This is a genomic window from uncultured Fibrobacter sp. (assembly GCF_947166265.1).
Taxonomy (GTDB): Bacteria; Fibrobacterota; Fibrobacteria; order Fibrobacterales; family Fibrobacteraceae; genus Fibrobacter.
Genome location: NZ_CAMVDO010000001.1, coordinates 230,687 through 328,833, shown reverse-complemented (window position 1 = coordinate 328,833; position 98,147 = coordinate 230,687). Strand labels below are relative to the sequence as shown.

Here is a 98,147-nt window from a genome sequence, read left to right as displayed (position 1 = left end):
GATTGAAAGCCATAAATTCCTCGAAAGCTGTGTCCAACTTTCGGGGTTCACTTCAGCAGTGGGGGTAACGGAAAACCCTCGAGAGACTGGCCGCAAAGCGAGCAGTAAAGGCCGAAGGCCGTAATTTTGTGAGCCTAAAGCCCCATGCGTTAAGCTGGGGCTGTGGCGAGAGTGAGGCGAAATTAACAGATCTTTTCTGCTATAGAGCCGAACGGTCTTGATGGCGTGCGGAGCAGGCTCGAGTAGGGGCTGAAGTTAGGGGGACTCATCCCCCTTTGTAATAATGCCGTAATCTTGCCATAAGGGCGGCTTTTTTCTAAATTTGGCCGCACTATGACAAAGGCTAAATTCATCAAGTTCATCATCGCGTCGGTGCTCGCCATCGCCGCTCTCTTCTTGCCCTACGAATCCCTCGGATTCGATGCCGCAAGCCCCATGGGAATCCTGAACCCGCTCGAAATCCGCGTCATTGGCGTTTTCGTGATGGCGGCCCTCTTCTGGATCCTCCAACCGTTCCCGATCTGGTCGACCTCGATGCTCGTCATTGTGCTCATGATCGTGACGATGTCCGACTCCGCCCTGTCGCCTTTCCGCGTGGACGGTGTGACCATGATCAGCCATAAGTCCATTATGGCGACCTTTGCAAACCCGATCATCATGCTCTTCTTGGGCGGCTTCTTCCTCGCTGCTGCAGCCACCAAGTACAAGATGGACTTGAACCTTGCCCGCGTGCTCCTGAAGCCTTTCGGAAAGAACCCGAAGTTCGTGCTCCTCGGCCTCATGCTCATCACCGCCGTGTTCTCCATGTTCATGAGCAACACCGCTACCGCTGCCATGATGCTTGCTATTCTCGCTCCGGTGCTCAAGCTCTTCGACGAAGATGACCGCGGTAAAGCTGCCTTTGCCCTCGCTATTCCGCTGGGCGCAAACATCGGTGGTATGGGTACCCCGATCGGAACGCCTCCTAACGCTATCGCCCTCGGCGCCCTGAACGACGCTATCGCCCGTGGCGACCTGGTTGCAAACCCGGTGAGCTTCGGTCAGTGGATGGCCTTCGGTATTCCGTACGTGATTATTTTGATGGTGATTGCATGGGTCCTGCTCCTCAAGATCTACCCGATCAAGATGAAGGAAATGGTCCTGAAGATTGAAGGTGCCGGCAAGTTCGATACCAGCCCGAAAGCAATTATCGTGTACATTACCTTTGTCGTGTGCGTTGTCTTGTGGGTGACCGGTAAGGGTGTCCACGGCATTAACGATAACGCAATTGCTATGATCCCGATGGCTGTGTTTGCCCTCACCGGCGTGATTACCAAGAAAGACCTGAACGCAATGAGCTGGGACGTGCTCTGGCTCGTGGCCGGTGGTTTCGCTCTCGGTGTTGGCCTGAATGCTACTGGCCTTGCCGCTCACTTGATCAAGACGATTCCGTTTGCAAGCTGGTCTCCGCTCGCCCTCATGATCGGTTGCGGTATCATCTGCCTCTTCATGGCAAACTTCATGAGCCACACCTCTACGGCAACGCTCCTCGTTCCGATTCTTTGCGCCGTGGGTATTGCCTGCCAGGACAACCTCGTTGGCCTCGGTGGTGTGACAGCACTCCTCGTTTCTGTTGCCTTTGCAAGCTCTCTCGGCATGAGCCTCCCGATTTCGACGCCGCCTAACGCACTCGCCCACGCTACGGGTTACACCGACACTAACGGTATGGCGAAGACCGGTATCGTGATGGGTCTCGGTGGCCTCGTGATCTCTTGGGTGATGATGATCCTCCTTGCCAAGATGAACTTCTTCGGTACCCCGGTTCCCAAGGCCGCTGAAGCCGCTCCCGCTGCTCCTGCCGCCGTTGAAAAGGTCGTTGCCCCGGCTGCTGAAACCGCTGCTCCGGCTGTTGCCGATAGCGCTGCCGCCGTCGCCGCAGACTCTACCGTTGCCGTCGCTGTCGATAGCGCCGCCGCTGCAAAGGTTGAAGTTGCCGCTCCTGCTGAAGAGAAGGCTGCTGCTCCGGTTGACTCCGCCGCTGCAAAGTAGTGGAAAAGGTCGCAGAGCTTGCCGAAGCGCCTATCGCAAAATAAGACTGCTCGGCTCTATAGTAGCTCTGAAAGATCGCTATAGTAGCAAATAACTTTGAAGAAATCCCCTCGGCTTTAAGCCGAGGGGATTCTTTGTTGTAGAATTTGTTCTCTTGATTCTCTGGTAACTAGTACCTAAAACTTTGAAGCTTCAGGCGGTAAACCGTTGCGGAAATCCTTAGACTTTCAAAGCCCGAAGGCTGCGGAACAGCCTAGTTGCTCTTGACAGCTTTCACCGTGGCGTTCTTCGTTTTTACGAGGTACATGCCTTGGCGCAGATTCAGGCGGAGCGTGCCGTCATCATTCATCGCCTGGTTCTTAAGTCCGTTCCAGACGAGGTTTCCGTTCAGGTCGAATACCTTGGCGGTGGCGTTCTGGTCGTCGATGAGGTTCGATGCGACGGGGGTACGGATGCTGCTTGGGGTATCTGAAAAGAACACGACGGTCGTGATGGATTTTGCCGGGAGAGAAATCGTTTCCTGGGGCGCAATTTCCTTGCTCTTGTCACCGTTTTCGACAGACTGTACAGCGTGAATGGCGGTGTAGCTGTCGACAGGAATGCTCAGTTCCGTTGCGGCGGACTTGTTGATGGCAACCACGGTAATGGAGTCACCGTTTGCGCTTTGGAATGCGACCGTGTGCAGATCACTGTTGTCGCTCGTGGCGCCGATCACTTTCCAGCCTGGGTTCACGAACTTGGAATAGTGACGCATGGCGTGGTATTCGGGGAAAATCTTGATTTCCTTTCCTTCGCACACGTATCTGCCATCTCCGGTAAGGTCCCAGCCTGCACCGGGGCACACGCCGATCATTTGTGCATGATAACCGTAGAAAAGTTGCCAGGCGACGTAACCACCTAATTTTCCGTCGGTGAAGCCAATCTGCATGATATGGGCGAGTCCAAGCATATCCTCTTCGCGAGGCTCGTCAAGCATCGGGCAGAATTCCGTCATGATAATGGGCTTTGTGCCGTATGTATCGGCAATCGATTTCATGGGGGCGCGGAAATTTTCCGGATTCAGGTAGTTGGTGCCGGAGTTGTCGCCGCTCATTGCGTGGTACAGGTGGTAGGCGTAACCGTCCAGCTTGTTGGCGTCGAGTTCCTTGGCGTATTTGTCAAAGTTGCCGTATCCGATTCCGAGAGGTTCGGGGCCCAGGATTTTTGCTTTTCCCTTGACGGCGTCATAGACGGCGTTCAGGGCTTCCTTGTAGCCAGCAATCTCGTTTGTCTCGGTGGGTTCGAATAATGTTTCTTCGTAATTCGCTTCCATGTCCGGTTCGTTCTGGAGGCTGATGTAGTCCGGAACGATGCCCTGTGCGGCGTAGGCTTCAAGGCTTCTTTTCCACCAGTTGGCAAAGTCGGTGTAGGCGTAGGCGCCGTAGGCGTCCCCGCTTGCCTTATTCAGGGTCTTGTCCGATTTGGAATGTCCGTCGTAGCCGTTGAGACTACCGCTCGGCTTTAGGTTGCCGGGAGCGCTCCAGCTGGACATCTCGATTTTCAGGTGGCTGCCGAGGCGTTTTTGGGCTGCCTTTACGATGTTGATGTCGTCGGTCAGGTCCTTGCTTTCGTCCTGGAGCCAGTTTGCGATACGGAGGATCGAAAGGTTCAGTCCCGTGAAGGCGGTGTCGAATAGCACTTCCTGGTCTGCGGCGGGAAGGTTGGCAATCCAGTTCTGGTAATAGACGGATGCGCCGCCGAAGCCGATGATTTCTTGCTTGGTGTCGGCGGGGTTGATTGTAATGGTGGCTGCCTGCGTTGTTGAAACGCCTGCAAGCATAGAGAGTGCGGCGAGAGTCGCCGTCTTGAAAAGTCGATTCATAGACATATCCTTTTGGGGGTGAAAATAAATTTTTTTGGCCGGATTGTGTCGAAAAGTATGCAAAATGTAGGGATTCCGGGGCGAATGTGGCGCGACGAATATATATTTAAACCATGAAGGAAGAAGAGAAAAAATCGGGTGTCGTGGAAGAGCGGCCTGCTTTACAAATGGTGCGGGCGACCAAGGGGACCGACAGTGTTCCTCTGCATCTTGTGACGGTGAATCACAAGGAGCCTTCGACGTTTAGCCTGGCGGAACCCGGTTCATGGCCGGTGTGGGTCCAGTTTCTGCTTTATCCGAAAACGCTGAACGGAACGGCCTTTTTCATTGTCCGGGCCTTTCTTTTGGTGATGATGATTTTTTACACCGTTCAGTTGATGCTGCACGGTTACGATGCCTGGGTGGCGCAGTTCCTGCATTGCCTGAACTTGCCGGTGCATGAGTCGGGGCATATTATTTTCGGATTCTTGGGGAACCGCGTGCTGACGTCTTTGGGCGGGTCGCTTTTCCAGATTATCATGCCGCTTGTCTTCTGCTTTGCGCTATGGATTAAGCCGCGCGACATTCTGGGTGCCTCCATTGCGCTCTGGTGGGCTTTTGAGAACTTTATCGACGTGGCGGTTTATATTGACGATGCCCTGCACATGAAACTGACGCTGATTAGCGGGGGAACGGGGGCGGAAGCGCCTTACGGGTTCCACGACTGGAACTTTATCCTGTCGGAAACGGGACTTTTGCTCAAGTACGATACGATTGCCGACGCGGTTTACATGGCGGGTTACATAGGAATGTGGCTTTGTGTACTTTGGGGTGCCTGGAGCTTGTTCTACTACTGGTTTTTCCAGCGTGAACGTTAGATGTAATATTTAAGAAATCTTTACAAAATCCCTTGCTTTTACTATATTCGCGCGCGAAAAAAAACTTATGGCAGAAAAATCAAATTGCCATTGCGAGGCTTAACATTTTTTCGCATGTCTAGGTCGTCATTGCGAGGCGAAGCCGAAGCAATCTCTAGGAGATTTCTGCAAGGAGAAAAAATGAGCAAGGACCTGAAGGAAAAAGCCCTCGAATATCACTCCATGGGTAAGCCCGGCAAGATCGAAATCGTGCCGACCAAGCCGCATAGCACGCAGACCGACTTGGGTCTCGCCTACACTCCGGGTGTAGCCGTTCCCTGCCTCGAAATCGAAAAGGACAACAACCTCGCTTACGAATACACCGGCAAGGGAAACCTGGTCGCGGTGATTTCTAACGGTACGGCCGTGCTCGGCCTCGGTGACATTGGCGCCATCGCCGGTAAGCCGGTGATGGAAGGCAAGGCCTTGCTCTTCAAGATTTACGCCGGTATCGATGTGTTCGACATCGAAATCAACGAAAAAGATCCGAAGAAGTTCATCGAAATCGTGAAGGGTATCGCCCCGACATTCGGCGGTATCAACCTCGAAGACATCAAGGCTCCTGAATGCTTCGAAATCGAAGACACCCTGAAGGCTGAACTCGACATCCCCGTGATGCACGACGACCAGCACGGTACGGCCATCATTTCTTCCGCGGGTCTTTTGAACGCTATCGAAGTTGCGGGCAAGAGCATTCGCAACGTGAAGATGGTGGTGAACGGTGCGGGTGCAGCCGCTTGCGCTTGCACGCGCCTCTACTTGTCTCTCGGTCTCAAGAAAGAGAACCTGGTGATGTGCGACAGTAAGGGCGTCATCCGCAAGGACCGCAAGGGCCTTACCGAAGCGAAGGCTTTCTTTGCGACCGACCGCACCGATATCGAAACGCTTGAAGATGCCATGAAGGGCGCAGATGTGTTCGTCGGCCTCTCCAAGGCTAATGTCCTGACTCGCGAAATGGTCCGCAGCATGGCCGACCAGCCGATTGTTTTCGCTCTCGCCAACCCGAACCCTGAAATCAGCTACGAAGAAGCCATGGCAAGCCGTGGCGACCTGATTTTTGCGACGGGCCGCAGCGACTATCCGAACCAGGTGAACAACGTGATCGGTTTCCCCTACATTTTCCGTGGAGCTCTCGACGTTCGCGCCACCTGCATCAACGAACACATGAAGCACGCCGCCGTGCGCGCCATTGCAGCCCTTGCCCACAAGCCGGTTCCGGATGTGGTGAACATTGCTTACAACTCTCAGCGCTTTACCTTCGGTAAGGAATACTTGATTCCGAAGCCGCTGGATCCGCGCCTGTTGACCGATGTGTCGATCGCTGTGGCTAAGGCCGCTATCGAAAGTGGCGTGGCCCGCAAGCCGATTACCGATTGGGATGCTTACTATGACCGCCTGCGCGACATGATGGGCTACGATAACAAGCTTATCCGTCAGTTTAGCGATACGGCTCGCAGCAACCCGAAGCGCGTGGTGTTTGCCGAAAGCAACCTCAACATGCTCAAGGCTGCAGTGCAGGCCAAGACGGAAGGCGTTGCTCATCCGATTCTGCTCGGTAACCCCGAACGTATTCAGATTATTGCCCAGCGCGAACAGCTCGACCTTACGGGCATCAAGATTGTGAACCCGCGTTCTCCGGAAGAATTCGAACGCCGCCGCAAGTATGCTGAAATCTACGCCGAAGAAAACGGCCGTAACGGTGTGACACTCGACGAAGCCCGCGACGACATGTTCGAACCGAACCACTTCGGTATGATGATGGTGAAGGTCGGCGATGCAGACGCTCTCATTTCTGGTGGTTACTCCAAGTACAGCGAAACGATTGAACTTGCCAAGGAAATCATCGGTATCCGCGAAGAATACAAGCACTTCGGCGCTATGCACATTTTGAGCACTCGCAAGGGTACGTTCTTCCTGGCCGATACGCTGGTGAACCGCGACCCCGATGCCGAAACGCTTGTGGATATCGTGAAGCTCACTCACGACGCCGTGCGCTTCTTTGCCCACGAACCGGTGATGGCTATGCTCAGCTACGCAAACTTCGGTTCTGACAAGGGTGCTCCGCGTGGAACGTCCAACACTGCCCGCGAAGCGGTGAAGATGATTCACGAACAGTATCCGGACTACGTGATCGACGGTGAAATGCAGGTGAACGTGGCGCTCGACAAGGACCTGCGCGACACCAAGTACCCCTTCAACAAGATCAAGGGCCAGACGGTCAACACGCTCATCTTCCCGTGCCTCTCTTCTGCAAATACCACTTGCAAGATGCTCCTCGAAATGGGCGTGGGCGAATCTATTGGTCCTGTGCAGATGGGCTTGAACAAGCCGGTACACTTCACCGACTCCGACGCCTCTGTGCATGATATCTTCAACCTGACGGTTGCCGCCGTGATCGACGCCATCGTTCAGGAAAAGAAGGACGAAGAAAAGAACCGCAAGAAGTTCGACAAGATGTGGTAATGGACTTGTGTCGGGCCTTGTGCGGGACAACCCCAGGGCTTAGTACAAGTTTGTTTTATGACAGAAAAACAGAAGATGGGGCTTTACCCCATCTTTTTAGTTTGCCGTAAATTTGAAGCATTTGGTGAAAATGTTGTATTAGGAAATTTCTCACAGCCTGTGGTGAATCCACTACCGAAAAAGTTGTGGAAGTGGCTGCCAACGGCACCGAAATGATGACGGTGCGTATTCCATGTACTTGCAGAATAGGGATCTTGAAGGTAAGGAAGATTACACAGCGAGTATCGACTGTTATACAAAGAGAAACGGCTATTCCGTCCGTTGCATCCAGGACTAGTGAAATACAAACAAGTTTTTACTTTTGGGGTGTTGTAAAGCCTAACAACGAATAGTCTGCAAGAATAGTCCATTTTTACGCCCAAGAATTTAAATTTCCCATTGGAATTATAGAAAGGGTGTGTATTATGGACTACAAAAAATATTTTATGGCCGCATCTGTCTTTGGACTGTTTGTGGCGACTTCTACTTTTGCCCAGACGGCTGAAATTGCCGATTGGTCTGGGTTCCGCAAGGGCGCAGCCTCCTTCACGTTTGACGATGGTGCTCCGAGTCACGTGAGCGATGGCGGCCCGTTGTTCGATAAGTATGGTTATAAGGCGACCTTTAACCTGGTTACCAAATGGAATCCTGACTGGAGCGGTTTCGGAAACTTGGCCAAGAACGGTCACGAAATCGCAAGCCATAGCGTCAACCATGGCAACCCGATGGGCGACGATGAAATTGCGTCGTCAAAGGGTATCATCAATGGACAAATCCAGCAGAAATATGGCTTGGTTACGCTAGCCTATCCGAACTGTACCGTGCCAAATGAAGGCATGGTCCTTCAGAACTACATCGTGGGCCGTATCTGCAACGGTAGCTGGAAAGGTTTCGACGATGACATGAGCAAGGACGGTCCCCGCAACTGGGCTCAGGTTCCGGCAATCATGACCGGTGCCGAAGGCTCCCTCAAGAGTACGAACGACTTTACCGGTAAGATGCAGTCGGCCGTGCAGAATAACCGTTGGGTCGCTTTCCTGACGCACGGATTCCAGAACAAGAACAACGGTTCTGCAACTTATTCTCCGACCGACATTGGCGCTATCGAGGGTGCGCTCAAGTGGGCCAAGGATAACGACAAGGATATCTGGGTGGCTCCGATGGGCCATGTCGCCATGTACATCAAGGAACGCAAGTCCTCCAAGATCGAAGAACAGGATGGCGGTTCCGCAAACAGCAAGAGCTTCACGCTTAAGCATGAGATTGCTGACGATATTTCTAAGTATGATTATCCGCTTTCGATTCGCGTAAAGACGGATTGGACGAATGTCGAAGTGACGCAGGATAATGCAAAGCTCGAATCCAAGGTAGACGGCGGTTACGTCTATTTCGATGCCGTGCCCAATGCGGGAAACATTGTCGTCAAGAACGCTGCCGCTATTGAATCTTCTTCTAGCTCCGAAATCGAAAGCTCTTCCAGCGAAAATCCCGAAGGCATTATCGATATGCCGAATACTTTCCAGCACGCGGTCTATGCTTCCAACGGCTACATCGCCGTGTCCGGCTCCCAGGGTGAAACGGTTACCGTGTTCAACAGCCTCGGCCACAAGCTGCGCACTACCCGTATTCTCGGATGCGAACAGAAGGTATATACCGGCGCCAAGGGCGTGTACATCGTCAGGGTGGGCCGTCAGACCTTCAAGGTGAAACTGTAGCCTTAAGTCTTCAAATCTCTTTCTGAATGGGTAATCGCCGCGGAGTTCTCCGCGGCGATATTTTTATATACGTAAAGGTGCTTTCGGTCTGTCGATTTCGAATTTTTTCGACAAAAATATGTGTTAATCCTGTTGATATCTTGCTCATTTGAGCAAATGAATCTGGATTTTTTACTATATTTGGGTGTCTATGGAATATGGTGTTTATGGTAGTACCTGGTGGAGCAAAAAGTGGCTGGATCAGCTGCTTTCGGGTGCGTCCGAACGCGATATTGATTACGCTTTCAAGTACGTGGGGCGCGGACAGGTTCAGCCGTTTACGGTAACGGACAACCGCGTGATGGCATCCGTCAAGGGGCCAAACGGCGGCCTGCACAATCTCTACCTTGTTTTTCCGAAGTTCGACAAGGAACGCGGAGACGCCTTTGTGGGGCTATTGAAACAGCAACCGGCTGAACTGATGGCGCTTGCGAACGGCGCGATAAACCCCTCCATCGAGTTGATTCTATCGAAGTGCGGACTTTCGCTTTTCGATTCCTGCGACCGAGTGAATATGAACTGCGACTGCAAGGACAGTCTTCCTTGCCGCTACGTGATTTGCGTATTTCTGAAGCTTGCCGAAATGGCATCCGCCGATCCGTTCCTGCTGTTTAGGCTCCATGGACTCGATATCGCCTACCTCAAGGATTACAAGCCGGAACAGGTAGAATCCGATGTGCCCCGCGAATCGACCCTAGTGCGCATCTTGCCGGTGAACAACCGTGTGGCGGCCCCGCGGGTGCCGATGTTCAAGTTTTCGGAATGGCGCGACTATTCGCACGTGCTCCCTGCGATGCTTACGAACTTTCCCGATTTCTGCCCGTCGGGAAACTTCAAGAAGAGTTTTGTCGACGAACTGGCACGCTGCCGCGAATTCTACAATCACTTTGAAAACTTCGGCCAGTTTGCGCAGGATTTTGGAATTTACCATGCGCGTACGTTCTTGATGGAACGCGAACGCCTGCAACTGATCCATACGAAACCTTGGCAGTGGACGTTCGACCAGCTGGTCGAAGAGTCTGTGGTGGCCTCGGGGCTTTCGGTCGAGAATATCATGGGCGCGCTTTGCCGCCTGAACCAGGACTGCGTTTGGCACAATCATGTGACCATCCGTTTCTTGCACCAGATGCTTACGGTGGCGTATTACCTGGTGCGCTCCGGGGCGATTTACCCGCAGGTGTTCTGGCTGAACAACGTGACGGCGCAGGTGCGCTGGCTGCCTGCCGAAATGCTCCCTGACGTGCTTCAGATCGTGGCCGAACTCGAAAAGTCCGTTCCCGACGATTTCGCGTTTACGGTGCGCGACGAATCCCGCGAAGATTTGGATGCCGCCGCCGAGCATATTCTTTCGATTTTTATTGGCAAACTTCTGCGCTTTGCCCGTACCGCCCAGAATTACAAGAAGGGCCCGCACGAAAACTTGCTCGGATTCTTTTTCGATTGCAAGTCGGGTAAGCTTGCCGCCAATGGCCTCAAGATTCCATCCAAGATACAGGCATGGTTCTCGGTCTACAATTCGCTCGAATTCAACCACAAGATTGTTTTTGTCTGCTCGGAACTTGGCAAGGAAATTGCGCTGAATGTCTTTATCGAAGATGCCTCCGGTCGTGTGCCGCTTGCGCAGCTGTTCCGCGAGAGCAATCCGAGACTCCTGTCGCTTCTGAATGTGCTGAACTGCATGGCCGAAATCTTCAAGCCCCTGAAGGCCTACCTTGAAAACCATGCGGCAGAGCCTGTCGTGATGCACGGTGCTGAACTCAAGGAGTTCGTGAACTATACCGTCAAGAAATCCGAGGTGTTTGGAATCGTCACCGAAATTCCTCGCTCGCTTCTGGAACGAGCCCGTCCGAAAACCCAGATGAAGTTGAAGGGGAGCCTTGGCATAGGGGCCTTTACGGCGGGTGACCTGCTGGACTTTGACTGGGAAGTAGCTCTTGGCGACGACAAGATTTCTGCAGAAGAATTCCTGAAACTTGCCCGCGATGCCGAAGGTTTGCTCAAGTACAAGGACCGCTATATTGAATTCAACAAGGACGACCTCGATTTGTTGCAGCAGCGCCTGGACGAACGCGAAAAGGAAAAGTCGAAAAGGCCACGGGGCGAAAAATCGGATGACGTAGAAGTCCTAGAGGGTGCGGACGACTCCGATACGGCGGAATCGGAAACCGCCCAGTCGTTTATTCCGTCTACTGCGAAGCTGGTGCAGGCATGCCTTACCGGCAAATGCGACGATATCCCGGTCGATATGACCGATGGTCTCAAGGAACAGTTTGACGCCTGGCGTGGCGAAACGAATGCCACGCTACCGAGGGAGCTGAACGCGACGCTTCGCCCGTATCAGGAACGTGGATATTCCTGGATGTGCAAGAACCTGGAAATGGGTTTCGGCTGTATCCTGGCCGATGACATGGGCCTTGGAAAGACGCTCCAGGTGATCGCTTTCCTGCTCAAGATGAAAGAGGATCATCACTTTGCGGAAGGCCGCGCCCTGGTGGTGGTGCCGGCGGGTCTCTTGTGGAACTGGCAGATGGAAATCAAGAAGTTTGCCCCGGCGCTTTCTGCTTTCGTGTACCACGGGGCAAGCCGCAAACTTGAAAAATTCGATCATGACCTGTTGCTCACGACTTATTCGACGTGTCGACTTGATTTCAAGAAGCTGGAAAAGTTGAACTGGCAAGTCATCGTGATTGACGAAGCGCAGAACATCAAAAATGCCGACAGCGAACAGAGCCGGCGTATCCGCGCTCTCAAGGCTCCCATGAAAATTGCCATGAGCGGAACTCCGGTCGAAAACCGCCTCATGGAATTCTGGACGATCATGGACTTCTGCAACCGCGGATTTCTCCCTTCGGCAAACGAGTTCCGCGACAAGTTCGAAACCCCGATTCAGAAAAATGCGAACCAAGCGATTGCCGAGCATTTCAAGAAGATTACCGCTCCCTTTATGCTTCGCCGCATGAAAACGGACAAGTCGATTATTAGCGACCTGCCCGATAAAATCCAGCAGAACGAATATGCCGAACTCACGCGTACGCAGGCCGCATTGTACAAGCGGACGCTCGACGAATTCATGAAACAGCTGCAGCTGCTCGAAGAGGGCGCAACGCTTGATATCAACGATGATTTGCTTGCGGCGGCTTCCGGTGAAATGGATGCCGCAGCATCCGATTCGGGAGCTTCTTCGCATAGTCTTTTCAAGCGCAAGGGGCTGATTCTTCAGATGATTCTTGCGCTCAAGCAAATCTGCAACCACCCGCGCACGTATTTGAAGGCGGGTGAGGCCCGCATCGAAGATTCGGGCAAGCTTGGAATGCTCTTGGATTTGCTCCGCTCCATTCAGGAATCCGGCGAAAAGACGATTATCTTTACGCAGTTCCGCGAAATGGGCGAACTCCTGCAAGAAACGCTCGAACGCGAACTAATGATGAAGGCGGATTTCTATCATGGCGGCTGTACGCAGAACCAGCGCAACGAAATGGTGCGAAAGTTCCAGGAAGACCCAGAAGTCAAGGTGCTGATTCTGTCCTTGAAGGCGGCAGGAACCGGTCTGAACCTGACGGCGGCCTCGCAGGTAATTCACTACGACTTGTGGTGGAATCCGGCGATAGAGGCGCAGGCGACCGACCGTGCATTCCGTATCGGACAGACAAGGAATGTGCAGGTGCACCGCTTTATTACCAAGGGAACTTTCGAAGAAAAGATCGATGCGCTGTTGCAGGCGAAAAAGGCCGTTGCCGACATGACGGTGAACGCCGGCGAAACCTGGCTTGCCGACATGGACGACAAACAACTCGGCGAAATATTCTCCCTGGAATCTGCTTCCGCCCTGTAATTCGGCCTAAGTGACGGAAAACATCACTGGATCCTCCCCATTCGGGGATCATGCGCACTAAGGCAACAAGTTGCCAAGTGCTGTCCGACCTCCCTTTGGTCGAGGATGACTCCTGTAGAAACGTCATCCTGGAGGTCCGTAGGACTGACGGAATCCATAAAAAAAGAATCCGGTCGATAAGACCGAATCCTTTTGCTTTTTCAAGCATTCCCGGCAAAGACACTCCAACCTGCCGGGAATTCCACACAATACTTACTTCAGGATCACCTTCTGCATGTAGCGCTGGCTGCCCTGCTTCACCATGAGCACTGCCGGGCCGCGGAAGTTGCTGCGGAGCTCGACGGAGCTTGTGCCTGCGGCAATGTTCTGCTGAGCAATCACCTGGCCCATGCTGTTCAGGAGCGTAGCCTTTGCCGGAGCGGAGGTCGTCGGAATGATGGCGCTCACCAGGCCCGGCTGTACGCTTACGTGCATCTTGGAGGTGGTTGCGGCACGAACAGGGGCGATAGCGACGGTCGGTGCCTGGCCACCGGTTCCCTTGGCGTTGGCCTGGATGTAGGTGGGGGTGCTAGCAATGCCCGATGTTTGGATATTCGCCGGCGCAGAGTCAAAGCTTGCGAGCGTATCGACGGTGCCATCGGCCTTGTGCAACAGAATGTTGTTCAGGTAAATGGTTCCGAAAAGCTGAGTTGCGTAAATGTTGATGCCCCATTCGAGCACTTTGGATTTGTCCGCAATGTTCAACGTATCGGTTAACTTGGTGGTTCCAGCCGCGAGCGGTATAGAAACGGTGCTCAAAATGCCGCTGAAATCATCCATACTTCCGAGATGAGTATCTGTCCACTTGTAATTAGCGGTGCTCTTGGCATACATATCGACACTGGTCCATGCGTAACCGTTGCAGCCTTTAGTGGTGTCGCCTTTGCAGCCGGTCACGGAAATGGGTTCGGTGCGAATTTCAAAGGAAATAGATTCGTATGCGGACCAGTCTGCGCCGCCTTCGAAGGTAAAGCCAATGGTGCCGGTTTCGCTCATGGTAGAAACCTTGGTGCTGTAGGTGACCCAGAGAGCCTTGTCGCTTTCGGCGTAGGTCGGCAAGTCCTTGGGGCCTTCGTAGGCCTTGGCTGCTGCGAACTGAGTCTTGATGGAATTCATGGTGAGTTCGTCAACCACTGCACCGAGATTCGTGCCGTTGGATGCCTGGCGGCGGATAATGGTCATGTCGTCCTTGCCTTCGTTCTTTCCTTCGTAGGCGGTGTCCCAGATGACGGGCACGATGCCATGAGACTTGGCGGAGGCGACCGTGTAGCCGTACCAGGCGGCGATGGCCTTGAGGTGCGTGTTGAGATCAAAACCGGCGGTTCCGACTAAGCTGTAGCGCTTGTTTGCGCCCATTTCGCCGATCACGACCGGAATGCCTTCGTCGGCAAAGGTAAGTTGCAGCTTTTGGAACTGCTTATCGATGCTCTGCTTGGAACCGAGAGAGGTGCCGGAGCAGGTGCGGTCAGCTGCGCCGGTGGTTTCGTCTTCCCAGTACCAGAAGGTTTTGCCCCAGCTTTCGTCTGCTGTCATCAGCGAGAACTGATACGGATAGAAGTGGGCTTCGGCCATGGTGTAACCCTTGCCTGCCGGATCTTCGGGGTAGTTGTTGGCGAGCATTTGGTACTTGTCGATTTCAGTGCGCGGCATTTGCACAATCACGGTGCGGGTGGCGTTGTTGCCGCCAGAAGAACGGACTGCGCGCAGGCATGCTTCGTGAAGGCGCTTCAGGATAATCATACGTTCGTTGGTAAAGGTGAGCTGTCCGTTATCCTTGTAATCGCTTGCGGGTTGTCCGTTACGATGGTCGTTCACGCCGGGTTCGTTGGCAGATGCAAAAATCAGGTGTTCGTCGTAATCCTTGAAGTAGTCTGCAATCTGTTTCCAGTAGCTTTCCTGTTTCTTGCGGACGGCAGAGCTGTCAGTGGTTGCGTCGTTGCCGTTTCTGTCCTTGTGCGCTCCGCTAAAAACCTCGTCTTCGAGCCAGCCGTTATCCCAGTGGCTGTTGAGCATTACGTACATGTTGTTTGCGATTGCCATGTCGACGACGGACTTGACGGTGGCAAGCCAGGAAGCATCAATCGTGCCGTTGCTTGCGTGGCTGTCCCAGGCGCAGGGAATGCGGAGCGTGTTGAATCCCGCTGCCTTCACGCCGTCAATGATGGCCTGCGTGGGGACGATGTTGCCCCATGCCGTCGGGTCGCTCGGCACTTCCATGGTGTTGCCGAGGTTCCAGCCGAGACCCATGTTGGGGTAGATTTCGGTAGCCTTGGGAAGTGCGAATGCGGCGGAAGTGGCGAAGAGCGCCGTGCCGCATACGATGCCAAACAGACCGGAAAGTTTCATGATTACTCCTTTTGGGGTTGCCCCCGTTGAAACCCAGTATTTATCCCAAACTGGGGTTGTTTTTCCTGAAATTAAATTCTTAAAGGGGCGGTGTAAATAAAATAGTGTAACCGTTGAAAATTAGCGGTGCAAAATTCTCAACAAAGGTAAACGGTTCTTTACTTTTAACTTTGGAAAAGCAAAAAAATGCCGATTTTCGTTCAAAATCGGCATTTAGACGTTGTGGAATGTTTTTGCAGACGATGTTGTGAAATATCTACAATGGGGAACTAGTTGGGAAGTTCCTGCTCGCCTTCGGCAATGGGCTGGTTCTCGTCTCCGCCCTGCTTCTTGGGGGCTTCGAGAGCGTACAGCGGAATGCTTGCCAGTTCCTCGCCGTCGATAATCAGGCGGATCATGTACTTGTCGGGGCGCTTGATTGTAAGCCTCTGCAGGTTCAGCACCATGTTGACCGCGGCGGTATCGAAACCCTGGGCAACGGGTTCCAGCGGAATCTTGGACTGCATCGGGGGAACAATCGGCTTTCCGCACACGTCCTCGAATACGAGCGAAAGGTCGTGGAGGCCGGCTTCGCTGCGTGAATAGCGGATTCTAAAGGCTGTCGAACATTGCGGAACGACCAGCGGAAATGCTGCAAAAATACGGTCAAATGCCCCCAGGATGTTCAGGCGTCCACCTGCTCCGTTGGCGGTGGCTGCGTCACAGATTGCGGCAATTTCAATATTCATTATTTAATCTCCCAGTTGTCGGCCACGTATTTCATGACGAGCGGGCCGTTGTTGCGGTTGTTGCCGCCAGCGTTTTCGCGGGCGATCATGGATAGGTAAATCTTTCCGGATCCGTCGATGGCAAGCATCGGGTTCGATCCACGGAGGTAGTAGCTGTTTCGCTTGTAGAATACCGTGTTGAAATAGGGCAGCTGGTTTTCGCCGTGCAGGTGCCACTTGTTGTTTTCGTAACGGTAGACGTGTACCTGCGACAGCGTAGAACGTCCGTTGTCGTCGAGTGCTGCGTAGATGATTCCGTTGTGGATGGCGAAATGGATATGGTAGGCGATCATGCCGTCCTTGATGGGGAAGGTCTCGAACACCCTGCTGTTTCCTTCACCGGCCTTTATCCAGAAAATTTCGGTACTGGTGAAGCGGCCTTGACCCATTCGCGGACCGTAGTTGTTGTAGTCGCGGCTAAGGTAACCCAGGTAGATGTTTTCACCTTCGGTAAAGATGTGAGCCTGGCTTACGTTCAGGGCGCTGAATCCGTTCTGGCGAATGGTTTCGTAGGTTGGCTTGTTGTAGCTGTAGTAGGCGATATGGCCTGTAGTCACACCGAGGACGACCAGTTCGTCGTTGTCGTTGTAGAGCGCGTCGATTTCGCCGAAGCCCGGATTCTGTTCGAACTTGTTGAATTTCGTGTTCCTGCTCCACGTGGATCCGTCAAAGTCGTACAGGTAGATTACCTTGTTCTCGCCGCTAATCAGGGCAATGTGCGGGTAGCTGTCCGATTCCTTGCTGATGATTTTTGCGGCAATCACGTTCTTCAGGGTGTCGGTGCCGACTTTCGCGAGTGGCGATGTGGTTCCTGCGGACTTGAATACAAGCAACTTGCCGTCGCGACTGAGGGCTGCAATGTACAGGTTGCCTCCGTGGACGGTGGTGCTGATTTGCGTCACGGAGTCCGTCGTGCTAGCCGATCCGATGCTTTTCCATGCGTTTCCATCGAGCCGCATCGCTTTCACCTGCTTCTCGCTTTCGAGGAAGGCGATGACGGGTTTTCCGTTTGCAAGCGAAATCGACGGCGCCGTATTCATGGTCGAGGCCGCGATAACCGTATCCTTGCCCAGGTTTTCCCAGGCCTTGCGGAAATAGACCGTGCGGTGGACTTCTTCGGCGCGGTGCCTGCTGTAGAAACTGCGTGTGGGTGCGGTCGATGTGGAATCGCGGTAGTCCAGCGAAATAGTGATGGAACCTTCCTGGGTCTTACGGATAAACGCGGTGTTGAATTCGGCAATGCTTGTGTCGAGGCTACCGTCGCTGTTTCCCTGGTAGAAGTTCTTGTCCACGTTGCTGAAGTTCCACCAGTAATCCTGCATGTTCTTTACGCCCAGGTCGCCCATTTCGGATTTCTTGCCGTTCCATTCCGGCGAGTAGAAATAGAGCGCCTCGTCGTCGACCGATTCGTCGCCGCTCCACAGGTAGACGGTGTCTGCGGCGGAGATGACACCCTTGGGGTGGTGCTGCATCAGGCGGACTTCGGTGGTGTCGCTGAAGGTCACCTTGGTGCTGGTCTCCTGAGCCGATACGATACAGTACATATCCTTTTCTTTTTCGGAGTATGTCGAATCTTTCCTAATTCCAAAGGACTTGCCGTTTCGTGCGTAGTCGAACTTGGTGACTTTCGATTCCAGGCTCTTGCCGGTCTTCTTGTCTATACATTCCCAGGTGAACCAGTCGATTCCCTGCCACACGGTATTGACCGAGGCGTCTAGGTCGAAATAGTCTCCGACGTTGATGTAGATCAAATCTTCCTTGACCCAGATGAGCGGAACTTCTGTCGAAAAACTGATATAAACGGTGTCGGTTGCGATGTTTCCGTCGTTGTCGGTTGCCCGTGCAACGCAGTAGAATTTTCCCTGGGCGGCGGGAGCTTTCCACACGGTATCAAACGAGCTAACCGATTTCCAGTTGTCTGCAATTTGTTCGGAGGTTCCGCAGCTCCATTCCTTCTTGGCGATTTCGCCCGGGTCAGAGGGTAGGTTGTTGTTGTCGCGCGCCGTTGCGTTTAGGGCGATGTTGTAGCCTTCGCGTACGGTGATGCTGTCGTTAGCGACTTCGATGGTAGGGGGCGCGAGGATAATGTCTATCGATACGGTGTCCTTCGCGGTATTTCCGTCGTCGTCCGTGACGCGCACAATGCAGAGGTAACCGTTCTGCGGAGTGGCGGGCATGGTCATGAAGGTGCGCGGCGTTGTCGGTGAACTGTAGGTGAAACCGATGTTTTCTGCCGATGCTGCGCCGCAGCCCCATTCGTATTTTACGAGCGAACCCAGCGAATCCTGTGCGGCCGCGTTCAGTTCCACGACATCCCTGATGGTGACCCTGCTGTGGTTGACCGTGGCGGTTACGGTCGGAAGTCCGACGATTACCTTGTATTCAGCGGTATCCTTGGCGGTGTTGCCGTCGTCATCGGTCACCCGGACCACGCAGTAGTAGGCCTTTGCCGCCGTAGAGGGCATGCGGGCGTACGTTTCCGCGTTGTCCATCAGATTCCAGTCGGGGTTCTTGAGTTCGGCAAGCCTGTCGCTACAGGCGTATTCGTACTGGGTAATGTAGCCGAGCTTGTCGCTTGCGATTGCTTTGAGAAGCTGGTTGGAATTGATCTTGACCGTGTCCTTTTTGGTGGCGAGGCGGACTGTCGGCAAGTCGAGCAACGTGCTAAAGGTAAGCGTGTCCGCCCCTTCTTCGCCGTCATCGTCTATCGCCTTGAATACGCAACGGTAGTTCGTCGTCTCGGAACCGGGGAGCTGGTTCTTGAGGACCAGGTTGCTCACTTCCTTTGTGGGCGTGTCGAACGGATATTCCTGGTCGAATGAGATTTTTCCGTTGCTACAGCCCCACACGATCTTGTTGATGGTGCCGAACTTGTCGCTTGCATCCACCTTGACGTCCACGATGCTATTGATCTTGTATTCGTTGGTCTTGCTGTCAGTGGAAACCGTTATGGAGGGGGCATCGCTAATGACGTTTACAAAAATGCTGTCCTCGGCGGTTTCGTTCTTGTCGTCTTTCACCTTGACGACGACCTTGTGAATGCCGACGCTCTTAAAGGCTAGGCTTCCTTCCATGGCGTTGTTGCCTGGGCAACTGTAGCCTTCTGCGATATCCGGGCATTCCCAGCTGACGGTTATATCGGAACTGTTGACGCCTCGGTTTGCAGAAACCTTGAAGTAGACGGGGTCGTTCATGCTGACCGTTTCCTCGAAACCGGGTTCCGTAAAGTAAACGGCGGGCTTGTCGCCGAATAGGCCGAACTTCACTTGGGTACTCACGTTAGCCCCGTTTCTTACGTAAGAGGCTTTCATGAAGTAATCCTTGTCGGTAAGGAGGTCGCCTGCAATGTCCGCGTAATTCAGGGTGAAACTTGCGAAACCTTCCTGGTCGATTGCCGCGACCTTCGATTTGTTTCCTTTTTCGGTGTTCCAGCTCCATTCGATCGAGTCGGCCGCGGGGTAGGCTCCGGAAATTTGGGCCGAGAACGTCAGCTTGCCATCGTTTCCGATTCTTTCGTTTTGTGCCCCGTTTACATTTAAGGAAATCTTTGTCGCGCTCACGGTTATCTTTTGCCGGAGCGTTTCCACGTTGCCGGCGACGTCTTTTGCCGTGTAGGTGAAATTATGGTCTCCATCGGTCAGGTTCGACAGGCCGAGTTCGCAGTTGAAAATGGCGTCGTTGTCGCTCTTGCTGCAAGAAATCTTTTTCGATTTCCCGTCGATCGAGGCGCTCACCGAGGCCAGGTATGCGCCCAGGTCGCGGGCGTAAATGGTCTGCGTGTATTCGCGGCTCCTGAGGGTGTCGATGTTTTTCACGATAATCGTCGGCGGTACGGTGTCCTTCAGGAACATCTCGTCGACTTTGATGGTGTTGCCCGATTCAATGAACAGCTTGTTCTTGATCTTTGCACTTTTGAACTCGTATTGCAAAACCGGCGATGCCGAGGCCATGTATTCTCCGACATCGACTTTCACGGAGTAGTTACCCTTTTCGTCGGTGTAGGTGTCGAAGGTCTTGTTGCCGTTGTTGAACTCGACGTGGATTCCCGCATGGGTGTCGCGTCCCTGGTATTTGGCGACACCCGTGAATGTTCCCTGCGAAGAACTCAGGTCGCCGATGTAGAAATTCCAGGGGCGGCTCTTGTTATTGTCGCTCGAAATTCTTGCGAGGCGGGTGATGTCGTAACCGTCGGTCACATACATATCCCAGTAGATGCGTCCCGTCAGCTGCTTGTTCGGGTCGTTTATCAGGGTGATGACGTTATTGCCGCTCTTGTCCCTGGGTTCAAAAATGTTCGACGTGAATTCACTTGCAATCAGGTCGCCTTCGGTAAAAGCCTTCTGCGGAGGTTGTCCGTTTCTGGAAACCTGTGCGTAGATGAAATACTGAAGGTTCTGCGGATTGTCGTCGTCTTCGCCTTCGTAGTAGAAATAAAAACGGTCATTGATGTTGTGACGTGCTCCGTCGTACGGGTAGATAACCTTTAGCCTCGGTACCCTGTTGAAATGCAGGTGGACGCTGTCCAGGGTCTCGTTGTCGTCGTCATCGGTGACAATCACGTAAACGGTCTGGTTTCCGAGCGAATCCATCTTGGAGGGGTCGTTCTTTACGGTCAGGTAGAGCGAATCGTTGTCTTCGAAGGTCTCGTACTTTGTGACTTTCGGGGCGTCCTTGCCGCTTCCGTCCAAATCGATCATGACGCTTTTGATTGTGCCGAAGGAATCACTTGCAAGAATCGGGAAGGTGATGTCGCCGTCATGGCGTGTCCACAGGGTGTCCTTGGGAACCCAGAGTTTGGGCTTTGTATCGATAACCAGGACCCATGCCTTACGTGTCGCCGTTCCGGCGGTGTCTGTAGCGTTGTTGCCGTCAAAGGCGACGAACTTGGGCTCGTATAGGCCGGGGTTTGCGTAAGCCCAGGACTCGGGCTTGGCGTGGTCGCCTGTAATAATGGTGTCCTTGCCGTCAGCCTTGGTGAATGTCCACTGGAAACCGTAAATCTTGTCCACGTGGTAGGGCAAAAGACCTATCAGGTAGACCGTATCGTTCACGGTGACAATAAGCGTGTCCGGGATGGTGTCGCTTTCGATCGGTACGGTATTTGCGATCGAGTCGGCAAATGCCTGCGGGTCCTCGATAGGCGTATTAAACACGAATACGCGGGAGTGGTTGTTCTTCAGGTTCACGTTTTCCTTGACCGAAGATTCCCTTGAACATCCGAAAAGGGCCATTAGGGTACAAAGACCGAGGGACAACAATAAAAAATGGGGTACACGCATAGCACATCCTTAAATAACTGTAGTACAATAATTCCTCTTAAAATCTATCTTTTTTAATCGAAAAGCGTGTGTGATAAAGAACACCGATGGAGTCTGTTTTATGGAAGAAATACCCCTTTGGTACAGTCTTGCCGTATTTTTTGTGCTGGGCGCCTGCGTAGGCAGCTTTTACAACGTGATTGTCTACCGTATGCCGCGAGGAATTTCTCTGGTGAATCCGCCTTCGCACTGTCCACTTTGCAAAAAGCACATTCCGCTCTACTACAACTTGCCGATTGTGGGCTGGCTCATCTTGCGGGGCAGGAGCGCCTGCTGCAAACAGCCCATCAGTATCATATATCCTATCGGTGAATCCCTGTGCGGGCTTCTGGGGGCGCTTGCCCTCTATGCGGCGACGGGCTTTACGACGGATTTCTGGTCTCCTGTCACGGACTGGAGCGTGTGGGCCGATGCGCTTGCCCTGTTCTGGCTCCTGCTGGGCATTTATCCGGTGAGCGCCGTTGACTTTAAGTATAAACTAATTCCCGATTCCATTTCGGTGGGCGGCATTGTCGCAGGTCTTGTAATCTCGTTTATTCCGGGCGGCATCACGCCTGTCCAGAGTATCGTGGGTGCCCTGGTTGCGGGGGGCGGGCTTTATCTGCTCGGTTTTGTTGCGACAAAGCTTCTCAATAAGCCCGCGATGGGTTTTGGAGATGTCAAGCTCCTGGCGGGCTTTGGCGCCCTGATGGGGCTTACCCGCGCCGTGGAAGTCCTGGTGGTGGCCTCTATCCTTGGAATTGTCGTCATGGTGCCGTATGCAAAGATTGCCGAACGCCGCGCCGCTAAAAAGGCAGCTCAAGGCAAGGCTTCGCAGAATAAAGACGATTCCGCGGAAAACGAGGAAGATGAAGGTGCCGGACAGATTCCTTTTGGTCCATTTTTGGCTTTTGCTGCACCATTTATGTATTTGTGGGGCGATTTGCTAAAAGAACTTTACTTAAAACTTATTTTGGGCGAATAGTTTTTTTATATTGTCGCAGCGAATCCTATTGGAGAAAAGTATGAAGAATATCGTGATTACCGGCGGTGCGGGTTTTATCGGAAGCCACGTGGTGCGCCTTTTTGTGAACAAGTACCCGGAATACAAGATTATCAACCTCGATAAGCTTACCTACGCGGGTAACCTCGCTAATCTCAAGGATATTGAAAATAAGCCGAACTACAAGTTCGTGAAGATGGATATTTGCGACTTTGACGCCTTCTACAAACTCATGCAAGACGAAAAAGTCGACGGCATCATCCATCTCGCTGCCGAAAGCCACGTAGACCGCTCCATCAAGGACCCGTTCACCTTTGCGAAGACGAACGTGATGGGCACGCTCACGCTTTTGCAGGCCGCGAAGCTCTACTGGGAAAGCCTCCCTGAAAAGTACGAAGGCAAGCGCTTCTACCACATTTCGACCGATGAAGTCTACGGTGCCCTCAAGATGAACCACCCGGAAGGCATCACGCCTCCGTTCACGACGACGGCCTCCAGCTCGGAACATCACTTGGCCTACGGTGACGATTTCTTCTACGAAACCACCAAGTACACGCCGCACAGCCCGTATTCCGCATCGAAGGCCGGCTCCGACCACTTCGTTCGCGCCTTCCACGACACCTACGGCATGCCGACGATTGTCACGAACTGCTCCAACAATTACGGTCCGTACCAGTTCCCCGAAAAGCTGATTCCGCTTTTCATCAACAACATCCGCCACAAGAAGCCGCTCCCGGTTTACGGCAAGGGTGAAAACGTCCGCGACTGGCTCTTTGTCGAAGACCACGCCCGCGCCATCGACGTGATTTTCCACAACGGAAAGATTGCCGAAACCTACAACATCGGCGGCTTCAACGAATGGAAGAACATCGACATTATCAAGGTCGTCATCAAGACCGTCGATAAGCTCCTTGGCCGTGCCGAGGGCGAAGACTTGAACCTCATCACCTACGTGACGGACCGCCTGGGCCACGACGCCCGCTACGCCATCGACTCCACCAAGCTCCAGAAGGAACTCGGCTGGGAACCGTCGCTGCAGTTCGAGGAAGGCATCGAAAAGACGGTGCGCTGGTACCTCGACAACCAGGAATGGCTCGACAACATCACCAGCGGCGACTACGAAAAGTATTACGAAACGATGTATAAGAATAGGTAAGAGGTGTGAGGTCGGGCTTTGCCCTTTGAGGTCGCGACGTTTGTCGCTTTGAGCTAAAGTATGGCGCCTGTGGCGCGATTATAAAAACTCATACCTCAGAGGGAGCTATGCGACCGACCTCATTGCTCATAGCTGAAAAATCGGAGATTTTTTATGTCTAAATTCAATTTCATCAAAACCTCTATCGAAGGTGTAACAATCGTCGAGCCGACGGTCTATGGCGACCATCGCGGCTACTTTATGGAAACCTACAACAAGGCGGAATTCGATGCCGCAGGCCTCGACATGGTCTTTGTGCAGGACAATGAATCCCGCAGTAAGAAGGGCGTTCTTCGCGGACTTCATTTCCAGAAGAAGAACCCGCAGGGAAAGCTTGTCCGCGTCATCGAGGGTGAAGTCTTTGACGTAGCCGTTGACCTTCGCAAGGGGAGTCCGACGTTTGGCAAGTGGGAAGGTGTCGTGCTTTCTGCTGAAAACAAGAAGCAGTTCTACATTCCCGAAGGATTCGCTCACGGGTTCGTGGTGCTTAGCGAAACGGCGACGTTTGTGTACAAGTGCACTCGCCTCTACGACCCGAAGGACGAAGGTGGCCTGATGTGGAATGACCCCGAAATCGGTATCGAGTGGCCGGTGGGCAATGGTTTTGAGCCGCTGCTTTCTGAAAAGGATACCAAGAATCCGGCGCTCAAGGACTTGGGCTTTGCCTTTGAACTCTAAGTTCTAGATAATTTTTTTCTATTTTAAGTACTAATGAAACACATTTTAGTTGTATGTACTGGCAACATTTGCCGCAGTCCTACGGGCGAATACTGCCTCAAGAAAGAACTGGGTCCCGAATTTGAAGTGATGAGTGCTGGCCTCGGAGCGCTGGTCGACCATCCGGCCCATGAACTCAGCCAAAAGATTGCGCTGGAGCACGGTATCGATATGAGTGCGCATCGCGCACGCCAAATCAATTTGGATATTCTCAAGTGGGCAGACCTTATTTTGGTGATGGAAAACGGTCACAAGATGGATCTGCTGCACCGCTATCCTTGGCTCGAAGGCAAGGTGTTCCGTTACGGTGAACCGCAACGTGTCGATGTTCCCGACCCGTACCGCCGTCCAGAAAACGCCTTTGTCTTGGCATGGAATTTTATCTCTAAACTGACCCCGTACTGGGTACAAAAAATCAAAGAAAGCGAAGGCCAGGCGTAACTGGTCCAAAGGGTTAATTTATGAAGAAAGTTGTTTTGGGTCTTTGCGCCGGTGCTGCTGCCGTTTTGAGTGGTTGCGCTCTTGGACCGCAAATGCGAATGAGCCTGCCTGACGATGCTGCCGAATACAATGGCATGAAGGTGTTCGTTCACAATATTGATGCTGGTGAAATGGAAAATGCCGTTGCCAGCGCGGATGGTTCCGATAGTCAGGGCGACTTGAAGGACCTGTTGGTGGATTCTCTCCCTGCTCTTGAATACCGCATCGGACCTCTGGACATGGTTCAGGTGGTGGTGTGGGAACACCCGGAACTGACATCTCCTATGGGTCAGTACCAGCCGGCAGGCCAGAAGGTGACGACCGACGGTAAGCTGTTCTACCCGTATGCAGGTGAACTTCAGGCGGCCGGTCTTACGGCGCAGGAACTCCGTGCCGAAATCACGAAGCGTCTCTCTGACAAGATCTTGAACGATCCTCAGGTGGATGTCCGCGTGACCGGATATAATAGCCGGAAGGCTTTCGTAGCGGGCGCTGTTGCAAAGCCGGGCTTTATCTCCTTTAATGAAAACCCGATGACCCTCCCCGATGCTATCGCCAATGTAGGCGGTTTCTCTAACGTGGCTGATGCATCTGCCATGCAGCTTCGTCGTGGCGAAAAGATCTACAATATCAATTACCTGGACGCCTTCAAGTCGAATCTTCCCCTTGAACGCCTCGTGGTGCAGCCCAACGACCAGATCTTCGTGCCTTCGCTTACTGAAACGCAGAAAGACCAGAAGGTCTACGTGATGGGTGAAGTCGCCAAGTCCGGCATTGTCAATATCTATAACGGGAACCTGACCTTGGCTGAAGCGCTCGCCGCTGCCGGCGGTCTGCAGGCGGTGAACGCCACCTCCCGCGGAGTTTATGTTATCCGTAATACCTCAGAAAAGCAGATCGACGTGTTCCAGCTGAATTCCAAGAATGCGATGGCTCTTGCCATGGCAGACCGCTTCAAGCTGAGTTCTCGCGACGTGGTCTATGTGGATGCCTCTGATCTTGCTACATGGAACCGTATGATCAGCTTGATCCTCCCGTCTGTCCAGACGGTCTACTATGGTGCTCTGACAGCCCACCATATTCACGTAGCCAAGGACGACTACTTCTCGGATGATAAGAAATAGTAAGGCGTGGTAGCGTATGGTTAATCTGATTCTCTGTGGTGGAAGCGGCACTAGACTTTGGCCCGTGAGCCGCTCCTTGATGCCCAAGCAGTTCGCTCCGCTTTTTGACGGACAGTCCCTGTTTAGAAAGACGGTGGTTACCAACTCCGCAGTCTGCGAATCTCAGTTTATTGTTTCTAACGCCGACCAGTTCTTCCTCGCGAAGGATCAGCTCGAAATGGAAGGCATGACGAACAGCAAGTTCCTGCTGGAACCCGTGGGCCGTAACACCGCTCCCGCGATTGCTCTTGCTTGCCTTACCCTGAATCCCGAAACGATTGTTCTCGTGTCCCCCTCGGACCACGTGATTCGTAAGAAGGATGAATACAAGAAGGTGCTGCTCCGTGCGCAGGAACTCGCCGAAGCGGGGAACCTGGTGACGTTTGGCATTACGCCGACGAGCCCCGAGACCGGTTATGGCTACATTGAGGCCTCCGGTGAAGACGTCAAGCGCTTTGTCGAAAAGCCGGACCGTGCCACCGCCGAAAAGTACCTGCTCTCCGGTAACTTCTACTGGAATAGTGGTATCTTCTGCTTCAAGGCGAAAACGTTCCTCGCTGAACTCGGCAAGTATTCCCCGGAAATGCTTGCGGCTGCCCAGAAGGCGCTTGCAAATGCCCCGGTGGAAGACGGCGATCCTATCCGCATTACCCGCGACGATATGATGGCTATCCCGTCGAACTCAATCGACTACGCCGTGATGGAAAAATCTTCCAAGGTGAAGGTGGTCCCAAGCGACATCGGCTGGAGCGATCTGGGTAGTTTCGACAGCCTCTACGGTGAATATCCGCACGACGAAAACGGCAACAACGTGAACCCGCGACATATTGCGGTGGATTCCAAGAATTCCCTGGTGATGGGTTCGCAGCGTGCTATCGCGACAATCGACCTCGACAAGATGCTGATTGTGGATACTCCGGATGCGCTTCTCGTCGCCCCGCTTTCGAGTAGCCAGAAGGTCAAGAAAGTCGTCGAAGAACTCAAGCAACGTGGTTCTGACCTGATCAATGTCCCGCAGACGGTAAGCCGCCCGTGGGGAACCTATTCCGTGCTCGAATCCACCGAACGCTACAAGATGAAGCGTATCGTGGTGAAACCGGGCAAGCGCCTCTCTTTGCAGAAGCACCTGCACCGCTCGGAACACTGGGTGGTCGTAAGCGGTACAGCAACGGTGACTGTCGGCAAGAACGTGTTCTATGTGCGTCCGAACGAATCGACCTACATCCCGGTAGGCGAAGTTCACCGCCTGCAGAACGAAGGCAAGCTCCCGCTCGTCATCGTCGAAGTCCAGGTGGGTGAGTACACGGGTGAAGACGACATCATCCGCGTCGAGGATGACTTCCATAGAAACTAACGGACGTCCCTTCGGGACTGTTCCAAGTTACTAGTTCTATTGAAAGCTGGCTGAAAATTTTTTGGCCAGTTTTTATTGTTTTTAGCGTGTCGCTTTTTTTGTCTAGTAACTATCAGCTAGTAACTAGTAACTATATTTCAGCTATGAGCGATTCTCTTGTACATACTGTCCGTACGGACTCTTTCGAAATGGATTACGCCAAGATTGGTTCTGGCGAAAAGCCGCTGGTGATTATCCCCGGAATTTCCATCAAGGATCCCTTGAATTATGCGAATTCCTTCAGCGTTCCCTATAAGGTTTTTCTGAATGACTATACGCTCTATTTTTTCGATCGTAAAAAAGGGGCTGAGAAAGGTTATTCGCTCGAACAGATGGCAGACGACCAGGTGGCAGCTCTCAAGGTAATCGGAATCGAAAAAGCCGATATCTTCGGCGTGTCGCAAGGGGGGATGATTGCTCAGTACATCGCGATTCGTTATCCGCAGGTTGTAAGAAAGCTTGTTCTCGGCTCGTCGACTTCGTGTGCGGAACCCCTGCAGCTGGAAACGATCGGTAACTGGGCGCGCCTCGCCGAGGCCCACAAGGCGAGCGAACTGGTCGAATCGTTTATAGACAACTGCTTTTCCGAAAAATTCGCGGCACGTTACCGTCGTGCGCTGATGGCTATGTACGAGGTCGTCACGGATGCCGAAATGGACAATTTCGCCATATTCGCGCATGCCTGCGATTTCGTGAACACCTACGACGACCTTGGAAAAATCAAGTGTCCGACGCTTGTTCTCGGGGCGGGTAAAGACCGTGTCACAACGTGCGAGGCATCCGTAAAGCTTGCGGACAAGTTAAAGGCCGAAGGGGTTCCTTGCGAATCTTACATATACGAAGATTGTGGACACGCCGTATTCGATGAATTGAGCGACTACAAGAAACGCATCTTTGATTTTCTGGAAAGATAAAAGCCGCTCGATTACGTCAGGAAGGTTTTTAAGACGGTATGGATTCTCCCGTGCTGACATCTGCTGCAAAGCCGCGATTCGCCTTTGTCGATTTGGCCAAGGGCTTTTGCATTATGTTTGTGGTCTGGCACCATGTGGCAAGTACCTGGGGGCTCGAAACGTATCCGCTTAAAGAGGCCGTGTCGTCTTTTCGGATGCCGCTGTATTTTTTCCTGTCGGGTCTTTTTTTTAAGGAATACGCCGGTTTCTTTGACTTTTGCTTGCGCAAGGTCAATAAGCTCTTGATACCGTTTGCGTTTTTCTTTGTGACGCTTTCGTGCATATTCCCGTTCGTATTGCATTATTTTCATTTGCGGGCAAGTCCCGGTGCAGGGGTGTGGTTTTCGTTTGTGTGGAAACAGTCGTTCCCGAACATTCCGATATGGTTCCTGTTGAGCCTGTTCTGGGCGAACCTCCTGTTTTATGCTTTGTACCTGGTCTCGAAAAAGGTCGTGGCGAAAAAATTCCCGCGTTACGCGACCGCGTCTTTAGTGGTGCTTTCGATATTCCTAGGAATGGTTGGATTTTTGCTGGGGCGTTACGGAATAAAGTTGCCCTTGTTCCTGGCGTCGTCGCTTGCTACGGTTCCATATTTCTGTGCGGGGCATGCGGCTTTCCGCTACACCCAAATCCTGGCACCTTCCCGGTATGACCGCTGGAATATCCCGGTAGCGTTAGTTTGTTTTGGAATCGTCGCCGCACTGTCGCTCAAGGCTCCGCCCGAATCGGTGAGCTACGTGAGCAACCGTTACTGGATTCCCGTATGGCAGGTTTACTTGAGTGGAATTCTCGGCACGCTTGGAGTGCTTTTCTTGTCGAAGGCCATCGGTAAGGTGCCGCTCGTTTCCTATTTTGGCCGCTATTCCATTATGATCCTTGTGACGCATGGCTGGATCCAGTGGATTATCATCAGGATCTTGCGAGAAAGTCATGTGCATTGGCCCCGTTCCGTTTCGCTTGCCGTCGTGTTCGGGGGGACAATGCTTCTTTATCTTGGCCTTATCCCGCTCATGAAAAGGTTCTTGCCCCATGTGACCGCCCAGAAAGACGTATTCCCGCCGAAAAAATCTTAAAGTTTTCCGAATTTACTATTCTTTCCTCTATGAAACCGTCCCTGTCTTTTGTTTTGCAGTTGCCGCCGTCGACGGCATACGCCAAGCTTTCTGCCGTTGCCGAAAATCTGTTGTCGGGTGTCGTCAAGATGCTGGATTCGGGCAAGGTGCGCTTTTCCTTGTTTATGGATGGCCCGACGCTCGAAGCGGTGGGCAAGGTGGCGCGGTCGCAGGCAATCGAAAAAATGCGCAAGGCAATCGAAAAGGGAAAACTTGAACTTCTGGGGGGCGGCTATTACGATCCGATGCTTCCGCTTTTCCCCGAAGAGCTGCAGTCGATGCAACTCAAGCAGCATGAAAGGCTTCTGTGGAAAATGTTCGATGTCGAACCGACGGGATATTTCAATTCCTCGATGGTCTGGGAAATGGAAATGACCGACCTTTTGGAGGAATACCGTTTTGAATACGCCCTGGTGCAGGAAGCTTCGCTTCAGGATGCCTTGGGCCGTACCACGTCGGTTTCGGGATGGTATTCCGTCGAAGACAAGGGTGCCTTCTTGAGGGTCGTTCCCGTGTCGGAAAAATTGTCCAAGGCCATTTCTAACGATGATTTTAGGTGGCAAGAAATTGCGGAACCGTATTGCCGCAGCGGAAAGACAGCCGTTGTCGGATTGGATATTCCGCCGCAGCCCGGAGACATCATTCCCTTTTTTGAACGATTGATCGATTTTGTCGAAACGAACGAACTTGAAACGCGGACGGTCGCAAGCGTTGTGAGTGAGCAGAGTTCGGAAGGCCGCCTCAGTTTCCTGCTTTCGGCAGGGAGAAAAATTGGACTCCCCGCTACGGCGAAAACCTGCCGCGAACTGCTCATTCGAAGGCCCGAAGTCAATCTGCTGCACAAGACGCTTCTGTCGCTTTTCCACCGTGCGAAAGATTCCTTGAAGGGGCATGAACAGCTTGAAATTTACCAGATGCTCATGCCGGCGATGTCGCCAATCTATTACCGCGATATGCAGGACAGCGAAGGCATGCGTACTCCCATGGTGCGCTGGTGGGGTTCTCGTTTCTTGCTTCAGGCGGCCAATCGCCTGACCGAGCTTGCGTCGTTTGACGGCATCCGCCTGGATATCGCGGACTTCATGCTCGAAGGTCGCAAGTTTATCTGGGCGGAAAATCATTCGTATTCATTCCTGCTGGATTACTTTATGGGAGGAATCCTCCACATCTTGAATGCGAAGGACTCCGAAAATAATCTGTTGAGCTCGTGGCGCGACGATGGCGACCCTGCGGTCGGATTCCTGGACTTTGTGCTTCCGAACGTGGAACTTGCCGCTCCCAAGCTGGACCAGTTGCTTTCGGACCGCGAAGGCGTATTGCTCAATCCGTTTGATTACCAGATTCGTCGTCACGATGCCGGTACGGATATCCAGCTGCTTCAGGTGGATCCCCAGGAAAAATCTGGAGAAGGCCGCCTTCTTGTTGAAAAGACTTTCGAACTTTCGGCGGCGGGTTCTGAATTTGGCCTCACGTACAGGATTTTTAGCGAGTCCTCTGAAACTCGCAAGGGATTTTTCGGAACGCTCCTTGAAACGGGACTGCTCGCTTGCGGTACCACGGGAAAGGACATTGTTGTTGACGGCGCTCCGCTCAAGTTTAACTTCTCTGATCCGCTGATATTCCCCGATGCCGCGCGGATTGAAATCAAGGATTGTGTCACGGAATGTCGCGTCTGCCTTGATTTCAAGACCAGGGCTTCGCTCCTGGTCTCCCCGATATTCGGGGCATCCGCGCTCGCCGCACCCGAAGCCTTGCAGGGAATCCGCATTTTCCCGTTCTGGAAAATGTCGCTTTCCGAGGGCGTTTCAACGGACATCCAGCTGACGGTCCATATTTCCAAGAGGTGACGCATGAAATCCGATCTGATTGACATCCAGGTGGAATCGCGCGGAAACGACGTGGAACTGACCTTGTCGGGTTCGCTCGGCGTGGCCCAGCTTTCGGCGGTGCGTGAAAAACTCGATATGCTTGTCGATGGCCCAGGCTGCTTTTTCTTTTTGAATCTTCAGAACGCACACTTTTCAAGCGACCGCTACCTGGATGTTTTCCTGGAACTCCTGAGCCGCGTCAAGTCGCAAAAGTCTACGCTGATTCTAATATTTGATTCGGAAGAACTCGAGGACTATTTCTCCAAATACCTTAACATTTTCGAGGTGTACGAAAATCGTAACGCCTACAAGAAATCGGGAACCAAGAAACAGCTGCAACAGATTGGCCTGCATTATGGACTCCGCTCCGGTATTACGGTCAGTTCCGGCGTGGCGGTGGCTTTCTTATCGTTGATTCTGGGCTGGGTAGTTACGTTGTTGATAATCATATCGACGCAGGGGCGAGAACTTTCCGATAAGCAGGCGCAGATTATTGCACTTCAGAACCAGAAAGACCGCTATATCAAGGAAATCGATAAACTGGAATCCTCGATCGGTCCGCTCCGCAAGTTAGGTGTCGTTCAAGACACGACGATGCTCAGTTCTTTTGGGCTGATTCAGGATTGGGTCGGGTATCTGGAATACCTAGAGAATACCAGGCGTGAAAAGTAATTTCCACATCTCGACGATTTCGTTTGCGGTTGCCCTCGTTTTTTGTTTCGGGGCGCTTGGGCTCTTTGTGTCGTATTGGTTTGCCCGCCAGGCGGAACTTCGTGACCTCGCTTTTCAGGAAACGGCCTTGCGCGGTGATTTGGAACAACTGAACAAGTGGGGCAAGTGGACGGTGGACTACGTCAAAATCGACAAGGCGCTTGCCTACCTTTCCAAGAATCGCTTGACCGAAGAACAGCGCGAAATGCTCACGGAGCAAATATGGCAAATATCGAGATCCTATGCGACCGATCCTCTCCTGATTTTGTCGGTGGTGGCACAGGAAAGCCACGGAAACCCCAAGGCGCGTGGACGTAAACAGTCGGGGGCGTATTCGGGGGCGCTTGGGCTTATGCAAATTAAGCTTGAAACGGCAAAGAAAATGGGGGCGCATTTTGGGCTGAGTATCGAAACTGAAGAAGACCTGCTCAAGCCGGAAATTAACGTGACGGTGGGTACGGCGTACCTGATCCGCCTCATTTCGAAATACGGCAACTGGAAAGACGCCCTGATTGCATACAACTTAGGACATTCGGCGGTAGACCGTATGCTAGAATCTGGGAAACCGCTTCCGACGCGCTATTACGAACATGTTGTCGCCAAGTACAGAAACTTGACTCGTATCGACTTTTTAGAGACAAGCGGTCAATAACGGGCGATGGGTGTTTACCGCATCTAAAACTATTTTACTAAATTATAGCGCATGTTCCGAGTGCTTTTCATTCTAATCTGCGCATCGCTTTCGCTTGCCGGTGAAATCCGGTACGACCTGATGCGATTTGTAGAAGAAGGCCTTGCCAAAGATCCGCAGGTAAAGGAACTGCAGCACGGAACCGAGGCCAAGAAAAACCAGATTGCGAGACTCAAGGCCGAAGCCATTCTCCCGACCTTTAACGTGACGATGATGGTTGGTCCTGCGCCTGGCTTAAAGGAAGAACTTCAGGATGGTGACACGGTCGATGTCTATGACTTTTCCAAGATGGGGCCGTACTGGGGGGTGCAGGCGAAATTTATCCAGCCTTTAAACCTAGGGCAGTACCGCGCCGGTAAAATGGCTCTCGAAGCCGATGTTCAGCAGAAGTCGTTCGATATCGAAAATCAGGTCCACAAGAAAGACGTGGAACTGCAGACCTATTACTACAACTACCTGCTGGCCAAAGAAATGATCCGCATTGCAGACGATGCTAAATCCAAGGTGGACGAAGCCTACGAAAAGCTCGAAGAGGCTTTGGACGACGATGATCCGAATGTCTCGCAAATGGACCTGCTGAATCTCAAGGCCAAGATGCATACCGTCAAGGAAGGCGTTGCCGAGGCGAATCTGGGAATGCGTCGCGTGGTGCTTGCGATTCGTTTTTCGCTCAATTTGGACGAAGATGACTCCTTTGTAGCATCGGATTCCGTCCTGCTTCCGCGAAAGGAACCTTTGCCGATGCTGGATGAAGTGCGTGAACTGACCCTGAAATACCACCCGGAATTGCGTCAGCTTTCTGCAGGACTTCGCGCCCGTCGCCTACAAATGGATCTTGCCGAGGCAAAGCTTGCGCCCGAATTCTTTATCATGGGTGAAGTCGAATACGTGAAAAGCTGGGCGGGAAACCGTAGCGTGTTGCAGAAAAACGCCTTTGCCGAAGATGCCGTGAACAAACTTGATGGTGTCATTGGAATCGGGGTGCGTTACAACCTGAATTTCTGGAAAAACTGGGAGGGTTTCCGCGCAAGCCGAATCGACTATAGGGCCCTGCAGTTGAAAGAGTCGTATGCTTCGGATGGTCTGATGGCGCGTGCCGAAGAACAGTACTATCAGGTGGTTGCCGCCAAGGAAAAGCTAGATGCCCTGACGGAAAGCCTGCGTGCCTCGGAATCGATTCTGAAGGGGGCTGCCATGCAGTACGATCTGGACAAGTCCAAGACGGGCGAGCTGGTATCCGCCTATACGCAGAATGTGACGATGCTGAAAGATTACTATTTTGCAGTCTGTGCCTACAACGTGGAATTTGCTCAACTGATCGCCAAAATGGGGATGTCGCTCAAGGACTTCCATACGATTTATATGAATCAGTGAGTTAAAAGGAGACAAAATGTTCAAGAAAGTTTTAATCGCTATTGCCTGCGCGTCCTTGGTCGCCTTTGCTGCCGAAGATCCCGTGGCCGCTATCAAGAAAAAGGATGCGGAACTGCAGACGCTTTTGAAAAAGTCTAGCCGAAACGCCAAGGAAACGGAGCGCGTGAAAAACCTGCTCAACGATTCCTTCGATTTTGCATTGCTTGCCAAGAAGTCGCTTTCGGCAAGTGACTGGAAGGCGCAGGACGAAGCTTCCCTGGAAAAGTTCGTTGCCGAATTCCAGCGCATGGTCCGAAACTCTAGCGCTAAGCGTTTGGAACTTTACCGTGCCGATTCTACGATTTACGAAAACGCCAAGATGAAAGGGGATTCCGAAGCCCGCGTTGTCGCCCACCTGTGGAACAAGGGGAAGGAATCGGTTCTGGAATACAAGATGAGCCTTGTTGACGGTAAGTGGAAGGCTTGGGACCTGGTGATCGACGACCTTTCTACGGCTCGCAATTACAAGGACCAGTTCAGCCAGATTCTCAAGAACAAGAGCTTTGCCGAACTGATCGACATTATCAGCAAGAAGGCTGACGAAACGGAGAATTAGTCGTTTTGATCTGGGTTCTGGGCGTTCTTTGTGCTTTGGCGCTTGTCGCCCTGTTTTTCCCGTTTGTTTTTTGGATTGATTTTTCTGCGGGGCTGGACGGAGTGTGCGTCCATCTCCTTTTTTTCAAGAAAACTCTCTACACTTACAAGAAAAAGTTTGGCAAGGAAGTTCCCTCTGAAAAGGCGGAAACCCCTTCTGAAAAAGAGGATGTTCCCTCCGAAAAAGAGAACGCTCCTTCTGAAAAAGTGGATGCTCTAGAAGAGGTGGCGAAGGTCCCCGTTTCTGTAGAAAAGGCGGATGCTCCTAAACAAGCCGAGCCCGAAGAAACGTCGGAAACCGAACTACCCGCTCCGAAAGTGGAGCAGGAAAAAGAACGGTCGGAGGAAACTGTAGACAAAACGGAAACCGCCCCGAAGGTGGATTCGGAAGTCGAATCGGAAGTTCCCGAAAAGAAGGAACCTGAAACGATGCCTGAATCCAGGGAGCCGGTTGCTGCAGAAGAACCTGAAAAAAAGACGGATGTTCCGGATGACGAGGAAACAAAAAAGCGCTCGCTCTCGGACAAGGAATTCTGGACGCTTCTCCTGACTCCCGAATTCGATACCCGTGCCTGGTGGGCTGTGCGTCATGAGATGTCAGCACTCTTCCGCTTGTTCCGGGTGCGCTTTGTCGGTTGCTTTGTAGAAGGCATCCGCATGGAATACCAGCACATGGGCTACGCCGCAGCCTTGAACGGTTTTCTCAAGAGTTACCCCTACATTGGCGATTGGGATTTTCGGATGGATTGGACCTACGACCATGAACCGCGCACGGAAGGGCGTGTTCGGTTCTCGGTGAACCTGTGCCGAGTTTTGGGGCTTTTCTTGACGACGCTCTTTTACGGCGGTGTGATGGCGTATACGTTCTGGCGCCGTCGTGCCCATATCCTGAAGACGGGTGAGCTTCCGGAACTTGGATTTATCCGCAACAAGATTATGAAAATGATGTCGGAGGATGACTGATGCCTGCTTTGACTTTGGATAGGTTGCTGGCCTCTATCGGCTTTGGTTCGCGCAAGGAGGCTCGTGCCCTGGTGCGTATGGGCATGGTGGAACTGGATGGCAAGGTTCTTGACGATCCGTTTCTTGAATTCAAGGAACGCCCGGAATCGATTACGGTGAATGGCGAAGAAGTCCCGACGATAGAAAAGCTCTACGTCATGATGGACAAGCCGCTCGACGTGGAATGTAGCCACAATGCCCGCGACCACCAGTCGGTGTTTGAACTGTTGCCCGATCGCTTTACCGCGATGGGAATCCAGACGGTAGGGCGCCTCGATGCGGATTCTTCGGGGCTGTTGCTTTTCTCGAACCAGGGCGATTTTATTCACAAGGTGGAAAGCCCCAAGAAAGGCTACCTCAAGCAGTACCGTGTGACGCTTGCGCGCCCGTTTACCGAGGAACAGAAGGCGGAACTCCTTCGCGGCGTGATGCTCAAGGACGAACGCAGGCCAGTGCTTGCACGGGCCCTCGAGGTCGACGGTGACTCCGTCTTAATCTCGATCGGGGAAGGACTGTACCACCAGGTTCGCCGCATGTTTGCCGCGGTGGGGAATCACGTGGAAACCCTGAAGCGCGAAGCCATCGGCCCGGTGGTGCTGGATTCGTCGCTTGGCAAGGGCGGGTGGCGCTACCTGACCGAAGAAGAAATTGCCTCGCTGACGTAAGGCGGGGATCTTTTCCCTTCAAAAAAAAGTGCCCCGACAAGGTCGGGGCATTATAAACTTTACAACTCTAAGACTTAGACGGATTCTTCGGGTTCGTCTTCTTCCGTCTTGACGGTAAGCATTACGTCGCGGCCTTCGGATTCCAGTTTCGCATTGGCACCTTCGACAAGCGCTTCGAGGCTGTTGATCTTGTCCTTGATGTCGTTGCTGAACTTGAACGAGGGGACCATGCGTTCTTCGATAAGGACGGTTTCACCGGTGCGCGGGTTGCGGGCCGGACGTGCCTTACGCGGCTTGCAGCTGAATGTGCCGAAGCCTCGGATTTCGATGGTGTTGCCTTCGATCAGCTTTTCGCCCAAAAGGTCGAGAAACTGTTCGATGACAGTCTTGATGTCGTTACGCACAAATCCGGTGGACTTGGCGATTTCTTGAATCAGTGCTTGTTTAGTTATATTTGCCACGGCTTAAATATAGGTTTATCAACGAGTTAGCGTATCGTTCACTTCGAAATTAAATATTTTTTTCGGGTGCTGATTGCGGACTATTTGTGAATAATTGTGGTTAAAATGTTGAAAAGTTTTAGGCTCAGAAATTTGGACGTTTTTCCGAATACAATCCTCAGTCCCATGGACGGGGTGACGGATGCCCCTTTCCGCAGACTCTGCCGTGTTTTGTCGGGAAACCGTATGGGGCTTTTGGTGTCGGAATTCGTTCCGACCGACGGGGATGCCGTTTTTTGCCTGGAAGGACATAAGCAGTTAAAGTTCTTCCCCGAAGAACGCCCCTTCGGCGTCCAAATCTTTGGCCGCTTTCCGGACAGGATGGCCGCTGCCGCTAAAAAAATTGCCGAGGCCCTTCACCCGGAGTTCATCGAGGTGAATGCGGGGTGCCCCGCTCCCAAGGTCGCGGGGAAGGGGAGCGGCTCGGGACTATTGCGCGACCTGCCGCGCTTGCAAGAAATCCTGCATGACGTCCGGGCGGCGCTCGATTCTTCGTGCGTAGACATTCCGCTTACCCTCAAGTGCCGCATCGGCTGGGACGATTCTAGCATCAACGTGATGGAAACGCTCAAAATTGCCGAGGGAGAGGGCGTCGAGATGCTTACGGTGCATGGCCGCACCAGGCTGCAGGGGTACAACGGCCTTGCCAACTGGGACTGGATCGGCAAAGTTGCTGCCGCGGCCAAGATTCCCGTGATCGGGAATGGCGACGTGAATAGCGTCGCGACCGCCCGAGAGCGTCTTGAAACCTACGGAGTGTCGGGCGTGTCCATTGGCCGCGGTGCCATGCATAACCCGTGGATTTTCGGACAAATTGCCGATGCCTGGGAAGGGTGCCCGGAACGTCAGATGACAGCTGTCGAGGCGCTCGACGTGTTCCCGCTTTACTACAAGTTTAAACTCGAGGACGGCTCCACTGAAATGGGGGCGCTCGGCCGCCTCAAGCAACTGTCCGCTCGCCTCTGCAAAGGCTTTGATGACCCGGACCTGCATATTCGTCAGTTGCTCCTTACGGCACAGACTGCAGAAGAGTTTTTCGAGCGCCTGCAAGCACTCAAGGAAGGGCCTGCTCGCGACATGCTGTTTTCTCCGGATCGACTTGTCAATCTGAACGGTGCCAAGGAAACCGAACTCAAGTTCGGTGACCAATTTGCCGGCCGATAGTGTAATTTCCCGAACATTAGAATATTCCAACTTGGAATAAAATTTTTAAGCAATTTTTGTTCGAAATTGTAAATTTCCATTTATATAATTTATATTGGATGTAAGTTATTCTCAAATATCGGGATATGGTAGAATGAAAAACAAAATCTTTAACTACAAAGACGTTGTTTCGTTTGAAACAGAAATCGCCCTGTTCAGCAAATGGTATAAGGAACATGGTTCCCCGACAATGTATTTCCAGATTCATTCGGCGATTCTGGAACCCGAAAAGCTGAAGCCGGTTTGGGACTGCCTGGAAAGGTTCTTTCCCGATGTGCCCTGGGTGGGCAATTCTACCAGTGGCAATATCGTTGATTGTGAAGTCTCTACGGATATTTCTGTATCTGCCGTTATTTTCGAAAAGCCGACGAGCAAGTTCACGGTTCGCCAATATGATTATAATCGGGAATCTGTCGGTGGAATCGCACGGCATATTGTCAATGTGACCAAGGAAAATCCATGGGTCAAGGCTGTCGAAATTTACCATTGTATCTCCCCGTTCTCGACAACGTCCCTTTGCGAAGGGCTCGATGACCTTGCATCCGATATCCAAGTATTCGGTGGCATCGTCTGTTCTCCCGATATTACGAGCCCGAATTCTTGCATTTTCTCGTCAGAAGGCGGCTATACAAGATCTGGCCTTTTGGTGCTGTTCTTTGGCGGTCCCGAATTTTATGTCGATTCCCGCAAGATTAGCGGATGGAAACCGATCGGCCGTAATTTCCACGTAACCCGTTCCGAAGGGAACATCCTTTACGAGCTGGGAGGAATTCCCGCCTACGAAGTTTATAACAAGTATCTGAATATCAAGAACGACCAGAATTTCTTCTACAATGCGCTTGAGTTCCCGATGCTGTACGAGCATAATGGTGTCTCTATCGTCCGCGCACCGGGCTCGAGTAATCCCGACGGTTCACTCACGATGTCTTCCGATATCGATGAAGGTTCCATTATCAGGCTTTCGTATGGTGAGCCGGGATTGATCGTGGACCGCATCAGGGAAGAAAGTGAAAAATGTAGGCAGTTTGGGCCCGAGGTGCAACACATTTTCTCGTGTGCGGCGCGAAAGGCGTTCTGGTCGCAGCGCGAACCGACTTACGAAATCACTCCGTTCAAGGGGCTTGCTTCGAGTACGGGCTTCTTTTCGCATGGGGAATTCCTGCGCGAAAAGGGACACTTGAACCAGCATAACATTACGCTTGTCATCGCTTCGATGCGTGAAGGTGCCGCAGTCGAGAAAACTCCTGAAAAAACAGAAGATATCCGCTCCGAAATGACGACTAGGCTTCCGCTTGCGGCCCGTATGGCGACCTTCATTCGCGAAACTTCGTTCGAGCTTGAACAAATTAACAGCAAGCTCCGCGTGATGAACGAACATCTGCAAGATGTCGCGACGACGGATGCTCTGACGGGGCTTGAAAATAGGCTTGCCTTTGACGAACTGCTCAAAAGTATTGCCATGGAAGACTCCGATGCCGGGAACTGGACGATGGTCTTGATGGATCTAAACGGGCTCAAGTACGCAAACGATACCTTCGGGCATCAGGCGGGTGACGCCCTGATTATCGCAGCTGGAAAATCCATCAAGAAAGCTTATGGACTTCACGGGAATTGCTTTAGAATCGGCGGTGACGAATTTGCCGTAGTGACGAAGGCGCCTTTGGATTCCCTGTTCCTGCTGTATTCCAGCCTGCAAAGGAATATCGAGGAATACAACAAGGACGCCCTTTACCATTTGTCGATTGCCGTCGGTGAAAGTAGGCTTCGCAGTGACTCGGGTATCCGCAAGTCCATTAGCGACTGGAAAATGGAAGCGGACTTGAACATGTACCGCGACAAGGTGCGCTATCACAAACCGACCGAAAACAACGAGAACCAGAACCTGAAGGATCTGATTACCTGCCTGATTTCGGTGGAAGAAGCGAAGGATTCCTATACGGCACACCATTCCGAACGCGTCAAGGCGTATACGGAACTGCTCTCGCGTTTCCTTGGCCTTTCTGAGGCCTCGGTATCGTTGATTACGCATGCGGCACACCTGCATGATATCGGCAAGATGGGCATCAGCGACAATGTGCTCGGAAAACCGGGTAAGCTGACCGATGACGAATTCTCGATTATCAAGCAGCATCCGATCATTGGTGCAAAGATCCTGATGCAGTCGAACTATACGCACGAATTGGTGCAGATCGTGCTGCATCACCATGAACGTTTTGACGGTCGCGGGTACCCCGAGGGGCTCAAGGGCGAAGAAATTCCTATCGGTGCCCGCATCATTGCCATTGCGGATTCGATCGATGCCATGACGAGTAAGCGCGTCTACCGCGATGCGATGTCGCTCGACTACTGCCGCAAGGAAATCGAGAAAAATCTCGGTGTCATGTACGACCCGGCTATTGGCAAGGTGGCGCTAGAACACTGGGATAAAATTGTCGATACGCTAATGAAAATGCAGACCGGCCGCCCCAAAGTCATGTAGAGGTCTTTCTACTTGTTCGCTTTTCTTTCGTCGTAGGGGTCGATGTGTACGAGCGCATCGACTACGTTCTCGCCCGATTCAATGAGCTGGCGTTCGACTTCTTCGGCTAGGTCATGTGCTGCAAGGAGCGTCATCTCGGCGGGAACAACCACGTGCAGGTCTACGTGCAGATCGGAGCCCACGTAGCGTGAACGGAACCCGTGGATGCTAATTACGTTCGGACAGGCGAGAGCGATGCTTTTCAGCCTCTGCGACACTTCTTCGCTGGCGCCTTCGTCGGCGACGCGGTGAATTCCCGGCCATGCGATTTCAAATCCCGAATGAATAATGAATACCGACACAATGATGGCGCCGACGGAATCAGCAAACCAGAGGTCCGGGAAAAGGATTCCGAAAAGGACTGCGACCAGTACCGGGATGGAACTGTAGGCGTCGCTTCGGTGATGCCAGGCGTTTGCCTCGACCGCTTCGCTTCGGATGGCGCGCCCCTTGTTTCGCGTGTAACGGAAAAGCGCCTCTTTCACAACGATAGAAACGGCTGCCATGATGGCGGCAATCCATTCGGGTTTTGACTGGACTCCGTCCTTGAGGGCGATGACGGCGTTATAGCCGAGTCCAAAGCCTACGGCGCACACGGCAAGTCCGATTCCGACCGAAATCAGCGTCTCGAAACGACGATGCCCATAGGGGTGCTCTGCATCGGGCGGGGAATTCCAGAATCTGGACCCCACGATAATCGCGATGTCGGTGATAAAATCCGATGCGCTATGGATGGCGTCGGCGATAAGGGCCTGTGACCCTCCGAAATAGCCTGCGAAAAACTTGCCGACCGACAAAACAATGTTCCATCCGAGTCCAACCCACGTGATGCGGCGGACTTCGGAACTGTCATCTTTTTTTACGATACGGGTCATGGCTTGTAAAATGTGCTGCCCATAATATAACAAATGCGCTAGTCCCTATTCAGAAATTTATCCGTTACGGGTGCTATTCTCCATTAGCTTTGGTAGAGTAAAAAATCGATATCCCGTTCCCTCCCTGTCTTTCAAATGTTGAAAATGTCATAATATGACATCTGCTTAATTCTATATTATATGCACAGAAAGGCACTGGTTTTCTAGGTTGTCGGTGCCTTAAAAAAAGGACTGATATGACTAAAAATAATAGGTACACGCGCAAGGACTACAAGCTTGACGTTTTCTCTGAAGCTGGTTATGAAAATGTGGAATCGAAACCCTGGAACAGTGGCTTTTCGATGTTCAAGCGCCGTATCGACGAACAGCTCCAGCTGAACGGTTTTGACGATTCCCTGGTCGACGACGAAATCCTGTTGCCCTTCTACCGTAACGGGGAAAGCGAAAATTACGTGCTGAGTGCCCTGGGCTGTACCTTGGGTTCCTGATTTTGTATATTTGTGGCATGAAATTGAAAACTATCCTGTTGGCCTCTTCCTTGATGTGCGTTGGCGCCCTTGCCGACGATGCAATCCGTTTTGTTCCTGAAACTTATCCGATCGGTTATGTGGACCAGGGCGATACTAAGCATATCGTTCTTAAGGGAGCGAACATTTCGGGCAAGGAAATAGTCCTGGAAACGGTAATGGGACAGGGGGTGGGAATGTCTAATTTCAAGTATCCGCCCAAGATTCCTGCCAACGGAACGGTTACGATCGAATTCGACTTTGATTTCTCGAATATGGAAGGTCAGATCAATCCGGTTGTCGTTCTAGTCGATACTACGGGTAAGCCCTATACCACTTCGATGGATGGCATTGTCAAGGCTCCGTTCTTTTTCGGAGAAAAGCTGTTTGATGCAGGCTATTACGGCAAGGGGGAATCTCGTGAATGGTCTTTCTATGTCTGGGAAACCGACAAGAAATCCCGTCCGGATTTAACGCTGGATCCTGAATCTGCAAAGCAGTTCAGCATCAAGACCAAGCCCGTGATGCTCAATGTCGATAAGCTCGACAAGATCAAGGAAGGCGGAAAGGTGCCGGGACTGAAAATTACGATTTCGACAAAGGGACTTGCTCGCGAGGGCTGGGAACTCAAGCAGAAAAGTATCCGCAAGATTGTCTCGTTCAAGAGCAAGAAGTATCCCAAGGCAACTCCCGAAATCCTGATTGTCGGCTACTGGAAGTAAAATTTTGGCTTTTTTGGGGCTTTAGCCTTGCAAAAAAGCCTTTTTTTATCTAATTTTGACCCACCAGAACCAACGGGATGTAGCTCAGCCTGGTAGAGCGCTTGAATGGGGTTCAAGAGGTCGCTGATTCGAATTCAGTCATCCCGATATAAAAACACCGGAAGTAAATCTTCCGGTGTTTTTTGTATAACGAAACCCACCCGCTAGTTCATAGGCGGGTGGGTTCCTTTTTTGAATATAACCTCGTGTGTTGCTTTCGCTATTTTTCTTCGTTCAATTTTTCGGCATTGCTTTCGGCGTTTTTCTTCTGTGCCGCAAGCTCGATTGCTGCCGCTTCATAGTCGGCTTCGGTAACCCATTCCGGTTCCCATACGATCACCTGGTTACGTCCGCTTTCCTTGCCTCGGTAAAGCGCCTTGTCCGCCATCTGGATGCTTCGGTCTGCACCAAGGCGTTCGTCGTAGCGCGATACGCCCAGGGTAATCGTCACCTTGATGGTGAAGTCCGCATAATGAACGGTCATTTGCTCAATCTTCTTGCGGAAACGTTCGGCAACGACAGCCGCTCCTTCGAGGTCAGTTTCAGGAAGCAGCGTCAGGAATTCTTCGCCGCCGTAGCGTGCGAAAACGTCGTACTTGCGCAACAGGGTGCGAACGGTTTGGGCGACAGATTTCAGGATAAGGTCACCGCAGGCATGTCCGTAGGTGTCGTTGATGTTCTTGAAATGGTCGATATCGATAAATATGAAACAGAACGGCTTGTGCGTACGCTGAACACGTCCGACCTCGTTTGCGATGGTCTCGTTCATGTCGCGGCGGTTGGGCAGTCCCGTCAGTTCGTCGGTCTTCGAAATCAGATCGAGCTTCTGGTTAGCCAGTTCCAGATCCTTGGTGCGTTCGCGAACTTCCTGTTCCAGCATGTCCCTGTGGGCGTTGAGTTCGCCGATCTGCCGCTTGATCGTGTTGTGCATCGTGTTGAATGCGTTACCCAGCTGACCGATTTCGTCATTACGGGAGCCGACACTGAATTCGTTGATGTCGAGGTTGCCATCGGTGATCAACTTGATGTGCTGGATCAGCTTGTTCAGGGGAACGCCCAGCATATAGAACATCCATCCGGCAATAATAAGGATAATCAGGATCGAGATGATGAGGATGGCGATACTGGCCTGTGTCGCCGAAGAAATCAGCTCGTCGATTTCACTCTTGGGCTGGCAGGCGATCAGTCCGAAGTCGTAGTTGGAATCGTAGCGGTAGTTAATCAGGTACGACGCATTGTCTTCCAGAACTTCAAACTTCGCCTTTTCGACCTTGTAGGTGCGCGGGTCCATTTTCTTGAAGCCGAGCTCGGTGATATTGTGTGTGTCGGTAAGCCACTTCTTGAGATCCGGGTGGTAAAGGATGTCTCCCTTGCCGTTTACCGCGACCAGGAAACCGCTCTTGCCGATTTTGTAATCCGGGAAATTTGTCCAGAGTCTGCGGAGCGAGAAATTCGCAATGAGGCTTCCGTCACCTACGGCGCGGTTGGAAATGTTGATGCCGAAAATCCTTTTGGGCGGGGCGTCCTTGGAATCCCTGAACCATGGCGTTATGTACGGACGGTGAGGCGTGATGCGAGAAAAATCAATGGGGTAGGGCGATTCGGTTGGGAGCCCGACCATGGAATTGTCGCAGACAAAATTGTTGTCTTTGTCGTACAAAGTAATGGCTTCGCCGGAAATGAAGAGCGACGAGATGTTGAAGCTCTTGATGTAACTGGCGGCGGTGGTCGGGTCCATGCTCTGGATTTCGGAAGTCTTGGCGAGCAGGGAGAGTCGGTCACCAAATTGCTTCATCTCGTTGGTCGACATGGTGGCAATCTGGTTGATCAGCGCTTCGTTGTTGTTGTAACTCCATTCAACCAACAGGTCGGCTTGCCTGTTGTTGAAAATAAAGATACTCCCCGTGACGACAAGCGTCATGGCGATTATCAATACGAGAAGTACCTTGAATACGATGCTTCGCGAGAAATCTGTAAGCGCGACCGCTGGCATACTCACCCAACCTTAATGCGTTACTTTTTTCTCTTGCGGAAGAACGCGAACAGGAACCCGAGGATAAGGACTGTCACGAAAACGAACGGAGCCTTTTGCATGTTGCTTTCGGCGGCGCTTTCCGTGGAATCCGTGGTGGCGACTTCAGGCTTCTTTTCGGAAGTCGCGTTGACCGCACTCCAAATTTCCTTGAATTCGGCGAGGGTCATGATGTTTGCTGAGGGGTAGTTCAACTTCTTGTCGATTTCGACGGTGAAGTTCTGGAAAATCTCGTACAGCTTTTCTTCGGAATAGAGAGAGGGAATTTCCATCTGTTCCCACACGGTGCTGAACATGGCTCCCAGTAACTGCTCTATTTCGCCCCATTCGGGAATGGCTACGTAGGCGCGGCCTGTTTCGAGGGCGTTGACGAGTACGTTATAGTTTTCGTCTTTTGCCCAGTCCTGCAATACGTTCTTGGAGGGGGGCAACATGCCGATTTGCTTGGTGTAGGCGTCGAGGTTTTCATCGTTCACGAGGAACTGCAAAAGCTTGACGGCTTCGGCTCGATTGTTCTTTGCTGGGATAGCCAGGTTCGAACCGCCGATGAAACTGACACTGCCGGTCTTACCCCTCGGAATCGGTATGACGGTAACGCTATCGCTTCCGATACGGGCGTTGGAAAGGCCTCCCTGGCTACCGTGGATGCGGGTCTGCATCACGATTTCGGAGGTGCTCACGATAAAGGCGAGTTCGCCGTTATTGAACTGTTGCGCAATCTGGGCTGTGTTGTTTTGCAGGGCGTCTGTTGAAACCAACGAGTCCATCACGAAATGCAGGTAGCTTGCAATACCGGTGAGTGTTTCCTTGGAAAGGATGTTTGCGCTCCACTTGCCGTTCTCGTCCTTCTTGATGAACGATCCGCCGTTGCTCCAGATCCAGGGGGCGAAGTTGTGGGGAATATTCCAGTCGTTCTTGCCCGGGAATGCATATCCGCGAACATGGGCGCCGTCTTCGAGAACTTCGTCCTTGGCATTAACCTTGCGAATGGCTTCCCTAAAGCCCTCGTAGGTGCTCACGGATTCCTTGGTGATGCCATGTTCCTTGAGCTGTCTCTGGTTCGCAAGAATGGCGCGAATGTCGATGAACCAAGGAATGGAATAGATGACGGTATCTTCGTCGATATGCGTCGTGTTCCAGCTGACCGGGACGAACCGGTCGGGTTGGATGCTTCCTAAAAATTCATTCAGGGGCTTGATTTCGTTGCGCGAAGCAAAATAGGGAATCCAGGTTGTTCCTAATTGCAGAACATCGGGGGCTTCCTGTTGACCGGATAGGGCTAATGTAATTCGGTTCCATGCTTCACCCCAGTCCAGAACCTGGACCTTGGTGGGAATACCGGTCTTTTGGGTGTACAGGTCAAGTCTTTTCTCGAGAGTCTCCTGGGGCGAGGCTCCGTTGGGCATAATCCATACGGTTAGCGGCTTGGGGGCTGCGAAGGCAGTTGCGGCCGCAAGCAAAGAAGCAACGACAGTCAGTTTCATCATATCAAATCTATTACCCATTTGTCACTCCATGATATCGAGATATCAATAAGTCTTAATCCTAAAATAAAAAAAACTTTCAATGTGTGATATTTTTCACCTTAATATAATACAAAAAAAGTAAAATGTAAAAAAAAGAATACTTTTGGGCGATTTTTTTTTCAAAAAAAGAAAAAATTCTAGGCTCGACAATCTAAAAAAGGTTCAAAATTGAGCGGAAAAGGGCCTTTACGGGGTAAAAATCCTTTAGATAAAATAAATTTTTCAGAAAAAGTTCAATTCTGTTTTTTTAATTATATTTATCTCGTCTAAATAAGACAATATCTAACCTCAAGGAGTAAAAATGAAAAAAGGTATTGTAACCCTTCTCTGCGCCGGCATGATCGTTCTTTCCGGCTGCTATGGCAAGAACGCTTGCTTCAACAAGCTTCACGACTGGAACGGCACCCTGGGTGACAAGTGGATCAACTCCATTGTTCACTTCTTCCTGTTCTGGCTGCCGGTGTACGGCATCTGCTTGTTCCTCGTGGACGGCCTCGTGCTGAACACCGTTGAATTCTGGACCGGTTCTAACCCGCTCGCTTCTGGCGACAGCTACTTCGAAAAGGATGCCCAGGGCAACTCCATCGCCGCCGTGAAGAACGCCGATGGTTCCATGTCCGTCGAAGTGACCACTGCCAAGGGTGAAAAGGCCAACCTCACTCTCCAGCGCGACGAAAACGTTGTCCGCGCTCTCGACAACGAAGGCAACGTCGTTGCTCAGTACGAAATCGAAAAGTAATCTTTTACTTGGTTGAATTTCAGGGACCCCGGCTCCGCCGGGGTTTTTTATATATATTTAAAACATGCTTAGGCGAGTTTGTTACATATTGGCGCCTTTAATCGCTTTTTTGCTGGTGTCCTGCGTCGAAAACGATGTCCGACGCGGAAATGATGCCTTGCGTATTGGCGATTACGACCGTGCGATTCGGAATTTTTCGAAGGTGCTCGATGCTGAACCCGCCAATCGGGATGCCCGCTACGGCCTTGCCTTGTCTTATTATGCCGAGGCAGAAGAGGCGGAACATTTGCGGATTCCGACTTTTGAACATTGGGAAAGGGCTTCGAGGGAATTCAGGATTCTTTCGAATATCGATAGCAGTGGCCGTATCGATGCCAATTATTCGACGTGCCTTTTTTACTTGGCGCGTGCGACGATGGCGCAAAACGCCGAAGCGAACGTGATTCCCCTGCTGGACAAGTCTATTCAGCTGGATAGCGCGAACTACTTTAGCTACAACCTAAAGGCGCTGATACTTTCCAATAGCGGCAATGCGGAAAACGTAGAACTTGCAAAGAATATCTTTATCCTGGTGCTGACACGTAAGCCGCAGTTTGCCTCGGCCTACATTAACCTGGGAAATATTTATTGGAACGAGGGCGATGTGGAATCGGCTTGGGATACCTGGTCTGCGGGCTTGCAGCATTCTCCCCAGAACCAGTCGCTGCGTTATTGGACTTCTGTGGCGGAAGATTCCCTGAAGTCGATGGTCTTGTCGGGGCGGTTGTAGGCGCGGTTATCGGATGAATGGATCAGCTCCGAAAGTCAGTATCTTAGACCAGGTTGCCGGTTGCAGCCTGTTGCACCGCGGTGGCGAAGCCGACGTGTACGGAATTGCTGCTGCAGGTAGTGAATTTGTCCTAAAATGGTACGGAAAGGACGTCTGTTACGATAAGACTGTTGTCGAAAAACTGGAACGCTTGAACCTGCAGGGGCTTTACCGCATCCGTGAATCGGGTTCCCGCGAAAACATTCCCTATCTTGTTTATGACTTTATTCAGGGCGTGGACTCGGCTACGGTTTTGCCAATGCCTGTTCCTGTAGCCTTGGGGCTTCTCCGCGAAATCGCGCAGACTTTGAATGCCCTTGAAAAGAATGGTATTCATCATGGCGACTTGAACCCTTCGAACGTGATACTTTGCCGCACGGGAAAGGATCTGCATACGGTGCTGATTGATTGCGGAATCGTGGGGCCTGGCGCATTGGCGTTTGCCGCTCCGGAACGCTTTCAGGGAAAGGGCGCTAACACAAAAAGCGACCTGTTTAGCCTGGGAATGTTGCTGTTCCGTTGGGTTTCGGGGCGTGACCTCCTGGAAACTTCTGGCTACGACGATATGGCTGCAAAAAGTGCATCTATCGATCAGGTCGATGTGACAGAAATTCTTTATGGAATCGGCTTATGCAGTGCGCAGGAGCTTTCTGCCCTGGAACCTTTGTGGAAGTCCTTGTTGCGCGTTGCTCCCGATTCCCGCGCGGAAGATTTCGACGAACTGGATGAACTTTTGGAGATTGCGCTCGCCTCGCTCGGTATGGGGGCGGTGTCGCTTTCGACGGCTGTCCAGAAGTATGCCGAAAGTGTGTATAGCGAAAAAATGGGGCGAAAATTCCCGCGCAATGTCTCGGATGGTGAAAAAGTACCGTTACCCTACAAAAAAGCGGCCCTGCGATCTAAAAAAAGTGGACTCAAATTTGTCGTTTTAGGCCTTTTTGGACTTATATTAGTTATATGTGCTCTGCTGGCCCTTGTGCGGAACGAAAGTCCCGACATCGACGCGACGGGAAACCTGCTGCTCGAAAAATCGAGAAGCCTGGAAACTGCCCCGGAACGCCCTGAACAGGTTCAGCCCGTTTTGGAATCGATCCCGTTGAACGAACTCGGGGATTTGCCCACACCTGCAGAGAATGACCTGCCCTAGCGACTGCTGAAAAAACGAGGAAACCATGAAGTCGGAAACAATGCTTGCCACCGAAAAGATGCTCGATGTCGTGAAGATTCTGCTTGACGAGGTGCAACCGGAGTCCCTATTCGTAAAGATTCTCGAAGTCGCTAAAAACGTTCTTCATGCCGATGCGGCCGTCCTGGATATCGGCGGCGAAAGTCCGCTCCATTTGAGTGCCCCGGAGCAGGTGTCGATTTCCATTTCGGCGGTCAAGCAGGCCAAGGCCGAAAAGCGTGCCGTGGTGTGGAACCAGCTAGACGACGATTCGGCGGATTTGTCCAAGTCGATTGTACAGAACCAGCTCACGAGTATTATGGTTTCTCCGTTCCGTACGCCGGATAGTGAGTCGGGTTACCTTTATTTGCAGCGTGCTGCCCGTAAGGAGCCTTTTACCGAAGATGACAGCGCCCTTTTTGATTCTTTCGTGACGGTCTGCGAAAAGTTTGCATTTGCGGCGTACGACCGTATTCGCGACAAGGAATCGCTCGAAACATTCCGTAACGTTGTCCGCAAGGACGGTATCGTGTATTCGAGCAAGGTCATGACGGACCTTGTCAAGCTTGCCGATAAGCTTGCCGGACTTCCGATGCCGGTGATTATCCGTGGCGAGACGGGTACGGGTAAGGAAGTCATTGCGAAGTATATCCACAGGCATAGTCCCAGGGCCGACAAGCCGTTTGTTCCCGTCAATTGCGGCGCTATCCCTGAACACCTGATGGAATCTCTTTTGTTCGGGCATGCCAAGGGGTCGTTTACGGGGGCGATCGAAACTCGTAAGGGGTTCTTTGAAGAGGCCGACGGCGGAACCATATTCCTCGACGAAATTGGTGAACTGCCTATGAATATGCAGGTGAAACTTTTGCGCGTGTTGCAGGAAAAGCACATTACGCGCGTGGGCGACAATCGCGAAATTCCGGTGAACGTGCGCGTGATCAGTGCAACGCATGTGGATTTGGAAGAAGCGGTGAAGGCGAAACGTTTCAGGGAAGACCTGTATTTCCGCATTCAGGTGATGCCTGTGGTAATGCCCGCCTTGAGGGAACGCGGACAGGACGTGATTCTGTTGGCCGAAGAATTCCTAGAACGCTATGGCGCGGAATATGGCCGCGGAAAGTTCCGCCTGAGTCGTAATGCAGAAAAGGCGATGCTCGGTTATCATTGGCCGGGGAACGTGCGTGAACTTGAAAACAAGGTGCAGAAGGCCTTGGTGCAGGCTGTTCATGGAGTGGTGCAGCCGAACGATTTGGGGCTCGGCGATGTGCAGACGCAGGCGAAGGAATCGCCCCGTACGCTCAAGGAAGCCCGCGAAATTGTGGAGCGCGATGTCATTGGCCGTGCCTTGAGGGATAGCAATGCGAACTTGACGCTTGCTGCGACCATTCTGGGGATTGACCGCAAGGTTTTGCGCGAAATCATGGAAAGGCTCGGAATGAAAAAAGAGGATTTCAAAAAGTAGGCCACACGATTGAATGTTTGGCACGGAATTTGCAATAGGTTGTGTATGAAAAAGACTGTTCTCATATCGACTTTGATGTTGGCTGCGGCGTTGGTTTATGCCGCTCCGTCTTCGGAACGTCCGGAATCTTCGGTTCCGACGCCTGCCGAAAAAAGCGAAATTTCGCGGGAAAAGCCAAATCTGGACGCGCGGGAAAACGCGGACTGGCAGCGGCTGCGTGCTGAGCGTCGTGAGGCCAGGGAACAAATCTTGAAGGATTTGCGCAACAGTTCTGCTGCGGAAAAGAAAAACTTCCGTCAGGAATTCGCAAAGGAAAACCAAAATAATCGGGAAGAAATGCCCCGGTTCGATAACAATTTCCCGAAAAATCAACCGCGCGACCAGCGTCCGTTTTTCAACCGTTCTGAAAACCGTTTCGACAACAACAATTCCAAGAACCCGAAATGGGAACAGCCGGGGGGACGTCCTTTTGGGGGTGAGCCACCTCCGTCCGACTGGAATCGCGGCAACCATTAGACATCTTTCGCTGTATAACCTTGCATGTCATTCCCGCGTAGGCGGGAATCTTTATTTAAAAAAGACTAGAACGTTGTTCTAGTCTTTTTTATGGAGATAGTGGGAGTCGAACCCATGACCTACAGATTGCGAACCTGTCGCTCTACCAACTGAGCTATATCCCCAGGTTTGAGGCGAAATATAGAATTAAGCGCCTACGTTGTCAAGTGCCTGTTTCTGCCGGCTAATTGCCGCGGTTGTCCATCGAAGAAAACATTTGGACGATTTCTTCGGTGAAGAGCGAACTCGGAAGTTCCTGAGCAATTTCGAGAGCCTTTTCCAAGTGACCCTGGGCGTTTGTCTTCGCCTTCTTGAAAGCTTCCTTTTCGTTCAGCTTTTCGATAATGCTTTCGGGGACTCCGGCCTCTTCCGCCTTTGCAATTAGGGCTTCCATCTCGGTGCGTTCCTGCTCGTTACAACTTTCGAAGTAGTACAGCAGCGGGAGCGTGATGAGTCCGTTGCCGAGGTCGGTGAACTTCGCCTTGTCCAGGTTCTTGCTTCCGAAACCGTAGTCCAAAAGGTCGTCGATAATCTGGAAGGCGATGCCGAAGTGGCTTCCCATCTGGGCGCACTTGTCGATGTTTTCCTTGTCAAATCCGGCGAGGATGGCGCCGATGCGGGCGGCCGCTGCAATCAGGGCTGCGGTCTTTCCGTCGATAATGCGGTCGTATTCTTCAAACGAAAGTCGCATGTTGCCGGACTGGTCCAACTCCAGAATTTCACCGGCGATTAGTTTGTCTGCTGCCTTGGAAAGAACTGTCGGAATGTCGTGCGATTCTTCGTCGATCACGCACTGCATGGCCTGCGAAAGAACGTAGTCGCCAATAAGGACGGCCACCTGCGTTCCCCATTCCTTGTGGGCGGTCTTCTGCCCGCGGCGGATGTCGGTGCCGTCGATGATGTCGTCGTGGACAAGGCTTGCGAGGTGCAACAGCTCGATGCCTGCACAGGCCTGAGCCACGCGCTGGCTGTCGGGTTTCTGCGAACCGCTCTGCGCAATTAGGCAAAGGAGCGTCGAACGGATTCGCTTGCCCTTGCGCTGGAAAAGCGATTCAAGGCGTTCGCCGATTCCTGCAGGTGCATTTTTCGCAACATTGAAAATCACCTTTTCGGTGAGTTTCAATTGCTCCTGGACAAGCCCTCGCGCCTGCGTCAGCACGGTCTGAAAATCTTCTTTGCTCGGAGCCATGACCTTACACATCCAGGTCGTTCAGGACCTTGTAGGCGTTCGTTTCGATAAACTTGCGGCGCGGTTCCACGTCTTCGCCCATGAGCATGCTGAAGATCTGGTCGGCGGCCACGGCGTCTTCTACGTAGCACTGCTTCAAGAAACGCTTGGTGGGGTCCATGGTCGTTTCGGAAAGCTGTTCCGGCGACATTTCGCCAAGACCTTTGAATCGGCTTACGGTCACGTTCTTCTTGTCTTCGAGCTTCGCCATGGCTTCGTCCTTGTCGTTCTCGTCGAACAGGTAGGTTTCCTTGGTGCCGACCTTGAGCTTGAACAGGGGCGGCATGGCGAGGAACACGTGACCTTCGTCGATGAGCGGACGCATGTAGCGGAAGAAGAAGGTGAGGAGCAAGGTCTGGATATGGGAGCCGTCCACATCAGCATCGGTCATGATGACGATCTTGTTGTAGCGGAGCTTTTCGAGCTTGCATTCGGTGCCGAGACCGCAACCGATGGCATTCACCAGGTTCTGGATTTCTTCGGTGTCGAGCACGCGGTGGAGGCTCGCCTTTTCCACGTTCAGAATCTTACCACGCAGCGGGAGAATTGCCTGGAACTCGCGGTTACGGCCCATCTTTGCAGAACCACCTGCAGAGTCACCTTCCACGATGAACAGTTCGCATTCCTTGGGGTCGCGGCTGGAGCAGTCGGCGAGCTTGCCCGGAAGTCCGCCGCTTTCGAGAACGTTCTTGCGGCGGGCGAGGCTGCGTGCCTTGTGGGCCGCTTCGCGGGCTACGGCGGCGTTATAAACCTTGTCGAGAATCGTCTTGACTGCTGCCGGATTTTCCTGGAAGTACTCGTCGAGCTTCGCACCGAATGCAGAGGCGACATAGCTTGCGATTTCGGAGTTGCCGAGCTTGCGCTTGGTCTGGCCTTCGAACTGCGGCTGCGAGACCTTGATGGCGATGACAGCGGTCAAACCTTCGCGGATATCGTCGGAGGTAATCTGGATGTCCTTCTTGCCCTTGGGCATTTCCTGCGCGAACTTGCTGATGACGCGGGTGAGGGCGGTCTTGAAGCCAGTCACGTGCGTACCGCCGTCGTAGGTGTTCACGTTGTTCACAAAACTGAAGAAGTTTTCCTGGTAGCCGTCGTTGTACCACATGGCGACTTCGAGCGGATACTGTCCGTCGGGGAGCACCAGGTGGATCGGTTCCTGGAACAGCGGGGTGCGGTGTTCGTCCACGAAACGCACGAATTCCGAAACGCCACCGGGGTAGCAGAAGGTTTCGCTGTGCTTTTCTTCGGTGCGTTCGTCGGTAAGCGTCAGACGGAGCCCGCTCATGAGGAAGGCGAGTTCGCGGAAACGCGTGGCGAGCGTGTCGTACACGTAGACGGTTTCGCTGAAAATCGTATCGTCGGGGTAGAATTCGACAGAAGTACCGGTCGTACCGTCGCTTTCGCCGAGGTCCACCTGCGGGCCGCACGGAACGCCACGGGCAAATTCCTGCTGCACGACGCGGCCATTGCGGCGCACGGTAACAACCAGCTTGTTCGAAAGTGCGTTCACGCAGCTCACGCCCACGCCGTGGAGACCTGCAGAAACCTTGTAGGAGCTGTTGTTGAACTTACCGCCGGCATGCAACTTGGTCATCACGACCTGGATGGTGCCCACCTTTTCCTTGGGGTGGATGTCGGTCGGAATGCCACGACCGTTGTCGGTTACGCGGATGCCGTTACCCGGCAAAATGGAAATTTCGATATGGGAGCAGAATCCGGCCAAGGCTTCGTCCACGGAGTTGTCGACCACTTCCCAAACCAGGTGGTGGAGACCGCGGATGTCGGTCGAGCCGATGTACATGGCCGGGCGCACGCGCACCGCTTCGAGGCCTTCCAAAACGGTAATACTGGAACCGCTGTAGTCCTCTTCGGCCTTTTTCATTTCTTCAGTTTCTTCTGCCATTTTTTACCTTGTTTTCTTCTTCTAAAACTATGTGCCGGAACCGTGCCGCGCTGCCTTTTTTAGACAAAAAGGATATTCTTGACGGAGGGCTTTCCGAGCAATAAATTACACTTGTCAATAATAGCTTTTTTCTGCAAGAAAAGTTCCTGTTTCCACGCGGAACTGTCGCACTTTAGCGTCAAAATATTGCGCTCGAATTTAACGATTTGAACATGCGGTTTTATGAGCGCTCCCACGATGTTTTCAAACCCTTCGGAAAGCTTTTCCAGGGCCATTTCGTCGGTGATGTGCGCCTTGTCCAGGACCATCTGCAAAAGAACGCTGATGTCTTCTGGATCCTTGCCGCAAACAGGCTTTTTTCTGCGATTGAACATAGTTTTTTAATTCGGAATTCAGATTCAGAATTAGGAATTACAGCAGCAACAATTTGGAAAGAACGAATCCGCCGATAAGGATGCTTGTCATGCCGGCGACAACGGTGGCCTTGGTGTTCTTGCCGACGCCTTCGGCGCCACTGTGCGTGGTAAAGCCAAAGAAACAGGCGTAGCTTGCAATAAAGTAACCGTAGAGGGTCGCCTTGATTAGGCCCACGACCAAGTCCCAGTCGCGGTAGAACATGCGTACACCGTAAAAGAAAACGGAGAAAGATACGTCCTTGTACAGGTGCGCCACTTCGTAGCCGCCCACGATGCCGATAAAGATGCTGATAATCGTAAGCGTCGGGAGCATGATGACCGTTGCAATCAGGCGCGGCGCGAGCAAAAATTTATAGGGACTTAAACCTAATACTTTGTATGCATCGAGCTGCTCGGTCACGGCCATGGTGCCAAGTTCCGAACACATGGAGGCCCCGATGCGGCCCGCAAGCACCATCGCGGTAAGGATCGGGCAGAGCTCCACCATCACCGACTTGCCGACTGCCATGCCCACAAACATGAGCGGAATGATGTCTGCAAACTGGTACGCCAGCTGCCATGCCATGATGGCGCCGGTCGCTAGGGACGCTGCCACCACCACGGGGATACTCGTGAGGCCCACGTGCTGCATCTGTTCGACGGTGGTGTGAAAGTTGCTGAACGCACCCGGAATGCTCTTGAAAAGCATCCATACGAACCTGAAATAGTTCACCACCGTACGCAGAAACTTCCGGATAAACTTACCCAGACTTTCTGCAATTCTGTTCATCAAGTTAATCAAGGAAAGTCCTACTTCTTCTTGGAGGGCTTTTTCGCCGGAGCGCTGATCGCCTTCTTATAGAGGTTCATGTCGCTCAGGTACTTGATAGCCTCGTTCAGCTGCTTGTCCTGCTTCAAGGAGAACGCGGTGCTGACGGAGTCGTTGATAAATGCGGTCAAGAGTTCGCGCTTGATGCCGTCCTTGATATACTGCTTGTTTTCTTCGAACTGGGCGTTGCGGTTGTTTTCGAGTGCAGAGCGCATGTCGGCGATGCGCTGGGCAAGCGTGGAATCGCTCACGGTCTTTGCACTGTCGCCCATGTAGTTCTGTTCGCGGATAATGCTCTTTTCAAGCTGGTCCACTCCGACGAGCGCGTTGCTTTTCACCTTGGTAAAGTTCGTGTCCTTCATGCAGAAGTCGCGGAACTGCGTAAACAGGCTGTCGGGGACTTCCCAGTTGGCGTCCATCTTGACGCCCGCCTTTTCGAGGTCGGGGCGAATCTTGACGGCGAACTTGAAGTACATCGCCATGCGTTCCTGAACCTGCACCACCCAAGGCATCGGGGCGAGTTCCACTTCGACGTCGGGGGTGATTCCGCCACCGCCGAACATCATGCGTCCGTTGTTGGTGTAGAAGGTATCCACCTTGGCGGTGTCCTTCTTTGTGGAGTCGGCCTTTTCTGCACCGTCTTCGTCGGCGTATTCTTCTTCCAAAAGCTTAAGGCCCTTGATGCCGTTTTCGGGCTTGTTGATGCAACGTCCGAAGGGCAGGTAGTAGAAGGCCGTGGTGAGCTTGAGGGCGTTTCCTTGGTTATCGAGCGGGAAAATCGTCTGCACGGAGCCCTTACCGAAGGAGGTCTTACCGATAATCAAGGCACGGTCCCAGTCCTGGAGGGCGCCCGAAACAATTTCGGCGGCGCTGGCGGAACCCTGGTTCAAAAGGACGACCATCGGCACGTCAGGCTTCACGATGCCGTTCTTACGGGCGTGGCTTTCGGTTTTTTGGGTGCGGCCGCGCGTACTCACGATGACGTTCCCCTGCTTCAGGAACAGTTCGCTGATTTCAATGGCCTGGTTCAGGAGTCCACCCGGGTTGTAGCGCATGTCGAGGATAATCTTCTTCATGCCCTGCTTCTGCAGGCTCCGGAGTGCGTTTTCCACGTCGCTCGTGGTCTTGTCGCTAAAGGTGGCGAGCTTGATGTAGCCGATATCCTTGGAAACCATGCCGTAATAGGGCACGGCGTGCACGATGATTTCGGCGCGGGTGATGGTGAAGTCCATCAGGTCGGGAACCCCTTCGCGTTCAATGGAGACGGTCACGTCGGTGCCGATTTTACCGCGGAGCTTGTTCACCGCTTCGTCGAGGGTGAGTCCCTTGGTGTCCTTGCCATCGATTTTGCGGATGCGGTCGCCTGCGCGGATGCCGAGGCGGAATGCCGGAGTGCCGGACAAGGGCGAAATCACGGTCAGAATGTTGTCGCGGAGGCTAATAGTAATGCCTACGCCGCCGAACTTTCCTTCCATCGAGACTTTCAGGCTTTCGTAGTCCTTGGGGGAGAAAACCGCTGTGTGCGGGTCCAGGATGTTGCGGATGCCGTTCAGGGCTGCATCGGTGAGCTCGGTCGGGTCCACGTCTTCCACGTACTTGCGGTTGACTTCGGAAAGCACCTTGTTCAGGCGCGAGACTTCGTTGTAGAAGTCGCCCGGAGCGTCCTTCTTGTCTTTAGCCGCAAAAGGGCTTGTCGTAAGGCACAGGGCCGAAAGTCCTGCTACAAAAAGAGTGCGAAAGTTCAGCATGTTGAAATTCATGGCTTAAAAATACAATTTCATTTATTCGGTGAATGCCTAAAAACGGAAAAAACCGGCCCAAAGGCCGGTTTTTAATATAAGGAGAGAGAGAAAAAAAGTCAAAACTAGGCGGCGTCATTCAAAACGCGGGCGAGCTGTTCGTTTCTGAGCTTTTCGAGCGCAGAATCCTTGAGCTGGCGGGTGCGTTCCTTGGAGAGGCCTACCATCGGGGCGATTTCCTTCAGGTTCAGGTCGGAATCCATCTTGAAGCCGAAATAGAGCTGGATGATTTCCTTTTCCTGTTCGGAGAGGCTGTTGTTCATCGCCTTGTCAAAAAGCTTGTTGCGGTTGTGCTGTTCGGCGAGTTCGTCGGTGCGGAATTCCGCCGCAGCAATGGTGTCGCCAAGCGTCATGTCGCCGTCTTCGTTTACGGGGGTATCGAGGGAGGTGGACTTGTTGCCCATCATCAGGATTTTCTCGATATCGTCGGCTTTGTACTTGGAAACGCCTTCGAGGCTTTTCGGGTCAAGCATAAGGCCTCCGCCTACGACCTGGTGCATCTGGCCGCCCTTCTTGGCAAAGCGGCGGAGCACGAGTTCCTTTTCGGCGCTGATGCGAACCAGGCGACCGCGTTCGGCGATAGCGCGGGTGATGTTCTGGCGAACCCACCATACGGCATAGCTGATAAACTTGATTTTCTGGTTCTGGTCAAAGCGGCGTGCGGCTTCGATGAGGCCCATGTTGCCTTCGTTGATGAGCTCGTTCACGTCGAGGCCCTGACCCTTGTAAAGGTTTGCGATATTCACCACAAAGCGGAGGTTGCTCTTGACGAGCAGATCCATGGCTTCGCGGCTGCCTTCACGCACTTTCTGCAGAAGGACTTTTTCTTGTTCCTTGGTAAGCAGCGGATATTTAGAAATATCGTTCAGATACTGGAAATAAACATCCCTGTCATCACGAACGTGCATATTCTTTGTCATATTTACCTCGTTGCTTGTTGTTTTGTTTACGTTTGTAAATCTACCTCCATTTTGATTTTGAAGTGTCATAGATTACTCTTTAGTTTGCAAAAGTATTTTATGAATTTCGTCAAAGAAAAAGGCACTTTTGTCACGTTTTTGTCATAAAGGGCTGAAATTTGCCCAAATAAGGGCTATTTTTACGTTCAAAGAGACCAAATCATGACAAAAGACGAAAAAAATGTATCGGTTCAGGCGGAAAAATGCGGGGAATCCGTGCTGGAATCCATAAAAAGGTTTTTCAGAAACCAGAGAAACTGGCTCGCCGAACTGCAAGAAGCCCAGTTTGACCGTGGTGAACGCGAATTGGTGGCGCTCCTCAAGGACGAAAGCATCAAGTATTACCCGGTCCCGACATATGCCGTGGCGTTTTTGGCGTGGCTTTTTGTGCTGCTGTTCCCGCTTATCTTGATTCTGGACCCGACCGCACCCTTGTCAAACGACTTTGACATCTGGAACATGATTGGCTATTATGTGCCGCTTCTTGCGACCATGATTATCTTCTTTGTGAATCTGCGCCTGCTTGTTCCGAAGTTCTTTTTCCGAAAGAAGTATTTTTCGTATTTTGCTTGCAATTCCGTTCTCCTTGCCATTTCGCTTACCTGCAGAGAGTTCGCCGTATTTTTAATGCTACGCAACCCGAACGAATCTTTGGTGGATTTCTTTGCGACCTACTGCTTTAGAAATGTCCGCGAACATTTTTCGATTTGGACCCCGATAACGTTCTTTATTATCTTGGCGCTCGGCTGCCTCATATGCATTGCGATCGTCTTTGTGTGGCGTTCGCTGATTAGAGAATTTATATTGCGTGAAAAGCGTCGTACCGAGATGGCGTATGAACTCACCTTCTTGAAACAGCAACTGAGTCCGCACTTTTTGTTCAATACCTTGAACAACATCACAAGCCTGATTCGCCTGGACCCGGATCTTGCCGAAAAGAGCATGACGGAACTTTCGCAGTTGCTTCGCATGATGCTCTACCAGACGGCGGACCAGTACATTTCGGTGAAAGAGGATGTCGAAATTCTTGGAAAGTATGCGGACTTGGAAAAGCTGAGACTCGATGAAAATTTTGACTTGAAATTTGATGTCCGTCTGGAAAATCCGCAGACGAAGGTGGTGCCGCTCGTGATGATGCCCTTGATGGAAAACGCGATGAAGCATTGCGTGAATCCGGACGGTAAGAGCTTTGCGCATATCTTGATCGAACAGAAGAATGATGAACTTTATTTCCGCGCCGAAAACAGCAATTTCCCGCGGAAGAGTAAATCCAATTCGAGTGGCCTTGGGCTTGCGACGTTCCGAAAGAGATTGGAGTTGATGTATAAGGACCGCTATACCTACACGACGAAAATCGAAGACGGAGTATATATAAGCGAACTGATGGTAAAACTGGAAAAATGAAAAATTAAAAATGAGGTGTAAGGTCCCTGAGCCTGCCGAAGGGCCGGAGTGGTGACGTAAACAAGGAAGGAAAATTTTTTCAAAAATTTTAGCCGAACCTCTTTACAAGGAATTTTTCTTTAACTATAATTCCGAGCGGAGCAAAATAATTTATAGATACACCTGAATGCCAAGGGTGTATCTTTTTTTGTTTTGAACTCTATTGATATATGGCTTGATAGATTCGCATACCGGTGAGTGCCGATATGCATTGATTACATCTTAAATAAATGGAGGTCCTATGAAAAATAGGATGTCAAGGTGCGCAGCCTTGATTGGGACCGTATTGTCTCTTTCGAGTTTTGCGCAAGTGTGTCAAGAAGTCTCGCTGTATAAAGATGGCGAAGCCGGAAAAATGGAAACCGCAGAAATGACGTTTCCGGAAGCGCCGGAATGGAGCGCCAATTGGGGCGAAATGGAGGCGCTGACCCCGCCCTACATTCGCTTGTCTGGAGAAAAGGAAAGGGCGGGGGACTGGACGGGCGCTTTGTCGCTTTCTGGTTTGCCTGCGACCGTCCAGGGCGGAAACGTTTCGCTGAAGGCTCGCGTGTCAGAGAAAGCCCGTATGGGAGTTTGGCTTGTCGGTGATTTCGGTACGAGTGCCGTCAAGTTCTATGATCTTGAGGCGAACAAGACGTATTCGCTTTCGGCACCTGTTTCTGAACTCGTGGGCACAAAAAAGGTGGTTGTGCAAAATGTGGGCGTAGGACTTTTCGACGTCCCGGCACATCAGCATACGACCTTGCTTGTAGACGACATCTCGTTGAGCTGTACCCTGGCCGGTGAAAATCTCCAGGATGTCTTTGCAGAAGAACTGGATTACCCATTCGAAAGCGTTGACCCCATGAAGGCAAAGCGCAATGGAAAATTCGCTACGGAAACGTTCCCGAAAACGACTGCTGCCTACGGGGATTCTGTCCGCGCCAAAATGAAGGATTCAACGCAGATGGACTTTGTCTTGAATCTGGAAGAATTCGAGCAGATTTCGGCCTATGTGGAATCGACGGAACTTTCGGCACAGGAATCCATGGACGGGTGGTTCCGCTGCATGTACTATGTGGAGCGCGCAAGGCTACGCGATAGCGTTATCGCAAATCCGAAAGCCCTGTTTTACGAAGCGTCTACGTTTGCTGCTAGCACGGATAATCGCGCGATGCCCTTGCTCCTTGGAAACGTGGATTATGCCTATAGGGCCAAGGTGGATACTTCTTTCAGCAAAAAGGAACTGCTCAATACGCGTGTTCTGATTGTGGGCCTCCCGTCTTCTTGGGTGAAGGGCGCCTCGTTCACTTTGTACTATGACCCCTACTTTGTCAGTACCAACCGAAAGAAATTGCCTAAGGTGGAAATTTATACCGGCAACAGATGGACGGTGCTGAAGGCGAATTCCTCGCTGGAAATTGTTTTTGAATCGGCGGGTGTCCAGCGAATTCCGGTGCGTCTGACGGAAGGGGGACTTGTCGTAAACCAGAATCTTTTCGTGGAGGTAAGGTAATGATGAGAAGGTTTATTCTTTTGGTCTTGGCGATTGCCGCGTTGTCTTTTGCGGGAAAGTACGATTACTTTTTCCAGAAAGACGCCCTTGGTGAACTTTGTCTGGGGTATACATCTACGAGTAAGAATAAAGTGGATGCGGAAGGGTACGCCTGTAAGTTGAAACGTTATAAGGACAATGTCCGAATACGTGTGGTGGATCCGGTTGCCGATAAGTTCGTAAAGTCGGGAAAGGCGCTGACTAGGCCTTTCTTTATCTTGGACGGAATCTACTTGAGTCCCGAAGGGAAACGGACACTCTCTGATTTGGAAGACGAGGCGAACCGCCTGGGAATTATGGATGTCCTGGTGGAACTAGGGTACACTCCCGTACTTGTCCAGTTTGCAGAAACGGTGGTGAAGCCGTTGAAGCAGAATGCCCAGCTGTTTGCCAAGTTGCTGAAATTCCTGAATTCCAACACCAGTATAGGCTTTGTGAATAAGCTCGAAGACGGTATGGTTGTGATGGGCATTAGCCAGGGCGGAATCCTTGGCCGCTACGGGGCATACCTCTATGACAAAAAACGAAACACGAAAAAGGATGCGCCTATCCGTTTGTATGCTTCGTTAGATTCTCCGCATCAGGGGGCCATTTTACCGCTTTCCCTGTACTATACGATTGATTTCTGGGCGGGCCCGGGAGGATCTTCTGCGGCGGAGGCTTTCAAGGACTTGATCGATGGCCCCGGTGCAAGCGAACTGCTGCTGTACGATTCGAAATCTGCTTGTGATGCCCTTTCGAATTGCACGACGGATCGCTTTGTAAACACGTCCGACAAAAGGTTCCTATTTGGCGAATACCGTGAAGCCGCTGCATATAAGGGCTTTCCTTCGGTTCTTGTGGCGCAGGGGCAGTTGAAGGGTAAGTCCCCTAAACACTCCAATACCTATTTCACACTGAAACGGAGTGCAAAGAAGGCGGGTGTCCTTATGGGACAAGCCGTGAGTGAAATGTATTCGCCGACAAGTTCGGAAAAGAAACTTGCCTTGAATAGCGTTTATGAAAGATTAGACCGCGATTCAAAAAGTGAAAAGAAGGGGGCTGCAAAGTTCGACTTTATTCAGGGCAGTACGTATCCCTTTGCAGAAACCCTGTACAATAGCCTGCGTGCGGGATTTATGGAGGCGATGCCGAAGAATATGAAAATTAAGATTCTTGGTGCGCATTTTTCTTTGTCGACAGGCTGGAACAAGGACACCCTGATTCAAAAAAACAGCACCTTTATTCCGACGGGAAGTGCGATGGATCTGCTGTGCGATGGGGAACTTTCGATGAGGACGGATTGCGCATTTTCGCAGACGTCCAAGAGTTTCCCCTTTACAAAACCCGGTACCAGAAGCTCGGCCAATGCGGTGTATGCCGTGGACCCGACTCATCCGCGTTATAATGAATCCATTAGCGGGCGTCACATCGAATTGCCCGCAAAGAAAACGTCAAAGGGCGATTCCTCTATTGTCAACGGTTTCCGCGTGGATATGTGGCGCATTCTGTGCGAACTTGCAAACCGTGATTATGACTCCAAGAGCAAGGCTTTCCGCAACGAAAATCTTGCGGGCTCGTTTACGGCAGGGGCCAATTGCATGGACCAGTCCAAGATTCCGCTTATCCTAAAGAAAAGTACGAATATGCGAAAGAACTACCTTGCCTACAGCAAGTATGACTATACAGACAAGAAACCCGATAGCGATAACTGGTATAGTTTTGACGTTCCTGCGGGCTGGCACAAGGTGGCTCTGTATGACGATGGCGGAGATATTCCGGACAATAGCTCGTTCGAGGTGGATATCCGGGTGGATAAGGCCAAGGGAAAATGGCTGAAGGCGGAACTCCTGCTTTCCAAGAACAAGAATGGAAGCGGTCAGGTGCAGCTGCATGAAATTGATATTCCGCTGGACGGGACTAAGTTCGTGGCGCGCTGGCAGCTCCCTGCCCACAAGGAAGACCTTTCTTCGTACCGTTGGTTCCGTCTGGCGTTGAATTCGGACGGAGCGATGGTTTCGGTCAAGGATCCGAGGCTTGTACGTACTCTGGTGAAAGAAAAGCTGCCTAAGGAAAAAGTCTCGAAGAAAATTTACCCGAACCAGAATTACGAGATGTACCCCTGGAGCGCGAATACGAAAATTTCAACGTATTCGGATGCGCTTGGAAATGGATTCAAGGCCAGTTTCAAGTCGGTTAGCCAGGGAATGCATTTTGATTTTGGCGGCATGAAGAGCCTGAACGGCTATACGGCCCTGAAGGTGGTCTATTGGCCGGGAACCTGCCAGAACACGGCGATATACTTTGATTCGTTTGCGGAAAGTAATTATTCGCTTAAAAAGGGCAAGGCGTCTGGAAACTTTGAAAGCAAGGATATTCCGCTCTCCAAAATAGTGGACGTTTCCTGGACTCCGGAAAACAAGTTTGCCGCATACAGGCTTGCTTTCCACAGCAAGTCGGCCGGTGAGACGTGTATCGTCAAGTCAATTTCGCTACATTAAGCTAAATTTACAAAAGGGCGCCGGAGTTTTTTGTTGAAAATCCGGTGCCTTTTTATAGGAGAAATTATGTTGAAAAAATTATTCGGTGTCGCGATAACGATTGGACTTTCGTTTTCGCTAATGGGATGCTTTGAACCCTCTGCGCGTTCTATGGGAGCGACCTTGATGCCTGCTCCGTTGCAGCATAAGGCTGATAAACAGGATTCTTCGTCGATGACGGTGGCGGCAACCGGTTTTTACGGTGCTACGGATGACAAGTACAATGTTAAGGATTTGAGTGCCTATGGCGGAAGCCTTGACTTTACTTATCGTGTCGGCCGTTCGCCCTTTTTTGTGAATGTTGGATTCGGCGGTTTCGGCGGCTCGCTCAAGTTCGGTTGCGACGCTGACTATGACTGCTCCAAACAGTACCGCGATGATGATACGGAATATTGGCTGGGTGGCGCAAGGAGCTACCGCGAATGGCTTGAAACCAAGGATGGCAAGAGCGAATACTCGTTCATGAATTTCCAGGAACGCGTCCTTGCTGGCGTTGACTTCAATCCCGCTTTTCTGATTCTCGGTGTGGCCGGTGGACTTCAGATGTTCCAGGGAAGTTCGGATTACGACGACAAGCGTGATGAACTCGATGAGGCTCTGGTAGTTGACGATGTCGACGGCAAGTCGGGAACCGGTTTTGTCATGGCGTACTGGCTCGGTTTCCGCTTTGGGCCTGCCGGTCACTGGGGCAACGTCGTCATGGAATACGATATCTTGCACAAGAGTTCCATAGAAGATTGGACGACCTCGCTCAAGTTTACGTACACGCATCCGATGACGGGAATCTTTGTCGGTATGGGTTACAACGACCTGATCGAAATGACCTTGTACGCGGGTAAGCGTTTCGACTTCTAACAAAGTCTTCGCTGATTAGAATAAAATAAAAAGGGCTGCGCTTTAACGCAGTCCTTTTTGCTGTAAAAGCATGTCGCGGCAAAGCCGCGACAGTCGCAATTACTTGAGGGTCTGAACCTGCACGTCCCAGCTCTGGTTGCCAAGAGCGATACGGTAAGTGCTTGCGGCACCGGCCTTCATGTTCTTGGTGTCCACTGCCGGAGCAGCGTTCGGGTCCTTCTTGGGAACGCCAATGTGGCGGTTGCCCTTGAGGAATTCGATACCCTTGTTGCCAGCCTTCGTCTGGAGGCAGCCCGTGATGAAGATGGTTTCGTCGGTAACCGGCAGACCATTTTCTTCGAGGAGGGCCTTGGCCTTCGGAATGCCCGGTTCGAGGATTTCTTCTGCGCACTGGACGCCCGGATAGGCTTCCTTGAACGGCTTCATGTTGAACTGGTCGGCAGCGATCTTCACGAGTTCCGGATCCGGTTCGCAAGGAGTCTTGCCCTGGTAGCCGAGGAGCATCTTGCCGTAGCCTTCGGTCATCTTGAACCAAGTACCGCGACCGGCAGCCTGGTTCAGGGTGTTCATGTAAGCCTGCTGGAAGTAGAACTGAGAAACCGGCGTCACGGAAGAAGCAAAGCCACCGCGGCGGACGCATTCACTCATGTTCTCGATAACCTTCGGGAACAGGTGGAAGGTCTTGGTTTCACGCATCATGAGGGTGTTGGCGGTAAGAGCGCCACCCGGCATGGGGCTGAAGATCACGTCGGTCGTAATCTGACGTGCTTCAGGCGGGAAGTTGTAGTCCTTGAGGCATTCAACGGCGACGTTGTTTGCTTCCATGAGTTCCGGAATGTGATCGTCGACGATGCTGTCTTCACCGAGGGCGAGCTTGTATTCCGTACCCTTGAGGGCGTGGAACATGGAGAAGAGGTCGGGCTGAGCCGTACCGCCAGAAAGCGGCTTGCGGCCGAGGTCGACGCCATCAGCGCCACCTTCGATAGCGGCCTTGTACTGGGCCACACCGGTACCGCAGGTGTCATGGCTGTGGATGCGGAGTTCGACCTTGTCACCGAGGAGCTTACGAGCGCGCTTGAACGTTTCGTAAACCTTGGTCGGGTTCGTGGTACCGGAAGCGTCCTTGAAGCAGACGGAGGCGAACGGAACACCGGCGTCCAAAATGTTGCGGAGGATGCGTTCGTAGAATTCCGGGTTGTGGGCGGCGTTGAGGTCGCATCCCGGAGGAAGTTCCATCATGGTCACGACGACTTCGTGTTCCAGACCGGCGTCGGTGATGCACTTGCCGGAGTAGATGAGGTTGTTCACGTCGTTGAGGGCGTCGAAGTTACGGATGCGGGTCATGCCGTGCTTCTTGAACATGTCGGCATGGAGCTTGATCATGTCGCGCGGCTGCGGAGCGAGGGCCACCACGTTGATACCGCGGGCGAGGGTCTGCAGGCGGATGTTCGGGCCTACAACGCGGCGGAATTCGTCCATCATGTCGAATGCGTCTTCGCCGCAGTTCTGGTACAGGGCCTGGAAACGGGCGCCGCCACCAGCTTCAAAGTGGGTGATGCCGGCCTTGACGGCTGCTTCGACTGCGGGCATAAAGTCCTTGGCGAAGACACGAGCACCGAAAATAGACTGGAAACCATCGCGGAACGAGGTATCCTGGAACTTGATCTTTTTCATAGTGTTTTCCTGTGGGATAAATCCCTTGTTTTTACTGTACAATAAAATACGGGCGTAAAGATAGAAAAATGGGGCGGAAACTGAGGCTAGGAAATGGGAATATGAGGGGGATGTAGGGCTATTTTTCTTTTTGCCTTTAGCTATGCACTTCCTAAATGTGCTTGAAAAATGGATGTTTATACGCTTTTTGGTCTTACTTTTTGTTGTTTCTGACATTTTTTAGTCGTAGTTTTTGTACTCTATAACATTTTATGTTATATTTGTTGCTATGAGAAGGTATGCACTCAAGGATTTTTATCAATGGAAGGATTCCCCGAACCGTAAACCGTTGATTCTGAAGGGGGCAAGGCAGGTTGGTAAGACCTGGCTTATGCTGGAGTTTGCTAAACAGGCGTTCAAGAACTTTGTTTATGTGAACTTCGAGGATGACTCTCGGCTCGGAGCCATTTTCGATACGGATTTTGACATAGACCGTATTCTTTTTGCCTTGCGGACAGCTACCAAAAAGTCTATTGACGAGAACACCCTGATTCTCTTTGATGAAATTCAGGCCGCACCTCGGGCTCTCACCAGTTTGAAGTATTTCTACGAGAAGGCTCCTCAGTATCCGGTGATTGCAGCGGGCTCTTTACTGGGATTATCCGTTCACGAGGGTGTGTCGTTCCCTGTGGGCAAGGTTGACTTTCTGGAAATTTTGCCTATGAACTTCCATGAGTTCTTAGAAGCGACGGATAACACGAACTACGTGGAACTTCTGAATAGCGGGGATTATGGAACCATAGATGTCTTTTCGGACAAGTTGATTGACTTGTTGAAATTGTATTATGTCGTGGGGGGGATGCCCGAGGCTGTCCAGAGTTTTGCAAACGACAGGGATTTGTCGGCTGTCCGCAGAATCCAGAAGAATATCCTGAATTCCTACGACAGCGATTTTTCTAAGCACGTTCCCAATTCCGAAGTTCCGCGAATACGCATGGTGTGGAATTCCATTCCGGCTCAGCTTTCCAAGGAAAACAAAAAGTTTATTTACGGTATGTTGAAGGAAGGTGCGCGCGCGAAGACTTTTGAGGTCGCCCTGGAATGGTTAAAAGATTCTGGTTTAATTTCGAAGGTTCACCGCGTCAAGAAACCGTCCTTGCCATTGGTCGCCTACGAGGATTTTGCGGCATTCAAGGTGTTCATAACAGATGTCGGGTTGCTTTGTGCCATGGCTAATGTGGATGTCGATATCATCTTGAACGGCTCGCAGATTTTTGAGGAGTTCAAGGGGGCGCTCACCGAACAGTTTGTCTTTCAGCAACTGAAGGCAAAACGCAATATGCAGATTTTCTACTGGTCGGCAGAAAACTCCAGTGGGGAACTTGATTTTGTTGTTCAGGATGAGGAAAAGATTTATCCTATCGAGGTCAAGGCGGAAGAAAACGTCCAGGCGAAGAGCCTGCGTTTCTTTGTGCAGAAGAATCCCGGACTTAAGGGCATTCGTTTTAGTATGCAGAAATTCCGCGATCAGGAATGGATGGAAAACAGGCCTCTTTATACGGTGTAGTTGAAGCCCCCATAACCCTAATTTTCAAAACAGAAAATCCGAGATTTGACAGACAGAGTCTGTCAAATTGCGGGATTGTTCTAGTGCCGAAGGTTTTGTTTGAATTTTTTAGTAATGCGGTCTTTGTGTGCCTGCTTTTCTTCTTCAGAAAGCATTGTACATGGCAATAATTTTTTGCACCATTCATCAATTGTTTCTACACTATAAAAAATTTGTTCGGCTTGCATTTTCTTGAGCAATTCTATTTCTAAGTTGCAAATTTCGTGAATGCTCGTAAGTGATTTGTTTTCTGGGATATATTTTAATTTTGATTTGTTTCCAAAAACAATCATGCTGAATGCGCGGAACTGGTATTTATTTTGATTTAAAAAGACACATAAACAGTCTATATGTCGTTTGTTTTGTAAGATAGGATTAGGTATAGGGCTTTTTTCTCCATTAGTCTTGTAGCGTTGCCATTGAGGGTGTTTTTCATCGCCGTAGACAGATCCTGATAAATTCTTGCTTTCAAAAACATAGATGCCTGTTTCATGCAAAAGCAGAACATCAATTTCTGAATATCCGTCAATTGTTGGAACATAGACATTTCTTAAAATTTTATAATGTCGCTTGTCAAATTGACATGCAGCCCATACGGCTCTACTTACGGCATCCTCTCCCAACTTACCAACCATTTCTGCCGCGGTGGGAATGGTACCGACAACATCTTCATAAGTTGCTGGATGAACGCTTAATTGTTCTTTGGTAAATGGGGAGGGTTCTTGTTTTGAAGAACTGCTAGAGAAACTTTGCGCTTTATGAGTGAATTTTGGGGGCTCTGATATTTTAGGGTATGTCGGTTCAACATCTTCAGGAAATTCTTCAGTTTGGGTTGCGTTGAAAACGATTGCTGCTACTACGATAATTAATACTAGAACGATACCACCGACAATAAAAGCGGTGCTGTGTGCTTTGATGAAGTTGACAGCGATGGAACCAAGCCAAAGACAAATGAGAATTGCCATGACGGTTAGGCATCCAACACAGCTGTTGTTATCGTCGTTTCTTCTTGAACGACGTCTCCTTCTGCGACGGGGCTTTGTTGCTCCGTCAATCGCTGCAAAAATAAAAGCGATAATAAGTGCTATGCCGAAGATTGTTCCCAAAATCTATTTGCTTTCCTGAATTACAATTTTGCCGGAACCACTTTCTTTGATGACGATGCCGGGTGCATCGCCGTTTTGTATTGCTTTGGCACGGTTTTTACTTACGTAATTATATGAACCACGAATGTTCTGTACACCTCGAGTGGGTGTGAATTCAAATTCGCCATTTTGCTTTCGAAATTCAAAACCTGTTCTGCCATACCATTGTAAAGCTGGAAAAAGCTCAGTAGATTTCCATTCGCTCCATTCGCGGCCGACTTTACGTGTACGGAAGGAGTTGCCTTCAATCCAAAGAGTTCCTTTGATTTCTATACCGTTTAGTCGGTCGGCTTGGGAATAGATATTCTTTTGAGTATAATCAATACGGCATTTATCGATTTCGTATTCAATATCGGCATCGCGGGTTAATTCAAAATAATAGCACCGCTTGTTTTTTACAGAAATTTTATCGCCATACACTTTGTCAAGGGTCTTGGCTAGGGTTACACCATGTTTGTCCTTGACCTGCAATAAAAAAGGGTGATATTGCAAATCGTAGCCGAACGTTGCGCTAACAATAAAGAATAATATGATGATAGGAAGTTTCATATTCAAGTTTGTGTTTTAGTTGAAAAGGAAATCCCCACCTTGGTGGCCATGCGCACTAAGCGCTAAAGGGCTAAGTGCTGTCCGCCTGACCAGGTCGGGGAAAACATTGTGGACTATTCTTCTTGTTCCCAACTTAAAATGGGAAAGCCGCTGTTCAAGCCGCTGTCGTAAACGAAATCTTCGCCGAGGAGTTCTGCAAAGTCTGAGGATTTCATTTCTTTGGAGGTTTTGGGTGTAGCGACTCCTCCACCGTTGTTAAGGCCGAATGGCTCTTGTTTGCCTTGTTTAAGGTAATAGTAGTCTGCCATGGTGGTGTTGTAGTTGTAGCCAATCATCAAGCCGACTAAAGAATCTCCGTCGACTTTGCCTGTGCTATAGGCTGCGCTGGTGACGCCTTCTTGGTTATATCCCATGATTCCGCCGACATTCTGAGATCCTGAAATATTGCCTGTGTTGTAAAGAGATGTATTTGTTGAAAAATCAGCATTTCCAAATAAACCACCGACGTAATTTATTCCTGTAATCGGTGCTGTATTGCTAATGAAATTAGATTGCCCTCCGAAAGATCCTGCAATTCCTCCAACAAAAGAGGAGCCTTCTACAATACCTTCGTTTTTAGCGTTTGATAGCTTCCCGCATTTTCCAGAAAACGTTGATCCTATGCCGTGATGGCCGCAATATCCTGCAATTCCTCCAGTATTAGTTTTTCCAATGATGTTTCCGTAATTAACTAAATGAGTAGCATCAATTGTTGTTGAATAGGCTCCGCCCCAGATTCCCCCGGTATATTTTTCACCTTCAACAATTCCGTTGTTTTCTGCGTGTGTTAATCTGATTCTATTGATGTGTCCTAGAACCCCTCCAACGTCAGTTTTTCCCTTGATTACTCCGAAATTATATAAGCTGTCTACTGTATTTATGTTACCGTAGGAATCGTCTGATGATCCTGCAACTCCTCCAACAGGTCCGGTTGCGCTAGAAACACTTGCTCTATTTGTGAGTGTTTTCAGGACGCCGACATTGTAGCCGATAACACCTCCAGTATATTTACCTCCGTAAATCCAAGCGTTGTTTAGAGTCAAATTTTGAATTGTTCCGCTGCTGTTTCCGAACAAACCGTTATGTGAACTTGTCGTGTTGATGAACATTCCACTGACGGTGTGGCCGTCGCCATCGAAGGTTCCGGTAAAGGCGACGCTTGAATTGCCGATAGGAGTCCATTTGTGGAGTTTAGTGGAGTCCGCAACGAGTGCACCCTTTTCATCGATAATCTTACCATCGTTCAAGATTATATCTGCACCGAGCTTATAGTATTTGCCTTTGTATTCCTTGTCGTTTGACCCGACAACAAAAGAAAGGTATGCAAGTTGTTCAGCTGTTAAAATGATATAAGGACTGAGCTTTGTTCCGCTTCCGCAAGCAAATGCTTTTGCTGTTGTACCATCCCAAGGCTTGCCAGAATCGCCAAGGCATTCTTCTTCGGAATCTTCTGCAGAACTGCTGGATTTGTCTTTTTTGGATGTGCTGCTGGAACTGAGTTTTTTGTTGGATATGATTTCTTCGGGGATGAAGTCTTCTTCTGAAGAAACTGTGCTAGAACAGGCTCCCAAAAGAGCCGTGCAACCAAATACCACGATATATTTCGTAAAACTCATAGTAGACCTCTTGATAGGAATATAGCTTAAAATTTTTAAAAAAGGGATACTTGCTTTTTTTGCTGGGTTTGAAAAGGTGATTCCTGCCTTTGCGGAAATGATAATTTAAGTAGGTGGTGCAAGCTGGGCGTTACGGGTGTGGCGTTTGAGCACCCGTTAGAAGGGGTAGAGAGCAACGAAGTGCGAGCGAGGGGGAGACTTCCCCCTTCAAAAAAATTTAGAAAACACTTGACATCCTCCCTTTTGGATATTATATTTATTAGTGAACAAATGTTCTAGTGCTCAAAATTTCAAACACTGCGGTTTTACGCTTGTCCGCAGGGAGGTGACGATGAAGAAGATTGTCTTTGACAATAACAGTATTTCCTTTATGCAAAGGAACCAAGACGATTATATCAGCCTGACAGACATGGCAAAACACAAGAACGCAGAATCAACGGGTCTAGTCATTTCACATTGGCTTAGTACACGCTATGCGATCGAATTCCTGGGAATATGGGAGCAGGTTAATAACCCCGATTTTAATGTTACGGAATTCAGTAACATTAGATTCAATGCCGGTAGCAATGGTTATGTCCTTTCCGCCAAGCAATGGATTGAACGGACAAATGCAATCGGACTTATATCGAGTGCAGGTCGTTATGGTGGAACATACGCCCATAGGGATATCGCATTTGAATTTGGTTCTTGGCTAAGCCCCAAATTTAAGTATTACCTCATTCGCGAATACCAGCGACTCAAAGAAGCTGAGCAAGCGAAAATCGGTTGGTCCGTGCGACGGGAACTTTCTAAAATCAACTATCACATCCATACGGATGCCATCAAGCAGAATTTGATTCCGGCAACACTTACAAAACAACAGATGAATATGGTTTATGCTAATGAAGCCGATGTTTTGAATGTTGCTTTATTCGGGTTTACCGCTAAGGAATGGCGTGATGCACACGCCGATTTGCAGGGCAATGTTCGCGACTATGCAACGGTAAACCAGCTGATTTGCCTTTCGAATATGGAGTCACTGAATTCTATACTGATCAAAGAAGGCTTGCCGCAGCCAGAACGGTTGCTAAAATTGAACCAAATTGCGATTTCTCAGATGACCGTGCTGGAATCCATCGGAGAGAACAAGCTGCTGAAATAAGAAAGGCGTTGCCCTTAACAAAGAACTGCTAAATCACTTCACAGTTAGGCGCCCTTCGGGCTTGGTGTAGCGTTCGGGTATTTTTCCCTTTAGTTCGCCTTGCAGGTAATCCGCGACAATTTCCACAAGCGTAAGCCCTGCGTCGTCAACGATGTTGCTGTCGCTAAACATGGAATATCCATCTCCAGCGTTTTGAAGGAGGTAATCTACGGATGCCACGAGATATTCCGCTGCGGTGTCGAGCGGAATGTACTTTCCGTTTTTTTCAACTTGTACATCGACGACCTTGCGCTTTCCGGAGACACTCTTGAAATTGCCTGCTGAATCTCGTTCTATGCTTGTTTCTGTGGATCCGTCTACAACGATCTTGAGGCCGGACGTTTGCAGGAAACTTCCTGTTTCCAGTTCTTTTGAAATTACCTGGTTGCCATTCACATCGGATTTTACCATACGGTAGGCATGTTCCAGTGCATCGAGGAGGATTGCTCCCTTGATGCGTGCCATTACAATCATGTTTTCAAAGGGGGAGATTTCCAGGAGGTTCCTATAAGTGACATTTCCCTTTGGAATGTTCGCTCGCACGTTTCCGCCATTGACAATGGCGATATCCGACTTCATGCGTTTTCTGAAGGCATCTGTCATCAAGTTGCCGATTCCATTTTCTGTGACGCGTGCAAGGCTGACGGAATTTGAGTCGGATGCCAGAATGGTTGCCGGGCTTTGGGCGACTACTTTGTTTAAAATGTCTTCGAATTCCTTGTTCAACTTTTCGATACTGGCAGAAACTTTGGAATTCTTTTTGGAGTAATCGTTTATCAGTTTGGTGCAAACTGCTCCGTTTTTAGAAACGACCATTTGGCCGATGTTTGCAAGCTTTGTGCCGGTAGATGCGAGTAAGACCACTTTTTCTTGGGCATCCCAAACGGTATCTTGCGGAATGACGCTGTGCGAATGTCCGTCTAGAACGACGTCGACGCCCGTGAGTCCGTGAATCACGTCGATGGACCTGAAAGGTTTCGAACCATTGGCTATACCCAAGTGCGCGAGCAGTATGACGAAATCGGCGCCGTCCCTTTTTACTTGATCCACGTTTTTCTGGATGACTTCGACTAAGCGCTGGTTGTCTTTGCCTCCGTATAAATCGTAAACTTTCTTGCCGTCTTCTATGAATGACTTGGGATTCGAAGTGGTGTAGGTGTCGGGTGTTATCGCGCCAACAAAGCCTATTTTGATGGTATTGCCATCGACCGAAACCTCGATGATTTTGTAGGGCTTCACTTGTTCGAAAAGATTTTTTCCTGTGCCCGTATAGGCAAAATTGGCGACGATAAAAGCGGTCTTCGAAGAATCCAGAAGTTCCGCCAGGCGATTCATGCCGTAGTCGAACTCGTGATTTCCAAAAGTTGCCACGTCATAGCCGACTTCGTTCATCAGCTGGATTAAGAATCCGCCTTTCGAAAGGGCTCCCCAGTAGTTTCCTTGGATGATGTCCCCTGCATCGGCAAGGATCACGTTTTCGGTGAGGTTCTTGATGGAATCCCTGTATGCCGCAAGACTTGCGTAGCCAATGTTTTCGTCTATGCCGCAGTGGACGTCGTTCGTAAACAGCACGACGATATCGCTTTTGCCGCTTACGTTGCACTCTTTGTTTGCGACAAATGTTTTCGGATTGTTGTTTTTAGAAAATTTCTCGCTATCGGTGGTGCGACCGTCGTTGGAACAGGCCCCCAAAAGGAATGCGGACAAAAACAGGGGGATACTTACGGTTGTAAGCTTTTGTAGGGCTGATTTTTTCATGGAAAAATCCTTCTTCATTTTGGAGGATGCCGTATCGGATAATTTCTTTTGCAAAGATAAATTTTTGGCGTAGCTCTGTTTTGCTATATTAGGGGTATGAGTTTGATTAATACCATTGTCGTTGCCGGGGGAACCCATGGTAACGAACGGACGGGCGTGCGCTTGGTCCAGAAATGGATGGAACACCCCGAATGTTACAGTTCGCTTTGTAGCGCCGAGGTCGATTTGGTGCTTTCGAACCCCGAGGCGGTGCGCTTGAACCGTCGGTATCGAGATTTCGACTTGAACCGCGCTTTTTCGCAGACTTGCCTGGATGTGACGGAGACTCCGCAGCAGTACGAGTTCCGCCGTGCGAAGGAATTGGATGCGCTTTATGGCCCGAAGGGGGCCTCCACCAAGACGGACTTGCTGCTGGACGTGCACAATACAGGCTCGAATATGGGCAATTGCCTGATTCTTTCGGCGCGTGACCCGTTTACGATGCGTGCCTCGGCGGTGCTGACGCAGGAATTTGACGATGCGTGGATTTATTACCAGCCCGAAGAACGCTCTGCTTCGCCCTACTTTGGAACGGTGGCGAAGGCGGATGTGTGTATCGAGATTGGACCGCAACAGCACGGAACGCTGGATGCCGCGATTTTTGAGGAAACGGAACGCCTGGTGAAGCGCTATCTGGAGCTTGCCGAAGAATGGAACCGCGGCGAATTGCAGAAAAGGGCGCCAATTAAGGTGGATGTTTACACGCAGTTCAAGGATTTGGGCTACCCGAAGCCGCAGGGCGGTGGCGCGATTCAGGCGATGATCCACCCGGAATTGCTGGGTAAGGATTACCGCGAACTCAAGAGTGGCGACAAGTTGTTCCGCACTTTTGATGGCAAGGATATTCTGTACGAAGGCGAGAGCCCGGTGTACCCGATTTTTATTAGCGAACCGGCTTATTACGAGAAGGACATTGCGATGAGCCTTACGGTAAAAAGCGTCGAGGAATGGTAGCGTTAGACGAAAGAACGCCGCTGCGCGGCTACAGACGAGAGACGAAAGAAAATGATTGAAGAAAATGAAGAGTTGAAAGAAGTGTCGGGCGAAGAACGCCTGAAGAATTTCATGGAACTGGTGCAGAACCAGAAAAAGGAACCCTGGGATTCCAGGCTGTTCGAAATCCTGGACGCCTTCGAGGACTTCTTGACGCTTCGTCCGGAACCGCCGCAGGAATGGCAGGAAACCTACGCCAAGAGCGGCAAGGAATTCGACTACTACCAGGTGGTGCTACCGCAGGATTTTCAGGATCCGTACGAAGACGACCTGGGAAATATCCGCAGGCTCCGCAACGAGTTCGAACGCACGCCCTCGACGATGGCTCTGGAACATGAACTGGTGAGCCGCAACTACTTCATTTTTGAAAACGGCCATGCCGAAGCGATTCCTGCCCCGCGTCCGATGCTGATGCTTGAAAGCAAGGACCGCGATGACGACGAGGAAGAACAGGAAGGCGATATTACGTGGGACTGCTGCATCTCGATCTTCCCGGATGGCAGCTACATTGCCTATAACTTGAATCATGACGACGAAGAGGAACTCGGCGAAGATTTCAAGGCCGAATTCGACAAGCATATCGATGTGCTTTCGAAACTGCAGCTCGTGATTCCGGTGGAAGGCCGCGACTACGGGATTTTGAATAGTAGATGTTAAAGGGGAGAGCCCTCCCCCTCGCTTAAGCCTCGGCTTAGCCTAAACCGCACACTCACATGGCCTCGGCCTTTGGCCGACGAATGTTCGCTTAGCGGTTAGGCTTTCACCGAGTCTTTCGCTACCCTTTCCCCTAGGGGTTGAACCCCTAAAACCCCGATGATGTATGGAACGTCTAGAAACAGAAATTTATCTGCGGTATAAGCAGATTATTGAATTGCAGGGGGTGGGCGCTTCGCCGTCAATGTTATGCTCCTCCCGAGCCTCATCTTGTCATCCCCGCGCTCCATCTTGTCATCCCCGCGCTCCATCTTGTCATCCCCGCGAAGGCGGGGATCTGTCAGAGAAATTCGCGAAGCGGGAATCGCGTTACACCCGCATGGAAGATTTGCTTGCCCGTTACGATGCATTCTGTTTTGACGGTTACGGTACGCTCTATAACCGCGGGAGCTTTGTTTACGAGGGTGCGCTGGATTGGTATGCAATGTTGCGCGCGGCGGGTAAGCAGATGCGCCTGATTACGAATGCGGCTTCCGATGTGGATTCGGTGCTTGCGGCAGATGCGGGCAAACGAGGCTTCGCGTTTAGCGAGGCCGAGACGATTTCTTCGGGGAGCTTGCTCAAGGATTTGTGCGCTGAATTGCGTGGCCGTGGCAAGGCGGTGCGCGAGGCGTATTACATCGGTCGCGAAACGGGCAAGCATGTGCTTGAACGTTGCGGAATTACGGCGGTAGCGCTTGATGCTGAACCGGCCGAACCGATTGTCGCGATTTCGTCGGCGAAGGATACTCCCGAAAGCTATGCTCAGGCGGCCAAGATTCTGCAGAAGCCTGGTGCTACGCTCCTGGTGCTGAATTCCGATGCGTGGGCACCGAAGATTCCGGATAACGATGGCGTGACTGTGCGCGAACCTGTATCGGGTGCGCTTTCTGAACGCTTGCGGCGCGATTCAATTTGCGAGGCGAACGGAATGGCGGGCTGCGAAACTTTTTATCTGGGAAAACCGTTCCCCGCGATTTGGAATAAGGTGAAATCGACACTTGCACCGGAGTCCCGTGTGCTGGTGGTGGGCGACACCTTGGGCACGGATGTGCTGGGTGCTCGTGTGGCCGGGTTTGATTCAGCCCTGGTGGTGGGGCGCAATGTGCCGGCGGATGAACTGGAGGCGGATGAAGACGTTCTCGGCGTTCGTCCCGATTGGTATCTGTAACTGTTGGTGAATATTTTATATTTTTGCCTATGAGAAGGGTCTTTATATTTGTTCTTTTGTTATTGTCCGTCAATGCTTTCGCGACCCATGTGGCCGTTCTTGAAACAATGGCCGATGGCGACACGAAGGATAGTTTGTCGCTGTTGGATCGCCAGTATTTGACGAACGTTTTGCGCGAACAGGCCGTGAAGGAACTCCCTGCCAGGGATGGCTTTACAATAATGACTCGCGAAAACATCAGTGCGATGCTTCCGCCGGGTAAGGCGATTGAAGATTGTGAAGGGTCCTGCCTTGCTGAAACGGGGCGGAACATTTCTGCTGATTACGTTTGCCAGGCGCGTGTGGGGCGTTTTGGCTCAAAGCTTACCCTTTCGGCGGAACTTTATGAGACGGCGGGCAACAAACTGATTGCGAGTTTTAACGGTCGTGGTGCCGATGTCGAAGAACTGCTTGTGCTTATCGAGAGCAAGTCGGCGGAATTTTTCCGCGAAGTGAAGGAGATGAACGAGCCGGTGTATGTACCCGAAGCTTCTAAGGTCCCTGAGCCGATTGACGGCCCAGCCGAAGTGCCTGATGCAGACACGTCTACTGTCATTCTGAACTCAGCCGATTCAGTTCGCACTGAAGCCGCTGTCGCTTATGATGAACTCGACGGCAAGGATGCGAGCCGCGTGGGCGAAAGTGTTCCTGCGAATGTAAATGACGAACCCGCGAAGAAGGGCGGTATTCATTGGATTCCGCTTAGCATTAGCGCGGTCGTGACTGCGGTCGGTATTACGGCGATTGTGATGGGCAATAAAAAGGCGAAGGAGGCTTCTGAAAAGACCTGGACGACTGAAGATGAATATCGAGACTATCATCAAGATGCGAAGGATTACCAGAAGACTCGTGCTGTTGGAATAGGTATCGCTATTGTTGGTGCGATTGGTGTTGGTTTGAGCATAGTGTTCTAGGAGGGGAGAATGATTAGACGAAAGACGAAAGAACGCCCCTTCGGGGCTACAGACGAAAGAGAAAATGTCATCCTGAGCGAAGCTTGTCATTCTGGAGCCGAAGGCGATAGAATCAAGCGTAGTCGAAGGATCTCTATTTGCATGTTGCTCACTGCATTCCTTTCCGCATGCACCGACTATGCTGCCAAAATGGAAGATGATTTTGAAGAGTGGAAAGCCTCTCGTGAGTTTTCTGAGCCTGCCGAAGAAACCCTGTCGTCATCAGGTGCTACACTTAGTTCTTCTAGTGTCACAGTGCAGTCAAGTTCTAGCGAGACAAGTGTGTCCAGCAGTTCGGAAAAAGCAGAATCATCGTCTAGTAAGGTCCCTGAGCCTGCCGAAGGGAGTATGACGGACGCCCGCGATGGTCAAACCTATAGGACAGTTGTTATCGGTTCGCAAATCTGGATGGCGCAGAACCTGAACTACGAAGCAGAGAACAGCTTGTGCTACAATGACGACCCCGCCCACTGTGCTACTTATGGTCGCCTATACACCTGGGCTGCGGCAACGACGGCCTGCCCCTCCGGCTGGCATCTCCCGTCAAAAGAGGAATTCGAAACTCTGTTTACTGCAGTGGGCGGTATTGGTACTGCAGGCGAGAAGCTCAAATCAACAAATGGCTGGAACAGTAGCGGCAACGGAACGGACGCCTACGTGTTCTCGGCGCTGCCTGCTGGCTTCAGGAACAACAATGGGTATTACTACTACGAGGGCAACGTCGCGAACTTCTGGAGTTCTACAGAGCACGGTAGCAACGACGCGTACGACATGTACCTGGACTACGAAAACGACAGTGCGAACCTGTACAGCAAAAATAAGTTCGACGGGTTTTCCGTTCGTTGCCTCAAGGACTATGAGCAAAACCTGTCGTCATCAGGTGCTACACCTAGTTCTTCTAGTGTCACAGTACAGTCGAGTTCTAGCGAGACAAGTGTGTCCAGCAGTTCGGAAAAAGTAGAATCATCATCTAGTAAGGTCCTTGAACCTACCGAAGGGAGTATGACGGACGCCCGCGATAGTCAAACCTATAGGACAGTTGTTGTCGGTTCGCAAATCTGGATGGCGCAGAACCTGAACTACGAAGCAGAGAACAGCTTGTGCTACAATGACGACCCCGCCCACTGTGCTACTTATGGTCGCCTATACACCTGGGCTGCGGCAACGACGGCCTGCCCCTCCGGCTGGCATCTCCCGTCAAAAGAGGAATTCGAAACTCTGTTTACTGCAGTGGGCGGTATTGGTACTGCAGGCGTGAAGCTCAAATCAACAAATGGCTGGATCAGTATCGGCAACGGAACGGACGCCTACGTGTTCTCGGCGCTGCCTGCTGGCGGCAGGGACAACAATGGGAATTACCTCAGCGAGGGCCTCGACGCGTACTTCTGGAGTTCTACAGAGAGCAATAGCTACTACGCGTACTACATGGGCCTGAACTACAAGGGCGACAGTGCGTACCTGAACAACTACGATAAGGGCTACGGGTATCCCGTTCGTTGCATCATGGACTAGCTGAAAAATTCAATTTTGACTTGAAATATGAAAAATGAAACTGCATATTTGTCAAACGATAGCCGGTACATTTTGTTTTCCTATGGAGCGGAAACATAAGAATAATCGGTCCGTATTCCCTAGAACGATACGAGCGCGTTGAAACTTGGGATAATGGTTATATCGTTGTTATGACAAAATACAGCCATAGTTCAGAACTCATAGAAGAATATATTGATTTGATTCCTGTGCTAAAGGATTTGTATATTGATGCAGAAAATTTTCTTGCACCCATAAAAAAGGTGGAGGTGAAATATGGTTGATGTAGAATCTATTGCTGCAGAAGCTTTTTATAAAGGTAATTAACCTATTAAGATAGAATTTTGAACGCGATTATACCATTTGGTATTATACCAAATGGTATAATACTATTTAACATTTTGTATAATACATTTTGTTAAATGAGTCTTTAAAAAAGTAAAACCGGTCTTTCAAGACCGGTTTGTTACTTCTGCAGAAGCCGGGGGCGCTCAGCGAAAGGCTTCGTCGCGATTCCGTATGCAGCGCGAACGGGGGCGCGGGCTGCGAGACGTTTTATTTAGGCAAACCGTTCCCAGCGATTTGGGAAAAAGTCAAGCGGAGTCTGCCAGAAGGTTCCCGTGTGCTGATGGTGGGCGACACCTTGGGTACGGATGTGTTGGGGGCTCGTGTGGCCGAGTTTGATTCAGCCCTGGTGGTGGGGCGCAATGTGCCGGCGGATGAACTGGAGGCGGATGAAGACGTTCTCGGCGTTCGTCCCGATTGGTATCTGTGATTTTTTACGTTTCTTTTTTACAAAAGTAGCCTTGGATGTGATAATAGAAGAGAGGCTATCGTGAAAAACTTTTCTTTTATTCTGTTCCTTCTGTGGGTGACGTCTGCTTGTGCCGGCGAATTTAGCGATTCTGTTGCCGTGAAACGGTGGACTGCGGGGGCTAGCTGCAATCATCATTTGACGTACTTGGCTATTGATTATCCTGTGGGCGGTGCGGCTTCTGTCGTGGAACCGATTCGCGACTGGATGGATTCCGTGGTGTCCTGTAACGGTCGAATTCGAAAAGGCGAAAATCCGGCAAGGATCTGCCTGGAGTGCGCCGCCAAGGATGACGAACGCCTGAAAGCCGATTTCGACGTTGATGACGCCTCTTTGCTGGGGAATGGTTATGACTCGACCTGGATTGTCTATAAGTCCCAGACAAAGAGTACGGTGATATATATGGTCGAGTCTACGGGTTATGAATTGGTGGCCGCCCACGGTTGGCGCAATTTCCCGACGTATGTTTTTTTGAAGGGGGAGTCGCGTCCTTTGGAATATAACGATGTTTTTGCGTTTCCTAAGAGTGTGATGATTCGCTATGTAAGGGAATTGGCCCGGACGGAGCCGAGCAATCAGCACGATTGCGGCGTAAAACAGGGCTTTTCTGATTTTGACTGGATTTTCCCGACTTCGAAGGGGCTGGGCTTTCAGTGGCATACCTATGCGGTCAACTGTGGTGCGTGTGGCAATGTGGTGCTAGTGTTGCCTTATGAGCGGTTCCGCGGAATGTTTACGAAAAAATTCTATGAATTGTTGCCGGAATTCGGGGCCGATACGAACTGATTTTCGCCAAGTTTTTTAGCAAAAAATAAGATTTAGCGCTTTATTCGCGTTATACTCTTTTGCTATATTTACCCCCGTTCGATAAAGGGGGCTCCTATGCTCAAGAAGTACTACAGGATCGAATCGGGTCGCCTCGCTAGCGCCCCGAACGAAGATGCAGCCGACATCGTGATGATGGGTTCATTGAGCCAAGAGCAACGTAGTGTGCTCGTTAAAGAGTACGAAATCACTGAACATACCATAGCCTCCGCTTTCGACTCGGACGAACTTTCCCGTATCGAGTACGACGACGACTTTACGACCATCGTGTTTAAGAAGCCGAAGAACTATTCCGCGAGCGACAACTTCCAGTTCCGCGTGGAATCTTTCGGTATATTTATCTTCAAGGACTGGGTGCTTTTGCTCACCGACTCCGACATTCCGGTAATGGACGAAAAGCGATTTTCGAAAATTGACAGCCTGAACACCTTTGTGCTTCGCGTGTTGAGCTATGCCATTTTCCACTTTAACGAACACTTGAAGATTATCAACCGCATCAACGACGAGCTGGAACAGAAACTGCGTACGGCCATGGAAAACAAGTACCTGCTTTCGATGTTCAGCTTGAATAAGGGCTTGATTTACTATGTAAGCGCCCTGAACAGTAACGATACGCTCCTTAAAAAGTTGCAGATTGGCCGCAGCCTCAACTGGTCCGAAAGCGAACGGGAACTCCTGGACGATATCGTGATTGAAAACCGCCAGAGTCTGCAACAGGCTGAAATCTACGCCAACATTTTGACGTCCATGATGGATGCCCGCGCAAGCGTCATCAGCAACAACGTGAACACGCTGATGAAAAACCTCACCATCGTGACGATTTCTATTTCGCTCCCGACGTTCTTCGCAAGCTTGTTCGGCATGAACGTGAAGCTGCCCTTTGGCATGAACGGCGACGCAACGGTCGGTTCGCCGATGGCCTTCTGGCTGATTATCGCGGTATGTATTCTCTCGGTGCTTGTATTTATGGCCTTCTGGATGCGCCGCAAGTAGTCTTTGTTAAGTTTTAGGCAGGTATTTTATGGACAAGATTTATCGCTCGGGTATCGGTTTTGACGTTCACAAGTTGGTGGAAGGTCGCAAGTGCATTATCGGTGGGGTCGATATTCCCTACGAAAAGGGCCTGCTCGGCCATAGCGATGCCGACGTGTTGCTGCATGCCATTAGCGACGCCTTGCTTGGTGCCGCGGGCCTCGGCGATATCGGAACGTACTTCCCGGATACTGACCCTGCCTTCAAGGGTGCCGATAGCCTGGAACTCTTGCGCAAGGTCGGCGAAGAAGTCAAGAAGGCTGGCTACGAAATTATCAATATCGATAGCATCGTGATGTGCGAACGCCCGAAGGTGAACCCGCACAAGGACCAGATGAAGGCGAACATCGCCCGTGTGCTTGGCCTCGACGTGAAGCAGATTGGCATCAAGGGAACGACTACCGAAAAACTCGGCTTTACCGGTCGCGGCGAAGGAATCGCCTCCCAGGCCATCGCCATGGTCCGTAGCCTTTAGACTGCGATGTCATCCCCGCCCTGCATCAAGTGCGGGGTAAACTCCGGCGGGGATCTCCTAACGAAGCGGAATAATTTATATTTACTGCGTCTAATTTGTTAGGAGGAAATCTATGCTTAAAAAGTGGTGCTTTGCAGTTGCCTTGCTCGTCTTTGTGCAGGTGTCTTTTGCGGCGTGGTCGGGTTCGTCCAAGTTACCGAAGGTGGTCAAGAGTGGCGGCCAGGACTACTACGAAATCTCGACTCCGGAAGAACTTGTCTGGTTCCTGGATTCGGCAACGGTGCTGAAGCAGTATGACGAAACGCTTCGAGCCTATTTGAAAAACGATATTGTTTTTGGCTCGGACACGTCGAAGCTTTGTTCAAAAAAATGGGTTCGAAATAAGAACCAGTCGCTCTTTCAGGGGCTCTTTGATGGCCGCGGGCATACCGTTTATGGCTTGAATGCAGAGAATTCCATGTTCGAAACCATCGGAATTAATGTGGGTGAAGTTCGCAACGTCAATGTGGCAAACAGCTCCTTCGGTAGCGATACGACTTATGAAGTTGGCGCCATTGTCGACTTGCTGCGCGGTGTTGTGCAGAATGTGAAAGTGACCAATACGAAGGTAGTGTCTGCTTATTATGCCGGTGGTATCGCGGGCCGCATGATTTCGTCGGACGATGAACTTACGGCCATTTTCAATAGTAGCGTCGAGGGAGGCTCTGTTACGGGGGCCTCCTATGTGGGCGGCATTGTTGGCTCTTCTAGAGGCCGCATTCTTGGCTGTTCCAATTCGGCGAAGGTCATCTATTCGGAAAAGGTGACTGGCAGAACGGATTTCTCGTATGATATTTATATTGGAGGTATCGTTGGGTACGCGGAATCGAAACCCGGCTATGCCATAGAAGGCTGTGTCAATCGCGGCGCGGTTGAAGTGGTAACGGCTCATAGGGAAGTGTATGTGGGCGGTGTCGCGGGCTATGTACTCGGCTCGGTTGCCAATTTGCAAAACTATGGCGACGTGTCGTCCAAGCTTTCTTTCAATAGCGATACGACTGCATCTTGGTCGATTTATTCTTATGTGGGTGGTGTTATTGGCAGCAAGCATCTTCATCGGTACGAAACGGGTGAACTCCGCGATTTCTTGAATGAAGGTAATGTGACTGCAATGGTCGAAGGCTACCTTAAAAAAGGCGAGTTCGCCGTTGGGGGAATCTTTGGTGAAAATCATTATGTTCCCATAAACAACGCGTTGAATAAGGGGTCGGTCAAGGCTTACGGCTACGGAGGCGAACTGCGAACGTATGTCGGTGGCGTTATCGGTTATGAACAGATGAATTCTAGTTATCAGGGATTTGACAAGTTGGGTAACCGCGGAAATGTTTATGCGGAAAGTGTATTCAGGACTTATGTAGGCGGTGTCTTGGGATGGGCGGATCGTCCGTACAACCTTAATTATGCACTGCGCCGTTCTTACAACTACGGTAATGTGACGGGTAGCGTTGCGGATACGTCGACCATTGCGGAAGTACTGAATGTGGGTGGCATTGTCGGTTGCGCAAACGAGATGATGATTGCCGATGTCTACAACCGAGGAAGTGTCTCGGCGAAGGGAAAACTCTCTTATGGCGGAAGCTACGTTGGTGGAATAGCGGGGAGCTATACTTATGCAGATTTCTATATCCAGAATGCCTATAGTGCGGCTCCTAGCATAAAGGGGGATTCCATCGGTGGTATAACGGGTTACATCAACGCCATGGTTTCTCCGCGTAACACCTATTACGACGGCACCCTTTCTAATGTGGGGGCGTTGGGTCAAGTCTTGTACAACGACCTGGTGGAATGTACGAATTGTAAGAAAAAGACTGCAGAACTGCAAAGTGACGAAATGGTGGCGGCGCTGAATACGTCGAACGGAGAAACGGTGAATAGAAAATTATGGGTACGCCGCGGTGGGTATCCGGTGTTCACGTTCGATAGCTTGTATAAGAACGATTCTGTTTTCTTTGATGTCAGTGAGTACGTGATTCCGCAATCGAAGATTGTTGATGATACGGTCGTTTATGTGATTTCTACTGCGGCGGAACTCCGGGCTTTCTTGGAATTGGGTAGTGCTCTTGGAGCGAAGGTTTTCAAGGTCGAACTTGCAAATGACATTGTGATGGGTCGCGATTCGATGCATGTAATGCAGCGTGCGATTACGATTGATACGAACTATCAAGGGGTCACGATGAACTTTGATGGCAAGGGGCATACGATCTACGGTCTGAATATGACGCGTGCCATGTTCTATTCTCTAGATACCGCTTCGGTGGTACAGAATTTGACGATTGCGAACAGCCGCTTTGTGAATGAAAATGGTCTTTCGGCGGCGGGTGTCGTTATTGAAAATGCAGGCTGTGTGTACAATGTGACTATCCGCAACAGTGTGGTGCGCGGTGGCGGCGCGGTTGGTGGACTTGTTGCCCATAACCGTTGGAGTGGAAAGCGGTATGCCATTAAGTCTAGGAATGAAAATACGGCGGTTTACTCGGATAGCCTTGCGGGAGGAATTGTCGGCGAAGCTTATGGTGGTGTAGTGAGCGAATGCTTCAATTCCGGTCGAGTGTCTGGCAAGATAGCCGGCGGTCTTGTCGGGTTTATGGATAAGGTTTATAATGGCTCAGCGGGCACCATCAGCAAGAGCTCTAACCAGGGAATGGTACTCGCGTTTGGAAAAGATTCCGTTTATGCAGGTGGTATTGCGGGCCGTGTCCGTTGGACGACCTTGAGTTCTGACTTGAATTCGGGCCTGGTGGAAGGTTCTGCAAATGTGGGTGTGCTGATGGTGGGCGGTATTGCGGGTTATATAGATTCGTCGATGGTTGTGACGGACTTGGGAAACTGGGGCCGTGTCCATGCGCTTTCGGGAAACGAAATTTATGCGGGTGGAATTACAGGTCGAATGAAGGGTGTAATCATGATGTATAACGAACAACCGAATCGCGTTAGCGGTTTTGTACAATCGTTCAATTATGGTCCCGTTAAGGTGCATCCGTCGAATAGCGCCTTTGCTGGTGGAATTGCGGGCTATGTGACGGGCGCAACACTCCAGCATGATTACAATAGGGGTGTTATCAGGAATGATGCTAAGGTGGATTATACGGGCGGAATTGCTGCGATTGCTGACTTTGTGACGATTGCGTATACCTATAACTATACGGATACCTTGTGGGGTGCAAATGTGGGAGCCCTTGCGTATGAACTTTCATCGCAGCATACGGTTGACGGTTTCTACTATAATTCTCGGCTGAAAGTCGATGCGTACAAGAAACGTCTTGTTTCGGATACGTCGAGTTTCTACAGGAATGTTTTCGCACAGACTTTTGAAGAGACCGTTGCCGACCATGAATATCTTAGCGATACGGAATGGATCTTTGGCGAATGTCTTCCCAAGTTGAAGCATGATACGACATCGACCTGCGCCGAACAGGCTGTCAAGGATTTCTATGGAGATTCCGATGCTCCGTATGAGGTGGTTTTCCTTGAAGATGTAATCTTCGCGGGTGATTCCTCGGGGCAGGGGGGCGAGGGAGAAACGACTCCTGTGGTGGTCGTGAAACCGGTGGCGCCTTTGATGCTGGTAGAGGTTTCGGCGCGGAATGTCTCTGTGACGGGTCTTGTCGAAAATCGCCCGGTGATGCTGCTCGATATGCGGGGGCGCCTGGTGGCGACTGCACGTGCCCATGGGACTACGGTGAACCTATCGGTTTCGCGGGCGGGCCGCTACATTGTCCGTAGCGGAAAACAGACAAGAATTGTAAATATCCGCTAGTTTTTGAGACAAAAGCCCCCGTCAATTGATGGGGGCTTTGCTTGTAATAAATATATTCCTTTTTTATAGCCCTTTATGGAATGGGAAAATGCTGGTACTTTACTATATTTTTACGTACTCTTTACAATAAACAATTCACCGCCATGAGCCCGAACTAGCTGAAAGGCAGCGACGATGATCCGGTAGTGGCGTTCCGTAGGAATGTCCTATGACACTTATGATTCTTAAAATGATTGGTTGCCTTGCGCTCCTCATGTTCGGCATGAAGACCATGAGCGAAGGCTTGCAGAAACTCACGGGCGGTCACCTGCGTGCTGTCCTTGGAACCATGACCAAGCACCGCATCGGAGGCCTTCTCACAGGTACCTTTGTGACAGCCTCGGTGCAGTCTTCTACCGCTACGACCGTCCTTACCGTAAGCTTCGTTAATGCTGGCCTGCTCACATTGAGTCAGGCCATTCCTGTTATCATGGGCGCAAACATCGGTACAACGGCCACGGCCTGGATCATGTCCATATTCGGGTTCCAGTTCAACATGAGCTCGGTGGTGTGGCCCTTCTTCGCCCTCGGCATCATCCTTTCTTACACCAAGAAGAACTCGACCAAGAGCATCGGCGAATTCGTGTTCGGTTTCGCGTTCATGTTCCTGGGCCTTACCACGCTGCGCGAAAATGCGGTGGCGATGGACTTGGCCCACAATCAGGCGGTCATCAACTTCTTTTCGACGACCGGCGGTTGGGGTATCTTCAGCACACTCCTGTTCTTGCTGTTGGGTAGCATCCTTACCATGTGCGTGCAGTCGTCTGCCGCCATCATGGCGATTACGCTCTTGCTCTGCAGTAGCGGCGTGCTTCCGATATATCAGGGCATTGCGCTTGTGATGGGTGAAAACATCGGAACGACTGTTACTTCGAACCTCGCGGCCCTTTCGGCAAGTACGCAGGCGAGACGTGCGGCCTTGGCCCACATGCTGTTCAACGTGTTCGGCGTGGTGTGGATTCTGATTGTATTCCGCCCGTTCGTGAACATGGTGTGTAGCATTGTAGGGTTCGACCCGACGTTCGTGCCGCATACCGAAGAAGAAGTTGCGCAGGCGGGTGTTCGTGTGACTTACGCGCTTTCTGCCTTCCATACGGCATTCAACCTCTGCAACGTGCTTATCCTCATCTGGTTCATTAAGCCGATGGAAAAAATCATCTGCAAGATTATCCGCGAAAAGGAAGATGGCGAAGATTTCAAGGTCAAGTTTATCAGTGCGGGCCTTATGAGTACCGCAGAACTTTCGCTTTTCGAAGCCCGTAAGGAAATCAACCTGTTTGCAGCCCGCACGCAGAAAATGTTCCGCATGGTGCCTGACCTGCTCGAGATGAAGGATGAAAACGATTTCGTGAAGCTCTTTGCCCGCATCGAGAAGTACGAAGGCATCAGCGACAACATGGAAATCGAAATTGCCAAGTACCTGAACCAGGTTTCCGAAGGCCGCTTGAGCCCCGAAAGTAAGACGAATATCCAGTCGATGCTCCGCGAAATTTCTGAAATCGAAAGTATCGGCGACGCTTGCTACAATATGGCCCGCGCCATCAACCGCAAGTTTAGAAGTTCCGACGACTTTACCGAAGAACAGTACAACCGCATCAAGCACATGATGCAGCTGTGCGACAAGGCGCTTACAAATATGATTGATGTCATTGGCGATGTGGTAACTGCTGACGCAAACCGTACGCTGAATATGGAGAACGAAATCAACGATTATCGCAAGCTCCTCAAGGAGAAAAACATTGCCGATATCGAATCGCAAAAGTACAGCTACCAGATGGGCGTGCACTACATGGATGTGGTGAACGACTGCGAAAAGCTCGGCGACTACGTGGTGAACGTGGTAGAAGCTCACACGAACAAGAAATTCTCGTAGGAAAATTCACCTATAAACGTCGCCATACGGCGTCATGTGAACTTTCTCGCCGTACGAATCTGTACGGCTTCGGTTCACATTCCTGGTCTGGCACTGCATTTTTAGTGCAGGAGATTGCGAAAAATAGCCCCGGTTTCTATGCCGGGGCTAAATTTTCGAATTTAAAGGTTGGTTTGATTATTCGACGGTCACGCTCTTCGCGAGGTTGCGTGGCTGGTCCACGTCGTTTCCGCGAAGCACGGCGATGTGGTAGGCGAGCAGCTGCAACGGTACGCAGGTGACAATCGGCATGAGCATCGGGGTCGTCTTCGGTACCTTGATAAGGTGGTCGGCAATTTCGTCGAGCGGGTGGCAGTCGTCGGTAGAAATGGCGATGACCTTGCCGCCGCGAGCCTTGATTTCACGTACGTTGCTGATGACCTTGTCGAACAGGGCATCCTTCGGGGCAATCACCACGACCGGCATATTTTCGTCGATCAAGGCGATCGGGCCGTGCTTCATTTCGGCGGCGGGGTAGCCTTCGGCGTGAATGTAGCTGATTTCCTTGAGCTTCAGTGCGCCTTCCATGGCGACGGGGTAGTTGAAGTGGCGTCCCAGGTAAAGGAAGTTGTTTGCCTTCACGTACTTCTGGGCGATGCCTGCGATCTGGTCGCTCAGCTGCAAAGTCTTTTCAACTAGTTCGGGGAGTTCCTGCATTGCTTTCACGATGTCGGAACCGGCTTCGAACGAAAGTCTGCGCTGGCGACCGAGCAAAAGCGCAATCATGGCGAGCACGGTCACCTGACTTGTGAATGCCTTGGTACTTGCCACGCCGATTTCGGGGCCTGCGTGCAGGTAAACGCCGCCGTCGCTCGTACGGGCGATGGTAGAACCCACGCCGTTACAAATGGCGAGTGCGGTAGCACCCTTCTGCTGGGCTTCCTTGAGGGCGGCCAGGGTGTCGGCGGTTTCGCCGGACTGGCTAATGGCAAGAACGAGCGTACCCGGCTTGATAATCGGGTTACGGTAACGGAATTCCGAGGCATATTCGACTTCGACAGGAACGCCAGCCAAGTCCTCGATCATGTATTCGCCGACCATACCGGCGTAGTAGCTGGTACCGCAGGCGGTAATGATGATTCGGTTAATGTTGCGGAGTTCCTTGATGTTGGTGTCGAGGCCTGCAAGCTTGGCATTGCCTTCGGCGTACAGCAGGCGTCCGCGCATCGTGTTGCGGAGCACTTCGGGCTGCTCGAAAATTTCCTTGAGCATGAAATGCGCAAAACCACCCTTCGCAATGGAGTCTGCATCGAATTCCACGTCCTGCACTTCGTGCTGCACCGGCTGGCTATGCGTGTTCAGCAGATTGTAGCCGTTTTCCTTGATTTCGACGATGTCGTTGTCGTCGAGGTACACCACTTTCTGCGTGTGCATGATGATGGCCGAAACGTCGGAGGCGAGGTAGAATTCGTTCTGGCCGATGCCCAAAATAAGCGGAGAGCCGCGGCGGGCGCCGATGAGGGTGCCGGGTTCGCTCTTGCAAATAACGGCAAGGCCGAAGGTCCCTTCGATGAGCGCAATGGCCTTGAGTACGGCTTCCTTCAGGTTACCCTTGTAGTAGTGTGCAATCAGGTGGGCGACGACTTCGGTGTCGGTTTCGGACTTGAATTCGACTCCTTCGGCCTGTAATTTCTTTTTCAGGATGGCATAGTTTTCGATAATGCCGTTGTGCACAATCGAAATGTTGCCGTCAAAGCTCTGGTGCGGGTGGGCGTTCTGTTCGGTCGGGGCGCCATGGGTTGCCCAGCGGGTGTGGGCGATGCCGATATGGCCGTGGAGAGGCTTGTCCTTGAGCTTGGCTTCGAGAGCTGCAATCTTTCCGGAGGCACGGACGGTTTCAATTTTCCCGTCTTCAATCAGGGCGACGCCCGAGCTGTCGTAGCCACGATATTCCAGTTTTTTAAGACCGCCGACCAAGATGGGTAGAGCTTCGTTCTGGCCGATATATCCGACAATTCCGCACATAGAATCAAATTCCTTCTTTTGTTAACGAAACGCAATATACCAAATTCTTTTGGTAAAAATGGGTTACAATTGGTCTTTTGCCGTAAGATTTTGTTATTTTTTGTACGTCTAACCAAAAGAGGAACAAATGAACAAAAAATTGTTTATTGCAGCGGGCGCTCTCGCCTTTGCTTTGACTGGATGTGATCAGATGTGCCAGGGTCCGAAGACCAAGACCGCTCTGGTGACGGAAAAGGATAAATACAGCTATGCTCTCGGTGCCCATTTCGGTAACCAGGCTCGTTTCCAGCTTGTGACTCGTGATTCCATCGACCTGGATCTCGATCTCTTCATCCAGGCTTTCAAGGAACGTTACAATAGCGATTCCGCTCATTTCCTGATGAACGACTCCGTAATTTTCCAGACGCTTACCGACCTTTCTCAGGCCCGTCAGGCTGAAAAGAACAAGAAGGATAGCCTCGCTGCCGAAGCCAACAAGGCTGCTGGTGAAGCTTTCCTCGCCAAGAACAAGACTGCCGAAGGCGTCGTGACTACCGAATCTGGCCTCCAGTACAAGGTGATTACCGAAGGTACGGGTGCAACTCCTGCCGATGGCGACATCGTGAAGGTGCACTACACCGGAACGCTCCTCGACGGCACCAAGTTCGACAGCTCCGTCGACCGTGGCGAACCGCTTGAATTCCCGATCGGCGCCGTGATTCCGGGTTGGACCGAAATGCTCAAGCTCATGAAGGTGGGCGGCAAGGTCACCGCTTGGATTCCGAGCGACCTCGCTTACGGTCCGCGTGGCCGTGGCCCGCAGATTCCGGGTAACAGCCTCCTCGTTTTCGAAATGGAACTGATTGACACCCATTCTGCCGAACAGCCCGCTGCTGAAGCCGCTCCGGCTGCAAAGCCCGAAGTCAAGAAGGCCGAAGTGAAAAAGGCTGAAGTAAAGGCTGCCAAGGCTGAAGCCAAGCCCGCCGCCGCTCCGGCTGCAAAGCCCGCAGCTGCTCCGAAGGCAGAGGCTAAGCCCGCTGCTGAAGCCAAGCCCGCTGCAGAAGCCAAGCCAGCTGCCGCTCCGACTGCAAAGCCTGCTGAAGCCGCCAAGCCGGCCGCCGAAGCTAAGCCGGCTGCACCTGCCGCAGCTCCTGCTGCTCCGGCCGCTGCACAGTAATCGGCTGACATAAATTTGCGAAGGGTCCCCGCGGTAAACCGCGGGGCCTTTTGTCTATATGCGAAAACTGTGGTAAAAAAACGTGAGTACAGGCTAATTATGAGGTAATCCCCATTTTAGCCTGTACTAATGGTAAAAATGCGTAATTAGTTTGTGTGTAATTTGCGAAATGTACAGTCTAAACGAGGGTGAAAACTGTTTTTGGTCTGTACGGTCGCCTGAGGGGGAATCCAAATCCCGATATTCATATTCTATATTTGGAGCATTATCATTTTGAGGTGCCTGTGAACCGTTTCGTGTTTTTAGTCTTGTCCGCGTTTTTGGCGTTGTCTCTATTCGGTTGTAATGAAGAGGAAAAGATTCAGAATCTAAAAGCGGAGGGCGATCGGCTTCGCGCAAAAATTGATTCGCTTTCCGCGGCTATCGACCAAGTTCAAACGCTTCCCGGCAACTGGAACGTGCAAAACGATACGGTCCGTGCGGGTGACGGCCTTTTTCAGGTGCTTGTCCGCATGCAGATTAATGAACGCGAACGCGGAAAGATTGTGCTTGCCTTGCAGGATAGCGTGGAACTTTCGAAGCTTCGCGTGGGGCAGGTGTTCTACGCCGCTCTCGATTCGGCGGGGAGTGTCCAGAAGTTCCGTTATGCCCCGAACCCGGCAACGGTCCACATGCTTAGCCGTACCGATTCGGGTTATGTCTATAAGCTGATCGAAAAGCCGGTGACTCGTCGCCAGTCCATTTTTGAAGGAGCGCTTACCGAAGGTAGCACCCTGAACGGAACCCTTTTCAGGGTGGGTATTCCCGGCCGTATGGTGGGAATCGTGAGTGGGGTGCTCCAGTGCAAGGTGGCTTTCCCCTTGGCCCGTGCCGGCGACAAGTTCCGCATCCTCCTCGAAGAGACCTTCTACCAGGATTCCATCTGGATTTCCGGAAAGGTCGTCTATGCGGAATTCGATGGACGTATCGTCGGCCACCACGAGGCTTTCCGCTACGAAGATCCGGATCCAAAGAGTTCCTTTAACGCCCATTACACCGAAAAGGGCGAGGCCTTGGTTTACGATGGTCTCCGCTATCCTCTCGACCGCCTGCATGTCACGAGCCCGTTCGGTAGCCGCATCCATCCGATTACCGGCCAGCGCAAGACACATTATGGTATCGACTACGGTAGTCCTACGGGCACTCCCGTTTACGCCGTCGCCGAAGGTATCGTCACCGTTTCCGGTTTCGACCAGTTCAGCGGCAACAAGATTGCCATTCGCCACAGGGACAATTCCGAAAGCTGGTACATGCACCTTTCTGCCCGCGGGGTAGGTGTCGGTGCAAAGGTTTCTGCCCGTCAGTGCATTGGCCGCGTGGGCTCCACTGGCCGCAGCACCGGTCCGCATCTGCATCTTGGCTTCAAGAACGAAAAAGGCGCCTGGATCAATCCGGCGTCCAAGACGATGATTGCCGCCCCGAAGCTCGAAGGCGAACGCCTGGCCCGCCTGCATAAGGAAGTGGCTGAAATCCGCTCGCAAATAGAGGCGACTCTCGCCGCCCCCGCCGTAAAGGCAAACGACACCACCGATGTGATGGTGCGTATGCGAAATCTTTAGTTATTTTCTTTTGTCGATGTCGTTGTATCTCAGCTTCATTTCCCTGAAGCTGGAAATGCCGTTCTTGGGTTCTTCGGGCAAGGCCTTGGCAAAATGCCCTAGCTTTTTAGTCCCGTAACCTGCAGAACGTTTAGCTTTTGCTTTCTTGGCGAGTTCCACGGCCTTTGCCATTTGCTCGTCGGGGTCGTCTATTTCGTAGTCGGGGAGTATTCCTAGATCGTGGAAACTTTTCCAGTTCTTGTCGAAACCTTCAGTCGTAGTCACTAGGGCGAGTCCGTTATTATAGGTGGTATAGAACGACTGACCGATTCCTTTCCCGTAGGAAAGTTGCCCTACAATGGGGGATTTCTTATTTGTGATGGTGGAGGCGAGTACGACTTCTGCGCAACTTGCAGAGGCGGTGTCGGCTAGCAGGACTATGTAGCGGTCCTTGGCGAGTCCGTCACTGCCAGCGGTGTAGGTAATTGTATCGAAAGCCTGAATGTATGTCCATTCTTCATTTTCGAAGACGGAATCGACCATTGTCTGTACGTCGGAAAGGATCGTGTCTCCCTTTGCGAGAAATTCCGAAGAAATGTCGTTGCACTGCCTCGTGCTTCCGCCTGGATTATTTCGCAAGTCGATGATGGTCGATTTAGCGTCCTTGGTCTTTTGCAGGGCGGTGATAAATTCTCCGTAGGTTCCGGAGTCGCTGATGGTCTGGGGGGTGAATTCCTGAATTTCGATGACCGGTATGGAATCTTCGTAGTGGAGTCGAACGGTCGGCGTGTAATATTCTTCTAGTTCCACGGCGGCGACAATCGTGTCTGCATCACGTCCGACAATGAACTTGAGAATGTCGCCTTTGTTTCCGGTGCACATGGCGTTGAAGTTCTTTTCGGTTCTAATGGAAACACCGTCGATGGTGTAAATGATGTCGCCTTCCAAGAGTCCCGCCTTTTCACTTGGAGAATGCGGGTAAACCTGGGAAATTCTTAAAAATTGGGTGTCGCTATCTTCGACGGTCTCGACTTCTGCCCCGACTCCAACCACGATGTCTGAATAGTTCGTTCTTTTCAGGACTTCACTTGCTACGTAAGGGTCGTAATATTGGGTGTAGTTGTCCTTGACTTGGCTGTACATATAGCATACGTCGTAGAATTCGGCGGTGCAGTATCCTTTATTGCCCTGGTTCTGTTTTGTTCCCTTGTTCAAATAGACCTTGTAGTTTTCGTCCAGTTCGTTACGCTTGTGACCGTACATATAATAAAGGTCGAGCAGGATGTAATTATCGAGCAGTTCCGCTTCGTAAATGGTCATGTTCGTTGTCGAGTCCTGACTCGGAACCAAAGACCATTCCTGGCTGTCGTCACTGCTTACAACTTGGGAGCACGCCGCTAAAAGTCCGACGGTAGAAACTGCAAGAAGGAAATGAATGATTCGCTTCATAAATCCTCGTTAGTTCTTTAAATAGAAAATACTGTCACCCTGCAAGATTGCCCCTCCCATATCCAGGGAGCGTCGCAGGGTAACGGGTTCTAAAACCCTTGCCTTGTTGGATTTCTTTCCGTAAAAATGTTCCAGGGCTTCTAATCCGCACTGGATGGTTGCCGGTTCGCAAGGGTAATCTGGAATGACGCCTGTCTTGTGGTATGAATTGTTTTTGGGCGTCAAGAAATCGAGGTTCGTGATGATGGCAAGGCCTCCGGCCATTGTATTCCAGGAGCTTTGTCCAATGCCTTTGCCGTAGGTCGTGTCTCCGACGATAGGGATGTTTGCTCCTTCTTGAATGGCGGCTGCGAAAATTTCGGCGCAACTTGCGCTCCCCTTGTTGACTAGGGCTATGAATTTTCCGCCTTCGCCGGCATCGCCTTCTTTTGCCGTTTCCGTTACTTTCTTGTAGGTCGGGTTTCCGTCGGGGGCGATGCTTCGCCAGGAACGGGTTGATATGACACCTTTTTCGATAAACAGGTCTGCCATGGCGATACATTGGCTGACGTGTCCGCCCGGATTGCTACGCAGGTCGAGAATCCTCGGTTGTGTCGTTCCGCGGGTTTCTTCTAGGTATGCACGGAGTTCACCGAGGGTTCCGTTTTTCTGGTCGGCGGTGTTGAGCTTGAAACCTGTGATGGTAATGAAGGGTATGTTATTCAGGGTGTCTATGAATACGGTTGGGGCGTAGATGTCCTCTTTAGTCATCTTATACAGGGTGGTGTCGCTGTTCGATGCGACAACCATGGAGATTTCTGTGTTGTAGGTCAGCAAGGAGTCGTAAGTGTTGAAGGCGTTTTCACCCTTAAGTTCGACGCCGTTTACACTCAAGATGTTGCCGAAACGTGGAACTCCTGCTCGTCCGGCGGGGCCGTTCTTGTAGACTCGGTAGATGACAATCGGGTACTCCATGTTGTAATATGCGGAGTATTCCATGCCGACGTCACCCGGAATGATGCTTGTATTGAGGTGATTCCTTGTTTGTTCGCTTTTGGCGGGAGGGACGTACCGTGTGAAAGGATCCGAAAGCTTGTTGTAGAGTTCGTTTACGGAATCGCCCTCTTCGTCCAGCAGCGGCAGTTCGTCTTCGTACAGGTATGTGCGCGTGAGTAGCCAATAGTTATAGCTGTATTCCGTCGGTTCGGGAGTGCTCTCGACCGGATGGAAAAAGTCACTACAGGCAGCGAGGAATAAGGCGATGAGCACGCTCGCTGTGCTCGCTTTGAGCCATGAGCATTTGTGCGTTCGTTCTTTTTGCTTTTTTATTTCAAATAACAAAGCGAATCTCCTCTCACACCTCAAAGCGTAGCGACCTCATAGCTCAACGGCGCTCTGCGCCGGCCTACTGGTCTATGCTCAGGCCCTTCTTGTCCAAAAGCACACGCGGGATTCCGCCTTCGAGCGGGTTTTCCACGACAGATATGGTTTCGAGGCTGTCGCATTCGGCGAGGCTTTCGGGGAGGGTGGCGAGCTGGTTTGCGTCGAGCACCAGTTCCTTGAGCTTTTTAAGGTTCGAAAATTCAGAGGGGATTGCGCCCAGGTTGTTGCCCGACACCATCAGGACTTCGAGCGATTCCAGGTGGCCAAGCGAGGCCGGGATGCTTGTCAGGTCGTTGTTGTCCAGGTAGAGCTTACGGAGCTTTTTAAGCTTGCCGAGGGTTGCCGGGACTTCGGAAAGCATGTTGTCGTGAAGGGAGAGCTTGGTGACGTTTGTCCACTTGCCGACTTCGTTTGTGAGGTCCAAGAGCTGGTTCTTGGCGATGTTCACGGTCTGGAGCTTGGTGAGGTTCCCTACAGAGTCCGGAAGTTCGGAGAGGGAATTGTAGCCCAGGTAGAGGTGTTCCAGCTTTGTGAGTTCGCCGATGGTTTCCGGGAGTTCCATCAGGTCGTTTTCGCTCACGGAGAGTTTTTTCAGGTTTTTGAGTCTGGAAATGTCGTCGGGAAGTTCCACGAGCATATTGCGATCGAGGACCAGTTCTTCGAGATCTTCTAGTTCAAAAAGTTCCTGGGGAAGGATGCGGATTTCCTTCTGGGAAAGGTCTAACGAGGTGGCTTTTTCGGTCTTAGCTTTGTGAATAACTTCTAGCAAATTCATATGAACATCTCCTATGATGTAAATCATAGCATTTTTGATTGAAAAAGATGCATTCCTGTACAAAAAAAGTAAAAAAGTATCATTTTTACACAAATGTTCACTACAAATTGGACTATTTTATGAAAAAAATTGAAAAAAATTGTCTTTTTTTTGCTCAGAAGGGCGTTTTGATGCTATTTTTAGGGTAGAAAAGCGATAGCTTTAATAAGGTGCCCCTGTTTGCACCCGCTTTTTGCTATTGTAAATAACTAAACTGAGGAAAAAATGGAACTAACCAAATCGCAGGAACGCCGTCTAGCATTTGTGGCTAGCCTCTTGAGTCTCAATCCGAACGATCCTACTGACCGAATTAAGGCACTCCGGCATCTAAACCTTGATGAAAACGGCTGCTTCCATGGTTTCCAATATTCCCAGGGCTTTATGGAATTCTTCATCTTCCTCGATGAAGATACTCCGCTCGAAAAGGTTGTTGCTCACCTGACCTCCGACCTCAAGCAGCTGCAGATTGCCGTTTTCCGTACGAGCGATCCTCCTAACCCGTTCTTCATGTCGCTGCGCGAAGAAGCTGATCCTTGGGCAATCAATAAGATTAGCGACGACGAAGAAGGCGACGATGATTCCGATTCCCCGGCAAGCCGCCCCTACATGGAAACGCTCGAAATTACGGTGCTCCGTACCCGTGCAAGCCGCGACATCACCGATTCCGAACTGGAACGCACGCTCAAGGATATGCGTCGCAAGCTCCTGATTTGGAAGAACGACGTCAAGGCGAAGCTCGAAATCATTGCCGAACATGACGACCTGACCCGCGATTTCCGCAGCGCCGACGACAAGCTTGAAATTGTGATGGATTCCGACCCGCTTCACCTGACCTCCGATCACGGTGAACTGTTCCTCGGTTTCTGCCCCATCCGCACCATTTTTGACTATCACGTGAACCTGGGTAAGCGCCTCAAGACGAAGCACAACATGGCAATCGTCTCCAGTAACATCCGTACTTACCTCGGTAACCTCACGCACACGAATGCAGCCCTTATCGATGCATTCCAAACTATGGAACGTAACGATGACCAGAATGTGAACGTGGATGACTTCCCGTTCCTCCATAACGGTATGACGCTTACGGGCGATGACCTTCGCCTCAAGGAACGCGACGGCAAGAAGGTGCTGTTCATTGAACGTCCGAAGATTATTAACGGTGCCCAGTCCCTGTTCACCTACGAACAGTACGCCAAGAAGAGCAAGAAGCCGGTGAACCCGCAGGTGCTCGTGAAGGTCGTGGTGCCGTACCCCGGTGCCGACAACTTCTTGAACCAGGTGACCATGGCCAACAACCGCCAGAACCCGGTGTTCAGCTACCATCTGCGTGCCGCTGACGACCTGCAGTTCTTCATTTGGCAGCGCTATCAGGAAGAAGGCTTTACCTACGTTTATAAGGATGGCGTTCGCCTGAAGGCCCGTACCCGTAAGCTCGAAGTGCGTATGCGCCCCGAACTGGCGAAGACCCTTTTCATGATGGATGGCAAGCTCAGCGAATGCCGCAGCAGCGATTGCATTTTCGATAAGGAAACCCTGTACCAGCGTTGCTTCGGTGCTTTTGTGCGCGTCGC

The 98,147-nt window shown here is 51.3% G+C and carries 71 protein-coding genes, 2 tRNA genes and 1 pseudogene (1 of these 74 cut by a window edge); 50 read left to right on the top strand and 24 right to left on the bottom strand.

Annotated elements, in window-relative coordinates; translation table 11 throughout:
- The first annotated feature begins 333 nt into the window (after positions 1-333).
- A complete protein-coding gene (locus Q0W37_RS01290) occupies positions 334-2,028 on the top strand; it encodes an SLC13 family permease (RefSeq protein ID WP_297698005.1) in 1,695 nt (564 codons plus the stop codon).
- Between the two features lie 253 nt (positions 2,029-2,281).
- Here the strand turns inward: Q0W37_RS01290 and Q0W37_RS01285 are convergent, their stop codons facing one another.
- A complete protein-coding gene (locus Q0W37_RS01285) occupies positions 2,282-3,889 on the bottom strand; it encodes a glycoside hydrolase family 30 beta sandwich domain-containing protein (protein ID WP_297698003.1) in 1,608 nt (535 codons plus the stop codon).
- 113 nt (positions 3,890-4,002) lie between these two features.
- On the opposite strand from Q0W37_RS01285, the gene Q0W37_RS01280 reads away from it, so the two are divergent.
- From Q0W37_RS01280 to Q0W37_RS01265, 4 genes are all read left to right on the top strand, one after another.
- On the top strand, positions 4,003-4,746 hold the full coding sequence (locus Q0W37_RS01280) for a hypothetical protein (protein WP_297698001.1): 744 nt from the start codon (positions 4,003-4,005) through the stop codon (positions 4,744-4,746).
- Positions 4,747-4,926: 180 nt separating this feature from the next.
- The gene (locus Q0W37_RS01275; protein WP_297697999.1) at positions 4,927-7,248 is read left to right on the top strand and encodes an NADP-dependent malic enzyme; all 2,322 of its coding nucleotides are present in this window, start codon (positions 4,927-4,929) and stop codon (positions 7,246-7,248) included.
- Positions 7,249-7,712: 464 nt separating this feature from the next.
- Complete coding sequence (locus Q0W37_RS01270; RefSeq protein ID WP_297697997.1) at positions 7,713-9,002, top strand: polysaccharide deacetylase family protein; 1,290 nt, start codon at positions 7,713-7,715, stop codon at positions 9,000-9,002.
- Positions 9,003-9,192: 190 nt separating this feature from the next.
- Positions 9,193-12,873, top strand: coding sequence for a DEAD/DEAH box helicase (locus tag Q0W37_RS01265; protein ID WP_297697995.1), 3,681 nt, complete (start codon positions 9,193-9,195; stop codon positions 12,871-12,873).
- Between the two features lie 252 nt (positions 12,874-13,125).
- On the opposite strand, the gene Q0W37_RS01260 is transcribed toward Q0W37_RS01265, so the two are convergent.
- From Q0W37_RS01260 to Q0W37_RS01250, 3 genes are all read right to left on the bottom strand, one after another.
- Positions 13,126-15,258: a glycoside hydrolase family 5 protein gene (locus Q0W37_RS01260; protein WP_297697994.1), complete on the bottom strand. Its 2,133-nt coding sequence runs from the start codon at positions 15,256-15,258 to the stop codon at positions 13,126-13,128.
- 269 nt (positions 15,259-15,527) lie between these two features.
- Positions 15,528-15,986: a hypothetical protein gene (locus Q0W37_RS01255; RefSeq protein ID WP_297697992.1), complete on the bottom strand. Its 459-nt coding sequence runs from the start codon at positions 15,984-15,986 to the stop codon at positions 15,528-15,530.
- Complete coding sequence (locus Q0W37_RS01250; RefSeq protein ID WP_297697990.1) at positions 15,986-21,304, bottom strand: hypothetical protein; 5,319 nt, start codon at positions 21,302-21,304, stop codon at positions 15,986-15,988. The genes Q0W37_RS01255 and Q0W37_RS01250 overlap by 1 nt, the downstream gene beginning before the upstream one ends.
- 100 nt (positions 21,305-21,404) lie before the next feature.
- On the opposite strand from Q0W37_RS01250, the gene Q0W37_RS01245 reads away from it, so the two are divergent.
- The 15 genes from Q0W37_RS01245 to Q0W37_RS01175 all read left to right on the top strand — a co-directional run bounded on the left by Q0W37_RS01245 (position 21,405) and on the right by Q0W37_RS01175 (position 36,282).
- Positions 21,405-22,307 (top strand): A24 family peptidase, encoded by a 903-nt coding sequence (locus tag Q0W37_RS01245; RefSeq protein WP_297697988.1) that lies wholly within the window; start codon positions 21,405-21,407, stop codon positions 22,305-22,307.
- A gap of 40 nt (positions 22,308-22,347) precedes the next feature.
- A complete protein-coding gene (locus Q0W37_RS01240; protein WP_297697986.1) occupies positions 22,348-23,481 on the top strand; it encodes a dTDP-glucose 4,6-dehydratase in 1,134 nt (377 codons plus the stop codon).
- 153 nt (positions 23,482-23,634) lie between these two features.
- The gene (gene rfbC / locus Q0W37_RS01235; protein ID WP_297697984.1) at positions 23,635-24,198 is read left to right on the top strand and encodes a dTDP-4-dehydrorhamnose 3,5-epimerase; all 564 of its coding nucleotides are present in this window, start codon (positions 23,635-23,637) and stop codon (positions 24,196-24,198) included.
- Positions 24,199-24,231: 33 nt separating this feature from the next.
- Positions 24,232-24,678 carry a low molecular weight protein-tyrosine-phosphatase gene (locus tag Q0W37_RS01230; RefSeq protein WP_297697982.1) on the top strand — a complete coding sequence of 149 codons (447 nt, stop codon included), beginning with the start codon at positions 24,232-24,234 and terminating at the stop codon, positions 24,676-24,678.
- A gap of 20 nt (positions 24,679-24,698) precedes the next feature.
- Complete coding sequence (locus tag Q0W37_RS01225) at positions 24,699-25,841, top strand: polysaccharide biosynthesis/export family protein (protein ID WP_297697980.1); 1,143 nt, start codon at positions 24,699-24,701, stop codon at positions 25,839-25,841.
- A gap of 16 nt (positions 25,842-25,857) precedes the next feature.
- The gene (locus Q0W37_RS01220; RefSeq protein ID WP_297697979.1) at positions 25,858-27,234 is read left to right on the top strand and encodes a mannose-1-phosphate guanylyltransferase/mannose-6-phosphate isomerase; all 1,377 of its coding nucleotides are present in this window, start codon (positions 25,858-25,860) and stop codon (positions 27,232-27,234) included.
- Between the two features lie 143 nt (positions 27,235-27,377).
- Entirely contained in the window at positions 27,378-28,187 is an 810-nt protein-coding gene (locus Q0W37_RS01215) for an alpha/beta hydrolase (protein WP_297697977.1), read from the top strand.
- Between the two features lie 38 nt (positions 28,188-28,225).
- Positions 28,226-29,299: an acyltransferase gene (locus Q0W37_RS01210; RefSeq protein ID WP_297697974.1), complete on the top strand. Its 1,074-nt coding sequence runs from the start codon at positions 28,226-28,228 to the stop codon at positions 29,297-29,299.
- A gap of 29 nt (positions 29,300-29,328) precedes the next feature.
- On the top strand, positions 29,329-31,185 hold the full coding sequence (locus tag Q0W37_RS01205; RefSeq protein WP_297697972.1) for an alpha-amylase/4-alpha-glucanotransferase domain-containing protein: 1,857 nt from the start codon (positions 29,329-29,331) through the stop codon (positions 31,183-31,185).
- Between the two features lie 3 nt (positions 31,186-31,188).
- Positions 31,189-31,878, top strand: a complete 690-nt coding sequence (locus Q0W37_RS01200; protein ID WP_297697970.1) for a hypothetical protein — start codon at positions 31,189-31,191, stop codon at positions 31,876-31,878.
- Positions 31,868-32,569, top strand: a complete 702-nt coding sequence (locus tag Q0W37_RS01195; protein ID WP_297697969.1) for a transglycosylase SLT domain-containing protein — start codon at positions 31,868-31,870, stop codon at positions 32,567-32,569. Before Q0W37_RS01200 ends, Q0W37_RS01195 begins: the two co-directional genes overlap by 11 nt.
- Before the next feature lie 51 nt (positions 32,570-32,620).
- Complete coding sequence (locus Q0W37_RS01190; protein ID WP_297697968.1) at positions 32,621-33,982, top strand: TolC family protein; 1,362 nt, start codon at positions 32,621-32,623, stop codon at positions 33,980-33,982.
- Positions 33,983-33,998: 16 nt separating this feature from the next.
- On the top strand, positions 33,999-34,577 hold the full coding sequence (locus Q0W37_RS01185) for a phospholipid-binding protein MlaC (protein ID WP_297697966.1): 579 nt from the start codon (positions 33,999-34,001) through the stop codon (positions 34,575-34,577).
- A gap of 5 nt (positions 34,578-34,582) precedes the next feature.
- Positions 34,583-35,578, top strand: a complete 996-nt coding sequence (locus Q0W37_RS01180; RefSeq protein ID WP_297697964.1) for a hypothetical protein — start codon at positions 34,583-34,585, stop codon at positions 35,576-35,578.
- The gene (locus tag Q0W37_RS01175) at positions 35,578-36,282 is read left to right on the top strand and encodes a pseudouridine synthase (RefSeq protein WP_297697962.1); all 705 of its coding nucleotides are present in this window, start codon (positions 35,578-35,580) and stop codon (positions 36,280-36,282) included. Before Q0W37_RS01180 ends, Q0W37_RS01175 begins: the two co-directional genes overlap by 1 nt.
- A gap of 74 nt (positions 36,283-36,356) precedes the next feature.
- Here Q0W37_RS01175 and Q0W37_RS01170 read toward each other — a convergent pair whose 3' ends face one another.
- Entirely contained in the window at positions 36,357-36,743 is a 387-nt protein-coding gene (locus Q0W37_RS01170) for an HU family DNA-binding protein (protein ID WP_297697960.1), read from the bottom strand.
- Positions 36,744-36,848: 105 nt separating this feature from the next.
- Here Q0W37_RS01170 and Q0W37_RS01165 point away from each other — a divergent pair, with 105 nt between their 5' ends.
- Together Q0W37_RS01165 and Q0W37_RS01160 are read left to right on the top strand one after the other, a co-directional pair.
- Complete coding sequence (locus Q0W37_RS01165) at positions 36,849-37,946, top strand: tRNA-dihydrouridine synthase (RefSeq protein WP_297697958.1); 1,098 nt, start codon at positions 36,849-36,851, stop codon at positions 37,944-37,946.
- Positions 37,947-38,079: 133 nt separating this feature from the next.
- Positions 38,080-40,464: an HD domain-containing phosphohydrolase gene (locus Q0W37_RS01160; protein WP_297697955.1), complete on the top strand. Its 2,385-nt coding sequence runs from the start codon at positions 38,080-38,082 to the stop codon at positions 40,462-40,464.
- Positions 40,465-40,472: 8 nt separating this feature from the next.
- Here the strand turns inward: Q0W37_RS01160 and Q0W37_RS01155 are convergent, their stop codons facing one another.
- Positions 40,473-41,378 carry a cation diffusion facilitator family transporter gene (locus Q0W37_RS01155; RefSeq protein WP_297697953.1) on the bottom strand — a complete coding sequence of 302 codons (906 nt, stop codon included), beginning with the start codon at positions 41,376-41,378 and terminating at the stop codon, positions 40,473-40,475.
- A 236-nt stretch (positions 41,379-41,614) separates the two neighbouring features.
- On the opposite strand from Q0W37_RS01155, the gene Q0W37_RS01150 reads away from it, so the two are divergent.
- The 3 genes from Q0W37_RS01150 to Q0W37_RS01140 all read left to right on the top strand — a co-directional run bounded on the left by Q0W37_RS01150 (position 41,615) and on the right by Q0W37_RS01140 (position 42,753).
- Positions 41,615-41,866, top strand: a complete 252-nt coding sequence (locus Q0W37_RS01150) for a hypothetical protein (RefSeq protein WP_297697951.1) — start codon at positions 41,615-41,617, stop codon at positions 41,864-41,866.
- A gap of 17 nt (positions 41,867-41,883) precedes the next feature.
- Positions 41,884-42,606, top strand: coding sequence for a hypothetical protein (locus Q0W37_RS01145; RefSeq protein WP_297697949.1), 723 nt, complete (start codon positions 41,884-41,886; stop codon positions 42,604-42,606).
- A gap of 73 nt (positions 42,607-42,679) precedes the next feature.
- Positions 42,680-42,753: transfer RNA gene (locus Q0W37_RS01140), tRNA-Pro, on the top strand.
- 112 nt (positions 42,754-42,865) lie between these two features.
- Here Q0W37_RS01140 and Q0W37_RS01135 read toward each other — a convergent pair.
- Both Q0W37_RS01135 and Q0W37_RS01130 read right to left on the bottom strand, forming a co-directional pair.
- Positions 42,866-44,638, bottom strand: coding sequence for a diguanylate cyclase (locus tag Q0W37_RS01135; RefSeq protein WP_297697947.1), 1,773 nt, complete (start codon positions 44,636-44,638; stop codon positions 42,866-42,868).
- 20 nt (positions 44,639-44,658) lie between these two features.
- Positions 44,659-46,182: an extracellular solute-binding protein gene (locus Q0W37_RS01130; protein ID WP_297697945.1), complete on the bottom strand. Its 1,524-nt coding sequence runs from the start codon at positions 46,180-46,182 to the stop codon at positions 44,659-44,661.
- Positions 46,183-46,504: 322 nt separating this feature from the next.
- On the opposite strand from Q0W37_RS01130, the gene Q0W37_RS01125 reads away from it, so the two are divergent.
- From Q0W37_RS01125 to Q0W37_RS01105, 5 genes are all read left to right on the top strand, one after another.
- Positions 46,505-46,942, top strand: coding sequence for a DUF3332 family protein (locus Q0W37_RS01125; protein WP_297697943.1), 438 nt, complete (start codon positions 46,505-46,507; stop codon positions 46,940-46,942).
- 88 nt (positions 46,943-47,030) lie between these two features.
- Positions 47,031-47,711 (top strand): tetratricopeptide repeat protein, encoded by a 681-nt coding sequence (locus tag Q0W37_RS01120; RefSeq protein ID WP_297697941.1) that lies wholly within the window; start codon positions 47,031-47,033, stop codon positions 47,709-47,711.
- Positions 47,712-47,724: 13 nt separating this feature from the next.
- The gene (locus Q0W37_RS01115; protein ID WP_297697940.1) at positions 47,725-48,897 is read left to right on the top strand and encodes a serine/threonine protein kinase; all 1,173 of its coding nucleotides are present in this window, start codon (positions 47,725-47,727) and stop codon (positions 48,895-48,897) included.
- Positions 48,898-48,922: 25 nt separating this feature from the next.
- On the top strand, positions 48,923-50,377 hold the full coding sequence (locus Q0W37_RS01110) for a sigma-54-dependent Fis family transcriptional regulator (protein ID WP_297697939.1): 1,455 nt from the start codon (positions 48,923-48,925) through the stop codon (positions 50,375-50,377).
- 45 nt (positions 50,378-50,422) lie between these two features.
- The gene (locus Q0W37_RS01105; protein ID WP_297697937.1) at positions 50,423-50,893 is read left to right on the top strand and encodes a hypothetical protein; all 471 of its coding nucleotides are present in this window, start codon (positions 50,423-50,425) and stop codon (positions 50,891-50,893) included.
- Between the two features lie 91 nt (positions 50,894-50,984).
- Here Q0W37_RS01105 and Q0W37_RS01100 read toward each other — a convergent pair.
- From Q0W37_RS01100 to Q0W37_RS01070, 7 genes are all read right to left on the bottom strand, one after another.
- Positions 50,985-51,057 (bottom strand) — tRNA-Ala (locus Q0W37_RS01100).
- A 59-nt stretch (positions 51,058-51,116) separates the two neighbouring features.
- Positions 51,117-52,121 carry a polyprenyl synthetase family protein gene (locus tag Q0W37_RS01095; RefSeq protein WP_297697935.1) on the bottom strand — a complete coding sequence of 335 codons (1,005 nt, stop codon included), beginning with the start codon at positions 52,119-52,121 and terminating at the stop codon, positions 51,117-51,119.
- 4 nt (positions 52,122-52,125) lie between these two features.
- Positions 52,126-54,042, bottom strand: a complete 1,917-nt coding sequence (gene gyrB / locus Q0W37_RS01090) for a DNA topoisomerase (ATP-hydrolyzing) subunit B (RefSeq protein ID WP_367186218.1) — start codon at positions 54,040-54,042, stop codon at positions 52,126-52,128.
- Between the two features lie 80 nt (positions 54,043-54,122).
- Positions 54,123-54,437, bottom strand: coding sequence for a DUF721 domain-containing protein (locus tag Q0W37_RS01085; RefSeq protein ID WP_297697931.1), 315 nt, complete (start codon positions 54,435-54,437; stop codon positions 54,123-54,125).
- Between the two features lie 37 nt (positions 54,438-54,474).
- A complete protein-coding gene (locus Q0W37_RS01080; protein ID WP_297697929.1) occupies positions 54,475-55,248 on the bottom strand; it encodes an ABC transporter permease in 774 nt (257 codons plus the stop codon).
- Positions 55,249-55,268: 20 nt separating this feature from the next.
- Positions 55,269-57,035, bottom strand: coding sequence for a S41 family peptidase (locus Q0W37_RS01075; protein WP_297697927.1), 1,767 nt, complete (start codon positions 57,033-57,035; stop codon positions 55,269-55,271).
- Positions 57,036-57,151: 116 nt separating this feature from the next.
- A complete protein-coding gene (locus tag Q0W37_RS01070; protein ID WP_297697925.1) occupies positions 57,152-58,006 on the bottom strand; it encodes a sigma-70 family RNA polymerase sigma factor in 855 nt (284 codons plus the stop codon).
- Positions 58,007-58,207: 201 nt separating this feature from the next.
- Here Q0W37_RS01070 and Q0W37_RS01065 point away from each other — a divergent pair, with 201 nt between their 5' ends.
- The 4 genes from Q0W37_RS01065 to Q0W37_RS01050 all read left to right on the top strand — a co-directional run bounded on the left by Q0W37_RS01065 (position 58,208) and on the right by Q0W37_RS01050 (position 64,396).
- On the top strand, positions 58,208-59,449 hold the full coding sequence (locus Q0W37_RS01065) for a sensor histidine kinase (protein WP_297697923.1): 1,242 nt from the start codon (positions 58,208-58,210) through the stop codon (positions 59,447-59,449).
- A 280-nt stretch (positions 59,450-59,729) separates the two neighbouring features.
- On the top strand, positions 59,730-60,983 hold the full coding sequence (locus Q0W37_RS01060) for a hypothetical protein (protein ID WP_297697921.1): 1,254 nt from the start codon (positions 59,730-59,732) through the stop codon (positions 60,981-60,983).
- A complete protein-coding gene (locus Q0W37_RS01055; protein WP_297697920.1) occupies positions 60,983-63,502 on the top strand; it encodes a hypothetical protein in 2,520 nt (839 codons plus the stop codon). The genes Q0W37_RS01060 and Q0W37_RS01055 overlap by 1 nt, the downstream gene beginning before the upstream one ends.
- Before the next feature lie 66 nt (positions 63,503-63,568).
- Positions 63,569-64,396, top strand: coding sequence for a hypothetical protein (locus tag Q0W37_RS01050; protein WP_297697919.1), 828 nt, complete (start codon positions 63,569-63,571; stop codon positions 64,394-64,396).
- Positions 64,397-64,495: 99 nt separating this feature from the next.
- On the opposite strand, the gene Q0W37_RS01045 is transcribed toward Q0W37_RS01050, so the two are convergent.
- The gene (locus tag Q0W37_RS01045; protein ID WP_072976800.1) at positions 64,496-66,070 is read right to left on the bottom strand and encodes a biotin attachment protein; all 1,575 of its coding nucleotides are present in this window, start codon (positions 66,068-66,070) and stop codon (positions 64,496-64,498) included.
- 268 nt (positions 66,071-66,338) lie between these two features.
- On the opposite strand from Q0W37_RS01045, the gene Q0W37_RS01040 reads away from it, so the two are divergent.
- A complete protein-coding gene (locus Q0W37_RS01040) occupies positions 66,339-67,616 on the top strand; it encodes an AAA family ATPase (protein ID WP_297697918.1) in 1,278 nt (425 codons plus the stop codon).
- A gap of 80 nt (positions 67,617-67,696) precedes the next feature.
- Here Q0W37_RS01040 and Q0W37_RS01035 read toward each other — a convergent pair whose 3' ends face one another.
- The 3 genes from Q0W37_RS01035 to Q0W37_RS01025 form a co-directional block, all read right to left on the bottom strand.
- Positions 67,697-68,761: a nuclease-related domain-containing protein gene (locus tag Q0W37_RS01035; RefSeq protein ID WP_297697917.1), complete on the bottom strand. Its 1,065-nt coding sequence runs from the start codon at positions 68,759-68,761 to the stop codon at positions 67,697-67,699.
- Positions 68,762-68,764: 3 nt separating this feature from the next.
- Complete coding sequence (locus Q0W37_RS01030) at positions 68,765-69,349, bottom strand: hypothetical protein (RefSeq protein WP_297697916.1); 585 nt, start codon at positions 69,347-69,349, stop codon at positions 68,765-68,767.
- A 113-nt stretch (positions 69,350-69,462) separates the two neighbouring features.
- The gene (locus Q0W37_RS01025) at positions 69,463-71,004 is read right to left on the bottom strand and encodes a hypothetical protein (RefSeq protein ID WP_297697914.1); all 1,542 of its coding nucleotides are present in this window, start codon (positions 71,002-71,004) and stop codon (positions 69,463-69,465) included.
- Positions 71,005-71,335: 331 nt separating this feature from the next.
- Here Q0W37_RS01025 and Q0W37_RS01020 point away from each other — a divergent pair, with 331 nt between their 5' ends.
- Positions 71,336-72,145, top strand: coding sequence for a KilA-N domain-containing protein (locus Q0W37_RS01020; RefSeq protein WP_297697912.1), 810 nt, complete (start codon positions 71,336-71,338; stop codon positions 72,143-72,145).
- Between the two features lie 33 nt (positions 72,146-72,178).
- On the opposite strand, the gene Q0W37_RS01015 is transcribed toward Q0W37_RS01020, so the two are convergent.
- Positions 72,179-73,942 (bottom strand): bifunctional UDP-sugar hydrolase/5'-nucleotidase, encoded by a 1,764-nt coding sequence (locus tag Q0W37_RS01015; protein ID WP_297697910.1) that lies wholly within the window; start codon positions 73,940-73,942, stop codon positions 72,179-72,181.
- Between the two features lie 96 nt (positions 73,943-74,038).
- On the opposite strand from Q0W37_RS01015, the gene Q0W37_RS01010 reads away from it, so the two are divergent.
- The 11 genes from Q0W37_RS01010 (at position 74,039) to Q0W37_RS00960 (ending at position 88,214) form a co-directional block, all read left to right on the top strand.
- Positions 74,039-74,935 carry an aspartoacylase gene (locus tag Q0W37_RS01010; RefSeq protein ID WP_297697908.1) on the top strand — a complete coding sequence of 299 codons (897 nt, stop codon included), beginning with the start codon at positions 74,039-74,041 and terminating at the stop codon, positions 74,933-74,935.
- Between the two features lie 51 nt (positions 74,936-74,986).
- Positions 74,987-75,631 carry a hypothetical protein gene (locus Q0W37_RS01005; protein ID WP_297697906.1) on the top strand — a complete coding sequence of 215 codons (645 nt, stop codon included), beginning with the start codon at positions 74,987-74,989 and terminating at the stop codon, positions 75,629-75,631.
- Between the two features lie 376 nt (positions 75,632-76,007).
- Positions 76,008-76,838: an HAD-IIA family hydrolase gene (locus tag Q0W37_RS01000; RefSeq protein WP_297697904.1), complete on the top strand. Its 831-nt coding sequence runs from the start codon at positions 76,008-76,010 to the stop codon at positions 76,836-76,838.
- An 89-nt stretch (positions 76,839-76,927) separates the two neighbouring features.
- Positions 76,928-77,791, top strand: a complete 864-nt coding sequence (locus Q0W37_RS00995) for a hypothetical protein (protein WP_297697902.1) — start codon at positions 76,928-76,930, stop codon at positions 77,789-77,791.
- Positions 77,792-77,800: 9 nt separating this feature from the next.
- Entirely contained in the window at positions 77,801-79,342 is a 1,542-nt protein-coding gene (locus Q0W37_RS00990) for a fibrobacter succinogenes major paralogous domain-containing protein (protein ID WP_297697900.1), read from the top strand.
- 481 nt (positions 79,343-79,823) lie between these two features.
- The gene (locus Q0W37_RS00985; RefSeq protein ID WP_297697898.1) at positions 79,824-80,135 is read left to right on the top strand and encodes an HAD hydrolase-like protein; all 312 of its coding nucleotides are present in this window, start codon (positions 79,824-79,826) and stop codon (positions 80,133-80,135) included.
- Between the two features lie 60 nt (positions 80,136-80,195).
- Complete coding sequence (locus Q0W37_RS00980; protein WP_297697896.1) at positions 80,196-80,960, top strand: DUF3298 domain-containing protein; 765 nt, start codon at positions 80,196-80,198, stop codon at positions 80,958-80,960.
- Between the two features lie 96 nt (positions 80,961-81,056).
- The gene (locus Q0W37_RS00975) at positions 81,057-81,992 is read left to right on the top strand and encodes a magnesium transporter CorA family protein (protein ID WP_297697895.1); all 936 of its coding nucleotides are present in this window, start codon (positions 81,057-81,059) and stop codon (positions 81,990-81,992) included.
- Positions 81,993-82,020: 28 nt separating this feature from the next.
- Positions 82,021-82,506: a 2-C-methyl-D-erythritol 2,4-cyclodiphosphate synthase gene (ispF, locus tag Q0W37_RS00970; RefSeq protein ID WP_297697893.1), complete on the top strand. Its 486-nt coding sequence runs from the start codon at positions 82,021-82,023 to the stop codon at positions 82,504-82,506.
- A gap of 112 nt (positions 82,507-82,618) precedes the next feature.
- The gene (locus Q0W37_RS00965) at positions 82,619-86,302 is read left to right on the top strand and encodes a peptidase A26 (RefSeq protein WP_297697891.1); all 3,684 of its coding nucleotides are present in this window, start codon (positions 82,619-82,621) and stop codon (positions 86,300-86,302) included.
- Between the two features lie 208 nt (positions 86,303-86,510).
- Positions 86,511-88,214, top strand: a complete 1,704-nt coding sequence (locus tag Q0W37_RS00960) for a Na/Pi cotransporter family protein (protein WP_297697889.1) — start codon at positions 86,511-86,513, stop codon at positions 88,212-88,214.
- Between the two features lie 177 nt (positions 88,215-88,391).
- On the opposite strand, the gene glmS is transcribed toward Q0W37_RS00960, so the two are convergent.
- Positions 88,392-90,218, bottom strand: coding sequence for a glutamine--fructose-6-phosphate transaminase (isomerizing) (glmS, locus tag Q0W37_RS00955; protein WP_297697888.1), 1,827 nt, complete (start codon positions 90,216-90,218; stop codon positions 88,392-88,394).
- A 127-nt stretch (positions 90,219-90,345) separates the two neighbouring features.
- Here glmS and Q0W37_RS00950 point away from each other — a divergent pair.
- Both Q0W37_RS00950 and Q0W37_RS00945 read left to right on the top strand, forming a co-directional pair.
- A pseudogene (locus tag Q0W37_RS00950) lies at positions 90,346-91,065 on the top strand (FKBP-type peptidyl-prolyl cis-trans isomerase); the annotation flags it as partial.
- Between the two features lie 593 nt (positions 91,066-91,658).
- On the top strand, positions 91,659-92,972 hold the full coding sequence (locus Q0W37_RS00945; protein WP_297697884.1) for a M23 family metallopeptidase: 1,314 nt from the start codon (positions 91,659-91,661) through the stop codon (positions 92,970-92,972).
- On the opposite strand, the gene Q0W37_RS00940 is transcribed toward Q0W37_RS00945, so the two are convergent.
- The 3 genes from Q0W37_RS00940 to Q0W37_RS00930 all read right to left on the bottom strand — a co-directional run bounded on the left by Q0W37_RS00940 (position 92,973) and on the right by Q0W37_RS00930 (position 96,537).
- Positions 92,973-94,400, bottom strand: coding sequence for a S41 family peptidase (locus Q0W37_RS00940; protein ID WP_297697882.1), 1,428 nt, complete (start codon positions 94,398-94,400; stop codon positions 92,973-92,975).
- Positions 94,401-94,409: 9 nt separating this feature from the next.
- Positions 94,410-95,648, bottom strand: coding sequence for a S41 family peptidase (locus Q0W37_RS00935; RefSeq protein ID WP_297697880.1), 1,239 nt, complete (start codon positions 95,646-95,648; stop codon positions 94,410-94,412).
- A gap of 136 nt (positions 95,649-95,784) precedes the next feature.
- On the bottom strand, positions 95,785-96,537 hold the full coding sequence (locus Q0W37_RS00930) for a leucine-rich repeat domain-containing protein (RefSeq protein WP_297697878.1): 753 nt from the start codon (positions 96,535-96,537) through the stop codon (positions 95,785-95,787).
- A gap of 264 nt (positions 96,538-96,801) precedes the next feature.
- On the opposite strand from Q0W37_RS00930, the gene Q0W37_RS00925 reads away from it, so the two are divergent.
- On the top strand, positions 96,802-98,147 hold the 5' portion of the coding sequence (locus tag Q0W37_RS00925) for an AIPR family protein (RefSeq protein WP_297697876.1). Its footprint extends 550 nt past the window's final position; 1,346 of the gene's 1,896 nt are visible here — the first part of the coding sequence; its start codon is at positions 96,802-96,804; its stop codon lies beyond the right edge, outside the window.

Bases quoted from the DNA above. Each gene is read 5' to 3' on its own strand.
- Q0W37_RS01290 (WP_297698005.1), top strand. From the start codon at position 334: ATGACAAAGGCTAAATTCATCAAGTTCATCATCGCGTCGGTGCTCGCC.
- Q0W37_RS01285 (WP_297698003.1), bottom strand. From the start codon at position 3,889: ATGAATCGACTTTTCAAGACGGCGACTCTCGCCGCACTCTCTATGCTT.
- Q0W37_RS01280 (WP_297698001.1), top strand. From the start codon at position 4,003: ATGAAGGAAGAAGAGAAAAAATCGGGTGTCGTGGAAGAGCGGCCTGCT.
- Q0W37_RS01275 (WP_297697999.1), top strand. From the start codon at position 4,927: ATGAGCAAGGACCTGAAGGAAAAAGCCCTCGAATATCACTCCATGGGT.
- Q0W37_RS01270 (WP_297697997.1), top strand. From the start codon at position 7,713: ATGGACTACAAAAAATATTTTATGGCCGCATCTGTCTTTGGACTGTTT.
- Q0W37_RS01265 (WP_297697995.1), top strand. From the start codon at position 9,193: ATGGAATATGGTGTTTATGGTAGTACCTGGTGGAGCAAAAAGTGGCTG.
- Q0W37_RS01260 (WP_297697994.1), bottom strand. From the start codon at position 15,258: ATGAAACTTTCCGGTCTGTTTGGCATCGTATGCGGCACGGCGCTCTTC.
- Q0W37_RS01255 (WP_297697992.1), bottom strand. From the start codon at position 15,986: ATGAATATTGAAATTGCCGCAATCTGTGACGCAGCCACCGCCAACGGA.
- Q0W37_RS01250 (WP_297697990.1), bottom strand. From the start codon at position 21,304: ATGCGTGTACCCCATTTTTTATTGTTGTCCCTCGGTCTTTGTACCCTA.
- Q0W37_RS01245 (WP_297697988.1), top strand. From the start codon at position 21,405: ATGGAAGAAATACCCCTTTGGTACAGTCTTGCCGTATTTTTTGTGCTG.
- Q0W37_RS01240 (WP_297697986.1), top strand. From the start codon at position 22,348: ATGAAGAATATCGTGATTACCGGCGGTGCGGGTTTTATCGGAAGCCAC.
- rfbC (WP_297697984.1), top strand. From the start codon at position 23,635: ATGTCTAAATTCAATTTCATCAAAACCTCTATCGAAGGTGTAACAATC.
- Q0W37_RS01230 (WP_297697982.1), top strand. From the start codon at position 24,232: ATGAAACACATTTTAGTTGTATGTACTGGCAACATTTGCCGCAGTCCT.
- Q0W37_RS01225 (WP_297697980.1), top strand. From the start codon at position 24,699: ATGAAGAAAGTTGTTTTGGGTCTTTGCGCCGGTGCTGCTGCCGTTTTG.
- Q0W37_RS01220 (WP_297697979.1), top strand. From the start codon at position 25,858: ATGGTTAATCTGATTCTCTGTGGTGGAAGCGGCACTAGACTTTGGCCC.
- Q0W37_RS01215 (WP_297697977.1), top strand. From the start codon at position 27,378: ATGAGCGATTCTCTTGTACATACTGTCCGTACGGACTCTTTCGAAATG.
- Q0W37_RS01210 (WP_297697974.1), top strand. From the start codon at position 28,226: ATGGATTCTCCCGTGCTGACATCTGCTGCAAAGCCGCGATTCGCCTTT.
- Q0W37_RS01205 (WP_297697972.1), top strand. From the start codon at position 29,329: ATGAAACCGTCCCTGTCTTTTGTTTTGCAGTTGCCGCCGTCGACGGCA.
- Q0W37_RS01200 (WP_297697970.1), top strand. From the start codon at position 31,189: ATGAAATCCGATCTGATTGACATCCAGGTGGAATCGCGCGGAAACGAC.
- Q0W37_RS01190 (WP_297697968.1), top strand. From the start codon at position 32,621: ATGTTCCGAGTGCTTTTCATTCTAATCTGCGCATCGCTTTCGCTTGCC.
- Q0W37_RS01185 (WP_297697966.1), top strand. From the start codon at position 33,999: ATGTTCAAGAAAGTTTTAATCGCTATTGCCTGCGCGTCCTTGGTCGCC.
- Q0W37_RS01175 (WP_297697962.1), top strand. From the start codon at position 35,578: ATGCCTGCTTTGACTTTGGATAGGTTGCTGGCCTCTATCGGCTTTGGT.
- Q0W37_RS01165 (WP_297697958.1), top strand. From the start codon at position 36,849: ATGTTGAAAAGTTTTAGGCTCAGAAATTTGGACGTTTTTCCGAATACA.
- Q0W37_RS01160 (WP_297697955.1), top strand. From the start codon at position 38,080: ATGAAAAACAAAATCTTTAACTACAAAGACGTTGTTTCGTTTGAAACA.
- Q0W37_RS01155 (WP_297697953.1), bottom strand. From the start codon at position 41,378: ATGACCCGTATCGTAAAAAAAGATGACAGTTCCGAAGTCCGCCGCATC.
- Q0W37_RS01150 (WP_297697951.1), top strand. From the start codon at position 41,615: ATGACTAAAAATAATAGGTACACGCGCAAGGACTACAAGCTTGACGTT.
- Q0W37_RS01145 (WP_297697949.1), top strand. From the start codon at position 41,884: ATGAAATTGAAAACTATCCTGTTGGCCTCTTCCTTGATGTGCGTTGGC.
- Q0W37_RS01135 (WP_297697947.1), bottom strand. From the start codon at position 44,638: ATGCCAGCGGTCGCGCTTACAGATTTCTCGCGAAGCATCGTATTCAAG.
- Q0W37_RS01130 (WP_297697945.1), bottom strand. From the start codon at position 46,182: ATGGGTAATAGATTTGATATGATGAAACTGACTGTCGTTGCTTCTTTG.
- Q0W37_RS01125 (WP_297697943.1), top strand. From the start codon at position 46,505: ATGAAAAAAGGTATTGTAACCCTTCTCTGCGCCGGCATGATCGTTCTT.
- Q0W37_RS01115 (WP_297697940.1), top strand. From the start codon at position 47,725: ATGAATGGATCAGCTCCGAAAGTCAGTATCTTAGACCAGGTTGCCGGT.
- Q0W37_RS01110 (WP_297697939.1), top strand. From the start codon at position 48,923: ATGAAGTCGGAAACAATGCTTGCCACCGAAAAGATGCTCGATGTCGTG.
- Q0W37_RS01105 (WP_297697937.1), top strand. From the start codon at position 50,423: ATGAAAAAGACTGTTCTCATATCGACTTTGATGTTGGCTGCGGCGTTG.
- Q0W37_RS01095 (WP_297697935.1), bottom strand. From the start codon at position 52,121: ATGGCTCCGAGCAAAGAAGATTTTCAGACCGTGCTGACGCAGGCGCGA.
- gyrB (WP_367186218.1), bottom strand. From the start codon at position 54,042: ATGAAAAAGGCCGAAGAGGACTACAGCGGTTCCAGTATTACCGTTTTG.
- Q0W37_RS01085 (WP_297697931.1), bottom strand. From the start codon at position 54,437: ATGTTCAATCGCAGAAAAAAGCCTGTTTGCGGCAAGGATCCAGAAGAC.
- Q0W37_RS01080 (WP_297697929.1), bottom strand. From the start codon at position 55,248: ATGAACAGAATTGCAGAAAGTCTGGGTAAGTTTATCCGGAAGTTTCTG.
- Q0W37_RS01075 (WP_297697927.1), bottom strand. From the start codon at position 57,035: ATGCTGAACTTTCGCACTCTTTTTGTAGCAGGACTTTCGGCCCTGTGC.
- Q0W37_RS01070 (WP_297697925.1), bottom strand. From the start codon at position 58,006: ATGACAAAGAATATGCACGTTCGTGATGACAGGGATGTTTATTTCCAG.
- Q0W37_RS01065 (WP_297697923.1), top strand. From the start codon at position 58,208: ATGACAAAAGACGAAAAAAATGTATCGGTTCAGGCGGAAAAATGCGGG.
- Q0W37_RS01060 (WP_297697921.1), top strand. From the start codon at position 59,730: ATGAAAAATAGGATGTCAAGGTGCGCAGCCTTGATTGGGACCGTATTG.
- Q0W37_RS01055 (WP_297697920.1), top strand. From the start codon at position 60,983: ATGATGAGAAGGTTTATTCTTTTGGTCTTGGCGATTGCCGCGTTGTCT.
- Q0W37_RS01050 (WP_297697919.1), top strand. From the start codon at position 63,569: ATGTTGAAAAAATTATTCGGTGTCGCGATAACGATTGGACTTTCGTTT.
- Q0W37_RS01045 (WP_072976800.1), bottom strand. From the start codon at position 66,070: ATGAAAAAGATCAAGTTCCAGGATACCTCGTTCCGCGATGGTTTCCAG.
- Q0W37_RS01040 (WP_297697918.1), top strand. From the start codon at position 66,339: ATGAGAAGGTATGCACTCAAGGATTTTTATCAATGGAAGGATTCCCCG.
- Q0W37_RS01030 (WP_297697916.1), bottom strand. From the start codon at position 69,349: ATGAAACTTCCTATCATCATATTATTCTTTATTGTTAGCGCAACGTTC.
- Q0W37_RS01025 (WP_297697914.1), bottom strand. From the start codon at position 71,004: ATGAGTTTTACGAAATATATCGTGGTATTTGGTTGCACGGCTCTTTTG.
- Q0W37_RS01020 (WP_297697912.1), top strand. From the start codon at position 71,336: ATGAAGAAGATTGTCTTTGACAATAACAGTATTTCCTTTATGCAAAGG.
- Q0W37_RS01015 (WP_297697910.1), bottom strand. From the start codon at position 73,942: ATGAAAAAATCAGCCCTACAAAAGCTTACAACCGTAAGTATCCCCCTG.
- Q0W37_RS01010 (WP_297697908.1), top strand. From the start codon at position 74,039: ATGAGTTTGATTAATACCATTGTCGTTGCCGGGGGAACCCATGGTAAC.
- Q0W37_RS01005 (WP_297697906.1), top strand. From the start codon at position 74,987: ATGATTGAAGAAAATGAAGAGTTGAAAGAAGTGTCGGGCGAAGAACGC.
- Q0W37_RS01000 (WP_297697904.1), top strand. From the start codon at position 76,008: ATGGAAGATTTGCTTGCCCGTTACGATGCATTCTGTTTTGACGGTTAC.
- Q0W37_RS00990 (WP_297697900.1), top strand. From the start codon at position 77,801: ATGATTAGACGAAAGACGAAAGAACGCCCCTTCGGGGCTACAGACGAA.
- Q0W37_RS00975 (WP_297697895.1), top strand. From the start codon at position 81,057: ATGCTCAAGAAGTACTACAGGATCGAATCGGGTCGCCTCGCTAGCGCC.
- ispF (WP_297697893.1), top strand. From the start codon at position 82,021: ATGGACAAGATTTATCGCTCGGGTATCGGTTTTGACGTTCACAAGTTG.
- Q0W37_RS00965 (WP_297697891.1), top strand. From the start codon at position 82,619: ATGCTTAAAAAGTGGTGCTTTGCAGTTGCCTTGCTCGTCTTTGTGCAG.
- Q0W37_RS00960 (WP_297697889.1), top strand. From the start codon at position 86,511: ATGACACTTATGATTCTTAAAATGATTGGTTGCCTTGCGCTCCTCATG.
- glmS (WP_297697888.1), bottom strand. From the start codon at position 90,218: ATGTGCGGAATTGTCGGATATATCGGCCAGAACGAAGCTCTACCCATC.
- Q0W37_RS00940 (WP_297697882.1), bottom strand. From the start codon at position 94,400: ATGAAGCGAATCATTCATTTCCTTCTTGCAGTTTCTACCGTCGGACTT.
- Q0W37_RS00930 (WP_297697878.1), bottom strand. From the start codon at position 96,537: ATGAATTTGCTAGAAGTTATTCACAAAGCTAAGACCGAAAAAGCCACC.